Origin of the sequence: Acinetobacter sp. YH12100, assembly GCF_013419135.1 — a bacterium.
Lineage (GTDB): Bacteria > Pseudomonadota > Gammaproteobacteria > Pseudomonadales > Moraxellaceae > Acinetobacter > Acinetobacter pseudolwoffii.
This window is the reverse complement of record NZ_VPAQ01000008.1, coordinates 1-115343: the sequence shown is the minus strand read 5'-3', so window position 1 is coordinate 115343 and position 115343 is coordinate 1. Positions and strand designations below refer to the sequence as shown.

103 protein-coding genes, 1 other RNA gene and 4 pseudogenes (1 of these 108 running past the window's edge) are annotated in these 115343 nt (G+C 44.9%); 70 read left to right on the top strand and 38 right to left on the bottom strand.

Going from position 1 to position 115343, the window contains the following annotated elements:
- The 3 genes from FTU40_RS07500 to fghA all read left to right on the top strand — a co-directional run.
- Window positions 1-345 carry the final stretch of a class I SAM-dependent methyltransferase gene (locus tag FTU40_RS07500; RefSeq protein WP_218951639.1) on the top strand. The gene continues 477 nt to the left of window position 1, outside the view, so the window shows 345 of its 822 coding nt (coding positions 478-822); its start codon lies off the left edge, out of view; the stop codon is at window positions 343-345.
- A 121-nt stretch (window positions 346-466) separates the two neighbouring features.
- Window positions 467-1849, top strand: a complete 1383-nt coding sequence (locus tag FTU40_RS07495) for a C13 family peptidase (RefSeq protein ID WP_180040333.1) — start codon at window positions 467-469, stop codon at window positions 1847-1849.
- Window positions 1850-1893: 44 nt separating this feature from the next.
- Complete coding sequence (gene fghA / locus FTU40_RS07490) at window positions 1894-2730, top strand: S-formylglutathione hydrolase (RefSeq protein ID WP_180040331.1); 837 nt, start codon at window positions 1894-1896, stop codon at window positions 2728-2730.
- A gap of 413 nt (window positions 2731-3143) precedes the next feature.
- Here fghA and FTU40_RS07485 read toward each other — a convergent pair whose 3' ends face one another.
- Window positions 3144-3422, bottom strand: coding sequence for a DUF2218 domain-containing protein (locus FTU40_RS07485; RefSeq protein WP_100357371.1), 279 nt, complete (start codon window positions 3420-3422; stop codon window positions 3144-3146).
- Between the two features lie 171 nt (window positions 3423-3593).
- Here FTU40_RS07485 and rpe point away from each other — a divergent pair, with 171 nt between their 5' ends.
- The 4 genes and pseudogenes from rpe (at window position 3594) to FTU40_RS07465 (ending at window position 6478) form a co-directional block, all read left to right on the top strand.
- Entirely contained in the window at window positions 3594-4280 is a 687-nt protein-coding gene (gene rpe, locus FTU40_RS07480; protein WP_005172476.1) for a ribulose-phosphate 3-epimerase, read from the top strand.
- 629 nt (window positions 4281-4909) lie between these two features.
- Window positions 4910-5227, top strand: a complete 318-nt coding sequence (gene sugE, locus FTU40_RS07475; RefSeq protein WP_005095886.1) for a quaternary ammonium compound efflux SMR transporter SugE — start codon at window positions 4910-4912, stop codon at window positions 5225-5227.
- A gap of 74 nt (window positions 5228-5301) precedes the next feature.
- Window positions 5302-5784: a methylated-DNA--[protein]-cysteine S-methyltransferase gene (locus FTU40_RS07470; RefSeq protein ID WP_100328961.1), complete on the top strand. Its 483-nt coding sequence runs from the start codon at window positions 5302-5304 to the stop codon at window positions 5782-5784.
- Window positions 5785-5817: 33 nt separating this feature from the next.
- Window positions 5818-6478 (top strand): annotated as a pseudogene (locus FTU40_RS07465) (nuclease-related domain-containing protein).
- A gap of 52 nt (window positions 6479-6530) precedes the next feature.
- On the opposite strand, the gene FTU40_RS07460 reads toward FTU40_RS07465, so the two are convergent.
- From FTU40_RS07460 to paaZ, 3 genes are all read right to left on the bottom strand, one after another.
- A complete protein-coding gene (locus FTU40_RS07460; RefSeq protein WP_180040329.1) occupies window positions 6531-7466 on the bottom strand; it encodes a tRNA-dihydrouridine synthase in 936 nt (311 codons plus the stop codon).
- A gap of 187 nt (window positions 7467-7653) precedes the next feature.
- Window positions 7654-9093 (bottom strand): MFS transporter, encoded by a 1440-nt coding sequence (locus FTU40_RS07455; RefSeq protein ID WP_005095892.1) that lies wholly within the window; start codon window positions 9091-9093, stop codon window positions 7654-7656.
- 194 nt (window positions 9094-9287) lie between these two features.
- Window positions 9288-11399, bottom strand: coding sequence for a phenylacetic acid degradation bifunctional protein PaaZ (gene paaZ / locus FTU40_RS07450; RefSeq protein ID WP_180040327.1), 2112 nt, complete (start codon window positions 11397-11399; stop codon window positions 9288-9290).
- A gap of 263 nt (window positions 11400-11662) precedes the next feature.
- On the opposite strand from paaZ, the gene paaA reads away from it, so the two are divergent.
- From paaA to FTU40_RS07390, 12 genes are all read left to right on the top strand, one after another.
- Entirely contained in the window at window positions 11663-12607 is a 945-nt protein-coding gene (paaA, locus tag FTU40_RS07445; protein ID WP_004646055.1) for a 1,2-phenylacetyl-CoA epoxidase subunit PaaA, read from the top strand.
- Between the two features lie 32 nt (window positions 12608-12639).
- Complete coding sequence (paaB, locus tag FTU40_RS07440; protein ID WP_005095899.1) at window positions 12640-12930, top strand: 1,2-phenylacetyl-CoA epoxidase subunit PaaB; 291 nt, start codon at window positions 12640-12642, stop codon at window positions 12928-12930.
- A gap of 17 nt (window positions 12931-12947) precedes the next feature.
- Window positions 12948-13703: a 1,2-phenylacetyl-CoA epoxidase subunit PaaC gene (gene paaC, locus FTU40_RS07435; RefSeq protein ID WP_180001078.1), complete on the top strand. Its 756-nt coding sequence runs from the start codon at window positions 12948-12950 to the stop codon at window positions 13701-13703.
- Between the two features lie 28 nt (window positions 13704-13731).
- Entirely contained in the window at window positions 13732-14232 is a 501-nt protein-coding gene (gene paaD, locus FTU40_RS07430) for a 1,2-phenylacetyl-CoA epoxidase subunit PaaD (RefSeq protein ID WP_131269247.1), read from the top strand.
- Window positions 14233-14307: 75 nt separating this feature from the next.
- Window positions 14308-15366 carry a 1,2-phenylacetyl-CoA epoxidase subunit PaaE gene (gene paaE, locus FTU40_RS07425; protein WP_180040325.1) on the top strand — a complete coding sequence of 353 codons (1059 nt, stop codon included), beginning with the start codon at window positions 14308-14310 and terminating at the stop codon, window positions 15364-15366.
- Window positions 15367-15406: 40 nt separating this feature from the next.
- Entirely contained in the window at window positions 15407-16177 is a 771-nt protein-coding gene (locus FTU40_RS07420; protein ID WP_005095908.1) for an enoyl-CoA hydratase-related protein, read from the top strand.
- Entirely contained in the window at window positions 16177-16968 is a 792-nt protein-coding gene (gene paaG / locus FTU40_RS07415) for a 2-(1,2-epoxy-1,2-dihydrophenyl)acetyl-CoA isomerase PaaG (protein WP_159138556.1), read from the top strand. Before FTU40_RS07420 ends, paaG begins: the two co-directional genes overlap by 1 nt.
- 3 nt (window positions 16969-16971) lie before the next feature.
- The gene (locus FTU40_RS07410; RefSeq protein WP_180040323.1) at window positions 16972-18525 is read left to right on the top strand and encodes a 3-hydroxyacyl-CoA dehydrogenase; all 1554 of its coding nucleotides are present in this window, start codon (window positions 16972-16974) and stop codon (window positions 18523-18525) included.
- 11 nt (window positions 18526-18536) lie between these two features.
- Window positions 18537-19748, top strand: coding sequence for a 3-oxoadipyl-CoA thiolase (gene pcaF / locus FTU40_RS07405; RefSeq protein WP_100534719.1), 1212 nt, complete (start codon window positions 18537-18539; stop codon window positions 19746-19748).
- A gap of 60 nt (window positions 19749-19808) precedes the next feature.
- Window positions 19809-21101 carry a phenylacetate--CoA ligase PaaK gene (gene paaK, locus FTU40_RS07400; RefSeq protein WP_180040321.1) on the top strand — a complete coding sequence of 431 codons (1293 nt, stop codon included), beginning with the start codon at window positions 19809-19811 and terminating at the stop codon, window positions 21099-21101.
- 63 nt (window positions 21102-21164) lie between these two features.
- A complete protein-coding gene (gene paaX, locus FTU40_RS07395) occupies window positions 21165-22103 on the top strand; it encodes a phenylacetic acid degradation operon negative regulatory protein PaaX (RefSeq protein WP_005247152.1) in 939 nt (312 codons plus the stop codon).
- Between the two features lie 31 nt (window positions 22104-22134).
- Complete coding sequence (locus FTU40_RS07390) at window positions 22135-22734, top strand: DapH/DapD/GlmU-related protein (protein ID WP_100355533.1); 600 nt, start codon at window positions 22135-22137, stop codon at window positions 22732-22734.
- 55 nt (window positions 22735-22789) lie between these two features.
- Here FTU40_RS07390 and FTU40_RS07385 read toward each other — a convergent pair whose 3' ends face one another.
- Window positions 22790-23266, bottom strand: coding sequence for a hypothetical protein (locus FTU40_RS07385; RefSeq protein ID WP_180040319.1), 477 nt, complete (start codon window positions 23264-23266; stop codon window positions 22790-22792).
- A 102-nt stretch (window positions 23267-23368) separates the two neighbouring features.
- Window positions 23369-23761, bottom strand: a pseudogene (locus tag FTU40_RS07380) (inner membrane protein YpjD); the annotation flags it as partial.
- Here FTU40_RS07380 and FTU40_RS15320 point away from each other — a divergent pair.
- Window positions 23750-24016: pseudogene (locus tag FTU40_RS15320) on the top strand (class I SAM-dependent methyltransferase); the annotation flags it as partial. The pseudogenes FTU40_RS07380 and FTU40_RS15320 sit on opposite strands and share 12 nt — an antisense overlap.
- Before the next feature lie 60 nt (window positions 24017-24076).
- Here the strand turns inward: FTU40_RS15320 and FTU40_RS07370 are convergent.
- A complete protein-coding gene (locus FTU40_RS07370; protein WP_159516612.1) occupies window positions 24077-24886 on the bottom strand; it encodes an inner membrane protein YpjD in 810 nt (269 codons plus the stop codon).
- Between the two features lie 138 nt (window positions 24887-25024).
- Between FTU40_RS07370 and ffh the strand changes: the two genes are divergently transcribed.
- From ffh to FTU40_RS07355, 3 genes and pseudogenes are all read left to right on the top strand, one after another.
- Window positions 25025-26431: a signal recognition particle protein gene (ffh, locus tag FTU40_RS07365; protein WP_005095929.1), complete on the top strand. Its 1407-nt coding sequence runs from the start codon at window positions 25025-25027 to the stop codon at window positions 26429-26431.
- A 150-nt stretch (window positions 26432-26581) separates the two neighbouring features.
- Window positions 26582-27154: an alpha/beta hydrolase gene (locus FTU40_RS07360; protein WP_005095930.1), complete on the top strand. Its 573-nt coding sequence runs from the start codon at window positions 26582-26584 to the stop codon at window positions 27152-27154.
- 137 nt (window positions 27155-27291) lie between these two features.
- Window positions 27292-27896, top strand: a pseudogene (locus FTU40_RS07355) (RBBP9/YdeN family alpha/beta hydrolase).
- On the opposite strand, the gene FTU40_RS07350 reads toward FTU40_RS07355, so the two are convergent.
- Both FTU40_RS07350 and FTU40_RS07345 read right to left on the bottom strand, forming a co-directional pair.
- Window positions 27847-28590, bottom strand: coding sequence for a type III pantothenate kinase (locus tag FTU40_RS07350; protein WP_180040317.1), 744 nt, complete (start codon window positions 28588-28590; stop codon window positions 27847-27849). The pseudogene FTU40_RS07355 and the gene FTU40_RS07350 overlap by 50 nt on opposite strands.
- A 13-nt stretch (window positions 28591-28603) precedes the next feature.
- Window positions 28604-29359, bottom strand: a complete 756-nt coding sequence (locus FTU40_RS07345; RefSeq protein WP_100355526.1) for a biotin--[acetyl-CoA-carboxylase] ligase — start codon at window positions 29357-29359, stop codon at window positions 28604-28606.
- 27 nt (window positions 29360-29386) lie between these two features.
- Between FTU40_RS07345 and FTU40_RS07340 the strand changes: the two genes are divergently transcribed.
- The 6 genes from FTU40_RS07340 (at window position 29387) to rlmF (ending at window position 38892) form a co-directional block, all read left to right on the top strand.
- Complete coding sequence (locus tag FTU40_RS07340) at window positions 29387-30190, top strand: sulfite exporter TauE/SafE family protein (protein ID WP_005172427.1); 804 nt, start codon at window positions 29387-29389, stop codon at window positions 30188-30190.
- Between the two features lie 199 nt (window positions 30191-30389).
- Window positions 30390-31085, top strand: a complete 696-nt coding sequence (locus FTU40_RS07335; RefSeq protein ID WP_005095938.1) for a GntR family transcriptional regulator — start codon at window positions 30390-30392, stop codon at window positions 31083-31085.
- Window positions 31086-31096: 11 nt separating this feature from the next.
- Entirely contained in the window at window positions 31097-34549 is a 3453-nt protein-coding gene (gene smc / locus FTU40_RS07330; protein ID WP_180040359.1) for a chromosome segregation protein SMC, read from the top strand.
- Window position 34550: 1 nt separating this feature from the next.
- Window positions 34551-35543, top strand: coding sequence for a cell division protein ZipA C-terminal FtsZ-binding domain-containing protein (locus tag FTU40_RS07325; protein ID WP_180040315.1), 993 nt, complete (start codon window positions 34551-34553; stop codon window positions 35541-35543).
- A gap of 108 nt (window positions 35544-35651) precedes the next feature.
- Window positions 35652-37691: an NAD-dependent DNA ligase LigA gene (gene ligA, locus FTU40_RS07320; protein WP_180040313.1), complete on the top strand. Its 2040-nt coding sequence runs from the start codon at window positions 35652-35654 to the stop codon at window positions 37689-37691.
- A gap of 226 nt (window positions 37692-37917) precedes the next feature.
- Window positions 37918-38892 (top strand): 23S rRNA (adenine(1618)-N(6))-methyltransferase RlmF, encoded by a 975-nt coding sequence (gene rlmF, locus FTU40_RS07315; RefSeq protein WP_100357348.1) that lies wholly within the window; start codon window positions 37918-37920, stop codon window positions 38890-38892.
- Between the two features lie 120 nt (window positions 38893-39012).
- Here rlmF and FTU40_RS07310 read toward each other — a convergent pair whose 3' ends face one another.
- A complete protein-coding gene (locus FTU40_RS07310) occupies window positions 39013-40080 on the bottom strand; it encodes an aldehyde reductase (RefSeq protein ID WP_180040311.1) in 1068 nt (355 codons plus the stop codon).
- Window positions 40081-40421: 341 nt separating this feature from the next.
- Here FTU40_RS07310 and bfr point away from each other — a divergent pair, with 341 nt between their 5' ends.
- The 7 genes from bfr (at window position 40422) to FTU40_RS07275 (ending at window position 50872) form a co-directional block, all read left to right on the top strand.
- Entirely contained in the window at window positions 40422-40886 is a 465-nt protein-coding gene (gene bfr, locus FTU40_RS07305) for a bacterioferritin (RefSeq protein ID WP_005095949.1), read from the top strand.
- Window positions 40887-41403: 517 nt separating this feature from the next.
- Entirely contained in the window at window positions 41404-43161 is a 1758-nt protein-coding gene (locus FTU40_RS07300) for an ABC transporter substrate-binding protein (protein WP_180040309.1), read from the top strand.
- Window positions 43162-43183: 22 nt separating this feature from the next.
- Entirely contained in the window at window positions 43184-44989 is a 1806-nt protein-coding gene (locus FTU40_RS07295; RefSeq protein ID WP_180040357.1) for an ABC transporter substrate-binding protein, read from the top strand.
- 19 nt (window positions 44990-45008) lie between these two features.
- The gene (locus FTU40_RS07290; RefSeq protein WP_180040307.1) at window positions 45009-47015 is read left to right on the top strand and encodes a M3 family metallopeptidase; all 2007 of its coding nucleotides are present in this window, start codon (window positions 45009-45011) and stop codon (window positions 47013-47015) included.
- Window positions 47016-47027: 12 nt separating this feature from the next.
- Entirely contained in the window at window positions 47028-47966 is a 939-nt protein-coding gene (locus FTU40_RS07285) for an ABC transporter permease (RefSeq protein ID WP_005172401.1), read from the top strand.
- 7 nt (window positions 47967-47973) lie between these two features.
- Entirely contained in the window at window positions 47974-49125 is a 1152-nt protein-coding gene (locus FTU40_RS07280; protein ID WP_180040306.1) for an ABC transporter permease, read from the top strand.
- A 10-nt stretch (window positions 49126-49135) separates the two neighbouring features.
- Window positions 49136-50872, top strand: coding sequence for an ABC transporter ATP-binding protein (locus FTU40_RS07275; protein WP_180040304.1), 1737 nt, complete (start codon window positions 49136-49138; stop codon window positions 50870-50872).
- A 54-nt stretch (window positions 50873-50926) separates the two neighbouring features.
- Here FTU40_RS07275 and rluB read toward each other — a convergent pair whose 3' ends face one another.
- The 6 genes from rluB to FTU40_RS07245 form a co-directional block, all read right to left on the bottom strand.
- Window positions 50927-52018: a 23S rRNA pseudouridine(2605) synthase RluB gene (rluB, locus tag FTU40_RS07270; RefSeq protein WP_074384125.1), complete on the bottom strand. Its 1092-nt coding sequence runs from the start codon at window positions 52016-52018 to the stop codon at window positions 50927-50929.
- A 41-nt stretch (window positions 52019-52059) separates the two neighbouring features.
- Window positions 52060-52650, bottom strand: coding sequence for an SMC-Scp complex subunit ScpB (gene scpB / locus FTU40_RS07265; RefSeq protein WP_005095975.1), 591 nt, complete (start codon window positions 52648-52650; stop codon window positions 52060-52062).
- Entirely contained in the window at window positions 52647-53441 is a 795-nt protein-coding gene (locus FTU40_RS07260) for a ScpA family protein (protein ID WP_180040302.1), read from the bottom strand. The genes scpB and FTU40_RS07260 overlap by 4 nt, the downstream gene beginning before the upstream one ends.
- Before the next feature lie 322 nt (window positions 53442-53763).
- Complete coding sequence (locus FTU40_RS07255) at window positions 53764-54048, bottom strand: hypothetical protein (protein ID WP_005095980.1); 285 nt, start codon at window positions 54046-54048, stop codon at window positions 53764-53766.
- Window positions 54049-54089: 41 nt separating this feature from the next.
- Window positions 54090-54707, bottom strand: a complete 618-nt coding sequence (locus FTU40_RS07250) for an L-threonylcarbamoyladenylate synthase (protein WP_005095982.1) — start codon at window positions 54705-54707, stop codon at window positions 54090-54092.
- An 87-nt stretch (window positions 54708-54794) separates the two neighbouring features.
- Window positions 54795-55457 (bottom strand): elongation factor P hydroxylase, encoded by a 663-nt coding sequence (locus FTU40_RS07245; RefSeq protein ID WP_005095983.1) that lies wholly within the window; start codon window positions 55455-55457, stop codon window positions 54795-54797.
- 97 nt (window positions 55458-55554) lie between these two features.
- Between FTU40_RS07245 and FTU40_RS07240 the strand changes: the two genes are divergently transcribed.
- The 6 genes from FTU40_RS07240 to lysM all read left to right on the top strand — a co-directional run bounded on the left by FTU40_RS07240 (window position 55555) and on the right by lysM (window position 59315).
- A complete protein-coding gene (locus tag FTU40_RS07240; RefSeq protein WP_074384127.1) occupies window positions 55555-56112 on the top strand; it encodes a DUF177 domain-containing protein in 558 nt (185 codons plus the stop codon).
- Between the two features lie 77 nt (window positions 56113-56189).
- The gene (rpmF, locus tag FTU40_RS07235) at window positions 56190-56372 is read left to right on the top strand and encodes a 50S ribosomal protein L32 (RefSeq protein WP_004279227.1); all 183 of its coding nucleotides are present in this window, start codon (window positions 56190-56192) and stop codon (window positions 56370-56372) included.
- Between the two features lie 222 nt (window positions 56373-56594).
- Entirely contained in the window at window positions 56595-57581 is a 987-nt protein-coding gene (gene fabD / locus FTU40_RS07230) for an ACP S-malonyltransferase (protein ID WP_180040300.1), read from the top strand.
- Entirely contained in the window at window positions 57578-58312 is a 735-nt protein-coding gene (fabG, locus tag FTU40_RS07225) for a 3-oxoacyl-ACP reductase FabG (RefSeq protein WP_180040298.1), read from the top strand. The genes fabD and fabG overlap by 4 nt, the downstream gene beginning before the upstream one ends.
- A gap of 83 nt (window positions 58313-58395) precedes the next feature.
- The gene (gene acpP, locus FTU40_RS07220) at window positions 58396-58632 is read left to right on the top strand and encodes an acyl carrier protein (protein WP_004646101.1); all 237 of its coding nucleotides are present in this window, start codon (window positions 58396-58398) and stop codon (window positions 58630-58632) included.
- Window positions 58633-58817: 185 nt separating this feature from the next.
- Entirely contained in the window at window positions 58818-59315 is a 498-nt protein-coding gene (lysM, locus tag FTU40_RS07215; RefSeq protein ID WP_005095992.1) for a peptidoglycan-binding protein LysM, read from the top strand.
- Window positions 59316-59425: 110 nt separating this feature from the next.
- On the opposite strand, the gene FTU40_RS07210 is transcribed toward lysM, so the two are convergent.
- Entirely contained in the window at window positions 59426-59893 is a 468-nt protein-coding gene (locus tag FTU40_RS07210; protein WP_005095994.1) for an Lrp/AsnC ligand binding domain-containing protein, read from the bottom strand.
- A 138-nt stretch (window positions 59894-60031) separates the two neighbouring features.
- Between FTU40_RS07210 and FTU40_RS07205 the strand changes: the two genes are divergently transcribed.
- The 4 genes from FTU40_RS07205 to FTU40_RS07190 all read left to right on the top strand — a co-directional run bounded on the left by FTU40_RS07205 (window position 60032) and on the right by FTU40_RS07190 (window position 64426).
- A complete protein-coding gene (locus FTU40_RS07205; protein ID WP_180040296.1) occupies window positions 60032-61291 on the top strand; it encodes a D-amino acid dehydrogenase in 1260 nt (419 codons plus the stop codon).
- 23 nt (window positions 61292-61314) lie between these two features.
- The gene (gene alr, locus FTU40_RS07200) at window positions 61315-62427 is read left to right on the top strand and encodes an alanine racemase (RefSeq protein WP_180040294.1); all 1113 of its coding nucleotides are present in this window, start codon (window positions 61315-61317) and stop codon (window positions 62425-62427) included.
- A 45-nt stretch (window positions 62428-62472) separates the two neighbouring features.
- On the top strand, window positions 62473-62835 hold the full coding sequence (locus tag FTU40_RS07195) for a RidA family protein (protein WP_159138579.1): 363 nt from the start codon (window positions 62473-62475) through the stop codon (window positions 62833-62835).
- A 151-nt stretch (window positions 62836-62986) separates the two neighbouring features.
- A complete protein-coding gene (locus FTU40_RS07190; RefSeq protein WP_180040292.1) occupies window positions 62987-64426 on the top strand; it encodes an amino acid permease in 1440 nt (479 codons plus the stop codon).
- Between the two features lie 111 nt (window positions 64427-64537).
- Here the strand turns inward: FTU40_RS07190 and FTU40_RS07185 are convergent, their stop codons facing one another.
- The 3 genes from FTU40_RS07185 to FTU40_RS07175 form a co-directional block, all read right to left on the bottom strand.
- Window positions 64538-65662, bottom strand: coding sequence for a hypothetical protein (locus tag FTU40_RS07185; protein WP_100357335.1), 1125 nt, complete (start codon window positions 65660-65662; stop codon window positions 64538-64540).
- A 349-nt stretch (window positions 65663-66011) separates the two neighbouring features.
- The gene (locus tag FTU40_RS07180; RefSeq protein WP_100357334.1) at window positions 66012-66464 is read right to left on the bottom strand and encodes a CopD family protein; all 453 of its coding nucleotides are present in this window, start codon (window positions 66462-66464) and stop codon (window positions 66012-66014) included.
- A 23-nt stretch (window positions 66465-66487) separates the two neighbouring features.
- Complete coding sequence (locus FTU40_RS07175) at window positions 66488-67717, bottom strand: beta-ketoacyl synthase N-terminal-like domain-containing protein (protein ID WP_005096011.1); 1230 nt, start codon at window positions 67715-67717, stop codon at window positions 66488-66490.
- A gap of 275 nt (window positions 67718-67992) precedes the next feature.
- On the opposite strand from FTU40_RS07175, the gene FTU40_RS07170 reads away from it, so the two are divergent.
- The 7 genes from FTU40_RS07170 to rimI all read left to right on the top strand — a co-directional run bounded on the left by FTU40_RS07170 (window position 67993) and on the right by rimI (window position 75862).
- On the top strand, window positions 67993-69495 hold the full coding sequence (locus FTU40_RS07170; protein WP_180040290.1) for an EcsC family protein: 1503 nt from the start codon (window positions 67993-67995) through the stop codon (window positions 69493-69495).
- Window positions 69496-69649: 154 nt separating this feature from the next.
- Window positions 69650-70024 (top strand): 30S ribosomal protein S12, encoded by a 375-nt coding sequence (gene rpsL / locus FTU40_RS07165; protein ID WP_002050319.1) that lies wholly within the window; start codon window positions 69650-69652, stop codon window positions 70022-70024.
- A 178-nt stretch (window positions 70025-70202) separates the two neighbouring features.
- Window positions 70203-70673 (top strand): 30S ribosomal protein S7, encoded by a 471-nt coding sequence (gene rpsG, locus FTU40_RS07160; RefSeq protein WP_004279240.1) that lies wholly within the window; start codon window positions 70203-70205, stop codon window positions 70671-70673.
- Window positions 70674-70801: 128 nt separating this feature from the next.
- Complete coding sequence (gene fusA, locus FTU40_RS07155) at window positions 70802-72937, top strand: elongation factor G (protein ID WP_180040288.1); 2136 nt, start codon at window positions 70802-70804, stop codon at window positions 72935-72937.
- A 92-nt stretch (window positions 72938-73029) separates the two neighbouring features.
- Entirely contained in the window at window positions 73030-74220 is a 1191-nt protein-coding gene (gene tuf / locus FTU40_RS07150; RefSeq protein ID WP_180040287.1) for an elongation factor Tu, read from the top strand.
- Between the two features lie 196 nt (window positions 74221-74416).
- The gene (locus tag FTU40_RS07145) at window positions 74417-75301 is read left to right on the top strand and encodes a metal-dependent hydrolase (RefSeq protein WP_100354882.1); all 885 of its coding nucleotides are present in this window, start codon (window positions 74417-74419) and stop codon (window positions 75299-75301) included.
- Window positions 75302-75403: 102 nt separating this feature from the next.
- Window positions 75404-75862 carry a ribosomal protein S18-alanine N-acetyltransferase gene (rimI, locus tag FTU40_RS07140; RefSeq protein ID WP_180040285.1) on the top strand — a complete coding sequence of 153 codons (459 nt, stop codon included), beginning with the start codon at window positions 75404-75406 and terminating at the stop codon, window positions 75860-75862.
- Between the two features lie 12 nt (window positions 75863-75874).
- Here the strand turns inward: rimI and FTU40_RS07135 are convergent, their stop codons facing one another.
- From FTU40_RS07135 to trxB, 3 genes are all read right to left on the bottom strand, one after another.
- Window positions 75875-76690 (bottom strand): arginyltransferase, encoded by an 816-nt coding sequence (locus FTU40_RS07135; protein ID WP_005096022.1) that lies wholly within the window; start codon window positions 76688-76690, stop codon window positions 75875-75877.
- Between the two features lie 21 nt (window positions 76691-76711).
- Window positions 76712-77443 (bottom strand): leucyl/phenylalanyl-tRNA--protein transferase, encoded by a 732-nt coding sequence (gene aat, locus FTU40_RS07130; RefSeq protein WP_180040283.1) that lies wholly within the window; start codon window positions 77441-77443, stop codon window positions 76712-76714.
- 92 nt (window positions 77444-77535) lie between these two features.
- Entirely contained in the window at window positions 77536-78498 is a 963-nt protein-coding gene (gene trxB / locus FTU40_RS07125; protein ID WP_005172342.1) for a thioredoxin-disulfide reductase, read from the bottom strand.
- Window positions 78499-78748: 250 nt separating this feature from the next.
- Between trxB and FTU40_RS07120 the strand changes: the two genes are divergently transcribed.
- Window positions 78749-81805, top strand: a complete 3057-nt coding sequence (locus FTU40_RS07120; protein ID WP_180040281.1) for a DNA translocase FtsK — start codon at window positions 78749-78751, stop codon at window positions 81803-81805.
- Window positions 81806-81869: 64 nt separating this feature from the next.
- Here FTU40_RS07120 and FTU40_RS07115 read toward each other — a convergent pair whose 3' ends face one another.
- From FTU40_RS07115 to FTU40_RS07090, 6 genes are all read right to left on the bottom strand, one after another.
- Window positions 81870-82157: a PA4642 family protein gene (locus tag FTU40_RS07115; protein WP_005096030.1), complete on the bottom strand. Its 288-nt coding sequence runs from the start codon at window positions 82155-82157 to the stop codon at window positions 81870-81872.
- 443 nt (window positions 82158-82600) lie between these two features.
- Window positions 82601-82873 carry a cell division topological specificity factor MinE gene (minE, locus tag FTU40_RS07110; protein ID WP_005096032.1) on the bottom strand — a complete coding sequence of 91 codons (273 nt, stop codon included), beginning with the start codon at window positions 82871-82873 and terminating at the stop codon, window positions 82601-82603.
- A 2-nt stretch (window positions 82874-82875) separates the two neighbouring features.
- Window positions 82876-83688 carry a septum site-determining protein MinD gene (minD, locus tag FTU40_RS07105; protein ID WP_005096033.1) on the bottom strand — a complete coding sequence of 271 codons (813 nt, stop codon included), beginning with the start codon at window positions 83686-83688 and terminating at the stop codon, window positions 82876-82878.
- 66 nt (window positions 83689-83754) lie between these two features.
- A complete protein-coding gene (gene minC / locus FTU40_RS07100; protein WP_180040279.1) occupies window positions 83755-84465 on the bottom strand; it encodes a septum site-determining protein MinC in 711 nt (236 codons plus the stop codon).
- Between the two features lie 159 nt (window positions 84466-84624).
- The gene (locus FTU40_RS07095; protein ID WP_180040277.1) at window positions 84625-85689 is read right to left on the bottom strand and encodes a preprotein translocase subunit SecA; all 1065 of its coding nucleotides are present in this window, start codon (window positions 85687-85689) and stop codon (window positions 84625-84627) included.
- An 18-nt stretch (window positions 85690-85707) separates the two neighbouring features.
- Entirely contained in the window at window positions 85708-86634 is a 927-nt protein-coding gene (locus FTU40_RS07090) for an acyltransferase (protein ID WP_074384134.1), read from the bottom strand.
- A gap of 253 nt (window positions 86635-86887) precedes the next feature.
- Between FTU40_RS07090 and FTU40_RS07085 the strand changes: the two genes are divergently transcribed.
- From FTU40_RS07085 to FTU40_RS07045, 9 genes are all read left to right on the top strand, one after another.
- Window positions 86888-87541, top strand: coding sequence for an OmpA family protein (locus FTU40_RS07085; RefSeq protein ID WP_074384135.1), 654 nt, complete (start codon window positions 86888-86890; stop codon window positions 87539-87541).
- Window positions 87542-87678: 137 nt separating this feature from the next.
- Complete coding sequence (locus FTU40_RS07080) at window positions 87679-89718, top strand: UvrD-helicase domain-containing protein (RefSeq protein WP_005096042.1); 2040 nt, start codon at window positions 87679-87681, stop codon at window positions 89716-89718.
- Window positions 89719-89765: 47 nt separating this feature from the next.
- Window positions 89766-90218, top strand: coding sequence for a dUTP diphosphatase (gene dut / locus FTU40_RS07075; RefSeq protein ID WP_005172331.1), 453 nt, complete (start codon window positions 89766-89768; stop codon window positions 90216-90218).
- A gap of 380 nt (window positions 90219-90598) precedes the next feature.
- Window positions 90599-92017, top strand: a complete 1419-nt coding sequence (locus tag FTU40_RS07070) for a phosphomannomutase/phosphoglucomutase (protein WP_159516751.1) — start codon at window positions 90599-90601, stop codon at window positions 92015-92017.
- Window positions 92018-92027: 10 nt separating this feature from the next.
- Window positions 92028-92936, top strand: a complete 909-nt coding sequence (gene argB, locus FTU40_RS07065) for an acetylglutamate kinase (RefSeq protein WP_005096046.1) — start codon at window positions 92028-92030, stop codon at window positions 92934-92936.
- A 132-nt stretch (window positions 92937-93068) separates the two neighbouring features.
- Window positions 93069-93917, top strand: a complete 849-nt coding sequence (locus FTU40_RS07060; RefSeq protein WP_005096047.1) for a class II glutamine amidotransferase — start codon at window positions 93069-93071, stop codon at window positions 93915-93917.
- 281 nt (window positions 93918-94198) lie between these two features.
- On the top strand, window positions 94199-94654 hold the full coding sequence (locus FTU40_RS07055) for a bacteriohemerythrin (protein ID WP_005096048.1): 456 nt from the start codon (window positions 94199-94201) through the stop codon (window positions 94652-94654).
- A 143-nt stretch (window positions 94655-94797) separates the two neighbouring features.
- Window positions 94798-95877, top strand: a complete 1080-nt coding sequence (locus tag FTU40_RS07050) for a hypothetical protein (RefSeq protein WP_005096049.1) — start codon at window positions 94798-94800, stop codon at window positions 95875-95877.
- Window positions 95877-96209, top strand: a complete 333-nt coding sequence (locus tag FTU40_RS07045) for an RnfH family protein (RefSeq protein ID WP_180040276.1) — start codon at window positions 95877-95879, stop codon at window positions 96207-96209. Before FTU40_RS07050 ends, FTU40_RS07045 begins: the two co-directional genes overlap by 1 nt.
- Window positions 96210-96309: 100 nt before the next feature.
- Here the strand turns inward: FTU40_RS07045 and FTU40_RS07040 are convergent, their stop codons facing one another.
- Window positions 96310-96708 (bottom strand): outer membrane protein assembly factor BamE, encoded by a 399-nt coding sequence (locus FTU40_RS07040; RefSeq protein WP_004279275.1) that lies wholly within the window; start codon window positions 96706-96708, stop codon window positions 96310-96312.
- A gap of 112 nt (window positions 96709-96820) precedes the next feature.
- Here FTU40_RS07040 and fur point away from each other — a divergent pair, with 112 nt between their 5' ends.
- Complete coding sequence (gene fur, locus FTU40_RS07035; RefSeq protein ID WP_005096051.1) at window positions 96821-97258, top strand: ferric iron uptake transcriptional regulator; 438 nt, start codon at window positions 96821-96823, stop codon at window positions 97256-97258.
- Window positions 97259-97325: 67 nt separating this feature from the next.
- Here the strand turns inward: fur and FTU40_RS07030 are convergent, their stop codons facing one another.
- Entirely contained in the window at window positions 97326-98447 is a 1122-nt protein-coding gene (locus tag FTU40_RS07030) for a PilT/PilU family type 4a pilus ATPase (RefSeq protein ID WP_074384137.1), read from the bottom strand.
- 30 nt (window positions 98448-98477) lie between these two features.
- Window positions 98478-99515, bottom strand: a complete 1038-nt coding sequence (locus FTU40_RS07025; RefSeq protein WP_004279279.1) for a type IV pilus twitching motility protein PilT — start codon at window positions 99513-99515, stop codon at window positions 98478-98480.
- A 123-nt stretch (window positions 99516-99638) separates the two neighbouring features.
- Here FTU40_RS07025 and FTU40_RS07020 point away from each other — a divergent pair, with 123 nt between their 5' ends.
- Window positions 99639-100325: a YggS family pyridoxal phosphate-dependent enzyme gene (locus tag FTU40_RS07020; RefSeq protein ID WP_180040355.1), complete on the top strand. Its 687-nt coding sequence runs from the start codon at window positions 99639-99641 to the stop codon at window positions 100323-100325.
- Between the two features lie 33 nt (window positions 100326-100358).
- Here FTU40_RS07020 and FTU40_RS07015 read toward each other — a convergent pair whose 3' ends face one another.
- Genes FTU40_RS07015 through FTU40_RS07005 form a run of 3 tightly spaced genes read right to left on the bottom strand, consistent with a single transcriptional unit; the run spans window position 100359 to window position 106341 of the window.
- Window positions 100359-101462 carry an acyltransferase gene (locus tag FTU40_RS07015; RefSeq protein WP_180040353.1) on the bottom strand — a complete coding sequence of 368 codons (1104 nt, stop codon included), beginning with the start codon at window positions 101460-101462 and terminating at the stop codon, window positions 100359-100361.
- Between the two features lie 5 nt (window positions 101463-101467).
- Window positions 101468-105079, bottom strand: coding sequence for an AAA family ATPase (locus FTU40_RS07010; RefSeq protein ID WP_180040274.1), 3612 nt, complete (start codon window positions 105077-105079; stop codon window positions 101468-101470).
- 8 nt (window positions 105080-105087) lie between these two features.
- Window positions 105088-106341 (bottom strand): exonuclease SbcCD subunit D C-terminal domain-containing protein, encoded by a 1254-nt coding sequence (locus FTU40_RS07005; protein WP_180040272.1) that lies wholly within the window; start codon window positions 106339-106341, stop codon window positions 105088-105090.
- A gap of 468 nt (window positions 106342-106809) precedes the next feature.
- Here FTU40_RS07005 and FTU40_RS07000 point away from each other — a divergent pair, with 468 nt between their 5' ends.
- Together FTU40_RS07000 and FTU40_RS06995 are read left to right on the top strand one after the other, a co-directional pair.
- Window positions 106810-107271, top strand: a complete 462-nt coding sequence (locus FTU40_RS07000; protein ID WP_005096058.1) for an ABZJ_00895 family protein — start codon at window positions 106810-106812, stop codon at window positions 107269-107271.
- Window positions 107272-107423: 152 nt separating this feature from the next.
- A complete protein-coding gene (locus FTU40_RS06995) occupies window positions 107424-108329 on the top strand; it encodes a TIGR01777 family oxidoreductase (RefSeq protein ID WP_100354873.1) in 906 nt (301 codons plus the stop codon).
- Window positions 108330-108389: 60 nt separating this feature from the next.
- Here the strand turns inward: FTU40_RS06995 and thiO are convergent, their stop codons facing one another.
- The gene (gene thiO / locus FTU40_RS06990; protein ID WP_180040270.1) at window positions 108390-109517 is read right to left on the bottom strand and encodes a glycine oxidase ThiO; all 1128 of its coding nucleotides are present in this window, start codon (window positions 109515-109517) and stop codon (window positions 108390-108392) included.
- Between the two features lie 15 nt (window positions 109518-109532).
- Entirely contained in the window at window positions 109533-110546 is a 1014-nt protein-coding gene (gene hemB, locus FTU40_RS06985) for a porphobilinogen synthase (protein WP_005172298.1), read from the bottom strand.
- A gap of 105 nt (window positions 110547-110651) precedes the next feature.
- Between hemB and FTU40_RS06980 the strand changes: the two genes are divergently transcribed.
- Window positions 110652-111149 (top strand): thioesterase family protein, encoded by a 498-nt coding sequence (locus FTU40_RS06980; protein WP_100328911.1) that lies wholly within the window; start codon window positions 110652-110654, stop codon window positions 111147-111149.
- 73 nt (window positions 111150-111222) lie between these two features.
- Here FTU40_RS06980 and glpK read toward each other — a convergent pair whose 3' ends face one another.
- Complete coding sequence (glpK, locus tag FTU40_RS06975) at window positions 111223-112707, bottom strand: glycerol kinase GlpK (RefSeq protein WP_180040268.1); 1485 nt, start codon at window positions 112705-112707, stop codon at window positions 111223-111225.
- A gap of 130 nt (window positions 112708-112837) precedes the next feature.
- On the opposite strand from glpK, the gene ssrA reads away from it, so the two are divergent.
- Window positions 112838-113196: a transfer-messenger RNA gene (ssrA, locus tag FTU40_RS06970) on the top strand.
- A gap of 182 nt (window positions 113197-113378) precedes the next feature.
- Window positions 113379-114518: a tyrosine-type recombinase/integrase gene (locus FTU40_RS06965; RefSeq protein ID WP_168406609.1), complete on the top strand. Its 1140-nt coding sequence runs from the start codon at window positions 113379-113381 to the stop codon at window positions 114516-114518.
- Window positions 114519-115343 lie beyond the last annotated feature (825 nt).

The following is a 115343-nucleotide window of genomic DNA, read 5'->3' as shown; positions in this document are numbered from 1 at the left end:
TCTGATTCAGCCGATTATCTGAAGCAGCAAGCCGAGCAGCATCGAACTGTAGATGTGGTCTATCTGGATCCGATGTTCCCGCAGCGGGATCAGAACCAGCAGGCGGTTAAGAAACAGGCGCAAGTCAAAAAACAGATGCAGCTCTTGCACATGCTTTTGCCTGAAGATGGCGAAATGGATCTGGGAGATAACCTGTTGGAATTGGCGCAAAAAATTGCCAAACGTGTGGTAGTCAAACGTCCACGTCTGGCGGTGTTTTTGGCAGAAAAAGAACCTCATCATCAATGGCAGGGTGATGCCTGCCGTTTTGATGCATATTTTCAGCATGAACTTGTAGCTGAATAAGATAATTGTTTCAATATTAAGCAAGGATTTGTTGTATATTTAACAATTGGCATTGATAAAACCGTTATCAAGCATAAACTTATTCAGCACCTTAGCGAGCCACTGATCTCCTTGAAATTCTATGATCGACTTTAAACCCTCCATTAATTTTTGGCACGATTTTAAGAGCAACCAAATTGCCGGGATGTGGTTATTTCTGGGATCTCGGCGTTCATTGCAACTGGTTCGTCCATCGATCATGCAATTGGTGTTCTGGGGGATTCTGGGTGGTTGTGCCAACAGCCTATTTAGCTGGCTCAGTTCAGGCCGTATGGGAGATTTTAACTCTCAAGGTTTGATTAGTTATGCACTTTGGCCTTTTATTGCGCTGATTGTGGGTATCTTTCTGTCGCAACGGATCAATAACCTGCGTTTGATGCTGGTGCCGGCATTGTTATGGTTGGTTTTAGATACCCATATCATGCTGTTCCAGTGCCTGATTCAATATCTGGGTGATCTGGACTATCTGCCTTATATCCTCTATGACTATATTCCGACCCTGTTTGTCATGTTATTTGTCTGGCAAAGTCTGGCTGTGGTCTGGGTAATTTCACGTGAATTAAAATGGCCTTGGTGGGAGCGTGCGCTGATTATGCTGGCGACCCTGTTTACGCTGGTGGTCTGGCAAATTTCAGTCAAAGATCAACCGATCTGGAAAGTCGAAGAAATTCCACCGAGCTTTGCCGAAGATGCATTTTATGCGCAGCCAATTTTGCTGAACAAAGCCCTGGAAAATATCGAATACGGTGAATTTGCCCAATCGCACTGGTATTTTATGGGCGTGGCTGGCGCAAGTTATCAGGATGTATTTCATTCTGAAATTGAGCGGATTAAAGAGCAGTTTGATACCCGTTTTGGCACTTATGGCCGTTCTATTGCTTTGGTCAATCATCCGGCGACACGTACCACCCTGCCGATTGCCTCCAAGACCAGTATGGAACTGGCATTGCGCCGTATGGGCCAGCAGATGAACCGTGAAAGTGATGTGTTATTTTTATATATGACCTCTCATGGTCTGCCAAATGTGTTTGAAATGGAAAATGCGCCGCTAGATTTGGCCCAGGTCGATCCAAAATGGTTACGTGAAACACTGGATGCAGCAGGCATTCGCTGGCGTGTGATTGTGATCTCGGCCTGTTTTTCCGGCAGCTTTGCTTCGGCCCTGCAGAATGACAATACCCTGGTGATTACGGCTTCGGCAGCCGACCGTCAGTCTTTTGGCTGCTCCAATGAAGCGGATTATACCTATTTTGGCCGTGCATTCTTTGATGAAGCGATGCGTGAAAATAGCAGTCTGCAAGCCGCGTTCGAACAGGCCAGAGATACCGTAGCAAAATGGGAATCAGCGCAAGGCTTCGAGCCTTCAGAGCCGCAATGGGTGGTTGGCAAGAATATGCAATTGATGTTGCCACAGCTGGAACAACGTTTATTTCCGCAAACCAGTACAATGACACAATCACCTTAGATCAATGTCATCAGCAGATATGCTGCAATCATAAGGAATATGCCATGGAACTCGTACAGAACAATAGAAGCTTTGAAGGTGAACAGCGGATTTATCGCTTTGATTCGAAAGTACTGAAAACATCCACCAAATTTGGTATTTATCTGCCGCCTCAAGCCCTAGAAGGTCATAGCTGTCCGGCATTGTTTTATCTGGCAGGCTTGACCTGTACCGAGGAAACCTTTGCGATTAAGGCACATGCGCAGCGTCTTGCAGCACAATTGGGCCTGATTTTAATCACACCGGATACATCGCCACGCGGTGAAGCTGTGGCAGAAGGCGATCACTGGGATATCGGTCAGGGAGCAGGTTTTTATATCAATGCCACCGAAGCGCCGTGGGCTGAACATTATCAGATGGAAAGCTTCATCGTCGATGAACTCTATGCACTGGTCACAGAAGAGTTTGTGATTCAGCCGGGCAAGATCGGCATATTCGGTCACAGTATGGGCGGACATGGTGCATTGACTCTGGCTTTTAAATATCCAGAAAAATTTAGTTCAGTTTCGGCTTTTGCACCGATCTGTGCACCAAGCCAATGTCCTTGGGGAGACAAAGCTTTCTCGAATTATCTGGGTGAAAACCGTGAAGAATGGCTCAAGCATGATGCGACTGCACTGGTTAAAGAGAAAGGGGCTTTATTCGCTGACATCCTGATTGATCAGGGTTTTTCAGACCAGTTCTATAGCCAGCTGAATCCGGCGCTGTTCCAGCAGGCCTGTGATGCCGTGAACCAGTCGCTGACCTTGCGTGAACATCAGGGTTATGATCATGGCTATTACTTTATTCAAAGTTTTATGGATGACCATCTACAGTTTCATGCGGTACAGCTTCAGCCTTAAACTCAAAACTGCTGGCACAAAAAAGCCCTGAATAACAGTAATGTTGATCAGTTAAGGAGTTTAGAAATAGACTCTTTAATTTTTTAGTCACTCACAGCGGAGTATTAATTTTATAAATCAAATTCTTGTAAATTATTTGTTACTTTGGTTTCGCCCAAATGAGAAGCGAAGCTTCGCAAGGAAGGCATCTTGCGGAGCAACACTCCTCACCGCAAAACTCGTCAGCCACCATCGACTAGTAAGCTTGTCGCAGAAACAATCATTTTTAAATCTTGCGGTGCAATACACCTCATGCCTCAAACAGTTGCGGATGACTTTTCTATCTATCAGATATAATCATGAATTTGAAAAAGAAAATGTCAGTCAATTCCTTAACTGACTGGCATTACTGAATAACAGGGGCTTTTTATCGCTTATCTTTGCCAGTCGGCTGTTAAATCTTCCTGTCCCATGCGGATCAGATGATCCAGAACCACATTTTCCAGTTTATCGAAATCGGTAGATTCATCGCTACTTTGGATGGTCACCAGCAAGTGTTCAGTCTGAGGAACTAACATCAGCTCTGCACTCGGAAAATGAATCAGGAACTGCTGGTCTGTTTCTTCGATGGTAAACTTATGCTTCCAGTGATTGGCCAGGCGTTTGGCAAGGCGCTGCGCCTGTTGAGTCTGGATCTGGGCGGTACTTTGCATTCTTACTCCTCTAAACTTTTTATCCTTGTCAGGACTTTAAACCAAATTGAAAGGCATTCATAAGCCTTAAAGCGTTACACAGCGTTTTATTCTTGCAACATCAAGGTCACAGTAGCCGGACTGGATTTGTTATAATGAGAAAAATCCAATTTTAGCTAGCCAGGTTCTCCCATGTCCAAGCCATATTTAATTGCACCTTCAATTTTATCTGCCGATTTCGCCCGATTAGGTGAAGAAGTCGAGAACGTCTTGGCAGCAGGGGCAGATGTTGTTCATTTTGATGTGATGGATAATCATTATGTACCGAATCTAACTTTTGGTGCAGGCGTTTGTAAGGCATTGAAAAACTATGGGATCAAAGCCCCGATTGATGTGCATTTGATGGTGAAACCGGTAGATCGTATGATCGGGGATTTCCTTGAAGCAGGTGCCGATATCATTACCTTCCACCCGGAAGCATCTGACCATATTGACCGTTCTTTACAGTTGATCAAATCGGGTGGTGCAAAAGCCGGTTTAGTCTTTAACCCGGCCACACCGCTGCATTATCTGGATTATGTATTAGATAAAGTAGATCAAATTCTGTTGATGAGTGTAAACCCGGGTTTTGGTGGACAGAAATTCATTCCGATGACTTTGGATAAACTGCGTCAGGCCCGTAAACTGATCGATGCTTCAGGGCGTGATATTCAGCTGGAAGTCGATGGCGGTGTTACTCCAAGCAATATTCGTGCAATTGCCGAAGCGGGGGCGGATATGTTTGTCGCTGGATCTGCTATTTTTGGCAAGCCGGATTATAAAGCTGTAATTGATGAAATGCGTGCAGAATTAGCCAAAGTCGGTCAGGTTCAACTCTAATCGCTAAAAAGTAGTATGCACATAAATATGTGGATAACTTTATGGATAAGTGTGTAGATATCCATGTGGGTAACCATATGGATATGTTGTGTAAAATGTAATCATTTGTAGCCAGATTGATTATGCCTTAGACGAAATTTGTATAAAAAGAGCTCAAATCTGGTTCTTTTTATACCTTACAACCCCTCTTGTTTAGGGGTCGTTTATTCATCACAGGTTCATAATCATGTTAAATAAAAAGTGATCAATAGGTCTTAAAATTGTATTTCATTGTGTAATCTCTTTGCTCGTTATTTAAATTTAATGGATGTGTATAACTTGATATGCTGCACTTATTTTTGTGAAATTGTTGTTGCTGAATTTGCCTGATCATAGGGGGTATTTCTGAATGATCATTTTGAATATCTACCATAATAACAGCAGCGACAAATGTCTTGAAGATTTGAGTAAGATCAGGTTAAGTTGCATCTCTAAGAGTCATGTTTTGTAAAAATAATCAGGTGTGCGTAATCTGGTTTTATAAAATTTTTTATAGGTAGGAGGAACGACCTCCCTTGTCTATTTCATGCTGAAATGCACAGGAAAAATCGTCAGGACGGCCTGATTCTTAGATAAAAGAGGAGGGCTGCATGGCCTGGATTGCACTTATATTCGCAGGTGTTTTTGAAATCGTTTGGGCATATTCCATGAAATTGTCCGAAGGATTTACCCGATTAACGCCAAGTATCATCACCATTTTCTTTATGATTCTCAGCTTTGCCTTACTGGCCTATGCCATGCGTACTTTGCCATTAGGCACAGCTTACGTGATCTGGACCGGAATCGGGGCTGTGGGTTCATTTCTGATCGGGATTTTAGTTCTGGGTGAGCCGACATCGGCCATGCGTATGCTGGCTGCAGTATTGATTATTTCCGGTCTGGTGCTGATGAAAGTATCTTCTTCATAATTTGTTTCAGCCTATCTCGGTGAACTGAGTTAAAATAGAAAATAAACTCCGCTGATCCGGGACAGGGTGTAAGCATGAACTTAAGTTATCTCTATATGGATTCTCCAGTCGGTCAGTTACGACTGGTCGCGAATGACACCGCACTGGTAGCTGTGCTTTGGGATTGTGAACAGCCGAATCGGGTGAAACTGGCGACCTTGGTGGAAGATCTGCAGCATCCGCTATTGATTGAAACCAGACGCCAGCTTCAGGAGTATTTTGCTGGTCAGCGCAATGTTTTTGACTTGCCTTTGGACTTTGCCGGAACCGATTTTCAGAAAAAAGTCTGGCAGGCTCTGCTGAATATTCCTTATGGCCAGACCCGAAGCTATCGCGATATTGCCGAGCAGGTAGGTAATGTTAAAGCAGTGCGTGCCGTGGGTGCAGCCAACGGGAAAAACCCGATTTCGATTATTGCACCCTGTCACCGGGTGATTGGCAGCAGTGGTAAGCTGGTGGGCTTCGCCGGTGGTTTGGATAAAAAAGAAATTCTGTTAAATATTGAGCGAACGCATTAAGATCGAAGTCTTAAAATAAATGAAAATTAGAATATGGAACATTCTATATTACAGATATTAAGTCCGCTCTGGTTCAGTGTATGGTGGATTTTTCTGCTGTTCTTTGGCGTGATTGTTTTTAAATTATTTAAGCCATTTTTAAGAAAAGTTAGGTGAGTTCACGGTCAGTACCCATGTCAAACTGTATTTAAAAGACCCTGAATACATTCTGCTGAATGATTTGACCCTTCCAGATGGAGCAGGTGCCACCACACAAATCGATCATCTGCTATTAAGTCCTTATGGCATCTTTGTGATTGAAACCAAAAACTATAAGGGCTGGATTTTTGCAAGCGCGCGTCAGAAACAATGGACCCAGAAAATTTATAAAAACAGTTATACATTTCAAAATCCGATTCATCAAAACTATAAACACATCAAAGTTCTGGAACAATTACTGACTGATATTGTGGAGCCAGATCTTTTGCATTCCGTGATTGTATTTATGCCGGATGCGGTATTTAAAACACCAATGCCGAATGAGGTATTTCGCGGTGCAGCTTGGACCGATTATGTGAAAAGTTTTGATCAACAGATGATTTCTGAAACAAAATTAAAACGGATACAACTGCATTTAGAAAAACAGCTTTTAGAAAAATTCTGGAAAACCAATCGGAAACATGTAGAAAGCTTAAAACAGCATAAGCAGCCTTAAAATGATTTATAGAATCAAAAAAATCCTTTGAATCATTCAAAGGATTTTGCATTTACATAGTTGAAGCTTTCAGTTTTTCGGTAATCTCGGCAAGAACTTTAATCCGCTTTACTTCATCCCATAAGGCTTTGGCTTCAGGATAATGTTTCGACATCATGCCCAGCCATTGTTTGTAACGACCGACCATGCCAATTTCAGTTTTGGCGGGACCATTGATAAAGCGAATTTGCAGTTCCAGCAGTTCATTCCAGTTCATCAAAGGTGCATCCGAATTTTGGCGGATACATTGGGTCAGGTCGGGTGTGGTCACTGCACCACGGCCAATCATCAGGTCTTCGCAGCCAGATTCTAGACGGCACTGTTTGGCATCGGCATTGTTCCAGATTTCACCATTGGCAATCACATTAATTTTCAATGCTTCACGGATCGGTTGTAACTGGTCCCAAAATGCAGGCGGGGTATAGCCATCGGCTTTGGTGCGCGCATGAACGGTGACCCAAGACGCTCCCGCATCTTCAATAGCATGGGCATTGTCCAGCATAAAGTTGCGATCCATATAACCCAGACGCATTTTCGCAGATACCGGAATATGCGCCGGTACTGCATCTCGCACGGCTTTGACTAACTCATGTACCACTTCGGGTTCATCCAGTAAAACGGAACCGCCGCGATGACGGTTCACGGTTTTCGCAGGACAACCAAAATTCAGGTCAATCGCCGGTGCGCCCATTGCGGCAACTTTGGCTGCATTTGCTGCCAGCATTTCCGGATTATTTCCCAGAAACTGCACATGTACCGGCGTACCCGCCGCCGTCTTGCCATCATTTAACAGTTCCGGGCAGTAACTGTGATAAACATGATCGGGCAGGATAGAGTCGGTGACACGGATAAACTCGGTCACGCACCAGTCAAAGCTACCTACGGATGTCAGCACATCACGCATAATCGGATCGGTTAAGCCTTCCATGGGAGCAAGCACAAGTTTCAACGGTGCACACCTGTAAATTTAAAACGGTGTTATACGTTTTTTTAGCCAGCCTGTCTAGGTTGGAGGGAGAATTGAAATTTGAGAACTTGAAAATTGAGCTTGTGGAATGGATATAAAAAAGGCCTTTAATGTGGATTAAAGGCCTTTCACAGTGAAGCTTAAGATGGCTGATTCATATCCAGCTATTTTAGTCAGCCAGTTTTTCGACTTTCATACTCTCACGATAATACTGACAGCCCTTATACAACAAGAAGAAGCCAATCACTCCGGCAATGGCATTGACGATCGAAATAGAATTACCAACCATCATCGTGTTCTGAAAATATTTATCCGTGATCAACGCCACTGCGGTGGTTCCGATGCCTAAGGCAATCAGATTTGAAATTAGCAGAAACTTGGCAGAGACCTGGGCTCGTAACTGGTTTGGTGTCAGCATTTGCGTAGCAGCAGCGGATGCAGGAATCGGGAAAGTGGAGAAGAACATCGCCACAAAAATCAGCGCAAATGAAAGCTGCATATTATCGACCTGAGTAAACAGCACACTCGGAATAATCAGCGCCGCACAGCCAATGGCACCGGTACGAATTGCAGCATCGCTATAGCCACGCTTTGAAAAGAAGTCGATCAGCCAGCCACAGAACAGGGCACCAGAGGTATTTGCCACTAAAATAATCGTCCCAAGGATATAACCGGTTTGACTCGCATCCAGACCGAAATTACGCATGTAATAGGCAGGTGCCCAGCCCAGCAGCGAATACAGCATCATGGTGTAAAAAGAAAAGCCGATAAAATGACAGAAAAAGGTCTTTTTATGTGTCTTGATAAAACCGATCGAATTTTTGAAAGAGGCTTTAATGACCTGACCATCCTGACCGACTTTCATGCCCTTACGTGCAGGCTCACGCACCGTCAAAACCATCAGCAGGGCCAGCAATACGCCTGGTAGACCCACAATCATAAAGGTAAGTTGCCAGGTTTTTACTTCACCAATGAGCGGTAAAGCCACGAAGCTGACATCTTTTAGCAGGCCAATCACATAGCCGCCAATCAGGAAAGCTAAACCCGAACCAATAAAGGCACCAATCGCATATACCCCGAGTGCACGGCCTAATTTATCTTTGGGAAATAAATCGGCAACGATTGAATAAAAGGCAGGGGAAAGCGCAGCTTCACCGGCACCCACACTCAAACGTGCAATAAACATTTGAATAAAGTTTTTACTGAGACCACAGGCCGCTGTAGCGAGGCTCCAGAATGCAATCCCGGTCGCAATAATTTTAATCCGGGACTTTCGATCCGCCAGCGCGGCAATGGGCAGACCCATAATCGCATAAAACAGAGAGAAGGCCAGGCCTTGTAACAGGCTGAACTGGGTATCGCTTAGCATTAAATCGGCTTTAATCGGTTCAATCATTAAGGATAAAATTTGACGGTCTACAAATGACAGAATGTAAGCCACCATACAAATGACCACCACATACCATTGATAGGTGCTGCTTTCCGGTGGTGGTTCAATCTGTTCAGACAGCGGCACGGCCGTTTCTGTCGGTGTAGGCTCAAAACTTTGATTGGGCGGTTGAATCGTCCTTTCAACCATGTCTATGTCTAGCGATTTATCATTCATCATGCAACATCCTGTGCTGATCGTTTGAGATATTTATTTGATACTTTTAATTTATATATTATTTTTATTTTGTATCGTGTTTGATCAATCTAAAGTTTAATTGGATTGACGTCAATCTGTTTTTTAAGAATAGATACAAATAATATTTGAATCAAAAAAAAAGGAATCATAATGATTCCTTTTTTGAGTTTAAATGTTTAGCCACGCTCAACCAGGGTCAAAATATCATAGGTTGCGACCAGTTCATTGCGCTGATTTTTGACTTTAATATCCCAGACCACGACACCATGTGGTTTCTGTGCCGGATCGCGCAGTGCTTTTGGAGTTTTCTGCTTACAGGTCAGTTCTACCTGAATGGTATCGCCAATTTTCACCGGCTCTACAAAGCGCAAGTTGTCCATGCCATAGTTGGCAATGACCGGGCCTGGAGCAGCCTCGACGAATAAACCGGCCGCGGCAGATACCACAAAGTAACCATGGGCCACGCGCTCACCAAACAGTGATTCTGCCGCAGCAATTTTGTCCATATGCGCATAAAAGTGATCACCGCTCAGGCAGCCGAAATTCACCAGATCGGCTTCGGTCACGCTACGTCGTGCAGTCAGTAAACGCTCACCGATACGCAATTCATCAAATGATTTTTTGAATGGATGCACACGGTCTTCAAAGACCTGAGCACCAGCCGTCCAGCTATGACCGACTTGGGTCATGGCATTCGGGGAACCTTGAATTGCAGTCCGTTGCATATAATGTTTCACTGCACGTAAGCCACCGAGCTCCTCACCGCCACCGGCACGTCCCGGTCCGCCATGCACCAGCAAAGGTAGTGGCGAGCCATGTCCGGTACTTTCTTTGGCACTTTCAGCATCCAGAATATGGACACGGCCATGCCATGGCGCAATTTTGCTGAGCAGTTGTTCAATATTTTCATCGGTATTGCGTACGATGGATGCTACCAGACTACCTTCGCCACGTGCCACCAAGTCAGCCAGCTGAGCCAGGTCAGTATATGGCATTAAAGTGACTACAGGTCCAAAGGCTTCAATTTTATGAATATTTTTTGCCTGAGCCGGTGCTTTGCAGACCAAGACTGTTGGTGGATAACATGCAGACTTCTCAGTATTTTGTACTTGAATCTTAAAGTCCTGACGCAAGTGACTACCGAATATAATCTCTGCATCTTGACTCAGCTGTTCAACTTTTGCAGCAACATCGTGTTTCTGTTTGACGCTGGCCAAAGCACCCATTGTCACGCCTTCCTGAGCCGGATCACCCACAACGACTTTTTTCAGTTTTTCAATTAGGCGACTCTGTACGGTGTCCAAAAGTTCAGCCGGAATGAACGCACGACGAATTGCGGTACATTTTTGTCCGGCTTTAGAGGTCATTTCACGGAAAACTTCACGGACAAATAAATCAATCGTTTCATCATTGGCCTGCTCGGTCAAAATCGCACTGTTGACCGAGTCTGCTTCCATGGTAAATGGAATCGAGTAGGCATTTAAATGTGGATGCGAACGGAGTTTTTGCCCGGTTGAAGCAGAACCGGTAAAAGTGACCGTATCTTGAGGATTTAAATGATCAAATAAATCATAGATCTGTCCACAAATGAGCTGCAGTGAACCTTCTGGCAAGAAACCGCTTTCATGAATGGCTTTGACCACGGCATGGGTCAGCTCGGCACCTTCGGTCGCCGGTTTGACAATACAGGGTACGCCTGCCAGCAGTGTCGGTGCGATTTTCTCCAGCATGCCCCAGATCGGAAAGTTAAAGGCATTGATATGAACGGCGACACCGGCTTTAGGCGTCAGAATATGCTTCGCGCCAAAGCTACCTTGCTTAGAAAGAGGAATCCAGGCATCTTCAACCCATGCGGTTTCATCACTCAATTCACGACGTACCAAACTTGAATAGGCATATAAGGTTCCAATCCCGCCTTCAATATCAATCCAGGCATCTTTACGGGTACAGCCGGTCGCCTTGGCAAGCTCATAAAAGTCTTCTTTGCGCTCCATCAAATACTGTGCCACTTGCTTCAGTGCATTGGCACGTTGATGGAAGGTCCATGTGGCAATAGTCGCGCCTTTTTGTTTGGCATACTTCACCACGGCTTGGGTATTGATGCCCTGACTGCCGACCTGATAAACCGCTTCACCACTAATGGCATGATAAACCGTACGTAAATCGGCTTGCGCTGTGTATTCATGGCCGTACACCAGTGAAGCTAAGCTTTTGATAGTAATGGGATTATTAATTGATTCAGTATCTTGATAATCCATTGTGCTTGAGCTGCTGTCTAACTCTAACATTGTAAAAACTCCATTTATGATACGTTTTGAGAAGTATTTTTAATTTTGATGTTTCATAATTTGTGTTGAAAAATTGAAAATGTCAATCATAAATCTGTATTTAAAAATGAGTAATAATAAAATAAAAAATATTAAATGATATAAAACATATATTTATAAAAAATAAGGGGTAAAAATTAAATGATACAAATAAATATATATTGATTTTAATTACGTATCGTTTTAATTTGAATATATCAACACTTGGGATAAGTGAGGGAACAATGAATAATCAACAACAAATCTTTGATCAAAAGATTGAAAAGGATATTTCCATAGAGCCGAAGGACTGGATGCCAGATGCTTATCGTAAGACTTTGATTCGTCAGATCGGTCAGCACGCGCACTCTGAAGTGGTGGGCATGTTACCGGAAGGCAACTGGATTACCCGTGCACCGACCTTGAAACGTAAAGCCGTGCTGATGGCAAAAGTCCAGGATGAAGCCGGTCATGCTTTGTATCTGTACAGCGCTGCAGAAACCTTGGGTGCGGATCGTGACGACATGATGGATAAACTGATTGCCGGTCGCATGAAATATTCTTCAATTTTTAACTATCCAACCCTGAGCTGGGCCGATGTTGCCGCGATTGGCTGGCTGGTGGATGGTGCGGCAATTGTCAATCAGGTTGCGCTGTGCCGTACGTCTTATGGTCCTTATGCCCGCGCTATGGTGCGTGTGTGTAAAGAAGAAAGTTTCCATCAGCGTCAGGGCTTTGAAGCCATGATGGAATTGGCCAATGGTACGCCGGAACAAAAGCAGATGGCACAGGATGCAGTGAACCGTTTCTGGTGGCCGGCACTGATGATGTTTGGTCCAAGTGACGATAATTCACCGAACAGTGCACAAAGTATGCAGTGGAAAATTAAATTATTCAGCAACGATGAGCTACGTCAGAAATTTGTCGATAACACCGTGTCGCAAGTCTTACAGCTAGGTTTAACCGTTCCAGATCCAGACCTCAAATTCAATGAAGCTACCGGACATTACGAATTTGGTGAAATCAATTGGGATGAGTTCTTTGCGATTCTTGCAGGCAAGGGACCTTGTAACCATGAGCGTATCGAAGCACGCCGAAAAGCCTGGGAAGGCGGCAAGTGGGTACGTGATTCCGCAGCCGTCTATGCTCAAAAACAGCAGCAACAGTCAGCAGCACAAAAAGTTGCTTAAAAATAGTTTGATCAATATAAGGAAATTTGCTCATGAATAACAAAAATAACTGGTCACTTTATGAAGTGTTTGTGCGTAGTAAACAGGGTCTGAGTCACCGTCATGTCGGCAGCCTGCGTGCACCGGATGAGGAAATCGCACTACAAAATGCCCGCGATGTATATACCCGCCGCAATGAAGGGATCAGTATCTGGGTGGTGAAATCTGAACTGATTACCTCTTCACAGCCAGATGAAAAAGCAGAATTTTTTGAACCGGCTTTGGACAAGGTTTATCGCCATCCAACCTTTTATAACATTCCAGCTGGCATCGAGCACATGTAAAGGGAAAGGTGAAGATTATGACAAATCAAGTATTGGCAGAATTTCTTTTACATGTGGGTGACAGTCAACTGATCCTGTCACATCGTTTGGCAGAGTGGTGTGGTCATGCACCTGAACTGGAGCTGGATATTGCCTTGGCCAATATCGGACTGGATTTATTGGGTCAGGCACGTACTGCACTCAGTCTGGCGGGGGAAGTGGAAGGACAGGGTCGTGATGAAGACAAGCTGGCTTATTTCCGCACCGAGCGTGAATACCGTAATTTGCTGCTGTGCGAACAGCCGAATGGTGATTTTGCCCAGACTTTGGTGCGCCAGTGGTTGATGGATCACTACCATGCTTTATTGTTTAGCGCCTTAAGTCAAAGTCAGCATACTGAACTAGCTGCTTTTGCAGTGAAATCACTCAAAGAAGTGAAATATCACCAGCGTTTTTCCACTACCTGGATGGAACGCTTAAGTTTAGGTACCGCAGAAGCGCATGACAAAACCCAGCAAGGTTTAAACCAGTTATGGCGTTTTACCGAAGAGCTTTTTGTCCTGACGGCTGATGAAAGACAGCTGGTTGAGAGCGGTGTCATTCCAGAGATTGAACATTTAAAAGCCCAGTGGCTGGAGACCATTACATCCGAGTTAGCGCGATTTGAATTAAGCCTGCCAGAGCTAGGCGCTTATCGCAGTGGGGCTAAACAGGGTTTACATACAGAACATCTCGGTTTTGTTTTGGCTGAACTGCAATACATGCAGCGCTCATATCCAAACATGAACTGGTAATTCGGCACAATCACAGGGAGTGAGTCGCATGAATCTGATTCGACACGTAGAAGATCAATGTTGGGACGTTTTGCAGCAGGTTTCTGATCCAGAGATTCCAGTACTATCGGTGATTGATCTGGGCATGATTCGTGGCGTCGAGCTGAATCAGCAGGATGAAATTGTGGTGCGACTCACACCGACCTATAGCGGCTGTCCGGCCACGGATTTATTAAAAGCAGAAATTACCCAGGCTTTTGAGGCCAATGGTTTGACGCCAGTCAAAGTCATTGTGGATCTGTCTGAAGCCTGGACCACGGACTGGATGAGTGAATCGGGCAAACACAAATTACAGCAGTATGGTATTGCACCGCCGCAAGGCCAGTCACATAGCTGTGGTACGCATGTGGCATTGACCGATGGCATCACCTGTCCACAGTGCTTAAGTAACAACAGCAAATTATTGAGTGAATTCGGTTCGACCGCCTGTAAAGCTTTATATCAATGTCGGGACTGCTTAGAAACTTTTGACTATTTCAAATGTATTTAATTGTAACGATTGCGCGGTGGGCAGGGTAAACCAATAACAAGCCTGAACACCGCCACCTAAAAGAAGGATTTTGCCATGAGCCAATTTATACCATTAACCATTAAATCGATTCAGCCACAAACCGAGCAGGCAATCTGTATTGCTTTTGATCTCGCGCCTGAGCAGTTGGATGCTTTTCAATATCAGCCAGGTCAGCATCTCACCATCCGCCATTTAAGCGATGACGGCGAGCTGCGCCGCTGTTACTCAATCTGCAGTGATACTCAGGAAGATATGAGTATTGCGATTAAAAAAATTGATCAGGGTCAGTTCTCGACTTGGGCCAATGATCATTTGAAAGCAGGCGATGTTTTAGAAGTGATGCCACCGCAAGGGGTGTTCTTTCAAAAAGCAGCTAAGGCCGGTGGCCAGAATTATCTAGGCTTTGCAGCAGGCAGTGGCATTACGCCAATCTTGTCGATTGTAAAGTCGGTGCTGAACCGTCAAGCAGAAGCCACATTTACCTTGGTATATGGCAACCGTTCCTGGAAGCAGACCATGTTTTCTGAACAGATTATGGATCTGAAAGATCGTTTTAAAGAGCGTCTGCAATTGGTGAATATTTTTTCCCGTGAATTGAATGATAGCGAGATTTTTAACGGGCGTATCAACGCAGATAAATTGCAGCAGCTGTTTCAGGCCAATCTGATTTCTGCTGAAGCCGATCACTGTTTTGCCTGTGGTCCGGAAGAAATGATGGCAGCGGTGGAAACTGTATTACCGACTTGGGGCATTCAGCGCAGCAAAATTCATACCGAACGTTTTAATACCGGTACTGCACCACGAGCAACCGCACAGCAGATGGAAAGCCGCAGTGAAGAACGTGTCAATATTATCCTCGATGGTCGCGAGCTGATTGTTGAAGTCTCCAAACAGGATGACAGTATTTTAGATGCTGCGCTACGTGCCGGAGCCGATCTGCCTTATGCCTGTAAGGGCGGTGTTTGTGCCACCTGTAAATGTAAGGTGTTAGAGGGCCAGGTTGAAATGGCGGTGAATTACAGTCTGGAAGAAGATGAAATCCAGAAAGGCTATGTGCTCAGTTGTCAGGCACGTCCAACCACAGCCAATGTCCGACTCAGTTTTGATGAATAACAGCTGAATTTACAGCACTGAGCACAGCAGGAGTTCAAGGATGACTTACATTAAAACCAGCTCACCAAAACCCGGCGTAGTCCTGATTGAGCTGAATCGCCCGGAAAAGCGCAATGCCCTAAATAATGCGACCTTGCAAGGTATTGCAGCCTGTTTGCAGAACCTGGAAACAGATGCTGCTGTGAAAGCCGTGGTCATTACCGGAAATACGCAATGCTTTGCTGCCGGTGCTGATTTAAATGAATTGGCGCAGTTAGATGTGGTCAGCATCCAGCAGGATCAGCGGCCACTGCTGTGGAAAAAAATTGATGAATTTTCCAAACCTTTAATCATGGCGGTGAATGGTTATGCCTTTGGTGCAGGGTTTGAACTGGCTCTACATGGTGACATGATTTTAACTGGCGACAATGCCCAGTTTGCCTTGCCTGAAATTGGTTTAGGCATGTTGCCGGGCGCCGGTGGAACACAGCGCCTTGCCCGTCTGGTCGGTCAGCAATTGACGATGCGCTGGGCCATGACCGGTGAAATGATTTCAGCACAAGCCGCATTGCAACATGGCATGAGCAGCCAGATTTGTCCGACAGGATTGACCGTGCAATACGCACTGGAACTGGCAGAAAAAATTGCCAAGCAGGCACCGCTGGCCATTCGCGCCATCAAGCAATCTTTAAAGTCGATTCATGAAGTGACATTAAGTCAGGGACTGAAATTGGAACGTCAGCATTTTGTCTGGCTGGCGGCGACCCAAGATCGCCAAGAAGGCATCAATGCATTTTTACAAAAAAGAAAACCAGAATTTAGAGGTGTGTAATGGAATATCAAACAATTATTGTCGAAGAAAAAAATGCAGTGGGCTACCTGACCTTTAACCGTCCGAAACAGCTCAACAGCTTTAATGAAACCATGCATCAGGAAGTCTCCAAGGTCATCAAGGCCTGGGCCAAAGACAGCCAGATTCGTGCCGTGGTGATTTCAGCTGAAGGCCGTGGTTTCTGTGCCGGCCAGGATCTAAATGATCGTGTGGTCGATCCGAATGCTGATGCACCGGACTTAGGCCTGTCAATTGAAAAATACTACAACCCTTTAATCAAACTGATTACTGAAATGCCAAAACCGGTGATTTGTGCGGTGAATGGTGTGGCGGCAGGGGCCGGTGCCAATATTGCACTGGCCTGTGACATTGTAGTTGCTGCAAAATCGGCTTCCTTTATTCAGGCCTTTTGTCGTCTAGGTTTAGTACCAGATTCAGGCGGCACCTGGTTCTTGCCGCGTCTGGTCGGGCGTGCCCAGGCGATGGGCTTAGCGATGCTCGGCGATAAAATTCCGGCTGAGCGCGCAGCACAACTGGGCATGATCTGGCAGGTGGTTGAAGATGAGCAACTGCAAGTGGAAGCGAAAAAACTGGCCGAGCATTTGGCCAAGCAGCCGACTTATGGCCTGTCACTAATCAAAAAAGCCATTCATGCCGCAGCCGACAATAATCTGGATCAGCAGCTCATTCTGGAGCGTGACCTGCAACGTCTGGCTGGACGTTCAAGCGATTATAAAGAAGGTGTACAAGCCTTTATGCAAAAACGTACACCTGAATATAAAGGATGCTAAATCATGCAGCAGATCAATTTGGAACACGTCAAAGTTGCTGTGGTGGGTGCGGGAACCATGGGAATTGGTATTGCGCAACTGGCCGCCATGCACGGGCATCCGACCTATGTGTTTGACCTCGATCGCAGCAAAGTTCAGAGTGCCTTGACTGCTTTAAAGGCGCAGCTTGGCAAGCGGGTACAGAATGGCAAAATGACCCAGCAATTGCTGGAGAGTACCTTCGCCAATCTGATCGTGGCAGAGGATATTCAGCAGCTTGCTGATGCGGGCTTGATTATTGAAGCCATTGTCGAGAAGAAAGAAGTGAAACAAAACCTGTTTCAACAACTGGCTGCCATTTGCCCGGAACAGACAATTTTTGCTTCCAATACTTCCTCGATTTCCATTACTGCAATTGCCTCGGCGATTCCGAATCCGGAACGGGTGATTGGGCTGCATTTCTTTAATCCGGCACCAGTCATGAAGCTGGTCGAGATTATCCGCGGACTGAAAACTTCAGCAGCCATTGCCGATGCGGTATTTGAATTGATGAAGGACTGGAACAAGGTTCCGGTACGGGCCAAATCGACCCCCGGTTTTATCGTGAATCGTGTCGCGCGACCGTATTATGCCGAAGCCTTTCGCGCCTTGCAGGAAAATGCCACCACCCCGGAACAGCTCGATTACATCATGCGCGAATGTGGCCGTTTTGCCATGGGACCATGTGAACTCACAGACTTGATTGGGCAGGATGTGAATTTCTCGGTCACGCAAAGTGTCTATCAGGAATTTTTCTATGAGCCACGCTACCGCCCATCCTTGATTCAAAAAGAACTGGTCGATGCCGGCTGTTATGGTCGTAAGTCCGGTCAGGGTTTTTATGATTACACGCAGTCCAAGCCTGCGCCTGTATATGAATTGCCAGTGTGTTATGCCAAGTCGCTGAATAAGCTCAAAGTCACGGTAAAAGGTGAATGGCTACATTCCTTAGCCCTGATTGAACGTTTAAAACAGGCCTCTCATGTAGAGCTGAGTTTTCAGGCGGCAGAACAGAATGAAATCCTGATTGGTGATCTTTCCCTGCGATTATCGCTCGGCGAGTCGGTTGAACTGGCTTATCAGCATGACCCCGTGGTGTTGATGGACTGGCATGCAGATTGGGAAAATGCCCAGGCTATTCCAGTCGTTGCATCACCGGCGTGTAGTGCTGAACAGCGCCAGGCAGTGGAGCTATTCCTTATAGGTATGGATATGATACCTATTTGGTCTAAGGATCATCCAGGTCTTTATGTTATACGTAGTATTGCCATGTTGGTGAATGAAGCCTGTGAAGCAGTATTGCATGCTATTGCATCAGAGCAAGATATTGATTCTGCTATGAAATATGGTGTGAATTATCCTTGTGGTCCATTTGAGTGGGCAGACAGAATCGGATATTACACAATTTTACAAATTTTAGAAAATATGTATCGTATTTATGGTGAAGATCGCTATAGAACTAGTATATATTTAGCAAAGAAAGCGGTGCAGGGACATGCACAGGAAACTCAGCAGCAACCATTACGTGTTGCTGGCTAAAAGGAAGAATCATGGAACAGGTTTATATTTTTGATGGAATTCGCACCCCGATCGGACGCTATGCTGGTGGACTGAGCAGCATTCGTGCCGATGATCTGGCAGCGCTACCGATTCAATATTTGAAAGATCAGCATCCTACCTTGCCATGGGCAGAACTGGATGAAGTGATCTTGGGCTGTGCCAATCAGGCCGGTGAAGATAACCGTAACGTGGCGCGTATGGCTGCTTTACTCGCAGGGTTGCCTGAATCTGTTCCAGCACTCACCGTAAACCGTTTATGTGCCTCAGGTCTGGATGCGATTGGACTTGCCGCACGTGCCATCAAATCGGGTGAAGCACAGTTTATTTTGGCCGGTGGTGTAGAATCCATGAGCCGTGCGCCTTTTGTGCAATCCAAACCTACGACTGCCTTTAGCCGGACCCCTGAAATTTATGACACGACGATTGGCTGGCGTTTTATCAACCCAAAATTTAAAGCGCAGTTTGGCGTCGACAGCATGCCGGAAACGGCCGAAAACGTCGCTGAAAAATATCAGATCAGCCGTGCAGACCAGGATCTGTTTGCCTATCACAGCCAGCAGAAAACTGCAGTAGCGCAGCAGAAGGGTATTTTTGCCGAAGAAATTCTGCCGGTAGAGGTCAAAGGTCCGAAGAAAACCACCCTCACTATTTCCCAAGATGAGCACCCGCGTGTAGAGACGACGCTGGACAATCTGGCAGCCTTAAAAACCCCATTTCGTAAAGAAGGCGGTTCAGTCACTGCCGGCAATGCTTCGGGTGTCAATGACGGTGCAGCTTGCGTATTGCTGGGCAATCAGCAGTTTGCCGAGCAGTATGGTTTGAGCCCGAAAGCCAAAGTGATCGGGATGGCCAGCGCCGGTGTTGAAGCTAAATATATGGGTATTGGCCCGGTGCCAGCAGTACATAAAGTGCTGAAACAGACTGGCCTGAGTCTGGAACAGATGGATGTGATTGAGCTGAATGAAGCATTCGCAGCACAGTCGCTGGCCGTGATTCGTGAACTTGGCTTGCAAGACGATGATTCCAGAATCAACCCGAATGGCGGTGCTATCGCTTTGGGTCATCCACTGGGTATGAGTGGTACCCGTCTGGTGATTACCGCTATGCATGAACTGAAACGCCGTCAAGGAAAATATGCACTGTGCACCATGTGTGTCGGTGTCGGTCAAGGTGTTGCACTGGTTTTAGAAAATATGGATTAAACACATCATTCAATCAATGAATTAAACCGTGGTCAGGAAGACTGCGTCAGGAGTAAGAATATGAATAACAATGCAATGGAAAAAATTGAAAAAGTATCGGTTGATGAGTTACGCAGTGTCCAGCTACAGCGGATGAAAAAGACCCTGCAGCATGCCTATCAGAATAGCCCTGTTTATAAAAAGAAATTTGATGATGCGGGTGTGCATCCGGATGATTTTAATTCTCTGGAAGACCTGGCCAAATTCCCGTTTACCACCAAACAGGATTTACGCGATAACTATCCGTTTGGCATGTTCGCTGTACCACAGGAACAGATTGTACGTGTGCACGCCTCTTCTGGCACCACTGGTCAGCCGACCGTAGTTGGTTATACCCAAAATGATATTAATGTCTGGTCAGACGTGGTGGCGCGTTCATTACGTGCAGCCGGCTTGAGCAGTAAAGATATCATTCAGGTGTCTTATGGTTATGGTCTGTTTACGGGCGGTCTAGGTGCGCATTATGGCGTTGAGCGTTTGGGTGCAACCGTGATCCCAATGTCTGGCGGACAAACCGATAAACAGGCGCAACTAATCCATGACTTTAAACCGACAGCACTGATGGTTACACCATCTTATTGTCTGAATATTATTGAAGCGCTGGAAAAGAAATTTGGCACAGCCAAAAACTGTTCGATTAAAACCGGTGTATTTGGTGCAGAACCATGGACCAATGAAATGCGCAAGGAAATTGAAGAGCGTCTGGGTATTGATGCCTTGGATATTTATGGCCTGTCAGAAGTGATGGGCCCGGGCGTCGCCATGGAATGTCTGGAATCCAAAGATGGCCCAACCATTTGGGAAGATCATTTTTATCCGGAAATTATCCATCCTGAAACCGGTGAAGTGCTGCCCGATGGCGAACTCGGTGAGCTGGTCTTCACCACCATTACCAAAGAAGGTATGCCGGTGATCCGTTACCGTACCCGTGATCTGACCCGTTTATTGCCTGGCACGGCACGTACCATGCGCCGTATGGACAAGATTGTTGGCCGCAGTGATGACATGATGATTATCCGTGGAGTGAATGTGTTTCCGTCGCAGATTGAAGAGCAGATTTTACAGATCCAGCAACTGATTCCGAACTATCAGATCCAGATTTGTAAACAAGGCCATCTGGATACATTGCATATCCGTACCGAAATGCGTAAAGATAGCAGTGATATTATGGCGCACCAGCTGGCAACTCAGCTAAAAAGCCAGATTAAAACCATGGTCGGAATCACCGTAAATGTCGAAGTGTTGCCTGAAGGGAGTCTGCCACGCTCTGAAGGTAAGGCACAGCGCGTTTTTGATATCCGCAAGTCTGCATGAAGTACTATTGGATGATAGCCAAATGGTCTATCATCCAGTTTCTATAAGGTAAAGTTAAACGCAATGAATCCGAAATTAAAACAAATAATTGATGACTTTATTCAAACTGAAGCACTCAGCGGAACCTCATTAATCATGACCATCTTCGGTGACTGTATTTTTCACCGCGGTGGCATTATCAGTCTGGCCAGCCTGATTCAGCTTATGGATGTATTCGGATTTAATGAACGATCGGTACGGACTGCCGTATTCCGTCTGGTCCAAAACGGCTGGCTGATGTCTGAAAAAATTGGCCGCACCAGCTATTACCGCGTGACCGAAAGCAGCCGCCAGCGTTTTATTATGGCGGATCAAAAAATTTACAGTTTTCAGCACACCGAATGGGATCAGAAATGGGATCTGGTGCTGCTCAGTTCGGTGGAGCTGGAAAATAAACTGGTTCTGAAAAAAGAACTGGAATGGCTGGGCTTTGCTAATATCGCCACCAATGTCATGGCCTATCCGGGCTGTGACCACCAGAAACTGCAAAACCTGCTGCTGAATTTGAAAATGACCGATCAGGTGGTGGTGTTTAAAGCCGAAACCTTACAGCTCTGGCAGGAATCTTATCCAACTGTGAAGCGCATGGTTGCTACCAACTGGCCGGTGCAGGAATTACATCAGCGTTATGAAAAATTTATCACCGATTTTCGGGAATTCTTTCATCTGGTGGAACAGGAAGATGAGCTAGATCCGCTACAGGCATTTCAGTTGCGTATTTTGCTGATTCATCAATTCCGCCGGATTTTATTAAAAGATCCGAATCTGCCTTTTGAGTTATTGCCATCCAACTGGCTTTCCCTGAATGCCCGTAATCTGAGCAGTAATTTATATCAAACCGTGGTTGCAGCAGGGGATGAGTTCTTTATGGAGATCGCCCGAACTTCGGAAGGTTCGATGCCGCCAGTACATCCACAATTTTATAAACGTTTTGGCGGTTTGCGACTCGAAGCCGTTAGCTAATCTAATTCTGCATTTTTAAAGGAATAAAATAATGCCGTGTTATGCCATTGATGGTGTGATTCCTGTGGTCAGCCCTCGCGCTTATGTGCATCCGCAAGCCGTTCTGATCGGGGATGTGGTGATTGAAGAGGGCGTATATATCGGGCCTTTCGCTACTTTAAGAGCCGACTTTGGCGGGATTCACATCCAAAAAAATGCCAATGTTCAGGATTCCTGTACCATTCATGGCTTTCCCGGTAGCGTCACGCTGGTCGAAGAATATGGCCATATCGGACATGGCGCGATTTTACATGGCTGTATCATTCGCAAAAATGTACTGGTCGGCATGAACAGCGTGATTCTGGATGAAGCCGAAATTGGTGAAAATACCATTATCGGTGCCAATAGCACGGTTAAAGCCAAAGCTCAAATTCCGGAAAATTCACTGGTGCTCGGTAGTCCGGCGCGGGTCATTCGTCCTCTGGACGCCAAAGAAATTGCCTGGAAAAGCAAAGGGACACAGGAATATATTCAGCTGACAGAACGCTGTCTTTCTTCGATGCAGGAAGTTGAACCGTTGTCTGAAGATTTAGCAGATCGCCTGAACTATCAGGCCTTTGATGCGGAATATCAAATTAAAAAGGATCATTAATTTAGCACTTGGCTGATGATTGTATCAGCCAAGTTTTTTATTTCATTTATAAAAATTATAAACGGCGACATTGACCTTCTTTGTCACCATTGACCCGGTTATTGCCACCGATTGGTTGAATGCGGTTGGATTCGCATTGCAAATTACCGTCAACCACATTGTCATTTACAGTAATTTTTTGGGTATTCTTTTTCAGCTGGATATCACCCTCTACCTGATTGGCAGTGAGCTGAATCGTCTGACCGCCTTCTAGCTGGATATTGCCGTCAATCCGGTTATGTTGCGCCAGAACTGAGCTAAAACGTCCTTTCGATTCCAGATTGCCATCAATCGCAGTATTTGAAATTACTGCTTGAGCACCCTGATACAGCATGACATTGCCTTTAATGGTGGCATTATCAATCTGACAGTTTTGGCTGATACTGACATTATCATCAATCGTGCGATCTTTAATGCTACCGTGACAGTGATAATCTGCGAAACTTGCGCTTGATAAACAAAGTAGTGCTAAACTTGAAAGTAATTTTATCATCATGATCCTTGGTGTATTTTTAATGCACTTTAACCATAATTTTTGAATATGACATTTTGATGACGGCACTCAAACGTAGTGTGGGCTTTAGGTTAGCGTATGTTAACGTACCAAAATCATTTCCAGCACGAATTTAGAACCAATAAAACCCAGTGCCAGCAGACCAAAACCTAAAAGTGTAAAGCGCACGGCTTTCTGGCCACGCCAGCCAAACTTCCAGTGTCCGATTAATAGTGAACCATAAACCAGCCAGGAAATAATACTGAACGCAGTTTTATGTGCCAGATGTTGGGCGAAGAAATTATCGATGGTGAAAAAGCCAAAGCTCAAAGCGAGGGTAAGTAAAACAAAACCGGTCATCAGCATATCAAACAGGAGTGATTCCATGTCTTGATAAGAAGGCAACAAACTGACCCAAACCCGGCGTTTTTGCTTCTTTTTCAGCTCGCGATCCTGAAGTCGCAAGATCACGGCCTGAATGGTCGCCATGTAGATGAAGGATATAAAAATCTACCATTTCCCTTTCAGGAAATTACGATTCAGCCACCGGTATTACAGGTTGAATGGAACTTTTATCAGTTAATTGGTTATATGAGTACCTGGTCAGCCGTGAAAGCTGCCACTAAAGCACTTGGACATAATCCATTGGATGTACTGGCAGATGCTTTATTGCCAGAATGGGAAGATCCAGAATTGCCTAGAGTGATTCGCTGGCCATTATCAGTGCGTGCGGGGCGTATAATCCTTTAAAGAATACTCAAGCTAAAGCCTTTTCATTGAACAATGAATTGAATATTTCAAGGCTCAGAATTATCGCCCCAAGATCATTTCCAGCACAAATTTAGACCCAATAAAACCCAGTGCCAGCAAGCCAAAACCGAGCAGGGTAAAGCGCACGGCTTTCTGGCCACGCCAGCCAAACTTCCAGTGTCCGATTAATAGTGAACCATAAACCAGCCAGGAAATAATACTGAACGCAGTTTTATGTGCCAGATGCTGAGCAAAGAAATTGTCGATGGTAAAAAAGCCAAAGCCCAGAGCGAGGGTAAGTAAAACAAAACCGGTCATCAGCATATCAAACAGCAGTGATTCCATGTCCTGATAAGAGGGTAATAAACTGACCCAAACCCGGCGTTTTTGCTTCTTTTTCAGCTCGCGATCCTGAAGCCGCAAGATCACGGCCTGAATGGTCGCCATGAGCAATACCGCATAAGCAGACAAAGACAGGATAATATGAATATCCAGACCCAAAGAGTTTTGTGCGATGATTTTTGCAGGCTGGGTAAAGACAAAGCCGAGAATTAGACCCGTGGCGGCCACCGGAATTCCGATCAGATTCAGGGCAATAATCGGACGATAAGTGCTGTAAATAATGCTGAGTAACAGCATTAGACCAGAGGTAAAGGAAAACAGGGCAAAGACATCATAATTGATGCCAAGCGGGGTGTGCATATCGCCATATAAAACCAGCGCATGTAAGCCCAGTCCAAGCAGGGCAGTTAGCGAAACAAACCATTGATTAGGAGTACGTTTAGACATTAAATGAATGAACAGATACCAGAAGGAAGCGGTATAAGCGACTAATGCTAAGATCGTGTAAACCAAGGGGAGGCTAACCATGTCAAACCTTTTTAAGGGTGATGAATATTCATTTATATAAATTCGCTGCGAACTACAGTATCCTATAGCATTCTATGCATAAATTTTCTATTTTAAGAAACAATTTTTTGCTCATGGCTATTTTAAGCGGATTTTGCAATGTTTGATACCTTAACAGAACGACTCACGCAGAGTTTAAGAAATGTTACTGGCTCAGGGCAGCTAACCGAAGACAATATTAAAGATACGTTACGTGAAGTGCGTATGGCGCTTCTTGAGGCCGATGTTGCGTTACCTGTAACTCGTGAATTCATCGCGAAAGTTAAGGAAGAAGCATTGGGCCAGGAAGTGATGACTCAGTTATCTCCTGGGCAGGCTTTTGTCAAAATCGTTCATGACGAATTGACCAAAATGATGGGCGCGGCCAATGAAAGCCTTGACCTTGCCGCAAAACCACCGGTCGTTGTCCTGCTGGCAGGTCTGCAAGGTGCAGGTAAAACCACCACTGCAGCAAAATTGGCACGCTTTTTACAAGAACGTCAAAAGAAAAAAGTGGCAATGGTTTCTGCCGACGTCTATCGTCCCGCAGCGATCAAGCAACTACAAACGGTTGCAGGCGAAGTCGGTGCGATTTTCCTGGAATCTAGCGCAGACGAAAAACCGATTACGATTGTAAATCGTGCGATTGAACAGGCAAAAATCCAGTTTGCCGATGTGTTAATTGTCGATACTGCCGGTCGTTTACATGTCGATAATGACATGATGGACGAAATTAAAGAGCTGCATGCGGCGATTAACCCGACTGAAACCCTGTTCGTGGTCGATGCCATGACCGGTCAGGATGCGGCGAATACGGCCAAAGCCTTTAATGATGCCTTGCCTTTAACCGGTGTGATCCTGACCAAAACCGATGGTGATGCACGCGGTGGTGCAGCATTGTCTGTACGTGCCATTACCGGTAAGCCAATCAAATTCTTGGGTATGGGCGAAAAGCTTGATGCCTTGGAGCCATTCCATCCTGAACGTATCGCGCAGCGTATTTTGGGTATGGGTGACGTCCTTTCTTTGGTCGAAGAACTTGAGCGCAAGGTCGACAAAGAAAAAGCCGAAAAAATGGCGAAAAAACTGCAAAAAGGCGGCAGCTTCAACTTTGAAGATATGCTGATGCAGTTTGAGCAGATGAACAAGATGGGCGGCATGATGGGCTTCCTGGACAAACTTCCTGGCATGAGCAATGCCGGTCTGCAAGATGCGTTGGCCCAGGCCAATCCTGAAAAGCAGGTCAAGAAAATGGAAGCGATTATCCAGTCGATGACCATCAAAGAGCGCCGTAATCCAGACTTGATGAACCCAAGCCGTAAAAAACGTATCGCAGCAGGTTGTGGTATGGAAGTGGCGGAAGTCAACAAGTTGATTAAACAACATGCGCAAATGGCCAAGATGATGAAGAAATTTGCCAATCCGTCAGGTATGGCAAAAATGATGAAATCACTCGGTGGTTTGCAGAAACAGTTTGGCGGCGGCGGTGGCATGGGTCCACTGTTCGGCGGCAATGACAAGAAATAAGATTCTGATTTAAAAAAGGCGCGAAATGCGCCTTTTTTATTATGTATCAATCAGAAAACCGGTTTAAACAAAACAACATTTACTTACCCAAAATAAAAATCCAATCAGGCAGACTCAGGAACATCAGCACAAAACAAAGAGAAATTTAAAATGGCTCAAGTGATCATCGTCCATGGTTATACTGCAAGCCCTGAAGAAAACTGGTTTCCATGGATTCAGGAAAAAGCCCAACAGGAAAATGTCAGCTTAAAAGTACTGCGACTTGACCCATCGACCACACCCAAGCTGGAGGTGTGGGACCAGCAAATGCGTGAGCAGATTGAGGGGATTGATGAAGACAGTATTTTTATCGGGCATAGCCTGGGAACTGTGGCTGTATTGCATTACTTATCCAGAGAATTAAAACAGCAAAAGATTCAGCAATTGGTATTGATCGCAGGATTTAATGGCCGCTTGGGTCGTTTAGATGAAGTCAATCCGTTTATTGATGCCGCTGAGATCGATTTTGATCTGCTTAAACAGCAGGTGGCAGAACGTGTGGTGATTTATTCTGAAGGCGATGATCGGGTGGAGCCTGAATTTAGCCTGGAACAGGCAGACAGTCTGGATGCGATTGTGGTGAGTGCCAAGCATCAGGGACATTTTATCGATTCAGAAGGCTGTACCGATCTGCCAGAACTCTGGAAAGTGATTGAGCCTTATCTGATTAAAGCTGAATCTTAAGCAGGTTGTTGGATTCGTTCAATTTGTAAATTGAGTCTGAGATGGGATGCAAAAAGTTACTTGAATTTCATCTTCAGACTGTTTAATAGTAGTTTTTGTCAAAGCACTTTGTGCTCAATTATAATAAGTAAAACACGATGAAAAATATAATCAACAAAGTCTATATCGTGCCTGATTATCAGGCCACCTCAAATGACCATTGGTATCCGTGGCTGAGTCGCCAACTCAAAAATGTCGGTGTTGATTCAAAACGGATTATGCTGGCCAATCCTTTTCAGCCTGATCTAGAAGAATGGCAGCAGAATCTGAAACTGCATATTCCACATCTGGATGAGCATACGTTTTTAGTTGCCCATGGCCTGAGTGGACTCAGTGTTTTAAGTTTTTTACAGCAACATTATCTCCAGCAGCACCGCAAGACCGGCGGGGTCATTCTGGTTTCAGCTTTCGATACACCGCTGGTGGCCTGGTCGGAACTGAATAAAATGCTGCAGGCGACACGACTGGATCTGAACAACCTGCCGTATAGCTATAAACGCGCGGTCATGCTGATCTCCAGTAAGATCCTTTTGTACCTGCACCGGTTTCCTTGCGCTTGGCCCACAGCTTAAATGCTCAAATTTTTGAGATTAAAAAAGCCGGACATTTTAACAAATGTGATGGATTTACCGAATTTCCTCAATTGCTCGAAATCATGAAACTGTGTCTGGCAAATGAGCCGCAAAATGCTGCAAACCTTTAAGCAGAAGATCAGGTTCAATCCTCGGCTGATACGGCTCAAGATGCTGGGCAAACACTGGAGCATCTCCACCGGTTAGTACCAGCTGTGCCGGAAAATCATGCAGCACTTTTTCAATGGTGCTGAGCAGACCGAGCAGAATGCCATGATGTACTGCATCGATGGTATTGCGTCCGGGATTGAGCTCAGAAAATGCGGCATCCGGAATTTTAATGCCTTTGGTATTCTGAATTAGTGCATCACGTTGCAAATATAAATTTGGCAGAATAAAACCGCCTAAATGTTGTTGTCCTTGAATCAGGTCAATGGTCAGCGCTGTACCACAACTAATCACACAATAATTCTCATGAGGCTGGGTCGCGACAGCAAGTACCTGTAGCCAGCGGTCAATCCCCAGTTGTGCGGGTTCATCATAGCCACAAATCAGGCCAGCATATTGGGCCTGCACCTGAGCAAAAATCACTGGAATATGCAGACCATCTAATATACTAAGAATGCGCTCATTATTGGTTTTGTCCTGAACCGAAGACAATCCGACCTGATCTAGATCCAGCGTTTTAAAGTGCTGAATCAGGCCAAGTAACAAATCGGCAGGGGACTGTAAATGTAATTCCGCTGCATGTTCAATGATCTGATCTTGTTCGGTAATCCAGTATTTGAGTCGGGTATTGCCAATATCTAGCCATAGTTTCTTCATGGATTATGCCTGTTCAAGGATTATTTTTGAGCCGTAATTGACCTTGGTAAAAGATGTGGACACCTGTTTCAGTTGCGATTTTAACAGCGCCATCATCCTGAATACCCAGAAATTTTCCTGAATATTGCCCTTGCAGATCGGTAAATTCAACCCTCTCTTGGATAAAAGCGGCATGTCGATTGAAACGACCAGACAGATTCTGGCTGCCATAACTAAACCATTGTCCGGCTTGCTGAATCGCCAGATACAGTTCTGCAATCAGCTGAATGCGTGAACCCGGATGCAGGCCCAACTCATTCAATGAGGTCACTTGCTGCTCGGGAACCTCAGCAGACATTGGGCTGAGGTTGATCCCGACACCGACCACCACTTGCGTAGGTGAAATCGGTTCTACCAGAATGCCGCCCCATTTGCCTTTGACGCTATACAGGTCATTCGGCCATTTTACTTGCAAGTCCAGCCCTTGTAGACTGGGCATTTGCAGGATATTTAACGCAATTTCCAGAGCCAAACGGCCATCGATGGGTTTTTGTGTATGCAGCAATGTGCTTAAATAGATATTCCCTTCAGGTGAAATCCACTGACGCTGGCGCTGTCCACGGCCTTGGGTCTGCACATGGCTGCAGACCAGAACCTGCTGTACCCCCTTGGTTGCCAATTCCCGCACATCGTCATTGGTCGATGTGGTAATCGGTTTGATGAGCAATACTTCCGGAAGCTGGCCTGCATCGCTTAATCGTTGTTGCAGTTCACGAGTTTCTACATCCATTTGAATCTAAACGTGGTAAATATCGTTATGGAGTTAATCATATATTTATTGATTGGTGCAATTGCAGGATTTACCGCTGGCCTGTTTGGGGTTGGTGGTGGTTTGATTATTGTGCCGATTCTGTACATTGTTTTTACCCAGCTCCAGTACGATCCCAGCGTGATTATGCACATGGCGGTGGGGACTTCTCTGGCTACCATTATTGTCACCTCAATCAGTTCGGTCATGGCGCATCATCAAAGAGGTGCCGTGTTGTGGTCGGTATTTCGTAATCTGGCACCCGGCTTGATTATTGGTTCCTTCCTGGGCGCAGGGATTGCTGACTATTTATCTGGTCAAGGCTTGCAGCTGTTGATCGGGTTCTTTGCAGTCTGGGTGGCGTTTAGAATGTTTAAAGGCGCCAATGTTCAGGTCGATCCGAATAAAAAATTGCCTTCAACCCCGGTACAACTCGCTGCGGGCGGTGGGATTGGTGTGGCATCGGCGATCTTTGGGATTGGTGGCGGTAGTCTGACAGTCCCGTTTTTGAATCGCTGTGGCATCGTGATGCAAAAAGCCGTGGCGACCTCTGCGGCTTGTGGATTGCCGATTGCCGTGGCAGGCGCACTAGGCTTTATCTGGTTTGGTCAACAGGCCCAGGTCACAGTACCAAATACGATTGGCTATATCCATATTTATGCCTTTATTGGCATCAGTATGATGAGTTTTTTTACCGCCAAACTCGGTGCAAAAGTGGCACATTTACTTTCACCTGCGGTACTGAAAAAATGTTTTGCGGCTTTACTGACCACCGTCGGCCTGTATTTTATTTATCAAGGTTTTATGGCCTGATTTAAGTTTTTAGGTTGAACTGATGTATCACCTAAGGAGAATGGTTCACTATTCTCCTTTTTTGTGAACTTGAGTTGGCTGTAGAGACACAAGATTGTCTGACAATGTCACAGTAATTATTGAAAAAATTCTGTCTAATAGCAACATAGCCCAAATCACGGGCTGAACCAGTATCCATAAAAATAAAGACAGGAACGGTATGCCATTAGAACAAGCACACAGTTTGTCTGAGCAGATTGCCAAACACATTAGCGAACAGATTATTCGCGGCGAATTGGTCGAAGGCGAACGTATACAGGAACTCAGGATTGCCTCGGAGCTGGATGTCAGTCGAGGGTCGGTTCGTGAAGCCCTGCTGTTGCTGGAACGCACCCAGCTGATTGAAATTTATCCGCGTCGCGGTGCCATTGTCTCGGAAATGTCGGCCTTGCAGGTGCGTGCCCTATTTGATATTACCTCTTTATTGCTGGGGCAGATGGTGCATCGTATGGCTGAAACCTGGCGGAGTCATGAAGCCGAGCGCATTCAGCTATTATTAGAACAATTAGAAGCAGAAACTCGCCAAGGACATACAGAAAAGTTTTATGATCTGATCTTTCAGGGCATGGCCCAGCAACATGAGATGGTCGGAAATCCCTATCTGATGCGCTACTATCAGGAACTGTTACCTTGTTTGCGGCGTAGCTATTTCCTGACCCTGAATATTTCCAGACGCGAGTTACAGGAATCTTTCGACTTATTTAAACTGGTCACTGAAGCAATTTTGATACGAAAAACCCATCAGGCCGCTTTATTTATGGAAGATTTTTGTCGACACTTACGCAACCTTGTGTTGGAATCTCTGACACGGATGAAACAAATTGAACTCGCGTGGGCCAGACGCTCACGACGTTAAATCAGGACATTATGCGTTTAAGCAGTTTAAAACTTTCAGGCTTTAAATCTTTTGCCGACAGTACCACTTTACATTTTAAAGATAATCGTACTGCAGTCGTGGGACCGAACGGGTGTGGTAAATCTAACGTCATTGATGCCATACGCTGGGTCATGGGTGAGTCCAGTGCGCGCCAGCTGCGTGGTGGCAGCATGCAGGACGTGATTTTTACCGGAACTGCCAAGCGTAAACCGGTGGGCATGGCCAGTGTGGAACTGCGCTTTGACAATACCTATGGCAAACTGGGCGGCGCTTATAATGCCTATAATGAACTGGCAGTCCGCCGTCAGGTCAACCGCGATGGCAAGTCTGAATATTTCCTGAATGGCAGCAAATGCCGGCGTCGTGACATTACCGATATTTTTCTGGGCACCGGTCTGGGGCCACGTTCTTACGCGATTATTGAACAGGGCATGATCAACCGTCTGGTCGATGCCAAGCCGGATGAAATGCGGGTCTATATTGAAGAAGCTGCCGGGGTTTCGCGTTATCAGGCACGGCGCCGTGAAACCATGCTGCATCTGGATCACACTACGCAAAACCTGTCGCGTCTGGAAGATATTGCCTCTGAACTTAAATCTCAGTTAAAAACCCTGAAACGTCAGGCTGAAAGCGCGATTCAATATAAGCAACTGGAAGCACAGATTCGCAGCATCAAGATCGAAATCCTGTCTTTTCAATGTGAACAAAGCCAGCGCTTGCAAGAAGAATATACCGTGGAGATGAATACTCTCGGAGATAATTTTAAGCTGGTGCGTTCCGAGCTGACTACGGTTGAACATGATTTAGGTCGTACCAGTGAACTGTTTCAGCGTCTGATTCAGCAATCGACACCTTTGCAAAGTGAATGGCAACAGGCCGAGAAAAAACTGGCTGAACTGGAAATGACCTTGCAGCAAAAACAGTCTTTGCTCGAGCAAAATTCCACCAGTCTGGTCAAGCTGGAACAGCAAAAAGCCCAGACCAAAGAGCGTTTGCAATTGATTGAACTGCAACTTGATACCTTGCAGCAGCAAGCTGAAGATCAGCAAGCACAATTGCAGCAGCAAGATGGCCAGAATCAGGCGCAGAGTCAAAATCTGGCTGATCTCAAATCACAACATACAACAGTCACGGCACAATTTGCCCAGATCAAAATTCAGGTCGAACAGCAGCAGCAGCGTAAATTACAGATGCTGGCTCAAAGCGAGCAACTGGCCAAGAATATTGAGCGGATTGAACAGCAAAAACAGACCGTACAGCAACAGAGCATACAGATTCAGCATCAAGCGCAACAAGATGAGTTGGAACAATATCAACAAGACAAGACTGAGATTGAACAGCAGCTATTCACATGTGAAGCGCAACGCACTGTATTGCAAGATCAATTGGCCCAAGTTCAGACCGAGCAGACAGAACAGCAGCAGTGCTTGATGCAGTTAAAATCTGAAATTCAGGTGCTGCATTCAGAACAGAACAACCTCAGTCAATTACTGATTAAAGCCAATCCACATGCCAAGGCCGATGCACTACAGCTGATGCATGTGCTTAAGCTCAACGATGCAGGCAAAGACCAAGCAAAGCTGATCGAAAAGTTTCTGGCAAAATGGCTGTCTGCCCAGATTCTGGCAGAGGGTGAAAACTTTCTTGAAGATCGGGCGCGTCAGTTAAAGCCATATGCTGTACAGGATAAAATTCAGATTGCCAATACGGTGTGTCTGGCCGACTGGATTGAATCTCCACAGTATTCACTGTGGCAGCAGGTTGCAGTTGTAGATTCATTAGCGCAAGCCTTGAAACTTCAAACTGGGCTTTTGCAAGGTCAGACCCTACTCAGTCTGGATGGCTATCAGGTTGGGCCTGATTGGGTGATTGCGCTGGATTATGATGAATCGAGCCAAGCCGCTCAGGGCGCATTGAGTCATCGTATCCGTCTGGAGGAAATCGAGCTTCAGTTATCAGCACTGAATAGCCAACTTAGTCAGGCTGAAGAGCAACTGCCTGAACTGAATCTTCGGATGAAGGAGTTAAAAACCCAGATTCAAACGATCAGTGAGCAGTACAAGCACACACAAAAGCAACTGCAACAACTCGATGTCAATATTGCCAAAGTTCAAAGTAGTGCTCAGGCTTTCGCATTACATAAGCAGCAATTACAGCATCAGCTGCAACAACTCGATGAGCAGCTAGAAGAAGATGCCATGCAGAAAGACGATCTGGAAATTGATCTGCATGCTCTGAATATTAAGCTGGAACAAGCGCTACCAAATTATAAAACCCTGCAATTCCAGCTGGAAGCATTGAGCACTCAGTTAGATGACTCGCAGCAGCTTAGCCAGCAAGCGCAGCAGGAACTGGAACTGCTGCGCCGTCAAAGCGTACAGAGTCAGCAGCAGATTGAATTGCTGGAAAAAGATCAGGTATTTTTAATAGAACAGTATCAACAAATTAATCTACAAATCGAGCAAGCCAAGAAATTTGTCGATCCGGTACAGCTAGAATTGCCTGCTTTACAGAGCCAGTTTAATGAACAGGCGCAGATCACTGAAAAGCTGCAAAAAACCTGGGCCGACTGGCAGATCGAATTAAATCAGGTGCAGAGCAAACAGCAGCAATTAACTGAACAGCGTCACAGTTTCCAGCAGCAGGATGAAAAACTGCGTACAGCACTGGAAGCCAAACGTCTGGCCTGGCAGGCAGCCAAATCTGATTTGCAGCATTATTCAGAACAATTAAAAGAACTGAATCATGAAGTCATCAGCGGTTTAACTATTGATGTCAAAACCCATCAGGCGAAACTGGAAAAAGCTCAGGCGCAGTTCGATAAGCTCGGTGCAGTGAATCTGGCGGCTTCTGAAGAATATGAAGAAGTCTCGAAACGCTATGAGGAACTGAGCCACCAGATGCAGGATCTGGAAAATACTGTGGAACAGCTACAAGCTGCGATGAAAAGTATTGATCAGGAAACCCGCAAACTGTTTATGCACACTTTTGATCAAGTCAATGCCGAACTGCAAAACCTGTTCCCGAAAGTATTTGAAGGGGGCGAGGCGAGTTTAAGTCTTGAAGATGGATGGCAATCGGGTGTAAAACTGATGGCCCGACCACCGGGTAAACGTAATAGCTCCTTGGCATTACTCTCCGGTGGGGAGAAGGCTTTAACTGCATTGGCACTGGTATTCGCGATTTTTCGCTTAAATCCGGCACCTTTTTGTGTACTCGATGAAGTCGATGCACCACTAGATGATGCCAATGTGGGACGTTTTTGTAATTTAGTCAAAGAGCTTTCTGAACACGTGCAATTTATTTATATTACCCATAACAAACTTGCAATGATGATGGCGACTGATCTTCTAGGTGTAACCATGCCTGAACCGGGAACCTCAAAATTAGTGACAGTAAATTTGGAACAGGCAAAAGAATACGGCTTAGCTGCGGAGGTATAATATGGAAATCACCACCATTATCGGGATTGTGATAGCAATTGTCATCATGCTGTTCGGCATCAGAATGCTGTTCAAAAAACCTGTAGAGGCTGTACCGTCACTGGATGCCAACCTGCATATCGATCCTGACAGCCAGACCCCTGTCATTCCAAGGCATGTGCGTTCGCAACTGGCGAAACAGGAAGCAGAACCGGCACAGCGTGTAGAGCCAAGCCTGAGTGTAGAAGAACCGGCCCCTGAAAAGCCCTCAGCATTTCGCAAGCCTGAACCGATCTTGGCTGAGCCAGCAGTGCTTGAGACAGCTGCAGCGGTCGAGCCGAGTCCAGTGACCGAAGCTGAAGTCGTGGCAAGTTCTGCAAGCACAGAAGCAGCCGAAACATCAGTGGAGCAAAAGCCGGCCGAAGTAGAAGCGGAAAATAACCAGACGGAAGATAAAGATACCGCTGTTGAATTCAGTCTGAACAGCAGTATTGAAAAAGCGGAAATTTCTGAATTTAATGATGAAAGCAGTATTCTGGATGCTCATCTGCATGAACAGAAAATAGTGGATGAAGAAAGTGCCTTATCCAATGCTGAAACGATTATTTCATTGCATATCTATCCGCAAGGCCGGGTACTTTCAGGTGATAAAACCCTGAAAGTCTTGTTGAAATATGGTCTGCGTTATGGCGAACTGGCCTGTTTCCACCGCTATAGTGAAGATGATTCAAAACTGCTGTTTTCGGTACTGCAAATGACGGATACCGGCATGGAAGGTTTTGATCTGGAAACTCTCTCGACTCAGGAAGTCAAAGGTCTGGCCTTCTTCCTGGCTTTGCCGCATAGCGATGTACAAAATGCCTTTGATACCATGGACAGTATTTCACGTCTGATTGCCCGTGAAGTGGATGGTCTGGTCTACGATCAGAACCAGCAGGAATTTACCCCACAATTACGTGAATTCTGGCGCCATCAAGCGATTGATTATCGTGCCGGTCAACCGACAGAAGTTTAAGCACTTTTGTTCGATCTGCAAGTTGAATCTGGAGACTGCAATTTTTATAATAGCCAAAAGCTGAATATTCTACAGGGCGGATTTTCCGCCCTTTTTTATGGTGAAATTATGACCCAAGATGCCACTGTCATTGCGCAAATGCGTCAACTGATTCAACTGCTTGCCAAGCATAACCATGCTTATTATGTGATGGATCAACCGAGCATTGAAGACAGTGAATATGATCAGCTCTTTCATCAGCTTAAAGCCCTAGAACAACAATATCCCGATCTGATCCAGCCGGATAGCCCGACCGATAAAGTCGGCGGGCAGGCACTTGCAAAATTTGTGAGCATTACTCACGCCGTTCCGATGCTGTCCTTGGGCAATGTCTTTAATCAGGACGATCTTTTTGCTTTTGCTCGCCGTATTGAAGAGCGTTTGCCGAATCAAAAAATCGAATATGATGTAGAACTGAAATTTGACGGTCTGGCCATTTCCCTGTGGTATGAGCATGGCGTATTGACCCGTGGTGTGACTCGCGGCGACGGGGAAACCGGTGAAGATATTACCCAGAATGTCAGAACCATTCGCAACCTGCCGAAGCTGTTATCAGCAGTGAATGGCATCATTCCCGATTTGTTAGAAGTACGCGGCGAAGTGTTGATGCCGAAATCCGGCTTTGAAAAACTGAATGCCGCCAATGCAGCCAAAGGTGAAAAGACCTTTGCCAATCCACGTAATGCGGCGGCAGGCAGTTTGCGTCAGCTGGATCCGAATATTGCCGCATTACGGCCACTGGCTTTTTATGCTTATGGAATTGCACAATGCGTACCGCATCATGGGCAAGGCACAATATCTGCCAGTCTGGAATGGTTACATCAGTTCGGTTTTGCGGTTGGCGAGCGTCACTTTATCTGTGACAGTATCCAGGACGTGCAAAAAGTCTATGAACAGATTATTCAGGAACGTGCCAGCCTCAGTGTAGAAATTGATGGCATGGTGATTAAAGTCAATGACCTGAAACAGCAGCAGCAACTCGGTTTTCTGAGTCGGGAGCCGCGTTGGGCCACCGCTTATAAATTCCCCGCAGTTGCAGCACTGACCACGGTTGAAAATATTAACTGGCAGGTGGGACGTACTGGTACATTAACGCCAGTGGCGCGTTTGAATCCGGTCGCGGTCGGCGGCGTGACTGTTTCTAATGTGACCTTGCATAATATTGGTGAAATTCACCGTCTCGATGTACGGATTGGCGATACCGTCAGTGTCTACCGTAGTGGCGATGTAATTCCTAAAGTGGAAAAAGTCTGGCCGGAATTCCGCCCGGTGGATGCCGTTGAAGTGCATTTACCTGAGCAATGTCCAGTCTGTGATTCACCGGTGGTGATGCCGGAAGGCGAAGCCTTGGCACGTTGTTCAGGAGGGCTGTATTGTGCAGCGCAGCGTATTGAGGCGATTCGTCACTTTGTTTCACGTAAAGCCATGGATATTGAGGGTCTGGGGGATCGCTGGGCAGAATCTTTGCTGCATCTAAATCTGCTGAAAGATGTCTCGGATATTTATCATCTGCATGAACATCGTGAGCAGCTACTACAGATTGAAAAAATGGGTGAAAAATCTGTTCAGAATTTAATAGATTCTATTGAGAACAGTAAGAAAACCACACTGGCCGCTTTTATTTATGCCCTCGGTATTCGTGGCGTGGGTGAAACTACAGCGCGCATGCTGGCCAATAATTTCCAGACCTTGGATGCATTACGTATCGCGGATATCGAAGCACTCAAAAAAACGCCAGATGTAGGGGATATTACCGCAGAATGGATTATTGATTTCTTCCAGGCACCGCATAATCTGGAAGTTCTAGACCGTTTACTGGCCGCGGGCATTCACTGGGATGCGCCGATCGCGCCAACACGCCAACCACTCAATGGTGAAAGTTGGGTGGTCACCGGAACATTAAGCACCATGGGACGTGATGAAGCGACTCAGTTATTGCAAGCCTTAGGTGCGCGAGTCAGCGGCAGTGTATCGAGCAAAACCAAATGCGTGGTAGCCGGTGAAAAAGCCGGTTCTAAACTGGACAAGGCAGAAAAGCTGGGTGTAACGGTCATCAATGAGGAACAGTTCATTGCCCTGATGAAAGAGCATGGGCAAATCGAAGACTAATCAGTTCTAAACAATGACTTAAATAAAAAAGACACTAAGGATGATGAGTCTTGAGGTGTCTTTTTTATTGCTAGTTCAAAACTATAGGTGAATGAGAGGGGGGAGGATAGACAAATACAAGGACGGGTTCGGCAATGTGAGTTGAATTCACGTACAATATCGATTCATTCGCAGGTATAGATCCTGCCTTATTGATTCTGTTCTCCCGTTGATGATTGACATACACATGGCTCAAGCAAAGAAATCTTTTCTGCAACAAAAATCGCAATTACATGCACGAAATCTGCATCGCAGTCGTTACGATTTTCCTCAGTTAATCAAGAGTTGTCCGGAACTTGCGCCTTTTGTCAGCCCGAATCAATATAACGATCTTTCAGTCAACTTTTCTGATCCTCAAGCTGTGAAAATGCTCAATAAAGCATTGCTCAAGCATTTTTATAGTATTCAATATTGGGATATTCCTCAAGATTATCTTTGTCCACCTATTCCGGGTAGAGCCGACTATATTCACTATTTGGCGGACTTGTTGAGTGATAGCAATAAAGGTCAGATTCCAATAGGACACGCCGTTCACGTATTAGATATTGGGGTGGGCGCGAACTGTATTTATCCGATTATTGGTCATCGTAGTTATGGTTGGAAATTTGTTGGCTCAGACATTCATCCTGCATCGGTTAAAAGTGCTCAATTTATTGTGGAGGCAAATCCAAATCTCAAAAAGGGGATTCAGATTCGATTGCAAAAGACACCGAGCAATATTTTCAAAGGCGTGATTAAACCTTCAGATCGTTTTGATTTGACCCTGTGTAACCCACCATTTCATGCTTCGCAAGATGAAGCAAATGCCACAGCAACGCAAAAATTACGCAAACTTGGCAAACCGGTTGATCGGTCTAAAGTGGTATTAAACTTTGGCGGACAAAAGAACGAGCTGTGGTGTGACGGTGGAGAAGAACGCTTTGTTTGCCAGATGGTACAAGAGAGCACACAATTTGCTGAGCAATGTCTTTGGTTTAGTACACTGGTTTCTAAGAAAACCACATTGCCTATGCTGTTAAATACCTTGCGTAAGTGCGGTGCAGTGGATTTAAAAACCATTAAAATGACGCAGGGGCAAAAAGAGAGTCGTTTTGTGGCTTGGACTTTCCTAGATGCAAAGCAACAGCAAGCGTGGAAAAATGCGCGTTGGACTTCTGCTTAGCTTGTTTTTAGGCAGGAATAGTGAGCTTGTGGGCGCATAAGTCGGTGTAGTAGCTCAAATTTAATCTGACAGATACAATAAAAAATCGGTAACTGTCAGATCAGGTTTGAGCTAGTACGATTAAGGAATATATTTTTTGACTACGCCATCATCGAGTAATTGCTGGAAATGCTCGACCAGACTTTCTTTCACTGGACGATACTGAATGCCCAGTTCATCCTGACTCTTTTGTGCATTGAAGTAGATCGGATAACCCATGTTCAGTTCCACAAACTTGGGACTAAAGCCTGCCAATGGTCCAAACAGTTTAAAGGCCGCTTTTGGCAACTGATTGCGCGGGAAGGGGAACTTATTGCCAAAATTTTCTCTTAAAATCTGACCCATTTCCAGCAGGCTCAGGCTTTCACTACAAATAATATAACGCCCATGTGCTTCCGGTTTAAATGCAGCACGGAGATGTGCTTCAGCGACATCCTGCACATCGACCACACCATTCCACATCGGTGGAACGCCAAGCAGCGTCATGCCATTGGTAAACTGTTGGAGGACTTCCACACTGCCGGATTGGGTATTTGGCGTTAAGGATTGTCCAAAAACCAGTGCCGGATTGATACAGACCAGATCCCAGCGATCCTGTGCTTCAGCCATTTCCCAGGCTTTGCGCTCTGCCATGACTTTGGAATAAGGATAAGGCTGATGCGTGGCCGAACTGGTGGTATTCCAGCATGATTCATCAAAACTGTTATTTTCAGTTTGTAGAATATCAATGGCATCGCCATAGGTAGATGCGATACTCGATGTGACGATCACGCGTTTCACTGATTCAGTTTGATTGACACTATTCAATACATTTTCAGTGCCTAACACCGCAGGTTCGATAATATCTTTGACTGCATCTTTATAATTGGTGACCACAAAAGGCGAGGCCATATGAAAGACAATTTCACAACCTTGCATGGCCTGATCAAAAGAGCCTGGACTTAATAAATTGGCCTGAAATAACTTGAGAGTTCCCGGCGTACTGTCGGCAATTTTTTCTAAATGGGCAAAGCTTTTACTTTTATTCAGGTCACGTACCGTGGCATGTATGGTATAGCCTTGCGTGAGTAATTTCTGGATGACCCAGCTGGCAATATAACCCGATGCACCGGTAACCAGAACAGGCGCTGTTGTATGTGGATGTGTCATATTTAAACCGTTGTTGTTTTAAATTTGTCTGAATGATAAGCGAAATTTATGCATTAAGTACGCCAATGCGGTGATGTTTATACAAAAACTATTAATCTGACTGATCTTCATGAATATTTACAAAATTTAACCTGAACATTCTTTGGTGTATTTAGCTGTAGAGCCGAGCGCTGTAAAAATGCAAAGTATTGTTTTATAAATGGGATTTGATTCAGAACGAAGTGTAAATGCAAGTACTTCTCATTTTAATTATATAAAAATCAAATATTTAACCTGGTTAAGCTTTGCAAATCTGAATGCTTTTCTCCATAATAGCAGCATAAAGGTAGGGAGTAATTCAAATGCGCGGTAATCCAGAAGTCGTAGATTATTTAAATATGTTGATCGGTGGCGAACTGGCTGCTCGTGACCAATACTTGATTCACTCTCGGATGTATGAAGATTGGGGTTTAACCAAAATCTTTGAACGTATCGACCATGAAATGCAGGAAGAAGCCCAGCATGCGGATGCGATTATCCGTCGTGTCCTGTTCCTGGAAGGTACACCAAACATGCAACGCGATGACGTTGAGATTGGTGAAGATGTGGTGAGCTGTCTGAAAGCCGACCTGAAACTTGAATACCATGTGCGGGAAAAACTGGCACAGGGCATCAAGCTGTGCGAAGAAAAAGGGGACTATATCACCCGTGATATGCTGCGCCAGCAAATGTCAGATACTGAAGAAGACCATACCTACTGGTTAGAAAAACAGTTGCGTTTAATTGAACTGATTGGCTTGCAAAATTATATTCAATCACAGATGTAAAATCGGATTGAGAAAAAACCCAGCATATGCTGGGTTTTTTTATGGGATAAAAATTGAGGGCAATACTATTCTGGTTTCAGTTGGGACAATGTGGGGTTGATAAACATTGCACAAAGAATAGGATGATTGCATAAAGAGACATTTAGTGAGCAGTTGGTTATTATGAATTTCTGGGTTCTAAGATCAAGGCCATGTGAATTCTCTAAAAAAAAGCTTATTTATCTTTGTGTGAAGAGAAGACGAATGGGCGTTTTAAAGATAAAAATGACATAAAAGGTTCATTAAAAATATTTGGTTAGGCAGAATAAGGGCAAGTGCATAAAAATAAATTTTCTCGGTAGAAGTTGAAAAAATAGTTGTTTTTGAAGATATGAGATTTGCTTTGTCCAATTTAATTTCTCTATTCAGCTTTGATTCATAAATTGCAACAAATATAGGGCGTTAGGTTAAGAACTTCCTAGATCAATAAAACATTAAGATAAAAATAGGTATGACTTTGAAATCAGCAATGTTAAAGATGACCGTTTTAGCACTGACCATCGGATCGGGGGAGGCGGTCTTGGCAAAATCGCCTGCGCAGTCAGATAAAGTTTTAAATATTGCATTTGAAGCGCCTGATGACGGTTTTGATATGGTCAAGACCTATAATTTTTATAGTGGCAGTATTGCCGAAGCGATTTTTGAACCCTTATTACGCTACGACTATCTGGCACGACCCGCCACTTTAACCCCGAACACTGCGGAAGCCTTACCCAAGATCGAGCAGGAGGGCAAAGTCTATACCTTCAAGATTAAGCCTGGAATTTACTTTAGTGCTGATCCGGCATTTAAGGGCAAAAAACGTGAACTGGTTGTCGAGGACTATATTTACTCCATGAAGCGGGTGATGGATCCTAAAAATCATTCGCCGACCTTTTCGTTTATTGAGGGCAAAATTCTCGGTGCAGATGCTGCCATTCAGCAAGCCAAAAGTTCTGGTCAATTTAATTACGATGCGCCAATTGCAGGACTAAAGGCACTTGATCAATATACCTTGCAAATCACGCTCACGCGTTCCGACTTTAATTTCCCTTATATCATGGCCTATGTCACTTTTAGCGGTACCGCCAGAGAAGTCATTGAGCATTATGGCGCGCGTGCAGGTCAGCATCCAGTCGGGACAGGGCCCTATCAATTGCATAAATATGTGCCGCGTAGCCGGATTGAGTTAAAGGCCAATCCAGATTACCGGGGATTTAGCTGGAATTTTAAGGGTGAAAATACGGCCTGGGATCAACGTCTGGTGAAAGAAATGAGCGGCAAAAAAATGCCGCAAATTGGGAGGGTCAAGGTCAGTATTATTGAAGAAGAACAATCGCGCTGGCTGGCGCTGAAATCGGGTCAACTGGATTATGACCGGCTCACTGCAAGCGGTGCCGAACAGGCCCTGGTCAATAAACAGCTCAAAAACGAATACAAGCAAAAAGGCATTTTGCATTATCCAAATAAAGACGCAGAAATCACTTATACCATCATGAATATGCGCGATCCTGTGGTCGGTGGAAATTCACTAGAAAAAATCGCTCTGCGTCGGGCAATCGCCTTGTCTTATAACCAGAATGAAGCCATTAAACAGCTGTATAAGGGACATGCAGATAAAGCTGAAATGACCATTCCCGAAGGCGTGAATGGGCATAATCCAGCTTATAAAAATAGTATTGCCTATAATCCGCTCTTGGCCAACAAGCTGCTCGACCGTTTCGGTTATAAAAAAGGTGCAGATGGCTATCGGACTTTGCCTGATGGCACACCTTTGACACTGAAAATGAACTCGACCAGTTCCAGCTCTTCAGTGATTGCAGCGGAATTATGGAAAAAAAATCTGGATGCAGTTGGTCTACGTATTGAATTTAAAATCAGCAATTTCGCCGACAACCCGAAAGAAGCCACGCAATGTAAACATATGCTGTGGGGCGGTGCCTGGATTGCAGATTATCCGGAGGGTGAAAATTTTGCTCAACTCTTATATGGCCCAAATGCACAGCAGGGCAACCTGAGCTGCTATACCTCAAAAGCCTATGATGCCCTGTATCAGGCTGCTATGAAACTGCCACCAGATCAGCGTACGCCCTATTATGAAAAAATGAACCGGCAAATCGAAGCCGATAATCCCTGGATTTTACACAATACCCGGGTGCGTAACTGGCTGATTCACCCTCAGGTTCAAGGCTTTAAGGCACATCCAATCATGAACTCCGTTTGGCAATATCTCGATATTGAACCAGTCAAAAAATAAACCTATTTAGATGAAGAGTATGATGAAGGGAAATTTATCAAAGCAATTCAAGCAACTGACGGGTAGTGTTCTGCTGGGAAGTTTGCTCTGTTCGGGGATCGTTTCTGCATGGGCCGTTAATCCTGCAGATCCTAACAAGGTGATTCGGGATGTTTTTCCTGTGGCAGAAACCGGATTTGATCCCGCCGCAACGCACGATGCCTATTCAGCCCGGGTTAATAGCGCGATTTTTGAAAACCTGTTTAGCTATGACTATCTGGCAACCCCAGCCAAGCTGATTCCTAATACCGCGGTTGCCATGCCAGAAGTCAGTACAGATGGTCTCACCTATACCATCAAAATCAAAAAAGGCATTTACTTCGCCGATGATCCCGTTTTTAAAGGTCAGAAACGTGAACTGACGGCTTATGATTATGCCTATTCATTAAAACGTCTGATCGATCCCAACTTGCATTCACCAAATAGCTGGTTGCTGGATGGCCGGATTAAAGGGCTGGAAGCATGGGTCGCCTTAGGCAAAAAGAATGGCAAAGTCTATGAAAACCCCTTTGAAGGCATTCAAACGCCAGACCGTTATACCCTGATTCTGAAACTGACCCAACCGGATCAAAACTTTCCGATGTTACTGGCACATGGCCCAGCAGCTGCAGTTGCCCGTGAAGTTATTGAAAAGTATCGTAATAAAGCAGGCTTTGCGATGGACAAACCAGTCGGTACAGGCCCTTATTTATTGTCACGCTGGACTCCGGGTTCACGCATTATTTTAAAAGCCAGTCCGAACTACCGGAGTTTTGTCTGGAATTTTAAAGCCAGTAGCAGCGAAGACCAGCCTATTGTGGATGCATTGCAAGGCAAAAAAATGCCGCAAATTGGTACGATTGATATCCGGGTCATTGAAGAAGCCCAGTCACGCTGGTTGGCCTTTAATAAAAATGAACTGGACATGACTGAAATCGACGGCGACATGGTGGTTCAGGCGCTTGAAAATGGGCTACTCAAACCTTCCTTAAAACAAAAAGGGGTTCAGTTATCTAGGATTACCGATCCGCTGATTGGCTACCATTACTGGAATATGCAGAATCCTATGGTTGGTGGGTTCAGCAAGGAAAAAATTGCGCTACGTCGTGCCATGGCCATGGCTTACTCTACCGACAATATGATCAGTGTCTTGCTCAAGGGCGATGCCAATAAGTTACAGATGCCGGTACCACCCGGGGTGGTTGGTTATTCACCGGATTATAAAAGCAGTATTCCCTATTCGGTCAAGGCGGCCAATATGCTGCTTGACCGTTATCAATACAAAGTCGGGGCCGATGGCTGGCGCAGACAACCCGATGGTAAGCCTTTAGAGATTGAACTGATTGTCGGTAATACCAGTCGTGGTCAGCAACAGGCAGAATTCTGGAAAAAAGCCCTGGACAATATTCAGATCAAGATGGTCAGTAAAGCCATGCCATTTGCCGAGGCGATCAAGCTGGAAAAACAGTGTAAGACCATGTTTAAAAGCTCGGCCTGGATTGCTGACTATCCGGATGCCGACAACTTCATGCAGCTTTTTTATGGCAAAAATGTCAATGTCACCAACAATGCCTGCTTCAAACATCCTGAATTTGACCGCCTGTATGAGCAAACCCAAAGCATGCCAGCCAGTCCTGAACGTGATGCAATCTATCGCAAAATGTCCCGGATTCTGGAAGTGAATATGCCGGTACTGATGCTATATAGCACCTATCGTAATGTCTTGTCGCAACCTCGGGTCATTGGTTATAAAAACCATCCGATTCTGTCTTCAGAGTGGATGTACATCGATATTGATAGCAAAAAGTAAGAAAAATCTGGAGATAAATATGAAATCGAAGTCTTTAAAATTAAGTAGCTTATGTTTAGTCATAATGGGGGGGTATCAGGGGGTAGCGGCACAGACTCAAGCGCAGCTACTGCCATTATTTAAGGCAGCAGAGATTCCATCTTTATGTGATGCCAATCTGGCCAGCATGCAAAAAGATATTCAGATATTTGAAAATCAGAAAATTAAAAATAAGGCCAAGGCAGGGCCTTATCTGGCTGAATGGGATGAATTGCATGCCAAAGCCCGGGATTTTGGTGCAGCAGTCGGATTGTATAGTAATGTCGATCCAGATCCTGCATTGCGTCAGGCAGCAGATGACTGTGAGCTGAAAATCAGCAAGTACCAGACCACGCTGTACCAGAATCCGAAACTGTATGCCCAGTTCAAGAAACTGAAGGCCAGCGATCCGATTGATCAAAAATTCTTGCAAGATATTCTGGAGCAGTTTGAAAAGACCGGGGTACAACTCAGTGCAGAAAAACAAAAGCGCCTGAAAGACATCATCGAAGAATCGACCAAGCTGTCTCAGGATTTCGCCAAAAATGTACGTGATAATCCGCATAAAGTCGAATTTACCCCAGCAGAAATGAAAGGTCTGCCAGACAGCTATATGGCGGGGTTAAAGAAAAATGAAAAAGGCAATTATCTGCTTGGCTTTGACTATCCGGAATACCAGCCATTTATGGAGCTGGCAGAAAGTGATGAAGCACGCAAACGCTATCAGATGGCTTATACCCGCCGTGGGACAGAGCAAAACCTGCAATTTATGAAAAAAGCCATTGATCTGCGTTATGAGATGGCCCAACTTTTTGATAAAGAAAGCTATGCACATTCAGCCCTTAAATTTCGTATGGCAAAAACACCTGAAGCGGTGAATTCTTTTCTAGAGGATGTATATAGCAAAGTCGCACCTTTAGAGAAGCAAGATGTAGAGGAGTTACGCCAGTTCAAAGCCGAGGCCTTAAAAGTTCCACGAGAGAAAGCGGATATTACTCGCTGGAATCAGGGCTATTGGAGTGAAAAACTGCGTCAGGCCAAATATAAGGTCGATCAGGAAAAACTGCGCGATTACTTCCCGACCGAAGCGGCACAAAAATGGTTATTTGCTGTGTCATCAGAACTGTACGGGATTGATTTCAGGCCGATGAAAGTCAAGGCCTGGCACAATGAAGTGGAATATTATGCGGTACATGACACTGCCTCAGGTGAATTCTTGGGCGGATTATATGTCGATAAATACCCGCGTGAAGGTAAATATGGACACGCGGCCGTCTGGGGCGCCTATGGTGGCAGTACCCTGAATCAGCGTCGTCCGGTGTCGGTACTGGTCACCAACTTCAACCGCAAAGGTTTGAACAGCAACGAGCTGGAAACCTTTGTGCATGAAATGGGGCATGCCTTACACGGGATTTTATCGAAAACCCGCTATTCCGAACAGTCTGGTACATCGGTAGAGCGTGACTTGGTGGAAGCACCTTCACAGATGTATGAAGAGTGGGCACGCCGTCTGGAAACCTTATCAAAAGTGGCCGATTATTGTGAACCGGCTTGTCCACGTGTCGATGCTGCCATGACTGAGCGTCTCAAAGACGTAAAAAACTATGGTCGCGGTCTGCATTATGCGCGTCAGACTTTATATGCGCAGTACGATATGGCCTTACACAGTAAAGATGCCCTCAAGACCGACCCATTAAAATTATGGCAAGAGATGGAAAGCAAAACTGCCTTGGGTTATGTACCCGGTCAGCAGTTCCCGGGACAGTTCGGGCATGTGATGGGCGGCTATCAGGCAGGTTATTACAGCTATATGTGGTCCGAGGTGATTGCGCTAGATATGCTCTCTGCCTTTGGCGATCAGTTGATGGATAAAAAAGTCGGTGCGCATTATCGCAATACGGTCTTGGCGCAAGGCGGACAAAAACATGGCGAGCAGATGGTGAAAGACTTTCTGGGTCGTGATCCAGACAGCAAAGCTTTCTTTAATGAAATCTCTGGAAAAAATTAAGGAAGGCAAGCGATGCTGGCATATATTATTCGACGGCTCTGGCAAATGATCCCCACCATGCTCGGGGTGATTTTGCTGATCTTCCTGCTGTTTAACTGGGTGGGGGGCGATCCTGCCTATATCCTCGCCGGTAAAATGGCCAATGCAGAACAGATTGAAAACATCCGGCAACAGCTTGGCGTGGATCAACCGTATTATGTGCAACTGTGGATTTTCATCAAGCAGATTTTAACCTTTGATTATGGGGTGAGCTGGAGTACCGGCGAGTCGGTGGCGCAAATTATTAGTACGCGTCTGGGACCCTCACTGACCATTCTGATTCCACTGACCATTTTGCAAACCATTATTTCCATCATTTTAGCCTTGGGTGTGGCGTCAGTTCGCGGCAGTCTGACCGATCGCATGATCATGATGCTGTGTACCATCGGTATGTCGATCAGTATTCTTGTCTATATCATTGTGTTTCAGTACTTCCTCGCTTATGAGCTGAGCTGGTTTCCGGTGCAGGGCTGGAGTGATAATTTCGCTGACAATCTTTTCAAATACGCCTTGTTGCCTGTACTGATTATGCTGGTGGTGAGTATTGCCCCGACCTTACGTCTGTACCGCAGTTTCGTACTGGATGAAGTCAATCAGGACTATGTGCGTACTGCACGGGCCAAAGGTCTGGGCGAGAGCCGGATTCTGGGCGTGCATGTGCTACGCAATGCCTCGATTCCGATTATTACCGATGTGATGGCGGGGCTTCCAGCACTGCTGATCGGTGCTTTCCTGATTGAGCGTTTTTTCGGTATTCCGGGGATTGGTCGTGAAGTGATTATTGCCGTAGAGCGTTCGGATTTCCCGGTGATTAAAGCGATTACGGTCTATGTTGCCGCTGCGACCATGATATTCAACCTGATTGCCGATCTGATCTATAAATGGGTCGATCCACGCGTACAGTTGAAGTAGGTGAATTATGCTGAGTGCGATATTTAAAAAAGAGCAACACGCTCAAGCCGTGCCTGAGTCTACTTCGACAGGATTATGGCAACTGGCCATGCGCCGTTTGAAACGTGACCGGATTGCCATGTTCTCCTTATTGGTGGTGCTGTTTTATCTGCTGCTACTTTTGCTTTCCATGAGCGGTTTTATTGCCAAGGACTGGAATAAAGAAGTGGCGGTCAGTTATGCACCGCCAAGTTTTATCAATGCAGCGCCGGTGCCGGCTGTTTCCGGTGAAGAACAGGAAGCAGAATCGGTCGTTTTACCGGTCAATCCAGTCGATCCTTTAAAAGAGGTGATTGCAGAACTCAATGCTGAAATTGCTGCAGAGCAAAGTATGGGGGGCAGCATCGATTATTATGGTGTAACAGATCCGCTGGCAGAAGACATGCACGTCATTAACCAGCAGCTCGGTGGTCAGCTGATGGATCAGGACAGCGAATTAAAACAGAGTCTGATCTTTGGTGCGGATAAATGGGGACAGGATGTTTTACAGAAAACCATTAAAGGTGCGGAAACCTCGATTCTGGTCGGACTGGTTGCGGCTTTGGTCGCTGTGATCATTGGCACCGTACTTGGTGCACTTGCCGGTTATTTTGGTGGCTGGGTCGATGATCTCCTTAACTGGTTTTATAATGTCTTTACTTCAATTCCTTATTTACTGCTGGTTCTGGCAATTGCTGCGGTGTTACAACAGAAAGGGATTTTATCAATCATCCTGATTTTAGGTCTGACCGGCTGGACGGGAGTATTCCGTCTGGTTCGTGCCGAGTACATGAAACATACGGCGCGTGAATATGTACTGGCTGCCAAGGCGATTGGGGTGAGTAATTTACGGCGTATGTTTGTACATATTTTTCCAAATGTCAGTCATATTGCCTTGGTACAAATGTCCATTCTGGTGGTGGCTTTTATCAAATCTGAAGTGATTCTCAGCTTCCTTGGTTTTGGCGTGCCAATCGGAGTAGTGTCTTGGGGAAGTATGCTGAATGAAGCGCAAAGTGAGCTGATTTTAGGAAAATGGTGGCAACTGGCCGCAGCCTCGATTGCCATGGCAATACTGGTGACGGCTTTCTCGATGTTTACTGATGCACTCCGTGATGCATTAGATCCGAAACTGAAATAGGAGTGCCACGATGTCTGAAATAAATCCAAGCACAGCACCTGCGTTACTTCGCGTGGAAAATCTGCGTGTCAGTTTTAAAGGTGAAAATAAAGAGTATATCGAAACCGTGAAAGGGGTTTCTTTTGAAATTCCGGCCAATACTACGGTGGCATTGGTGGGAGAATCGGGCAGTGGCAAGTCGGTTACTTCACTGGCGACCATGGGCTTGCTCCCGACGGAAAGCGCGCGTATTTCCGAAGACAGCCGGATTATCTTTGAAGGGAAAAATCTGCTTAAGCTCAAAACCCGTGACATGCGCCAGATGTGTGGTAAAGACATTGCCATGATTTTTCAGGAGCCGATGTCCTCGCTCAATCCGGTATTTACGGTAGGCATGCAGATTGCAGAAATCCTGCAACTCCATTTGGGTATGAATAAAAAACAGGCGCGGCAACGTACTCTGGAATTGCTCAAAGAAGTGGGTATTCCTGCACCTGAAACTAAAATCGATGCCTATCCGGGGCAGCTTTCGGGGGGGCAGCAGCAGCGGGTCATGATCGCCATGGCGATTGCCTGTGAACCCAAGCTGTTGATTGCGGATGAACCGACCACTGCGCTGGATGTCACCATTCAAAAGCAGATTCTGGACTTGCTGGAATCTCTGCGTCAGCGCCGTCAGATGTCGATGCTGTTCATTACCCATGATCTGGCTTTGGTGGGGGAAATTGCCGATCAGGTGATTGTGATGCGACATGGGGAAATTCGTGAACAGGGTTTGGTTCAGGACGTACTGGATCGACCTCAGGATATGTATACCCGGGCTTTATTGCATTGCCGTCCACAATTGTCGCAACGTCCGTTACGTTTGCCGATGATCAGTGATTTTATGAAACAGGATGGTTCAACCTGGCTGGACGATATCCACCTGAATACTCAACTTCCGCAACGCTCACGCGGACTCAAGGGCGGAGAAGAAATTATTCTGGATGTACGTGATCTGAAAAAATCTTTTTATAGCCGCAAAGGTCTGTTTGGCAAAGATGAATTTCAGGCGGTGAAAGGAGTTTCTTTTCAGCTGGCCAAAGGTAAAACCTTGGGGCTGGTCGGAGAATCCGGTTCGGGCAAAACCACCATTGGCTTGTTGTTGATGCGTTTGCAACAGGCAACAGGCGGTAAAGCGCTGTTTCAGGGGCGAGACATTTTGGCCATGTCTGAAAAGGAATTTAACCAGTATCAACGTAAAATCCAGATCATTTTCCAGAATCCTTATGCTTCTTTAAATCCGCGTTTTACCGTGGGGCAAATCCTGATGGAGCCAATGCAGATTCATAAAATTGGTCAGGATGATGCAGAGCGCAAGCAAATGGCTTTGGATCTGTTGGAGCGGGTCAGCTTGCCTGCCCAAGCTTTTTATCGCTATCCACATGAATTTTCCGGTGGTCAGCGCCAGCGAATTGCGATCGCGCGTTGCCTGACTTTGAAGCCTGAGATTTTAATCTGTGATGAGTCCGTCTCGGCGCTGGATGTATCGGTACAGGCACAGGTCTTGAATTTACTGCAAGATTTGCAGGATGAATTTGGACTCAGTTATATTTTCATTTCACATGATTTATCGGTGGTGAAGTATATTTCAGATCAGATCATGGTGATGAATCATGGGGAACTGGTGGAAATTGCCAATTCAGATGAATTGTATCAGTCACCACAACATGAATATACCAAGCGTTTACTCAGTGCCATTCCGCAGGGGATTCCACAAAGCGCCTGATACATAATGCATAAAAAAGTCAGGCATTTGCCTGACTTTTTTTGTTTATATCAATTAAAACTTTTTAAAGCCTTTATTGACACCGTATGGACGACGTGGCGCATTTTCATCACGCTCTTCACGGCGACCAAAAGCTTGATCTGGACGAGTTTCGCGGCGAGGAAATTGAGTATTGCCATCACGGTTGTCACGACGAACGAACTGCGTACCATTTTGGTTTTCATTTCTGTCACGACGACCATAAGCATTGTCATCACGACGCTCGCGGCCAGGGTTATTCTGTGGTTGTTGTTCATCACTGTCACGACGTTGCTGACGCAAGAAACCGCCACGGCGTGCAGCCATCGGTTTATCCTGCATACGCTCGTTACGACGTTTCGCCATACCAAACAGGCCTGTACCTTGACGTGGTTTCAGTTCCACAGCTTTGGTCAGGTTGTCGATATCGTTTTTATCCAGTTCAATCCAGCGACCGGTACGCAGTTCGCGTGGCAGAATCACAGTACCGTAGCGGGTACGCAGTAGACGGCTCACTTTCAGGCCTTGTGATTCGAAGATACGACGTACTTCACGGTTACGCCCTTCTTTTACTACGACCTGGAACCAACGGTTAATACCATCACCGCCGAGTTCAGAGAACGATTCGAATTTTGCTGGGCCGTCATCTAATACCACGCCTTTAAGCATGGTGTTTTTGATTTGTGGTGTCACTTCACCCATGACACGAACTGCGTATTCACGTTCGATTTCATTGGATGGATGCATCAAGCGGTTGGCAAGTTCGCCATCATTGGTGAACAGTAACAGACCGGTCGAGTTAATATCCAGACGGCCGACCATCACCCAGCGATCGCCCGGAATCGCAGGTAACTGTTCAAACACGGTCGGGCGGTTTTCAGGATCGCTACGTGAGCAGATCTCGCCTTCAGGCTTATAATAGATAATCACACGACGACGAATTTCGTCTTCAATCTGAAATGCAACTTTACGACCATCGATGCGAAGCTCATCACCTGGTTCGATTCGTTCACCCACTTGGGCAATTTGCCCATTGACGCTTACACGACCTGCGGCAATGACTTCTTCCATATAACGGCGAGAACCCAAACCAACGCGTGCAAGCACCTTTTGCAATTTTTCACTCATGACAGCATAACCTTAGAAATAATTATCAACAGTTCACCTATTTATGACTTCGGTGCATTTGCATCGAGGGCCATAAAAGCTTCCTTGGCATCCTGCAGGGGAGGCAATTGGCCTAAAGAATTCAAGCCAAACGCATTTAAAAATTGTGGCGTTGTCATTAACAACGCAGGTCTTCCAGGGAGTTCACGAAATCCGGATTCTTTAATCCAGTTCCAGTCAAACAGCGTACGCAAAATCTGACTGTTATTCGTCACACCACGAATTTGTTCAATATCGGCTCGGGTCACCGGCTGGTGATAAGCAATCACTGCAAGTGTTTCAAGTAAGGCCGGCGACAAGCGAGTTGGTCGCTCAGGCCAGGTCTGTGCAATAATATTACGATATTTTGCACGCACTTGAAAACGATAACCTTGCGCTGTTTCAATCAGTTCAATCGAACGGCCATGCATTAACATGGAAAGTTGTTGTAAATACTGACGTAATTCCTGTTTGCTATAGCGATCCTGAAAAGCCTCTTTCAGACGCGCCAATGAAACCGCAGAGTCGCTGGCGAAAATAATCGCCTCAAGCTGCATCAACACCTCATGCAGATGATCTTCTGCAGAAAACAGCGTATTTGGCTCTAGTGTCATTGACTGGCTCCTTGAACTGCGAGCGGGGCTTCAATACCTGTAGCAATAATCTGAATTCTTTGTTGCCGGGTCAGCTCCAGCACTGCCATAAAGGTCACCACCATGCCCATGCGTCCCTGACTCGGTTTGAGTAAATCGGCAAAAGATAAGACTTCGCCAGATTCCAGACAGCTTTCAATATAGGCAATCCGTTCTTCGAGCAGTACCGGTTCCTGTTGCACCTGATGAATCACCGGTTCAGGACGGTTAAAAATACACAACAAGGCATCACGCAGTAAATCGATCGAATAGCCTTCATTATTCTGCTGAACGTCGCCCAGACTGACATGGGTCAGGAATGTATCACGCTCCAGAATAGGCATTTGCCCCAGACGTTCTGCTGCCCGTTTAATTCTTAAATAATTTTCTAAACGGTCGATCAGTTCTTGTTTTGGATCTTGCTCAATCGCAGACAGGCTTTTCGGTTTAGGCAATAACAGACGCGATTTGAGATCTGCCAATAAAGCAGCCATCACCATATAATCTGCGGTCAGCTCAATATTCAGGGATTTCATTGCATCCATATAGGATAAATATTGCGCTGCAATCGGCGCGATATCGACTTGCAACAGGTCAAAACCATTTTTTTGAATCAGGTAAATTAAAAAGTCGAGTGGGCCTTCAAAATGTTCTAACAAGATTTCAAATGCGGCGGGAGGAATATACAGATCCTCTGGAATAGTATCCTGCCATTCATCCAGAACCCGAATGTGCGGAGCAGATTCCATTGTGTTATGGATAATTTGAGTCATTACAATTATAGGCCACGCGAATTTTCAAAGGCATGCAAAGGCTTGATCTTCGGTATCTCATCGAAAGAAAAAGCATAGAATTAAGTGCCGTCATTGTACTGGAAAAGTAACTCTAAATAAATTAAATAAGGAGTCAAAGGCATAAAAACTTGAAAAAATAATGGAATTTATTTGCAATTTAAAAGAAGGCCCCAAAAAAACAGCCAGATAAGCGGGGCAAAGAGTCAATGTGTTACGGGTGGAAGCTATGACCATATCCATGTTTTAGTATCTGTTTTAGTATCCTGCGATATGATTAATACCTATCTGAGTGCTAAGAACTTCAGCGCGGTGAGGAAGGATATTCACTCAGTGCAAACTCAATCATACGTTGGCAAGTCTCTGCCAAGCATAGGTTCTGGCTTGAATAGATCTGTAATAGCTGTCGAAGCAAAGCCAAATTCATGAAAAACTGATATTCAGTAGCATCAATGTTTAGAGTGGGACTGGGCGAAGGATATGCTTCGATCATGATGGCCCTGGATTGAAGTGTCCAAGGCAGTTCTGCATAGATACAATATTGGGCAGAGAATTCATGCTGATTCAGCAGGATATAAAATAAATCCATAGACTGACTCCTGCAGTCGGCTGGAAATAAGATGGCATTCTTTATTCAAATGCGCTGACATCACCCACGCCACGACGAATAATTTCTGGATGATCACCAGATAAATCAATAATCGAGGTGGTGCTTAATGTACCTAAACCGCTATCGATAAACACATCAATGCGTTTGCCCAATTGCATTTCAATCTCAAAAGGATCATCCAGCGGATCGGTCTGGTCCGGCAAAATCAGGGTAGAGGTCAAGAGAGGCTCACCCAGTTCTTTGAGCAGCATCTGACACACCGGATTGCTCGGAATGCGCAGGCCAATGGTTTTCTTTTTGGGATGCATCAAGCGTTTCGGCACTTCACTGGTGGCCGGTAAAATAAAAGTGGTGACTGCTGGTGTATTGTTTTTGAGTAAGCGATACATGGCATTGTCCACTTTGGCATAGGTGGCAATATCGGATAAATCACAGCACAAAATTGCATATTGATGTTTTGGGCCAAGTCCGCGAATCTGCGCAATGCGTTCCATGGCACTTTTATTCCCAATCTGGCAACCAATCGCATAGGCAGCATCCGTGGGATAGACCACCACATCGCCAGCACGGATTCGTTCTACCGCCTGACTGATTAAGCGCGGTTGCGGGTTATCGGGGTGTACGCGTAAATGCAGCATAGAGGCTACTCCAAGCTTGGGCTGATGGCTTATTATGTGGCGCTCAGGCAGCGTCTGGCAATCCCCAAAAAGGTAGATTTGTGTAATTTAATCAAGCATTTCACGTATAAATTCATCAGATTGTAAACTTTTGCCACCTCTGCTACAGGCACAGATACATTGAATAAAGCGTTGTGCATCCCGTGGCAATTTTGCCTCACCACGAAAATAAGCCTGCACTTGTGCATAGACATGATCTTTAAAGCGGGTTCCGTCACCGCCGTCACCAGTCAGGTTATCCAGCGACACCCGAAATTTACGCCCAAAGGCCTGGGCAAACATCCACTCGATTGCCTGCGGTTTAATTTCTACCTGTTCAAACAGCGCTTGTTGTTCGGCTGTACGCCCATCCGGGGCATACCAGTAACCAAGATCCGGAAGTTCCCGGCGTTTATCCCCGGCAATTGTCCAATGGCTGATTTCATGCAAGGCACTATTAAAGAATCCATGTGCAAACTGAATCCGGGCAGGAGTATCGGCATCGGCAGGAAAATATTCAGGTTCAAATTCGCCACGGACTAAAGTCACATTTAAATGGGAAAACCAGTGATTAAAGTGTAAGATGAGCCAGTCCACCTGCTGCGCTTCTGACGATAAATTCGTCCATGGCGAGAGTTGCACTTGTTGTGTTGAACTGTCAGAATCAAGGCTTGGAATTGTGCTAACGAGTGATGAAACATTCACTTCTGTTTGCGGCTGCAACAGATGCATGACTTGAGTTACCCAAATGGTCTGTCGAAATAAGTACAAAATTGTATCTTAATCTTTGACAGAGTACTGATGAATTTGTAGAATTGCCGCCTTAATTATGTCAGCAAATACCTTTCCGGCACAGATTGAGCCGTTTAAATGGGCTGAACAGGGCTTTAAATGGTCAGGTCAACTGCCTTTATCCCGCTTTGTTCGTATCGCTCGTGAAGCTGTTGGATCAATTGATGATCAATTGATTAACATAGACTGTAAGCTATCAATGGATGCCTATCATCGTATTGCATGGCTAGATGGTCACGTTGAAACAAAAGTTCCTATGGAATGCCAGCGTTGTCTGGAAACTGTAGAGATTGAACTGGTTTCATCGTTCCATTTGGCACTTGTGGATGATGAGTCACTGATAGAGCGCTTGGATGAGGATGCTGATTTCATCGTCCTAGGTGAAAGTGAAGCAACGACCAAAGGTGACTATGATGCACCTGCGACCGCTGATTTGCTCGCGCTGATAGAAGATGAACTGTTATTGTTGGTGCCGTTGTCGCCTAAACATGAGTTTTGCGAACATAAGCATCAGCCTGCCATAGAAGAAGTTGTCGAAGAAAAACGAGATAATCCGTTTGATGTTTTGGCAGCTCTGAAGGGTAAACTTAACTAATTTTTGTGTTATACTCTTGTGTATAAGACAATCGAATTTGTTCTGATCCATTTTTTCGATCTTTGTAAGGAGCCATCATGGCCGTTCAGCAAAACCGTAAAAGTCGCTCTCGCCGTGACATGCGCCGTTCACATGACGCTTTAACCGAGAATGCATTAACTGTAGACCAAGCTACTGGCGAGACTCACCGTCGTCACCACGTATCTAAAGATGGTATCTACCGTGGTCGTCAATTATTCGCTAAAGCATCTGCTGAATAATTGATGATGTATTAAGCGTCAAGCTTAGTAGAAAAAATGGGAGCATTTAGCTCCCTTTTTTTTGTCCTTGATTTTTGCTTGCATCGGTTTTTTGTTGTATTTGGCAATTACCGCCAGCAAAATTACATGCTAAATTGCGCTCCACAATGATTTAGGTGGCTTTATTGGCCAGTCTTCTTGCTACAACTGAAGATGACACCTCTTGAATGAAAGGATTTTATTATGTCTGCGACACAACTCGAACAAGCAGCACAAGCAACGAAAACTGCATTTGTATTTCCAGGTCAAGGCTCACAAAAAGCCGGCATGCTGGCTGAACTTGCAGAGCAGTTTTCTGCTATTCGCGAGACATTTGCAGAAGCCTCTGAAGCTGTCGGCTTCGATTTGTGGCAGATTGCGCAAACTGGCGAAAACTTAAATCAAACTGAATTTACCCAGCCGGTATTGCTGACTGCAAGTATTGCCTTGTGGCGCGTGTGGCTGGAATCTGGTGGTGTGGCACCGAAATATCTGGCAGGCCATTCACTGGGTGAGTACAGCGCGCTGGTGGCAGCGGGTAGCCTAAGCCTGGGTGATGCAGTCAAACTGGTCAACCTGCGCGGTAAACTGATGCAGACGGCTGTACCTCAGGGTGTCGGTGCAATGGCTGCTATTTTAGGTCTGGATGATGCCAAAGTGATTGAGCTGTGTGCACAGGCAACTGCAGCAGGTGAAGGTTCTGTTGAAGCGGCAAACTACAATGCCCAAGGGCAGGTTGTGGTTGCAGGCAATAAAGATCGCGTTGAAGCAGTGATGGCACTGGCCAAAGAAAATAGCGCTAAGGCGATTGCATTGCCGGTATCGGTTCCATCGCATTGTTCACTGATGAAACCTGCGGCAGAACAGTTTGCGCCTGCATTGGAACAAACCGCCATTGAGCTGCCATGCATTCCTGTATTACAAAATGTAGGCGCTGAAGCTGCGGCTGATGTCCCTGCATTGCGTCAGGCTTTAACAGCGCAACTTTATGAATCAGTACAATGGACCAAAACCCTGCAATTCCTTCAAGATGAAGGCATTCAGTACATCGTTGAATGTGGTCCGGGCAATGTATTGAGTAACTTGGCGAAACGCTTACCGAATATCGAAAAAGCACTTCCTTTAGATACGAAATCTCGTATGGAAGATGCCTTGAATGTTGTATTGGTGGCAGAAGGGAAGATTGCATGACACAGGAACGTAAAGTTGCCTTAGTAACAGGTGCAAGTCGTGGTATTGGTGCCGCGATTGCAGCGCAACTTATTCAAGATGGTTATTTTGTCGTGGGTACTGCGACCTCTGAAGCGGGCGCTGAAAAATTATCTGCACAGTTTGCTGAAAATGGTGCGGGCAAAGTTTTAGATGTACGTGATGGTGCTGCGATTGATGCACTGGTGACGGAGATCGAACAGAACTATGGTCCAGTGCTGGCGTTGGTTAATAATGCCGGTATTACCAAAGACAACTTATTGCTTCGCATGTCTGAAGATGACTGGGATGATATTTTAAATATTCACCTGAAAGCCGTTTACCGTCTGTCTAAACGTGTGCTGAAAGGCATGACCAAGGCACGTTTCGGACGCATCATCAACATCAGCTCTGTGGTGGCACACTTTGCCAACCCGGGGCAGGCCAACTATTCTGCTGCCAAAGCCGGAATTGAAGCCTTCAGTCGTAGTTTGGCCAAAGAAATGGGTAGCCGTCAGATTACGGTTAACTCGGTCGCACCAGGCTTTATTGCAACTGAAATGACGGAACAGTTAAGCGAAGAAATTCGTAAAAAAATGACTGAGCAAGTGGCGTTAAACCGTTTGGGTAACCCACAAGATATCGCAAATGCTGTAAGTTTCCTGGCTTCAGACAAAGCCAGTTACATTACTGGTACAGTTATGCATGTAAATGGGGGCTTATACATGAGCTAAGCTCAAGTATAAACTTTCCAAATTTTTTAGATTCAATTAAACTAACGGCATTAAAAACGCCACAAGCAATGAGGAGAATTCCTGTGAGCGATATCGAACAACGTGTTAAGCAAGCAGTTGCAGAACAACTTGGTATCAAAATCGAAGAGATTAAAAACGAAGCGTCTTTCATGGATGACTTAGGTGCAGATTCTCTAGATCTAGTTGAACTGGTTATGTCTTTCGAAAATGATTTCGACATCACGATTCCTGATGAAGATTCTAACGAAATCACAACTGTTCAATCTGCAATTGACTATGTTTCTAAGAAACTGGGTTAATCGCCGATTTCAGCTTTGCTGAGCATAAAGACCACCCTCTCGGTGGTTTTTTTGTGTCTGCTTTTCACCTAAATGGAAATTTTACAATCGATTACCTTTCTGTCACCAATGACTAACTATGCCTTGGCTATTTTCATTATAAAAATAAGAGTGATATGACATTAACGACAAGAATGGAGTTCCATATGGGTCTTTTTGATTTTGTAAAAGGTATCGGTAAGAAAAATACAGCTGCCGCAGAGCCGCAGGCCGCACCAGCAAATACTACTCCAGCCGCAGCAGCACAGCCCGCAGAGCCTTCTGCCCAAGAAGTCGCAAATAAATTACTTGGTCATGTAAAAGGTCTGGGTCTTCCGATCACTGGTTTATCCATCAGTTATAATTCAACCTCGGATCTGGCCACGGTCAGAGGTCAGGTGCAAAGTCAGGCCGATCGTGAAAAAATTATTCTGGCGGTGGGGAATATTGATCATGTGGCCAAAGTGGATGATCAGCTTACGGTCAGCAGCCCTGAACCGGAAAGCAAATTCTATACGGTAAAATCGGGGGATAGCTTGTCAAAAATCTCGAAAGAATTTTATGGTGATGCCAATCAGTACAATAAGATCTTTGAGGCCAATCGCCCATTGCTCAAAGATGCTGATGATATTTTCCCGGGACAGGTATTGCGTATTCCGGCCTGATTTTTAAGTCGAAAATAAATATCTAAATATCTTGTTCACCATAATGCCCCATTTGGGGCATTATTTTTTTAGAAACAGCTTGAGCGCTGAATGTTGAAAGATAAAAATAATTACCCGCCAAGATCCAGATAGAGACTTTCTTTTACTTCCTCCATGACCACATAACTATGTGAGGAAGCAGAAGCAGGTAATTTTTTTAGCAAATCGCCTAACAGACGCCGATAGGCACTCATCTCTTTGAGACGTGCCTTGACCAGATAATCAAAGTCACCGGAAATCAAATGACATTCCAGTACTTCTGGAATTTCGGTCAGATTACGCGCCACCTGATCAAATACATCACCCGATTTTGCAGAAAGCTTAATCTCCAGAAAGACCAGCAAATTGCGTTCTAGCAGTTCCGGATTTAAGCGCGCGTAATAACCCATGATAATGCCTTCGCGCTCCAGCCGTTTTACCCGTTCTGAACAGGGTGTGGTTGACAGGTTCACACGTGCTGCCAGCTCACTAATGGCAATCCGGCCATCGCGTTGCAAGATATCCAGAATCATGCGATCAATGCGGTCTAATTTACGCATCAATATTTCCCTCTTTTTTTTAATTCTGCCCGAAAAAAATGTTTATTTCACTAAATATATCGTCTCAATATAGTTAAATTCACTATTGATCCAAAAATATACTAGTTAAATCAACTAGAAAAATTTGAGGGTAGTAAGATGCGCGTTTTGGTCTTAGGCAGTGGTGTAATCGGTGTGGCGAGTGCCTACTATCTGGCGCAGCAGGGTGCAGAAGTTAAAGTGCTCGACCGTCAAACCGGGCCGGCTGAAGAAACCAGTTTTGGCAATGCCGGACAAATTTCTCCGGGCTATTCGACGCCATGGGCAGCACCGGGCATTCCATTTAAAGCAGTGAAATGGATGTTCCAGCATCATGCACCTTTGGCCATTAATTTAGATGGCAGTATGTGGCAGTTGAACTGGATGGCACAAATGCTGAAAAACTGTAATCCAGCCAGCTATGCGATTAACAAAGAACGTATGACTCGTGTGGCTGAATATAGCCGTGACTGTTTACGTGAATTGCGTAAAGAAACCGGGATCAGCTATGAGCACCGTTCTAAAGGTACTTTGCAAGTCTTTCGTAACGAAGCGCAATTAGAGATGGTGCAACGTGATATTGCGGTATTGCGAGAATGCGGCGTACCGCATGAATTGTTGTTGGGCGCTGATCTGGCCAAAGTTGAGCCAGCCCTAGCACATGCCCAGGATAAACTGGTGGGCGGCTTGCATTTACCCAATGATGAGACAGGCGACTGTTATTTATTTACCAATGCCTTAGCCAATGTTGCCAAAGAATTGGGCGTGCAGTTTAAATTTAACCAAAATGTTGAGCGTTTGGTGATTGAAGGCGATGAAATTAAGGGTGTCGTGGTCAATGGTGAAGTGCTGACGGCTGATAAATATGTATTGGCATTCGGTAGTTATTCGCGTGATTTCTTAAAACCTTTGAATCTGGATTTGCCGGTTTATCCAGTCAAAGGCTATTCACTGACCATTCCAATTGTTGATGCCAACTTTGCACCACAATCTACGGTGCTGGATGAAACCTATAAAATTGCCATTACGCGTTTTGACCAGCGGATCCGTGTTGGCGGCATGGCCGAACTAAGTGGATTTAACCACAATTTGAAAGACAATCGCCGTGCCACTCTGGAAATGGTCACTCAGGAATTGTTCCCAGGCGGGGATCTGGCAGAAGCGAGTTTCTGGACCGGTTTACGTCCAATGACCCCAGACAGTACCCCGATTATTGGTGTAACGCGTTTTAAAAATCTGTTCCTGAATACTGGACATGGCACCCTGGGTTGGACCATGGCCTGTGGTTCGGGCAAGTTAATCAGTGACATTGTGTTGAATCATAAAACCGAAATCAGCACTGAAGGACTTTCACTCGGACGTTATTCACACGCGGCCTAAATTGCTGTTTCAAGGAAGAAGCTATGCCACGCCCAATTCAAGCTGTGGTGCACTTAGATGCATTGCAGCATAACCTGAAGATCGCCAAAGCCGCAGCGCCAAATGCCGAAGTCTATGCTGTGGTTAAAGCCAATGCCTATGGTCATGGTATTGAGCGAGTCTATTCAGTATTTCAATCAGCCGATGGTTTTGCCTTGCTGGATTTGGCTGAAGCGCAGCGTCTGCGTGCGCTCGGTTGGCAGGGCAAAATTTTACTGCTCGAAGGAATTTTTGCTGTAGACGATTTAGACGTCTGTGCTGCATTAGATTTAAGTTTTAGTCTACATAGCCAGCATCAAATCACCTGGTTAACGCAGTTTCAGCAGATCAATCCAGACGCAAAATTTGATGTGTACTTAAAACTTAACAGCGGTATGAACCGTTTGGGTTTTCAGGCCCACGAATATACGGATATTTTTAAGCAAGTCCAGGCAGTGGGCAATGTGCGCTCAGTTAGCCATATGACGCATTTTTCCGATGCAGATGGTCAGCGCTTTGGCCAGAACGGCATTGATTATCAATATTCAATGTTCACGCAAATCATTGAACCCTTAGCAGGGAAAACTTCTGTCAGTAATAGTGCAGCCATCCTGCGCCATCATCACCATATTCAATCCGACATTGTGCGTAGTGGCATCATGCTGTATGGCAGTTCGCCTGACTATCCTGACCATACTATTGATGACTGGAATTTGCAGCCCGGCATGAGCCTGCGCAGTGAAATCATTGCGATTCAGTATATTCAGGCTGATGAAAGTGTGGGTTATGGTTCTAACTTCGTTGCGGAGCAGGCGATGCGCATTGGTGTAGTGGCGTGTGGATATGCCGATGGGTATCAGCGCATTTCAGCCACAGGTACACCAGTTCTGGTGGATTCAGTGCGAACTCAAGTTCTTGGTCGGGTCAGTATGGATATGCTTACCGTCGATCTGACCGCTGTCCCTCAGGCGACTGTGGGGAGTGAAGTGGTGCTTTGGGGGAAATCTTCGCAAGGTGAAATTTTATCAATTGATGAGGTCGCGGCCGGTTCAGGAACCGTAGGCTATGAATTGATGTGTGCGATTACGGCTCGTGTACCGGTTCGGATCGAAAGCTAAAACTAAATATTGACCAAATAACGGAAGAAATTGAGAGGACATATGATGATGGAACACACCGATATCCAGCGTATTAACAGCAATCAGGTCATGAGTGCTGTCACCATTCACAACCAGACCGTGTATTTATCAGGGCAGGTGCCGGATAGCACCCGTCAGGATATTAGCGGTCAAACGCAGGAAGTGCTGACGAAAATTGATCAGCTGCTCAAGCTGGCAGGAACAGACAAAAGCCGACTGCTGTCGGCACAACTATTTGTGAAAAATCTGGAAGATTTTCAAACCGTGAACCAGATCTGGATTCACTGGTTGCAAGGACAGGGAACTCCGGCACGTGCCACCATTCAGGCAGATCTGGTCAATCCTGACTGGCTGATTGAAATTGCAGTGATTGCAGCACAGGCTTGAGTTGTTTTGGTTTTTATATCTCCCAACTTAATTTTGTAAGGACATCAGATCCGGTCATTTAGCTTTTTAAATGGAACTTCATCTGCATTCAGGATTTCAGGAAGAAATCCGATCAGATGGGCAAGGGTCTGATGCAAAAAAGGAACTAAACATGAATACAACATCCGCTAAAGATGACGCAGCGCCGTCGCAACATGAGCTACAACGCAAGCTGTCCAATCGGCATCTGCAGTTAATTGCCATTGGTGGTGCAATTGGTACCGGTTTATTTATGGGATCGGGTAAAACTATCTCTTTGGCCGGCCCTTCAATTTTATTTATTTATATAATTATTGGCTTTATGTTTTTCTTCCTGATGCGCGCATTGGGTGAGATATTATTGGCTAATTTACATTACAAATCATTTATTGATATGGCGCGCGACCTGATTGGTCCGGGCGCGGCCTATTATATTGGCTGGTCTTATTGGCTCGGTTGGGTTCTGGTCGGGATTGCTGATTTAGCAGCGATTATTAATTATTTGAGTTTCTGGTTACCCGAGGGTGTGGCCTTTACCCCCATCGGGCAGGCATTGATCAGTGTCGGCTGTGTGTTGCTGGTTCTGGGTTTGAACTTGCTGACGGTCAAACTGTTTGGTGAAATTGAATTCTGGTTTGCCCTGATTAAGATTTTAGCCATTTTAGGCCTGATCTTTATTGGCGGCTTTATGGTGTTGAACCAGTTTCAGGCACCAGATGGCAGTACTGCAAGCTTTAGCCATGTCTGGTCGGGTGGTATGTTCCCCAAAGGTGCGGATGGCTTTCTGGCAGGCTTCCAGATTGCCTTATTCGCCTTTGTCGGTGTGGAATTGCTCGGTACGATGGCAGCTGAAACCAAAGATCCTGAGAAAAATTTACCCAAAGCCGTCAATGCAATTCCAACGCGTATTATCTTGTTCTATGTGTTGTCATTGTTTGTAGTGATGTCAGTGACTCCATGGGCTAAAATTCCTGCGGATCAAAGTCCTTTTGTCAGCTTATTCATGCATGCCGGTATTGGTGCGGCGGCGATCATCATGAATCTGGTGGTTTTGTCATCCGTCATGTCTTCCATGAATAGTGGTGTATTCTCCACCAGTCGTATGCTTTTCGGATTGGCGCGTGGTCAACAGGCACCTGCCGCTTTGGCGCATCTATCGAAACGTTCTGTACCAGCCAAGGGTTTAATGTTCTCATGTGCCTTTATTATGGCTGGTGCAGCTTTGCAGTACTTTGTGCCCAATACCCTGGAAGCTTTTACTTTAGCGACGTCGCTGTGCGTGATTTTGTTTATTAGTATTTGGAGCTTAATTATGGTGTGTTATCTACGCTACCGTAAATTACGCCCTGAACAGCATGCCAACTCCACCTTTAAAATGCCGGGCGGGGTATGGATGAGCTATATCGTACTAACTTTTCTGGCTTTCGCTCTGGTCATTTTAAGTTTGGAGCCAGATACATTCAATGCATTAAAAATCAGTCCATTATGGTTGATTATTTTGGCAGTAACTTATTATGTACTGTATCGGCCGCGTGTCGCAGCCGCGAGAAAAGCGGCATTAGAAACACAATGAAATAGCTCAAAAAAATCCCCGACTGATCGGGGATTTTTTTATTGTAAGCAGAATAATTTGTGAATCATCCTTCCTCTATTTTCTAAAAAAGCCAAATCATCATTCAGATAATTAAAGTTGAGGAACACAGCGCTGATAAAATTTACTTTGATTGGATGTATATTCGAAATAAATTAAACAGGTATAAATACATAGAATAAATAATGCAACCCTTGCTACTGGCGAAACAAACAAAGATGATAAAAGGATGATGAGCAAACACGGGATTATCCATACCAATACACGTTTCTTTTTTTGTTTTACAACGACTTGAATTTCCTGATTTGACATTGGTTTAGTCTGATTTTTCCACAATTCGATTTTTATTGGCTCATTGCTAAACTTAAGTTGTCGGTATTCACTATAAGCGGGCTGTAAGGCATCATGCTTCATAAAAAAATCCGAATATGAGGCAAAAATATAATTTTCGATCTGCTCTAAACTTGGTGATGCTGTGCTAACACTAAAATCCTGATTCAAATCTTGAAAGACAAGCTGAAAATTTCCAGCGTATTCATTGCGGATAAAATGAATCGATAACATGGATTCTGGATAAAAATAACTTGGGTGCAGTAGATAATTTTCATGCCGTTGCCACAGTGGGTGTTTGTGGAAATTATGGGTGAAAATTGGCAATTCGTCAGGGTTGGGATGATAAGCACGTATTTGTAAAATAAGAGCTAAATCAGGTGTAAGGCACACTTCAACTGATTGACCTACAAGTTGTTCAGGTTTAACTTCTATGGGTTGTAAAATTAAGAAATCGGGATAGCGAATATTAAAAGTCTTTTTATGGGTTTCATTTTTTAAATCATAAAATTTAAGTTCAATATTAAGCTGCTTTAATTTGGGATCATATTTTGAAACTTTGGTGATCTTGCCAAATGTCTTGAGGTATTGGTCGGAATATTGTTTTCGTGTTTTTCGAGCATATAGCCATAGATACAAACCCTCTATTTCATTTAATGTAAACAGCCCAAGAAAAAGTACAGAAATAGTTAGTTGTGGATTATTAGAATTCCATACAAGATAAATCGCGCCAATAGCAAAAATCCAATGAAAGCGAGCTTTTATTTTTTGATGAAGCTTAAGCTTTGGGCCATGCAATTTTTTAAAGTTTTTCACAGCATCTGAATATAATTTTTGAGCTTCAGGTGTTGAGGCTGTTTTAATTTCTGCGGATGGAAAGTTCTGCATAATTGACCTTTTATTTTTCATGATCTTGTTTTTGTGTTAGCTAAAGGAAAGAATCCGTTCAGAAATATCCAGATTACTCTTTTTTTATTGTGTACATGAGTCTGATTTCATTTTTATAGTATTTTGATTTTTAAGATATTATATTAAAAATTGAATAAAAATAAAGTAATCAAGTTTTCAAAATACAGGTAATTTTCTCAAAAAGAGGAAGAGTTATGTATAGTGCAGTCATTTCCAAGACACAAACTTTCTGAATTGAATCTTAAAATGGACAGCTGTGTGCAGATTTAAATATTCAGACATAAAAAATCCCCGACTGATCGGGGATTTTTTTGATTGCGTGGGTGAATTAGAAAGTAGGTTTAACTACGACTAAAATCACCACTGCAAATAAGATCAGGGTTGGCATCTCATTAAAATAACGCCAAAACTTGTGAGACTTGTAATGTGCATTATCAATCAACTTCTTGCGGTAATAACCACATATCAGATGGTAAATCACCAATAAGCCGACCAGGCCAACTTTAAGGTAAAACCATAAGGCTTCATGGTAGTGACGCGTTGCATCACCCCAGTCGACCAGAAAGTGTGCCGTAATCAAGGTGGCCAACATGGCTGGCCACATGATGCCACGGTACAGCTTACGTTCCATGACTTCAAAGCGTTGATGACTGACGGCATCTTCGCTCATGGCATGATAAACATATAAACGTGGCAAGTAGAACAAAGCCGCGAACCAGCAAACCACTGCAATAATATGTAATGCTTTTACCCACAAGAAAGCATCAGAAGGAGCATCCATCAAGTCACCCTAAATTGGGCAGCTTAGCCTTCCCATTTCTTGAAAATGAGACAGGCATTTACGCCGCCGAAACCGAAACTGTTACTCATCACAGTATTCAATTTTGCGTCACGTTTTTCAAGCACGATATCAAACGGTTTCGCGCCTTCATCCAGCTCGGTCACGTTAATGTTTGGAGCAATAAAGTCATTTTGCATCATCAGGATCGAGTAAATTGCTTCCTGAACGCCAGCAGCACCCAGGCTGTGACCAGTCATAGACTTGGTTGAGCTCAGTGGTGGAACTTTATCTTCACCAAATGCACGTGCCATTGCTTGAAGCTCGGTCACGTCACCAGCAGGTGTAGATGTACCATGAGTATTCACATAATCAATCGATTCAACACCATGTTGTTTGGCTTCTTCAAGTGCCATCAGGATACAACGTGTAGCCCCTTCGCCACTTGGTGCAACCATATCTGCACCATCCGAGTTGGCCGCATAGCCCACCACTTCAGCCAAGATGTTTGCACCACGTGCTTGTGCATGCTCAAGTGACTCAAGCACCACAAAACCGCCACCACCGGCAATCACGAAGCCGTCACGGTCAGCAGAGTACGGACGAGATGCAGTTTCAGGCGTGTCGTTGTATTTAGAGCAAAGCGCACCCATCGCATCAAACAATAAGCTTTGTGACCAGTGATCTTCTTCACCGCCACCAGCCAGCATCAAATCTTGTTTGCCCAGTTGGATCAGGTTATAAGCATAACCAATGGCATCGGCAGAGGTTGCACATGCACTGGTAATGGTATGTGCTACGCCTTGTAGTTTAAAAGCGACACCGACGTTTGCAGTAATGGTGTTGGTCATATTGCGTGGTACAAAGAAAGGGCCAATTTTACGCGCACCTTTGGTATCTAGAAGTTCTTTCATTTCAACCACTGAGGCAGTTGAACCACCACCTGAACCACCGGCAATACCATAGCGTGGATTATTTGCCAGATCTTCTTGTTTTAAACCGGCATGTTCAACTGCAGCAAGTGCCGAATTGTAGGCATACATTGCGCATACGCCCATAAAGCGTTTGAGTTTACGGTCAATACCGTCGAAATCCTGTTCGGCCGCAGCACTCACATGGCTTTTGAAATTGAGTTCAGCATAAGTCGGATTAAAACGTGTTCCTGAAATCCCATTTTGTAAAGAATGGTTTACATCCTCTAATGTATTACCAATACACGAGTTAATACCCATGCCAGTGATGACAACACGTTTCATCTACAGATCCTTATAGTTTAGCTCTACGTCCAGTGGCAGAAAGTGGGCTATATAAAATCGCCAAATCCGGCCTCTAGCCTTATTTCATGATGGAGAACATGATAGCAGAAAGACTTTTGAAATCTTATGGCAAATGTTATGCCGTGTGACAGTCGGTTGGGTTTGTGAGTCGGCATGTAGGGATTTTACTAAATGACACAGAATAAAGTTGAGATAAATGCTGACTACACCTAGTATTTATATCAAATACAAGCACGTGAATGCTGAGGTAAAAAATGGTAAATGCTAATAATAAACAATCTAATGGTCTGATTTCGAATGCCTTTGGAGTGGCGAAAAAGTTCAGTTCAACCGGATTGGATTTATTGAATCATGTTGCACCAGACTCGGTGACGAAAGCACTTAAGCCGTCAAATTCCGGTCAGGTGATTGACGGTTCGGCGAAGACAAAAAGCGTTTTTTCGGCTAAAAAATATGATAATCCACAGCAAATGCTTCGTGAACATCTGCCAAATGTATCTCGCCAACTTCTAGGACACCGTTTTAATACCGTCAATAACGTGGCACATTTTGTTTCTCCTGAACTGACGGAGAAAGTATCAGACTATTTTTATGACCGCCTTAACCAGTTTAGTAACCAGAGCAGTTCGGTCGATGCCATTCTGAATGAAGCGGGAGCAAAAGACTTGGAAGAGTTGACTCAGGATGTCAATCGTTCTAAACGAATTTCACAGGCTTTGGGTGAGCAAAACAAATGGATTGCAACGGTACAGGGTGCAATCAGCGGTGCTTCTGGGGTGCTTGGTACAGCGATTGATATTCCGGCTTCTTTGTTAATGGCGCTACGTACCATTTATCAGGTCGGTCGTTCTTATGGTTTTGACCTGAGCAAAGATGATGATCAGGAAATCGTACAACATATCTTTAGACAGCTGGACCTCGGCCTGATTGCTGAAAAGCAAACCTTATTATTGGGTTTAAAAGCGCTGAGTAATACAATTAAAACCCACGATATTTCCCAGCTTCAGGCCATGCTGGGTTCTGATAATGATATGAATGCCATCAAGCAATGGTTAAACAACCATGAGGGCGAGGCAAAATGGGAATGGGTGAACAATCTGCCAAAAATTTCTATTTTAGAAAAATTAACGAAATTGACACCATTGGCAAGTGCTGGAATCGGAGCAGTTTATAGTCACCGTTTTGTTGATGATGTAAATCAGAAAGCTCAAGAAGCTTTCTCACATGCTCGACAATATCTGATTCAGCATCAAGATTCGCAATTGTCTCCCTATGCGGCCTATGAAAAAGCAGTCAATTTATTGCAACAGGCTGCACCTAAATTATTAGACAGTTCATCTCAGTCGATCGAGGCGCCAAAAGACGAGCCAATTCTGGATCAGGATATTGCAATTGAAGGCAATGATACAATTACTCAGGTCAAACTGGTTAAGAAAGAAAAGAATGATCTCAGTTCTGAAGAAGCTGAAGTGAAAAAAGATGAAAAAGTCAGTGAAGGTCTAGATGCCCTCAGTGATGAATTGGTTGAACCTGTGGCAGATAAACAATCGCAACAGCCTGCTTTAACCAAAACTTCTTTTGATCCTGACGTGGAAGCAGAGATACAAGCAGATAATACTGCTGAAAATGAATCGGAGACCGTGGAAAATGAGGGGCTAGAGGGGCAGGAGGATCCTGATTCTGCATCTGAAACAGCCTCAACAACATCTAAAGCTCAAGATGTTACAAAAAAAACTGCGAAGAATCCGAAAAAGTAAATGAATTCTGAGAGAAAATAGCAGCATAGCGTATAGTTGTTATTATATTTGGTCGACCTGAGCAGGTTGACCAATTTTACATCTTGAATTACAATTGCATGCCCTCAAAAAGCAGTATGTTTTTGGGGCTTTTTATTAACGGGAGAATTGCCAAATGGCAACAACAAATCAGTTGATCCGTAAGGGTCGTACGACTTTAGTTGAAAAATCTAAAGTTCCTGCGTTGAAGGCTTGTCCACAGCGCCGTGGTGTTTGTACACGTGTTTACACAACTACACCTAAAAAACCTAACTCAGCAATGCGTAAAGTTTGCCGTGTTCGCTTAACTTCAGGTTTTGAAGTTTCTAGCTACATCGGTGGTGAAGGCCATAACCTGCAAGAGCACAGTGTTGTTCTTATCCGTGGTGGTCGTGTTAAAGACTTACCAGGTGTACGTTACCATACCGTTCGTGGTTCTTTAGACTGTGCTGGTGTTAAAGATCGTAACCAGTCTCGTTCTAAATACGGTACTAAACGTCCTAAGAAATAATTCGTCAAGAATTAAATTTTAAGAACGTAGAACCGCAATCCTTTATCGTCTCGCTTGTCTGATTTCTGCATTTAATTTTGTGAAATTCAAGCGACGTGTAGTAAGGCCAGCGAATGCACATGACACTTTGTGCTCATGCTGGATAAACCTGAAGTGTCATCTTTATAGGTAGTTTAAAATGCCAAGACGTCGCGTAGTCGCTGCTCGTGAAATCCTTCCGGATCCTAAGTTCAGCAGCCAAACAATCGCTAAATTCATGAACCACGTAATGCAAGATGGTAAAAAATCTATTGCTGAAAGTATCGTTTACGGTGCTTTAGACCGCGTTCAAGAAAAATCTAAAGTAGACCCAGTTGAATTTTTCGAGACTACTCTTGAAAAAGTTCGTCCTATGGTCGAAGTAAAAGCACGCCGTGTTGGTGGTGCTACATACCAAGTACCTATGGAAGTACGCCCATCCCGTCGTACTGCCCTAGCTATGCGTTGGTTAGTAGATGCTGCTGCTAAGCGTTCTGAAAAAACTATGGCTTTACGTCTTGCTGGCGAGTTGCTTGATGCATCTGAAGGCAAAGGCGCTGCGGTTAAGAAACGTGAAGATGTGCACCGTATGGCTGAAGCCAACAAAGCATTCTCTCACTACCGTTTCTAAGCAGATAAAACAGGCCCTATTCAGGAAAGTGCTAAAACCGTCATGGTTTTGTCACCAAAGCGCTTTAAGTTGCTATGCAGCTTAAAGCGTCCTGTTTTAAACAACAAAATTTAGGAATGCTAGAAATCATGGCACGTCAAACCCCAATTTCTCGTTACCGTAACATTGGTATTTCTGCGCACATTGACGCAGGTAAGACAACCACTTCTGAACGTATTTTGTTCTACACAGGTGAGAGCCATAAACTTGGTGAAACTCACGAAGGTTCGGCAACTACGGACTGGATGGAACAAGAGCAAGAACGCGGTATTACCATTACCTCAGCAGCTGTAACATGCTTCTGGAAAGGTATGGCGAACCAGTTCGAACAACACCGTATTAACGTAATTGACACCCCGGGACACGTTGACTTCACGATTGAAGTTGAGCGTTCTATGCGTGTTCTTGACGGTGCGTGCATGGTTTACTGTGCTGTAGGTGGTGTTCAGCCTCAGTCAGAAACGGTATGGCGTCAAGCAAATAAATATAAAGTTCCACGTATTGCGTTCGTTAACAAAATGGACCGTACTGGCGCGAACTTCTTCCGTGCAGTTGAACAAGTTAAAACACGTCTTGGCGGTAATCCAGTGCCAATCGTTGTTCCAATCGGCGCAGAAGAAAACTTCCAGGGTGTTGTTGACCTGATCGAAATGAAAGCAATCATTTGGGATGAAGCATCTCAAGGTATGCAATTCGAATATGGCGACATCCCTGCTGACATAGTTGCTACTGCTGAAGAATGGCGTACTAATATGGTTGAAGCTGCTGCGGAAGCATCAGAAGAACTCATGGACAAGTACCTAGAAGGCGAAGAGCTGACTAAAGAAGAAATCGTTGCTGGTATCCGTAAGCGTACATTGGCAAACGAAATTCAACCGATGCTTTGTGGTTCGGCATTCAAAAACAAAGGTGTTCAACGTATGTTGGATGCTGTAATTGAATTCTTGCCAGCACCGACTGACGTTGAAGCGATCAAGGGTATCCTTGACGACAAAGACGAATCTGAAGGTTCTCGTGAAGCGTCTGACGAAGCTCCGTTCTCTGCACTTGCGTTCAAAATCATGAACGACAAATTCGTAGGTAACTTAACCTTCGTACGTGTTTACTCTGGTGTTCTTAAAGCGGGTAGCCCGTGTTATAACCCAGTGAAAATGAAGCGTGAGCGTGTAGGCCGTATCGTACAGATGCATGCGAATGACCGTAAAGATATCGAAGAGATTCGTGCGGGCGACATCGCGGCGTGTGTAGGTCTGAAAGACACAACGACTGGTGATACATTATGTGATGAAAACCACGTAATTACACTAGAGCGTATGGAATTCCCTGAGCCAGTAATTGCACTTGCAGTTGAACCTAAGACTAAAGCTGACCAAGAAAAAATGTCAGTAGCTTTAGGTCGTTTGGCAAAAGAAGATCCATCATTCCGTGTACGTACTGATGAAGAATCAGGTCAAACAATTATTGCTGGTATGGGTGAACTTCACCTTGACATCATTGTTGACCGTATGAAGCGTGAATTCGGTGTTGAAGCGAACATTGGTAAACCAATGGTATCTTACCGCGAAACGATCAAAAAATCGGTTGAGCAAGAAGGTAAATTCGTACGTCAAACTGGTGGTAAAGGTAAATTCGGTCACGTATACGTACGTCTAGAACCGCTTGCTGAAGATGCTGGTAAAGACTACGAATTCGTTGAAGAAGTTGTAGGTGGTGTTGTACCTAAAGAATTCTTCGGCGCGGTTGACAAGGGTATCCAAGAACGTATGAAGAATGGTGTACTTGCTGGTTATCCAGTAGTGGGCATCAAAGCGACATTGTTCGACGGTTCTTACCATGATGTCGATTCTGACGAATTATCGTTCAAAATGGCAGGTTCTTACGCATTCCGTGATGGTTTCATGAAAGCAGATCCAATCTTGCTTGAACCAATCATGAAAGTTGAAGTAGAAACTCCAGAAGACTACATGGGCGATATCATGGGTGACTTAAACCGTCGTCGTGGTATGGTTCAAGGTATGGACGATCTTCCTGGTGGTACTAAAGCCATTCGTGCTGAAGTTCCATTGGCTGAGATGTTTGGTTACGCAACTCATATGCGTTCTATGTCTCAAGGTCGTGCGACTTACTCTATGGAATTTGCTAAATATGCTGAAACTCCACGTAACGTGGCTGAAGGCATCATTTCTAAGTTCCAGTCTGGCGGTAAAAAAGGTGACGACGAGTAATCTTTCGATTACTATAAGCCCAAACTAATTCATAGTTAAACCCAAGTGCTCATGCAGTGATCCTGCATGAGTAGTTTAAAAAGGAAGATCTCATGGCTAAGGCTAAGTTTGAACGTAATAAGCCACACGTTAACGTGGGCACAATTGGTCACGTCGACCATGGTAAAACAACTTTAACAGCTGCGATTGCAACTGTATGTGCGAAAAAATTCGGTGGCGAAGCGCGTGATTACGCTGCAATCGACTCTGCACCAGAAGAAAAAGCACGTGGTATTACAATTAACACTTCTCACGTAGAATACGATTCTCCAACTCGTCACTACGCGCACGTAGACTGCCCAGGCCACGCCGACTATGTTAAAAACATGATCACTGGTGCGGCTCAGATGGATGGTGCGATCCTAGTTTGTTCAGCGACTGATGGTCCTATGCCACAAACTCGTGAACACATCCTGCTTTCTCGTCAGGTAGGTGTACCTTACATCGTTGTGTTCCTGAACAAATGCGACATCGTTGATGACGAAGAGCTGATCGAATTAGTAGAAATGGAAGTTCGTGAACTTCTTTCTACTTATGACTTCCCAGGCGACGACACTCCAGTAATCCGTGGTTCAGCACTTGCTGCACTGAACGGTGAATCTGGTCAGTATGGTGAAGATGCAGTTGTTGCTCTTGTTGAAGCGCTTGACTCTTACATTCCAGAGCCAGAACGTGCTATCGACCTTCCATTCCTTATGCCAATTGAAGACGTATTCTCAATCTCTGGTCGTGGTACAGTAGTAACTGGCCGTGTAGAGACTGGTATTGTTAAAGTAGGCGAATCAGTTGAAATCGTTGGTATCCGTGATACTCAAGTAACTACAGTTACTGGTGTTGAAATGTTCCGTAAATTGCTTGACGAAGGTCGTGCAGGCGAGAACTGTGGTGTTCTTCTACGTGGTACTAAGCGTGAAGACGTACAACGTGGTCAAGTATTGACTAAACCAGGTGCGATCAAGCCACACACTAAATTCGATGCGGAAGTATACGTACTTTCTAAAGAAGAAGGTGGTCGTCACACTCCATTCCTTAACGGTTACCGTCCACAGTTCTACTTCCGTACTACGGACGTAACTGGTGCGATCGCGCTTAAAGAAGGCGTGGAAATGGTTATGCCTGGTGACAACGTTGAGATGTCAGTAGAGCTAATCCACCCAATCGCAATGGACCCAGGTCTACGTTTTGCGATCCGTGAAGGTGGTCGTACAGTGGGTGCTGGTGTAGTTGCTAAAGTAACTGCATAATCGCTGATTGTGTAAAAAAAGCGCCTCTTTGAGGCGTTTTTTTTGTCTGGATTTTTGTCAGACAATCACTCATGAGTGTCCTTAACTGATAGTGTGATGACCTAAACTGCACTTATTTATACGATAAAAATCAATAAAACTAGGCTCAATAAAACAAATAATAGATTCAGGCAGCTGTGCTTGAAAGGAGCCTACAATGAACGTAAAAGTAAAAATTTCAGAGCGTGCTGGTGCAAGCTTTCCTGTTCGTCGTATGAATTTTGATTTTGATCATGTCCCGGAATACTGGATGCATGGATCAGCTGGTTTAACGCATTTTATGACCGCCTTATCTGCACTGTTTCCGGCAGGTGAAAAGTTCTTTATCGATAGCGTTCGGGCCGTGCGTCAGCATCCAGCGATCAAAGATAATGCAGAATTGCAAAAAGAAATTTCTGCCTTTATTGGTCAAGAAGCTATGCACACGCATGAACATGTCGGTTTTAATGCCTCCGCACAGCGCTATGGACATGATGTCGAGACACTGGATCATTATACCGATCAGGTGATTCAGACCACGCGTAAAGTCATGGCCAAACTGCTGAAGCCAGTTGGCATTAGCCAAGAAATGGTGGATTTGACTGCAACCACAGCACTGGAACATTTTACCGCGACCATCGCAACGCAGTTGTTAAGTAACGCTCATATCCAGGAACTGATGACTGATAAAACCATGAAAAATATGTGGATGTGGCATGCGATTGAAGAAAATGAACATAAAGCGGTGGCCTATGATGTGTTTGAAGCTGTCTTTGGTAACGGTTTAAAAGCCTATGCGCTACGGACCTCATCTTTGGTCATTTCGATGGCAACCTTAGCTGTTGTACAAAGCTATTTTCTGGCACGTTTACTCAAGCAGGACAATCAATTGAATTTGGAATCGCTGAAATCGATATATACCTACGCGTATAGCCCATCAAAAGGGGTAATTACGGGCATGAGTCGTGAAATGTTAATGTACTTTAAACCTGGCTTTCATCCAAATGATCATGATACACATGGCCTGTTAACAGTCTGGAAAGCCAAACTCGGACTTGAATAGGACTGAAAATTAAAGAGCGATTGAAATTGCTCTTTTTTTTACTCGATTTTTTGGATGAAGTTTCTATAATGCGGAAGTTAATTCTATATAAGATGAACGAAGATGATTCGTTTAATGCAAGCAGCGGATGTAGCAGCCGTTGCAAAGATTGAAAAATCTGTTCAATCACATCCCTGGACTTTAAAACAGTTTGAAGATGCGGTGACTGCTTATCAAAGTACCGTGATCGAGCAGCAAGGGCAGGTGCTGGGATTTTGTATTTTACAACCGGTGCTGGATGAAGCCAATTTACTGCTTATGGCAATTGATCCGGCTCAGCAAGGTCAGGGCTTGGGTTATCAATTATTGGATGCCTCAGTCGCCATGCTGAAAAATAATCCGGTGCAGATTTTCCTGGAAGTGCGCGAAACTAATATTGCTGCCATCAAGCTTTATGAGAAGTCAGGCTTTCATCAGATTGATTTACGCAAAAATTATTATCCGGGTTCAAACGGAATGCGCGAACATGCCATCATTATGGTCAAGGCATGTACGGATGACTTTGCTAGCCTGTTCAAATAGAAACTGACGACCTTATTTAATAATCTGGTGATTCCATCCGCTGGGTAAGGTCGTCATCAATGAGTTTCCCAAGTGCTGAATCTCCAGCTCACTCAGCGCACGGTTTAAACGTCGCCATTGGCCATCAATCAAGAGTTCTAGCGGCAGATACTGAGATTTATAATTCATCTTGTTGGAATGTGGCACCCAATAACCGAGGTAGATGAATTGTAAGCCAAGTTTTTGCGCATGTTCAATCTGCTTCAAGATTGCAAATGCACCGAGAGAGCGGCGATTTTCATCCGGATCGAAGAAGGTATATACAGCCGAGATGCCATCATCTAGCAAGTCGCAGGTGGAAACACTGATCAAGCGATCATCCAGCCATAATTCTAAAAAGAAGCTATCCGTACAACTTTGCAATAAAAACTTTTCGAACTGATCGCGACTCGGGGGGAACATGTCCCCATCTGCGTGGCGTTCATTGATATAGCGTTCATACAGCGCATAATGCGTATCACCGGCCTGCTCTGGACTGGTAATTTTCACCCGAAGATCCTGATTGCGTTTCCAGGCTTTTTTTTGTGAACTGTTCATGGAAAATTCAGCCACTGGCACGCGTGAAGATAAGCATTGACGACACAGATGACATTCCGGACGATAAACAAAATCGCCACTGCGCCGGAAACCGGTGCGCGACAGTTCTGACAGGGTCAGTACATCAATGCGATGCGCAGGATCCAGAAAAACCATACGTGCCGACTTATTGGGCAAGTAGCTGCAATCGTGCGGCGGCGTAATATAATACTGTAAATCGTTCAGTAGGGACTTTGGCTGATAAGAGTTCATAACAAGTACCCTCTGTTATTTTCATTCACTGAGTCGCGCGTTTTGCGCTATTGTTTTACTTGAAAATACACCCTCTTGATACTTTTTCCAATCGATAGCAGGCTGTTTTACAACATCTTGTAACGAATTAAGATAGTCTTGGCGAGAAAGTGTACAGGCGCCGAGGCTTAAAAGATGGTCATTGACCAACTGGCAGTCAATCCAGGGCAGCTTATTTTCCTGCCCAATCAGCATTAAAGTATAAAAAGCCATTTTAGAAACATCGGTCTGCGTACTAAACATGGACTCACCAAAACAACCCTGTCCAATCGTCACACCATAAAGCCCACCTACAATGCGATTTTCATCCCAGATCTCAATACTATAGCCATATCCGGCATCGAACATGTCGCAGTATCCTGCGATAATATCTTCACTGATCCAGGTTTCTTCTGCATAAGCACGCGGCAGTGAGCAGGAACGAATCACCCTTTCAAAAGCATGATTGACCGTGATTTGATAATCCCATTTTTTCATATTGCGGATCAGGGATTTACTTGGATGATAATCATGGGGCCGAATAATGCAGCGCGGTTCCGGACTCCACCAGCAAATAGGTTCTCCCTCAGAAAACCAGGGAAATAAGCCATGGGTATAGGCTTCAAAAAGTGTGGAAGGGGAGAGGTCAGCACCAATACAAATCAGTCCTTCGCCTTCAGGGTCAACCTGCATCGGGTCAGGAAAGATAAATTGTGAGGGAGGAAGTAGATGCATGGCAAACCTGAAATAAAACTATAGATGAATCATAAGCTAATTCTAGCAATAAAAAAGCCGCCCATAATGGACGGCATTTTTATTCTTGCTGCTTAGTCTAGTTTGCCCATCGCATCAAGATATTTTTCTGCATCGAGTGCAGCCATACAGCCTGAACCCGCAGAAGTAATGGCCTGACGGTAAATGCTGTCAGCAATATCGCCCGCAGCAAATACGCCCGGTACCGAAGTTTGGGTTGCATTACCCGCAGTACCACTTTGCACCTGAATATAACCGTCGCGCAGCTGCAACTGACCGTCAAACATTGAACTGTTTGGCTTATGGCCAATGGCAACAAACATACCCGTTACATCGACGTTTTGAGTAGAGTCATCCTGGGTCGACTTGATACGTACAGAGGTCACACCAGATTGTGCATCCCCTAAAACTTCATCGACCTGATGGTTCCAGATAATGCTGATCTTGCCTTCTTTTTCTTTAGCAAATAAATGATCTTGCAAGATTTTTTCAGAACGTAATGAATCACGGCGATGAACCAGAGTCACATGCGAAGCGATATTGGATAAGTATAAGGCTTCTTCAACAGCGGTGTTACCACCACCCACAACCATGACTTTCTGGTTTTTGTAGAAGAAACCATCACAAGTGGCGCAAGCGCTGACGCCTTGACCCATAAAGGCAGCTTCAGATTCAAGACCTAAATATTGAGCTGTTGCACCGGTACAGATGATTAAAGCATCACAGGTAAATTCGTCCATATCGCCTTTCAATACGAAAGGGCGCTGGTTTAGATCTACTTCATTGATATGGTCATACACGATTTCAGTGCCAAAGCGCTCTGCATGCGCCTGCATACGCTCCATCAATGCTGGACCGGTTAAGCCTTCAGGATCACCGGGCCAGTTATCCACGTCCGTGGTCGTGGTCAATTGGCCGCCCAGTTGCAAACCGGCAATGAGGGTTGGTTTTAGGTTTGCACGCGCTGCATAGACTGCTGCGCTGTAGCCTGCGGGGCCAGAACCTAAAATAATCAGTCGTGAGTGACGTGCGCTCATCAGCTGTATCCTTTTTTATTTAGAAATTTATTGAATTATACGTGAAACTGTATAACAGTGGGGTGAGATTAAAGTCGATATTATTGATCATTGAAATCGATTTGGGCTATATATAATAAGTACACAGTGTGCTTGCACAATAGTGCATCTTTTTTCACAGAACAGGTGCATAATATGCCTTTTATTGCGTCGCTTTTTTCAAGCATTGAAGCAAAAGAATATTCATGAAGAATTGGTTACAGGACAGTATATGACAGCGGTGTCGAGTGCCTATGCACAGCGCTTAGTAATGACATTATTTTTAGTCTCATTTGGGATTTATCTGTTTCTTGCAACAGTGACCTATACGCCATTTGATCCGGGATGGATGCATATCTCTAGTGATACGCAGACCGTTTCGAATGCCAGTGGGGTTGCGGGTGCCTGGATTGCAGACCTTTTGTTTGGCTTTCTCGGTTGGGCAAGCCTGCTGATTCCTGTCTATCTGTTTATGGAAGCGGTTCAGGTCTGGTGGCCACGTAGCTTCCTGAACCGGCCATTCCGCTATGCTGCGCAATTCTTCCTGTTATTGACCACGTCAGCACTGCTGTTTTTATTCTGGCAAGTGCCTGCCGATACGCTGGATAATTCTTCCGGCGGTATCATTGGCTATGAATTAGGCCAGAGTTTAGAACAGTTGCTGACAGTCTATGGTGCAGCATTCTTCCTGCTGGTGCTTTGGGTGGTGTTATTTACTTTGGCTTTTGGGGTGAAGTGGAACAAGACCTGGAGCAGCCTCAAAGCAACGCCTGCTTATCTACAAGACCTGTTCTACCGTAATGTGCCTGAAGGCATGTCTGATTTTGACCGTACTGCACCTGTCGCCAAAAAAGAACCAGTCATTAGTACAAAAAAAGTAGCGGTTGCAGTCACACCTGCGCCTGAGCATCAACTGGTAGAAATAGATCCGGTGGTGCGTGACCAAGTGGCTGAACGCTTATTTGATGATTTTGCCGATAAAGAATCACAGCAACCGCAGTTTTATGATGATATTCCCGAAGCTGAACAGCATGCCCCTGAGCCAGTCGAGACATTGAAGCAAGCACAGCAAGTGCCTCAACAGCCAGACCGCGTCGTGGCAACAGGCGAAGTATGGCGTGCCTTACATTCCAGTGAAGATCAGCGCCATAAACAGGATATTGATGCATTACTTAAAGCTGCCGAAGAAGAGCAGCATAGTGCTCCAGCCTCACACTTGGCGGTTTCTCAAGCTGCGCCGTCTCAACATGTTCAAGCCAGAACAGCGCCTGCTACGCATACTGGGCTGGACTGGGATGATGATGAAATCTTTGATGAACTTCTGGCTGCCGTTCCACAAGGAAAAACGGCGACAGATGTGCATAGTCCATTTAATGCTGCGCCTGCTGCAAAACCCCAGAGCTTTGCCGAAGAAGTTACAAGCGCGGCGCCGGTTCTGGCATCTGTCGCAACAGCACATGTAGTCAAAAATAGTGCATTGCAAGCCGATCTGGATGACCTGGGTGATTTGCTGATTGAAGAGGATGAGCCAAAACAAACTATACGTGCCTCTAGCTATGCGCAATCTTCTGCTTTTGTACAGGCCCCGATTCAGCATCAAGTTATAGCACAACCGGTATCTGATTCTTCTGCAACTCATGCCGCAGTACGCGAGGCTTTATCTAAAGAAGAATTTGTAGAAGCCTGGCAAGAAACGGCTGGCAAACCACAAGATGAAGACGAGTTTGATTTTGATGCACCTTTAACTGATGCTTCAGGCCGTCCGATGTCACGTGCGATGCAGGTGGCTGAGCGCCGTAAAGATCTATCGCCTCTTCCGGGTCTCGACCTGCTGGATGAAGTCGATCCGAATAAAAAAGTGAATTTCACTGAAGAGCAATTGTCGCGTTTATCTGAACTGCTTGAAATCAAACTGCAGGAATTCAATGTCAAAGCCAAGGTGGTTGAAGCACAGCCGGGCCCAGTGGTGACACGTTTTGAATTGGATCTGGCGCCGGGTGTGAAGGCCTCTAAAGTCACTAATATTTCCCGAGATTTGGCACGCTCGATGTCGATGGCATCGGTACGTGTGGTTGAAGTGATTCCCGGTAAACCGTATATCGGGATTGAAGTGCCGAACAGCAGCCGTGAAATGGTACGTTTGATCGAGCTTCTGACCATTCCAGCCTTCACTGATCCGAACAGTATTCTTTCCATGGCAATGGGTAAGGATATTTCCGGTAATCCGGTAATTGCTGACTTGGGCAAGGCACCGCATATGCTGGTGGCGGGTACCACGGGTTCAGGTAAATCGGTGGCAGTCAACTCGATGATTCTATCGATGTTGCTCAAATACAGCCCTGAACAGTTGCGTTTGATTCTGATCGATCCAAAGCAGCTGGAACTGGCCAACTATAATGATATTCCACATTTATTGACGCCTGTCGTCACCGATATGAAAGATGCAGTCAACGCATTAAATTGGTGTGTCAATGAAATGGAACGTCGCTATAAACTGATGTCTTTCCTGAAAATTCGTAAACTCAGTGACTATAACCGCAAGGTCGAAGAAGCGATTGCCAATGGTGAAGACCTGATCGATCCAACCTGGAAGGCCAGTGATTCAGTGGTGGGTGAGCGTGCACCGCGTTTAACGCCGTTGCCTTCGATTGTGATTGTCGCGGATGAATTTGCTGACATGATCATGCAGGTCGGTAAAAAAGCTGAAGAAATGATTACGCGTCTGGCACAAAAATCCCGTGCGGCCGGTATTCACTTGCTGCTTGCCACTCAGCGTCCATCGGTGGATGTGATCACCGGTTTAATCAAAGCCAATATTCCGACCCGTGTGGCACTGCGTGTCAACTCAAAAATTGACTCACGTACTATTCTGGATGCAGGCGGTGCAGAAGACTTGCTCGGTCATGGTGATATGCTCTTCCTGGGGCCTGGTAAAATTGAGCCTGAGCGTGTGCATGGTGCCTTTATTGCCGATGATGAAGTGAACCGGATTTGTGATGCATGGCGTGAACGTGGTGCGCCCAATTATGTCGATGAAATCCTGACGCCGTATGATGAGGAACCATCAAATCGCGGTTTTGAAGAGGGTGGAGAGAGTGGCCCAGATCGAGATGCACTGTATGATCAGTGCGTAGCATTTGTACTCGAAACCCGTAAGGCTTCAACGTCTTCGCTACAGCGTAAATTTAGTCTGGGGTATAACCGTGCTGCGCGGATCATTGACCAGATGGAAGAGAATGGTATTGTCAGTGGCATGGGTGCCAATGGTAAACGCGAGATTCTGGTTTAAGTTTCTCTATGCTGAACCATAAAAAAGCCTGCAATTGCAGGCTTTTTTAATACGGTAGCTAAAATCAGGCAAACTTCGCCAATACCGCCAAGAACTCGGCACTTTGACGCGGGAAGGTGGCAATCACGTCATGAATGCGTTGCCCTTCAGGATTGGTTGCATTGACATCACGGCCATCAGCGACAAATTTCGTCAACAGGCGTTCATAATCAAATGGACGCATATGCTTGAAAGCATGATAAAGCACATGAAAGTCAGCATTTACACCTGCAGGAGGAAGCTGATTCAGGTAGGCAAATACACGCTCATCTGACCATTCTTCGTTAAAGGTCGCTGGTTGAGATAATGCCATCGCAATTTCCTTAATCTAATGTAGTTTTTTCGGCATGAAAAAAGGCAAAATTTGTATGAGCAAGAGACAGTGTCTTTTGAGCTGACTCTGTCGACTAGAAACATTGTTTCTAGTCTTGGGATTGAGTAAATCCTTAAAAGCCGTGCTTTAATTTACTGATCCAGTCCACTCAAAGCCTAGCTTCTCGACTTGCGGCCGGGTAAAGCAGTATTTACGACCAGCCCACTCGAAGCATAGCTTCTCGTCTTGCGGCCGGGTAAAGCAGTATTTACGACCAGCCCACTCGAAGCTTAGCTTCTCGTCTTGCGGCTGGGTAAAGCAGTATTTACGACCAGCCCACTCGAAGCCTAGCTTCTCGTCTTGCGGCCGGGTAAAGCCGTGCTTTACTAATCCGGCCTCATATTTTGCCTTGAATCAATTTGCTTGACCAATCAAAAATCAGATTATCGTTCTTCAGGTAAATTGATATTCATCTCAAGCATTTCAATATTGGCTTCAGAACGTACCGACATTTGAATATGCTGCTCATCGACACCACGTACATAGCGATTGACCACTTGCATGATTTCTGTCTTCATCTGATCAATTTTGTCCTGGCTCAAGCGACGACCCAAGCCTTGTTCGGAAGCAACGATAACCTTCAAACGGTCTTTAGCAGTCCGTGCGCTTGATGGTTTATCCTCGCCACTAAAAAGTTTACTCCAGAATCCTGCCATGTCTACGCTCCAAATAGTCGTGCTAACCAGCCCTTAGGTTTTACCTCGATATGACGGTAAGGACGTTCTTCGCCAAGGAAACGTGCCACGAGGTCATCATAAGCCTGACCTGCTGCAGCCTCAGTAAAAAGAATCACCGGCTTACCTTCGTTCGATGCCTGTAAAACACTTGGACACTCAGGAATAACGCCCAAGGTCGGTACACGTAAAATATCTTTAGAAATATCGTCAATCGTCAGCATTTCCTGTTTATCGGCACGTTCCGGGTTGAAACGGGTAATACACAGATGCTTACGAATGCGACCTTCGTTTTGTTCTACTTTTTTAGTTTTACTGTCAAGCATGCCAATGATACGGTCAGAGTCACGTACTGATGAAATCTCAGGATTGGTGACAATGATGGCTTCATCAGCATGGTACATGGCCAAAATAGCACCACGTTCAATACCGGCAGGTGAATCACAGATAATGTAATCAAATTCCTGCGAAAGTTCATCCATTACACGAGCAACACCTTCATCTGTTAAGGCATCTTTATCACGTGTTTGTGATGCAGGTAAAATATATAAATTTTCAATATCTTTATCGCGAATCAGTGCTTGCTGTAATCGTGCTTCGTTATTTAAAACATTCACAAAATCATAAACTACACGGCGTTCACAGCCCATAATCAAATCAAGGTTACGTAAACCTACATCGAAATCGATCACAACAGTTTTGTGACCGCGTAGGGCTAAACCTGTTGCAAAAGATGCACTTGTTGTAGTTTTACCTACACCACCTTTGCCTGACGTTACGACAACAATTTTCGCCACCGAATCCACTCCTGTTATGGTTCAAATCCCCTGTTTAAAATGGGGTTTTGGGTATTTATTTATACATTAAAATTGTAGAGCTTCAAATACAAGCTCTTGTTGATCATTCAAGTAAATATGCACTGATTTCTTAACGACATGCGGGGGAATATCATCCGCTACGCAATAGGTTCCCGCAATCGAGATCAGTTCTGCTTCAAGGCTGTGACAGAAAATACGAGCTGCCGTATTCCCCCCGACACCTGCAATGACACGACCACGTGCGCTGCCATACACATGGATATTGCCTGAAGCAATCAGTTCTGAACCACTGTTGATGCCGGCATTGATAATAATGTCGCCATTATGCTGCACAATACATTGGCCCGTCCGCAGAATTTCATCATGATATGAGGTCACATGCGCAACGATCGGGGCAGCAGCTGCCTGATCATCACTTGCCGCTGCTTCTGGCTTAACTTCTACCACCTGTTCTTTCGTGGCTTTCACTTCTTCTAACTGGCGATCGGGTGGCAGAACCGGGAACTGAATGGAACGCGCCTGATCACCCAGTAAACCCTCAGTCACGGCCATTGGCTGTACATCTAAGTCGATTAACAGCTGAATCAGGGCAATCAGTTCCTGTTCAACTGAACTTTCAATGACGGCCAAAGTGCCAGATGGGAATGCAGCTTGTAATTTTGGGCTAAGTTGCTGGCGGATGGCATCATGATCATTGGTATCTAAGCTAATGCGTATTGCATTGACCATTCTGCCTTTTATCCGTATATCAGCCATAATTCTTCCTTAAATACTTCTGACTTGCTGGTTTTATGTCGAAGCAATGTTGTAAATAGTGCAAATCCTAGAACAAATTGGCGTAATTCTCTAGCGATCTCAGTTATTTTTTTATGCCAACAGAACCGGATGATTTTATCTGGTTCTGCACTTTAAATGTTATCTATCTATTGAGCGCTGATTTTGCTCATGTTCTTCTAAAATCTGTTGCCACTGTTTGACTTTCACCTGTTTTTGGATCGCTTCAAGTGTTTCAAAAACAGCCGATTCGACCAACTTATCAATATGTGGATTATGTTCAATCTGAATCTGGCTGATTTTATCTGAAATTAGGGTAAAAGTAGGATTTTCTTTTTGGCCGGTATGAGTAAAGGGATCAATCAGACCTTGGGTGATATTTTCCCCTAGACGTTGGCCAATACTTTGAATTTGTTGTTCAATCCGGCTACCGACAAGTGGAATTAATCGCAATAACTGGGTCAGTTCCGGGGTGTCTTCAATGGCTTGACTGACCACTTGCCCGACATTTTTAGCAATCATGGAACGTTGTGCCTGCAACTCTTTACCCAAAGATTCCTGCAAGATGTCTGCCAAGGCAACTGCCAGTAATTTACGATGATGTTCTACCAAATCATCAATCAATTTTTTATGTGATGTACTGGTGCTGAGTTCACGCTTAATACCGTCCAGTACAGTCAGCACCACACGGCTGGAAAGTTCTTCCATGAGCATGTTGTAATAAAAATTGCCTTGACGATACCAGCGCTCGGGAATGACTTTATAACCGTGACTATGCAAGTTATAGCCAATCGCGACCGCACGTAACAGACGCAGAAAGCGCAGTTGTGGAATAATGGAGAGAATTTCATACCAATGTACGAATGGAAAAAACCACCAGCGCCGATGATGGCGCTGAACAATGGCAATGCCCCAACGTGCCAGTAATTCACAGATCAGGAAGGTGGTAAACCAGCCCTCAGTAATGACGACCCAAGGGCGTAAATCACTTTTATAAAACTGCAAGATTTCCGGTAAACGAATGAAGTCAAACAACCATTGACCAAAATCGCTCATTAAAATGGCATTGGCACTGAGACAAAATAGATTAATGATGATTAAGACCATCATAAAAATGTCGTAAATCAGTGCAACTTTCCAGCCCCAGGTGCCTTTACGAATAAACTTAAATGAGCTAGAGGTGATGTCGGGGTTGTCGTTCTTCATAGTTACTCAGGCAAAAAATCAGACAGCGCTTTGGTCAAAGTTCTGCTGCATTTGCGCTATTAGTTGATCTTTTTCAGTCCAGATTTGATCAATCCATTTCTGGAAACGTGCACGGTATTCAGCATCATCTTCATAATTGCCGCCGAGTACCCAGTCAGGAATCTCAATTTTTCTTAAATTTACCGCAATTCGTGGCACTTCACCTAACCAAAATTCACCATAACCCGGAATACCGTCCGGATAAACGATGGTCATATCGACCAGCGCATCAATTTTATCGCCGAGAATACTCAGCGCCAAAGCCAGACCACCGGCCTTAGGTTTAAGTAAGTATTTGTAAGGAGACTGCTGCTGATCATGTTTGTCTTTGGTAAAACGCGTGCCTTCCAGATAATTTAACAGGGTAAAGGGCTGACTGATCAGCTGCTCACAGGATTTACGTGCTTCTTCCATATCGCGGTATTTTAGCGCAGGATTTTTAGCAATCTGTTCCTTGCTATGCCGTTTCATCATCGGAAAACCTAAGATTTTAAAGGCTTGACCGACAAAAGGAATAAAAATAAGTTCCCATTTTGTAAAAAAACGCGTCAGCGGCATACGGGTCAAGCCGAAGTACTGATTGACGGTGGTATCGACCCAGCTTTGATGATTACAGGTCATCAAATAACGGCCCTGCATATTTAAATCAAGTGATTCATCTACTGTTATTTGCCATTCGGTATTGTTGAGCACATTGTCAATCAGCCAGTTATTGACGCCTAACCAGCTGTTGGTAATCTTGATATTGGTTTCATCAACTTTTGCAGATTTTTTAAAAAACTTGGTAAAACCCAGCGCCAGAACCGGAGGGCCATGAAAAAAAGTACTGCCTGTCATCACTGAGGTGACAGCCAAGCCACGTGTAAGTTTTTTTAAAGTTGCTTGTTTATTGCTATTCGATGACATATCAAAACAGTCCCCAGAGATTAGTTGCTTAAATTTTTTCATATTTTGAATAATATAATGAGAGTGAGGCAAATAAAAAAGCCTAAAGGCCTAACTATGAAGATATTGTGATGAAGTCCATTGTTTTAGTTACATATAAACATTACAAAATATTGCGAAACGATTTATTATTAACAAAAATTCAATGGTTATCCCGTTCAATTTAAATCATTATTTCGCTTATACAACAAAGCATACAATAAGGAGTCATGCGATGCGTGCACTAGTAATTTCAGCAGCTGTAGCAGGGGCCGTAGCACTTACAGGTTGTCAATCAACTGGTAATAACCTCGGTGGTGTGGAATATGATAAAGCTGCTTTAGGTACTTTAATTGGTGCTGCAGCAGGTTACGGTGTTTCTAAGAGTAATGCGAATACCAGCCGTCAAAACAACCGTGCAGCAGCGATTGGTGCTGTTGTTGGTGGTGCAGCAGGTGTTTATCTTGATAACAAAGAGAAAAAATTACGTCAAGCAACAGCCGGAACTGGCGTAGATGTTAACCGTAATGCAGATGGTTCGATTAACCTTGTAATGCCAGGTAGCATTACATTTGATACCAACAAATCGAACATCAAACCAAACTTCTATGGCACTTTGAATAAAGTGGCTCAAGTATTAACCGAAGATAACCAGAGCGGTATTTTGGTCACTGGCTATACAGACAGTACCGGTAATGACTCAATCAACATCCCGTTGTCTCAAGCACGTGCTAACTCTGTAGCAACTTATTTATCAGGTCAAGGTGTTTCACGTACACGTATTAATGCTCAAGGTTTAGGTTCAGCCAACCCGATCGCAGACAATACAACTGCGGCGGGTAAAGAACAAAACCGTCGTGTAGAAATCGCGGTATATGCTGTTCAATAATCTTTAAACGCATATAAAAAAACCACCTTCGGGTGGTTTTTTTATATCTGAACATTGACCTGATTAATCGTATTTTAAATTAGGCAACTGAGGCAGAGATGACTATAATCGGAGCCGAATCTAGAAGAGGAAGCCATATGTCACTCGCCAGTCAGTTAAATGACAAGCAACTTGAAGCCATGAAATACACTCAAGGACCCTTGTTAGTACTTGCAGGAGCGGGTTCAGGCAAGACTTCAGTGATCACGCGAAAAATCGCATATCTTGTCAAGCATTGCGGGATTCCTGCGCATCGTATTACTGCAATGACCTTTACCAACAAAGCGGCACGTGAGATGAAAGAGCGTGTCAGCAAATTGTTAACCCGTGAAGAAAGTAAAGGCGTTTCAGTTTCGACTTTCCATACCTTTGGCCTGAATATGCTGCGTCTGGAGCTGAAACATACCCCCCTTAAAAATAATTTTTCGATTCTGGATGCTGACGACTGCAAACGTATTCTGATGGATTTGATGCATCGTGATAATTTATCCGGTGCAGAAAGCAAAGAACTGATTGCCAAAGCCATGAAAATGATCTCGGACTGGAAAAATGATCTGATTCCACCCGAGCAGGCGCATACCACTTGTGAAACTGCCGAAGATGTCCAGTTTGCGCATTTATATCAGCTTTATGAACGTAATCTGCGTGCCTATAATGCCGTAGATTTTGATGACCTGATCGTGATGCCGACACGTCTGCTACAGGAAAATGCCGAAGTACGGGATAAATGGCAAAACCGGGTGCGTTATTTGCTGGTCGATGAATATCAGGACACCAACACTGCACAGTATATTCTGGTGAAATTGCTGGTTGGCGTAATGGGGCAGTTCACCGCCGTAGGCGACGATGACCAGTCCATCTATGCTTGGCGTGGCGCCAAACCGGAAAATATGGCCTTGCTGCAACAAGATTTCCCGAATTTAAAAGTGATTAAACTGGAACAGAACTATCGTTCGACCAGTCGTATTCTTAAAGCAGCCAACACCGTGATTGGCAATAACCCGCATATTTTTGATAAAAAACTCTGGTCAGACAAAGGCCATGGTGAAGTGATCCGGGTGATTACTTGCCGTAATGATGATGATGAAGCAGAACGCGTGGTCAAAGACCTGATCACGCATAAATTGATGAATGGGAAAAGCTGGAAAGATTATGCGGTATTATATCGCGGCAATTTTCAGGCGCGTATTTTAGAAACCCATCTCCGTCAGATGCAGATTCCGTATAAATTGTCTGGCGGTCAATCTTTTTTCGCGCGTGCCGAAATCAAGGACATGATGAGTTATTTACGCCTGATCATTAACCCTGAAGATGACAGCGCTTTCCTACGGATTATCAATACGCCAAAACGTGCCATTGGGCCGGTGACACTGGAAAAACTGGGTCTCTTTGCTCAGGAAAATAACCTGTCACTGCTGGCTGCGGCAGCGGATCAGCGTTTGACCATGGCGATTCCGAAAAAGGCCACCACACAGTTAGCAGAGTTTGCCGACTTCATTGAGGGCTTTACCCGCAATTTACTTGATGATGATGAACCGGTACCGATCATCCGTCAGATGATGATTGAAGCAGGTTATATCGATTACATCAAGGAAACTGCAGCCACGCCGGCACAGGAAAAAACCAAGCTCGACAATATTGAAGTGCTTTATAGCAGCATCCAAAGCCTGATTAACCGCGCTGAAGATGTCGATGAAAAAAATATTGAAAGCGTGATTCGTAAAATGGTGCTGCTGGATATGCTGGAGCAGCAACAGGAAGAAGAAGATACTGACAAAGTCAACTTGTTAACCTTACATGCTTCTAAGGGGCTTGAGTTCCCTTATGTCTATCTGATCGGGCTGGAAGAAGAAATTCTGCCGCATAAGAACTCGATTGCTGCGGAGACGGTTGAAGAGGAACGTCGCCTGATGTATGTCGGGATTACCCGTGCACGTCAGGGTCTGACCATTACCTTGGCCGAACAGCGCAAGGCTGGCGGACAGATGAAGCAAATGACTCCAAGCCGTTTTCTGGATGAATTACCGGAAGATGAACTGGAATGGTTAGGTCGCAAGAAAAAGCTGGCGGGTAATATCGATCCGAAATTACAGGCGCAGCATTATCTGGATAATTTGCGCAATCTTATCAAACGATAAAGTTCAACGCTTATACATATTTTAAATGCAACAACAGGAATGAACACATGAAAGTTCAGGTGAAAGTCCTTGACTCGCGTCTCGGTCAGGAATGGCCATTACCGACTTATGCCACCACAGGTTCAGCAGGATTGGACTTGCGTGCCTGCGTCCATGAAACGACAGTGATTGAACCGGGTCAAACCGTTTTAGTGAAAACAGGCTTGGCGATTTATATCGAAGATCCTGCTTTTGCAGGTCTGATCTTGCCACGTTCAGGTTTAGGTCATAAGCACGGGATTGTGCTGGGTAATCTGGTAGGTCTTATCGATTCAGATTATCAGGGTGAATTGATGGTATCGGTCTGGAACCGGAGTCAGACTGCTTTCAGTCTGGAGCCGGGTGAACGTTTGGCGCAATATGTGCTGGTACCGGTAGTACAAGCTGAATTTGATCTGGTCAGTGAATTTGAAGCCACTGAGCGTGGTGCTGGTGGCTTTGGCCATACCGGTAAAAACTAAAGAGAAGATGACCTGCAAACAATGAATGGATGTAGGTCATTTCTTAAATACAACAAAGTAAATCCTAAACATAATGTGACGCTTAAAATGGAGTTAAAAATAAAAATTTATTTTCTATATAAATAGAGTTATTCAAAATTGAAATTTATATCTTTATTTTAATTTTAGCCGGGGAAATTAAAAATAAATATAATTAAATAAGGACTATTTCATCACAGAAATTTTCTGATTATTCAGTTAACGGTAATATTTTTATAATTGATTGTTACATTGAAATGGTTTAAAAGTAGCGGGTCTTAAAACAAAAACAAATGTTTAAAGTCATGATGATGAAATAAGTCATTTTATACCTCCTTATATTTAGTGAAAAGAACAGTTTTATGGGATCTATGAATCATCTATTCCCTATGCACATTTTTCGAGCCTATGACATACGCGGTAAAGTCAGTGTACTGGGTGCTGGGATTATCGATGCAATTGCTCACGGTTTAGCACAGCAATATCAGGCTGCGCGACAGACACGTGTCGCAATTGGCTATGATGCACGGCTTAGCAGTCCGGCTTTTGCAGAAACCATTCGCCGTATTTTTCAAGCTTATTCGATTGAAGCCACCATTGTCGGTTGTTGTTCCAGTCCGATGCTGTATTTCACCGCACGGCAATTTGATGGCAATGGCATCATGGTCACGGCCAGTCACAATCCCAAAGAAGATAATGGTATTAAATGGATTGTCTCTGGTGAGCCGCCTTGCCCAGAGATGATCCAGCAGGTGGCTCATCTGGCCAAACCACATTATAGCAATCAGCAGCTTTGCCTAGACGAACAGACTCATCAAGTTATTCCAGAATTTTGTCTAAAATATCAGCATGGTATATTAAAAGATATCCAGTTGAAGCGCTCATTTAAAGTGGTTCTGGATGGTCTGAATGGTTCAGCCGGGCGCTGTGCCAATCTGGTGCTTCAAAAAATGGGTTGTGCGGTGATGGCTTTGCGTTGTGATGCCAATGGGCATTTTCCAGACCATGCACCAGATCCTTCGCAAGACAAACATCTGGAGACTTTACGCCAAAGCATCATGCAACAGCAAGCTGATCTGGGCATTGCCCTGGATGGCGATGGCGATCGCGTGGTCTTGATTGATGCACAGGGCCAGATTATCACGGCGGATCAGTTACTGTGCCTGTTTGCCGAAATTTGCCTCACTGACTCAGCACCACGCAAGTTTGTTTATGATGTCAAATGTTCAACCCTGGTGCGAGACACCGTGCAACGTTTGGGCGGTGAGCCGGTGATGATTCGTACCGGAAGCTCATTTCTGAGAACTTATCTGGCACAATCTCAGCAGCAGGCGATTTTTGGTGGAGAATATGCCGGGCATTATGTCTTTAATGATGGCCGTGGCTGGGGCTATGATGATGGACTCTATGCAGCGCTCAGAGTCATGGAATATCTGGATCAAACTGGTCAAAGTCTTGCACAAGCTTTAGCGGCTTATCCGAAACGGCATGGGACCGAAGATCTTTATATTGCAACGCATCATGTGCATCCGGTTGAACTTTTAGACTTTGTTGAACAGCAATCTGAAAGAATTCGTGCGCAAATCAGTAAAATTGATGGGATACGTCTTGATTTTGAGGATGGTTTTGGCATCATTCGAGCATCCAATACAGGTGAGTATTTCACAGTGCGCTTTGATGCCAATGATGCTCAGGGCCTGAATGAAATTCGTCAGCTGTTTGTAGCCATGTTGCGTGAACGTTATCCACAGATCGCTCAAGATATTTTAGATGCTCAATAAGGAGAGGCGAATGCCAAATCAACAAACAGGCATCGACAAAGCACAGATTTTGACAGAAGCTTTGCCGTATATTCAACGCTTTGCGGGTAAAACCCTGGTAGTAAAATACGGCGGTAATGCGATGACCGATCCTGAGCTGGAAAGTTCATTTGCACGTGATATCGTATTATTAAAAACGGTTGGTATTAATCCGATTGTGGTGCATGGTGGGGGGCCACAAGTCGATTCCATGCTGAAACAGTTGGGCCGTGAATCAGACCGTATCGACGGGATGCGCGTGACTGATCCTGCCACGATGGAAGTCGTGGAAATGGTACTTGGCGGTAGTGTCAATAAATCGATTGTGAACCTGATCAACCAGCATGGTGGTCGTGCCATTGGCTTGACCGGTAAAGACGGCAACCTGATTCGTGCACAAAAACTGCTGATGGAAAAAGTGGCTGAAGATGGTTCGGTTCAGCAAATTGATTTGGGTCTGGTCGGTGAAGTCGTTGGCGTAAAAACCGATGTGCTGGAAATGTTCACCAACAGTGATTTCATTCCCGTGATTGCACCGCTGGGCGTGGATGAAGAAGGCAATACCTATAACATCAATGCAGACTTGGTGGCAGGTAAAGTCGCAGAAGCCCTAGGTGCAGAGAAGCTGATTCTGCTGACCAATATTACAGGTGTTCTGGATGAAAATAAAAACCTGCTGACGGGTTTAAGCACTCAGGAAGTTGACCGTCTGATTGAAACAGGCGTGATCTATGGTGGCATGATTCCTAAAGTCGGCTGTGCACTGGATGCGGTCAAAGGCGGCGTAGTGAGCGCGCATATTGTAGATGGTCGTGTGCCACATGCCAGCTTATTGGAAATTTTTACCGATCATGGCGTTGGTACACTGATTACCAACCGTGCCCATCCACCTCGTCCATAAGTTGTTTTTTTGCGGAAAAGAGCCTCAATTGAGGCTCTTTTTTATCTCTATTTATAACTGATAGCTATTTGAAATGACTCGGGTAGTCATGCACAATAAGCATCTAAGAAAATAGAAAGCTGAAACCAGACCATGTGCCAACTGCTCGGAATGAATTGTGCCACCCCGACGGATATTACCTTTTCATTTCGTGGGTTTTCCCAGCGGGCCGGAATTACCTCGGATCATGCCGACGGTTTTGGAATTGCTTTTTTTGAGGATAAAGCCTGTCGCCTATTTGTCGATAACCAGTCTGCGGTTGAATCTCCGATTGCCGAGCTGGTGCGTAACTATCCGATCAAATCCCGTAATGTGATTGCGCACATCCGTAAAGCCACCCAAGGCAAAATCAATCTGGAAAATTCGCATCCATTTAGCCGCGAACTGTGGGGCCGGCAGTGGATTTTTGCCCATAATGGCGATTTGCATGAGTATTTTCCGGTGCTGAGTGGCCGTTTTACCCCAGTCGGCAATACTGATAGTGAGCGCGCTTTTTGCTATTTGCTCGATCAGCTGGTCAAACGCTTTGGTTATGATGAACCGAGTCTGGATCAGGTCTTTGAACTACTTGCTGAGGTTTCACCTGCGATTGCAGAACACGGCACTTTTAATTTCTGTCTTTCCAATGGGCAGGCGCTGTTTAGCTATGCCATTACCAAATTGCACTGGCTGGTGCGTGAATACCCGTTTAGACCGGCACAGCTGATTGATATTGATGTCGAGGTGGACTTTAGTCAGGTCACTACGCCTAAGGACAGGGTTGCAGTTATTACCACCGAGCCATTGACACAAAATGAGGAATGGACCGCTTTTCAGCCGGGTGAAATGATTCTGTTTAAAGAGGGTGCCAAGTTCCGTTCGCAACTGACTCGGGTAGATCGGTTGGAACGGGAACGTCTAGATCCGTCCTTAAAACGTGTGACCAAAGCAGATTTATATTAAAAATAGATTTTTTTATTTTAAAGATGGGATTTAATTCCTATTTTTTAATATCTTTTTTATTTAAATTAAAGAGAAACCATATTATTAGAAATAGTAGATTGATTAAAAAATATCTGATTCTTATACTCGGGTTTAAAATATATTCCTAATGAAAACAGTTAATTGCAAGGTTTCTCTTAAATTAAGCCGAAAGCCGACTAATTTACTTCATTTTTATTCAAATCAATACGTTATATGATGATTTTTATGTGATAAGTCCTTAATATTTATAGGTGGTCGTAATGAAAATGAAATGGGTTCCAGACTATAATACTGGTATCGATGTGATTGACGATCAGCACAAACGAATTCTCGATTATATCAATGAAATTGATGAGATCAATGTAAATACCGACCGTGCCCGTATTAAACAGATCCTCGAAAATATTATTGATTATACCCAGTCACATTTCACTTTTGAGGAATCTCTTCAGGAAGAAGCCGGCTATAAATACCGGGTGCCGCACAAACGTGTGCATGACCTGTTTATCAAGAAAATCGAGTCTTATCGTGATCGTTTTGAACTGGGGCAGTCAATTGAATCAGAACTGCATGAAGTATTATCTAAATGGTTAATCAACCATATTCAGCACGATGACGCTGATTATGTCGGCGCAGTCAAAGAAAATATGATGGGCATTATCAAAGAAAAAGAACAGAAAAAAGGTAAAAACTGGTTCGCTCGTTTCTTCTCATAATAAAAGACGTAACGAGATAACAAGAATTACAATTTAATAATAAATTTTGCGCAGCAAATCACTGTCATGGTGGTTTGCTTTTTGTTTTTGATTTTCACCGCTTCACAAGGCAAAATAGCGCTAGATTTTTATAGGAATGCATCATGCAGGACAATGCTATGTCAAAATGGTTATCACCGCTGATGGCTTTCTGTTTATCGTTTATTATCATCGCGACGCTCGCACCGATAACGGGTATACAGATTGATCGTCAGCTGGATTTCTGGATGCTCTGGTTAGCCACTATGCTGATTCTGGCGCTTCCCATCTGCTACTTGGAAATTGCTTTGGCCAAGCGCTCTAAAACAACGGCATTACAGGCACTGTCAACGCTGACCCGTGAAGCAGATGCCTCACAAAAATGGCGTATAGTCGGCTGGCTCAGTGTGATCTTTATTCCTTTTCTGGCCGGTGCCATGCTGAACAATGCCAGCAATGTTCTGGCGCTTGCTGCTCTTGATCTTGCACCGAATCTTTTGTTTATAGGTCTGGTAATTGCCGCTCTGGTCTTGTCACTGCTGCCGCGTCAAATTTTGTTAGTCATTACGGCGATTGGCGTACTGGCATCTCTGATCTTGGCAAATGTGATGGGAACTGCGCTACCTGCATGGCAAGTCACGCCAGTTGAATTCTCGGAATGGGGCAATGCCACCGTATTGGCACTGGTTGCAAGTGGCCTAGGCATGGGCTTGTACTGGCAGTCTAGCCTGAGTGCTGTACAACAGCAGGATGTCGCCAGCAAGACGGTCTTGCCGATCTGGATCGCACAATTGCTTGCTGTGATTGTATTTGCCTTCTTTGCTGTACAAGCACAAATCCCTGCATTTACGTTGGTGGCCGCGATTGTAGCGACTGCTGCATTCATCCTGCAGATGGCACGAGAGCAGTTACAGCAACGTCAGCTTCACCCTGCGATTCAATGGGCGATTATGGCTGTCGTCACCCTGATCTGGGCCATTCCAAATGTGACACCAATGTTCAACGTAGTCTTACTGCTTTGGGGCTTATTGATTTGTTTGATTTACGCGCTCTTTGCGGGCTGGATCATGAAGATCAGCCATTTACGTAAATCAATGAATTTTAGCTCTGAAGGGTTCTATAACCTGTGGCGTATTGCTGTCCGTGTGGTATTGCCTGTTTCGATTATCGTGGCGATGGTCGCTGTTCTAGGACAACTGTTCTGATGAATAATGCACTGATCTGGGTGGCCTATGCGACTCCGGAGCAACAGTTTCATCTGGCTGTGCCATTTCAGCCCGGCATGACAGCATTGGATGCCATCCAGCAAAGTGGCATAGCAGAGCAGGTTACCCTACCTGAACCCTTGTCTTTGGGCATCTTTGGTGTACGCTTGCAAGATCATCAGCAGCCACTTGCAGCAGGTGATCGAGTCGAAATTTACCGAGCACTGACTATCAATCCTAAAGATATCCGACGTAAACGTGCCGAGAAAAATCCGGTGGGTCGTTATGCCAGAGGCAATCTTTTAAGAAAGCTGAAACCATCTTCCGAATAGAAAGCGGCTTGAATGAGCATTAGTTTCAATGATCTGCTCAATCAATCGACTTAATCAAAAAAGCCCCTGATGATTCAGGGGCTTTTTCATGAGAAAGCGACTATAGTGGAGGCGCATTTAAAATTGCTTCTTTTGAACCTGGTAAGCCGGGTTGAGATTCTGGAATGGTTTCCAGACCTTCAACACGTTCCACGATACCAGACTGGTTAAAGTAAATTTTCAAATGCTGGCCTTGGGCTGCCGGGATCTTGGCTTTTTTAGCGTAGGTTCCTGGGGTATAGTTATAGATGTAGTCCCAGCGTAAAGGATTCAGCGGATCGCTTACCGTTGGACTGCCCAGTAAGAAACGCACCTGTTGATGACTCATTCCCACTTGAATTTTAGCGGCTTGAGCTTGGGTTAAAGGGGTTCCTTGAGGAATATCTACTTTATAAACACCTAATGTCGAACAGCCGACGAGCAAGGAAGTGACGAATAACGTCAACATGATTTTTTGCATTTTGCTAAACTATCCCAAATTAATTATGATGCATTTGATCCAAGGATAGATCATACTGCATCTAAAGTTTGTTGCATATTCCAACTTTGATTTTGTTGAGAGACCTTTTTACATGACTATTTCAAACCAAGATTTACGAAAAGCTGGACTGAAAGTTACCCTTCCACGAATTAAAATATTAGAATTACTAGAAAATTCAAGACAACATCATTTAAGTGCGGAAGATATTTACAAGACTTTACTCGATCAGGGTGAAGATGTAGGTTTAGCAACTGTGTATCGTGTGTTAACACAGTTTGAAGCCGCGGGTATTATTGAGCGTCATAATTTTGAAAACAATCATTCCGTTTTCGAGATCATGCAGGAAGATCACCACGATCACCTGGTCTGTTTGAATTGCAGCAAAGTTGTTGAATTTATTAATGATACGATTGAAAAAGAGCAGCATGATGTTGCTGAAAAATTTGGTTTTGAATTAACCGGTCACTCTCTGAATCTGTATGGCTACTGCGATGCGCCGGCCTGTCAGGAAGTGTTTCGTAAAAAATAATTTGCACTCCGGTTGAAACAAAAAAAACAGGCTTCTTGAAGCCTGTTTTTTTATGTGCTCAATCTGATCAGGACTGGCCATCAAAGGTGATATTGGAATGTGCACGTAATAAATGACTGCCGCCTTCTTCTGCCAGTTTGATTTGCAGACGTAAGTCATTGGGTGAATCCGCATGTTTCAGCGCATCTTTATAGCTGATCTGCTTGGCCTTATACAGGTCATACAGTGCCTGATCGAAGGTTTGCATGCCCAGTTCACGGGAACGCTTCATCAGGTCCTTGATCTCATGCACATCACCTTTACGGATCAGGTCAGCAATCAGGGGGGAGTTAATCAGAATCTCAATCGCGGCACGACGACCATTGCCATCGATGGTTGGGATCAGTTGCTGTGCCACAATGGCTTTCATGTTCAGCGACAAATCCATGAACAGCTGGTTATGCCGGTCTGCTTCAAAGAAATGAATGATCCGGTCAATGGCCTGGTTGGCGTTGTTGGCATGCAGGGTCGCAAAGACCAGATGGCCGGTTTCGGCAAAGGCAATCGCATAATCCATGGTTTCACGCGAACGAATCTCACCAATCAGAATCACGTCCGGCGCCTGACGTAAGGTGTTTTTCAGGGCAATTTCAAAGGAATCGGTATCAATCCCGACTTCACGCTGGGTGATGATACAGCCTTTATGCTGGTGAACGAATTCGATCGGATCTTCAATAGTAATGATATGACCTTTGGAATTTTCATTGCGATAACCGACCAGCGAGGCCAGCGAAGTTGATTTACCGGTACCGGTTGCCCCGACAAAAATAATGATGCCGCGTTTGGTCATCGCCAGTTCTTTTAGAATCGGCGGTAATTTGAGTTCATCCATGGTCGGAATCACGGTTTCAATCCGACGCAAAACCATACCCGGCTGATCACGCTGCTGAAAGGCACTGACACGGAAGCGGGCACTTTTATCCGGTGTACTGATGGCAAAGTTACATTCACGCGTGTCTGCAAATTCTTTACGCTGCTTGTCGCTCATGATGGAGTGAAGCAGTTGCCCCACTGCCGCGCCGGGTAATTTTATCGAACCAATCGGTAAAATCTGCCCATTAATTTTGATTGAAGGTTCGACATCGGCTGTAATGAACAGATCCGATGCTTTTTTCTCCACCATATAATCGAGTAAGCCGTTAAAATCCATGTATAAAAACCCCAATACAATTAATTTTTCTTATAAGAATGCTTCTGGCTGTTTGGCTGCAGTACGTGCCACTTGCGGGCTGATGAGACCTTTAGATACCAGGGTTTTCAGGGTCTGATCCAGTGTGGTCATGCCATAGTTGGCACCGGTCTGAATCGCAGAATACATTTGTGCGACTTTATTTTCACGAATCAGGTTACGGATTGCAGGAATACCAATCATGATCTCATGTGCCGCAACACGTCCGCCGCCATTTTTCTTCAGCAAGGCCTGTGAAACCACAGCCTGCAATGATTCCGATAACATGGCACGAACCATATCTTTTTCTTCGGCAGGAAATACGTCAATCACACGGTCAATGGTTTTGGCCGCAGAGGTGGTATGCAGGGTGCCAAACACCAGGTGACCAGTTTCTGCCGCAGTTAAGGCCAGACGGATGGTTTCAAGGTCACGCATCTCACCAACCAGAATAATATCCGGGTCTTCACGCAGTGCGGAACGCAGGGCTTCATTAAAGCCGTGCGTATCACGATGCACTTCACGCTGGTTGATCAGGCATTTCTTGGATTGATGCACAAATTCGATTGGATCTTCGACGGTCAGAATATGGTCATAGCGGTTGTCGTTAATATAATCCAGCATCGCCGCCAAGGTGGTTGATTTACCCGAACCGGTTGGCCCTGTGACCAGTACCAGACCACGCGGATATTCACAGATATCTTTAAAAATCTGTCCCATGCCCAGATCTTCAAGGGTCAGAACTTTGGATGGAATGGTACGGAATACTGCACCGGCACCACGGTTCTGGTTAAATGCGTTGACACGGAAACGGGCCACACCGGGTACTTCAAAAGAAAAGTCAGTTTCCAGATTTTCTTCAAAATCACGGCGCTGTTTATCGTTCATGATGTCATAAACAAGTTTATGTACTTCTTTATGTTCTAATGCTGGCAGGTTGATACGACGAACTTCCCCATCGACACGAATCATTGGCGGTAAGCCTGCAGACAAGTGTAAATCCGACGCACCATTTTTAGCAGAAAATGCCAACAATTCTGTGATATCCATAAGGTCCCCGAGTTCATTAAAATGTTAATTATTTTGATAGAATAATAAGGCTTTCCCACAGCTTAACCAACCCTTAGTTTATGGGCAAGGGAAAAAAAGATGAATGAAATGAGAACCCCATCAATGAATATGTTGCAACAGTCACGAAATCAGGTTTTAGCGCAAATTGAAACAGCCTGTGCTCAGGCCGGTCGTGAGCCAGATTCGGTGCAACTGCTGGCCGTTTCCAAGACCCAGCCGAGTGCAGTACTGGCTGATATGTATCAGGCGGGACAACGTGCCTTTGGCGAAAACTATTTGCAGGAAGCGCTGGAGAAAATTACGGCTCTAAAAGACTTGGAAATTGAATGGCATTTTATTGGCCATGTACAGCGTAACAAGACCAAGCATCTGGCAGAAAATTTTGCCTGGGTGCATGGGGTGGGTCGTCTGATTATTGCCGAGCGTTTATCCAATCAGCGTAGAGAAGATCAGCTCGCGCTGAATATCTGTCTTCAGGTCAATATTGATGCTCAGGATACGAAAGATGGTTGCCAACCGGAAGAAGTTGCGGATTTAGTTAGACAAATCAGCCAACTGCCAAATGTACGATTACGTGGCCTGATGGTGATTCCAGCGCCGGGCAATCCTCAAGCTTTCATCGAGGCTAAAGCTTTATTTGATAGGGTGAAAGCTCAGCATGCGCATCCTGAAGATTGGGATACTTTAAGTATGGGCATGTCGGCCGATATGCAGGCTGCAATTGCTGCCGGTTCCAGCATGGTGCGTGTCGGCACGGCATTATTTGGTGCACGTCCTCAAAAGGATTAACAGGCGTTGTCGGGTTATTTTGAAAAAGTATGATTAAGCGTTATTCGATAACGCTTTTTTTCTTTGTGGCTCCAGCCATTTTGCCATGAGCCAGGCAAAGACAATCAGGCTGCCCATACTGCCGAGCAAGGCTAAAACAGCGCCGCCCAGACCATAAGCCAAGGTTGCCGGAACACAGCCCAGAATAAACAGCAGCAAAGGGAAATGGGTTACATACAAGGTATAGGAAAAATCAGCGGATTGTACCCAGACCGGATTGTAGTGACTGCGCTGCTGCTGGAGTTGTACCAGCCAGCAGCTAAATGCTAGGCCGATACAGAAATTAAAGAGAGTAAAATTTGCAGCGCGATATTGTCGGGCTTGATCGACGATATGAAACTGGTAAGCATCAATGCAGGCGATTAGAAATGCCAAGCCAAATAACCCCAGTTTAAGCACTTGTAACCGGTTTAGAAAATGTCGCTGGATATGACGAAATGAACAGGCAAAGGCCATCAGCCAGACCAGAAAATAAATAAAAAACTGAATATTCAGGATGGATAAAACGATTAAAACACTAAAAAAGCCGATTTTGGCTATTTCTGAATCTTTGAAAAAAGGTAGAAATCCGGCCAAGACATAGAACCAGACTTCATAACTCAGGCTCCAGAGCGGGGCATTGGCTGAAACTGTAGGCGTGACGAAGCCATTCAAAAACAGCAGAGCGCCAATAAAATCACCTGAATCGAGACTATAGTCAGTCCGGATCATCATGCCAAAACTGTTTTGAAAGGCATGGCTTTGAGTGGCAAAGAGTAGTGGCGCCAACAGATACAACAACAGGCTCAGAGCCATGGCAAACAGAAAAGGTGGTAAAATCCTGCGATAACGCTGTTGGGTATAACGGCGCAGATTGAACTGACCATGCTGATGAATATTGTGCTGGATCGAATAGCCAATCAGATAACCACTCAGAACAAAGAAAATCATGACCGCGGCCTGACCAAGCAGGCGCACCCATGAATACAGGCTGAGGTCAAAAGGGGCGATAAAGGCCTGAAAGCAATGCGTGAACAGTACAACAATGGCACTGATGCCCCGTAGGCTCTCGAGCTGTAAGCTGAAATAGGGCGAGAGCTTGTCTGGGGCAGGGTGCATCATTGTCAACCTATAATCTGAATGGTACTGGCGCCAGCACCGACTGGCTTGACCTGAATCTGTACTGGAATCCGTTCATGCATTTCCTGCACATGCGAGATTAAGACCACTTTACGACCCTGACTTTGTAAATGATCCAGTGCATTCATCACCATATGTAATGAGGCTGGATCTAAAGTACCAAAGCCTTCATCAATAAATAGCGATTCCAGTTTCATCGAACCGGAAGCCATATTGGCAATCGCCAGTGCCAAGGCCAGAGAAACCAGAAAGGTTTCTCCGCCAGATAAAGACAAGACCGGACGTACTTCGCTGTTCATGTCCAGATCAATAATCGCCAGACTCAGGCTGTCTGGAATACGGTGCAACTGATAGCGCGGTGCCAGCGGTTGCAGTTGTTGGTTGGCGTATTCCACCAAGATATCCAGATGATGTTCCTGAGCAATTTTCTGGAACTTGGTACCTTCCTTATGTCCGATTAAATCGTAGATACGGCCCCAGCGATATTCTTCGGCTTTGACCTGTTCAATCTGTTGCTGATATTTGGCATAGGTATTTTGATTATTGGCATTCATACGCAGTTTGGTATCAATCTCATTGAAGCTGTTTTGTTGCTCGGTTTTTTCCTGTGCCAAACTATTTAAATGTGCTTCCACTTCCTCAAAAGCAAGTTCAGGCTGTTGCTGGAGATGCTTCTGGTATTGATCTTCCAGCGTTTGCCAGGCAATTTTGGCATTTTCCAGTGCTTGATGTTGTGCCTGTAATTGCTGCCGGATTTGCTGATGTTCACTCAGACCAATGGTCAGACATTGTTGGATCAGTTCCGCATTAAAATGTCGATGCAGATTTTGCCATGTACGGATGGCCTGATCAGATTGTGCCTGCTGTTGAGTTAGCTGTTGCATTTGGGTCAGCAAAGCCTGTTGTTTAAGTAAAGCCTGATGCAAAGCTTGCTCATGCTGTTCATATACCTGGCGTTGTGCTTGAAGCTGGTTATCAAGCGCTTTTAACTGGGTATCCAGTTGCTGTCGCCATTCTGCTGCCAGCTTATAGGTCTGACCGGCATGTTGTTCGGTCAGCTGATTGAGTTGCTGACGTAAGTCTTTGCCTTGTTCAAGCAAATAATGGGTCTCGGCCTGTATTTGCGTATGCCGCTGCTCATGCATCTGTAGTTGCTGTTGAGCCTGATTCAGTTGCTGCTTGAAACCTTGTAGCTCCTGTTCCGCAGTTTTGACTTGATTGACAAGATGTAATCGCTGCTGCAAATGTTGTTGCAGCTGGGTACAGGCAGCAGGCGCATTCTTGTGCCAAGCGAGCTGCTGTGCTTCGGGCAGTACTGTAAGAACTGGCTCAATCAGTTGATCCAGTTGCAGCATTTTTTGCAGACTCAGTTGCAAGCTGTCGAGTTGCTGTTGCTGTTGTCGCCAGTTTTGCCAAGTCTGTTGCAGGATTTTGAACTGTTCGTTTGCCTGAGTGTGTTGCTGTTGCCACTGGCCAAGCTGTGTTTGCAGGGGATGGAGCAACTGGGCTGAATGATCAGGATTGGCTGGCTCAAGTCCTAACTCTTTTAAGTTTTGTTGTAATGTCTGGTGTTGTTCATTCAGTATCCGCTCAATGTGGACTAAACGCTGTTGTTTTTGCTCAACGAGCATCTTGGTTTTGGACTGTTGAATCTGGGTTGCTTTTAAATCATCTTTAAGCTGATTCAGTTGTTGTTGTGCCTGTTGCAACTGTTGATCTTGCAGCTGGTTTAGTGCTGTGTCTAATAATGCTTGATGTTGGACAAACGGATGCTGTTGGCTGCCACAGACCATACAGGCTTCATCAGGTTTGAGCTGCGCGCGCAGTTCCTGCACGCTTTGGGTTTGCAGCAGGCGCTGTTGCTGCAGCATATTTTGTAGTTGTTCAAATTCCTGTTCGGTGTTGCTGACTATTTGCTGCAGTTGAATTTCCGTATGTTCAAGCTGGGTTAATTCTGTCTGTGCATGCGCTACGTCTTGTTTGAGTTGCTGTTGTTCGGCTTCCTGTTCCGCTAGACGTGCCACGTGCTGGATCAAGCCTTCCAGTTTAAGCAGCCGGGTCGAGCTCTGTTGCTGTACGGTCTGATGCTGCTGAAGTTGTTGTTCCAATTGGGCTTGATTGCCAAATTGTTGCTGCAAACTTTCGATTTGTTGAGCCAGCTGCTGCCGGGAATGTTCCAGTTCAGTACGCGATTGAGAGAGTACTGCCGGCGCCTGTTGCTGCATCTGTTGATACAGCTTCTGATAGTCTTGCAGTCGTTGCAGTGTACTTTGTGGTTCCAGATCAAACACGGCAAGATCAGCCTGCTGTTCAAGTTGCGTCAGGCGTTGCTGTTGCTGCTCGGCAGCAGATGCGAGTTGCTGTTTCGATGATTCAATCTGTTGTTGCAAGGGTTGGATATACTGCTGTGCATAGTCCAATAAATCTGCTGATTTTTTCTTATAGTCATTGCCGACCAGATGCATCTCATGATCCAGTTTTAGACCTTGTTCCAGATGCGGCTGCATGGCATGCATATGTTGAACATGGGCCTGCTGTTGTTGCTGGATCTGAGCAAGTTGCGTAAATTCAGCATCACGTTGCTGTTGTACCTGTTGCAGCTGCTGTTCGAATGATTGTTGTTGTATCGTAAGCTGCTGTTGCTGCGTGAGCATTTGATTCTGCTGGATAAACTGTTCGCGAATGCCTTGAAACTCATCCAAATGAACCAGCAACTGCTTTTGTGCGGTCAGCTTCTGATCGGCATCCAGCTGTACATCGTAAATTTCTTTTTTGGCCTGAATTTCAGTATATAAAGCATGTTTCTGCCGATGCCATTTCAGGTCATTTTCTAGTAATTTTTCACTCTGGTTAAAATGCTCAAGTATCTGGTTGAAGGCAGTATGTTGCTGTTGCAGCTGAGTAATATCGTCTTCGGATAGTAATTCCAGATGACCGAGCCAGTTTTCCAGTTCATGGCGCTTTTGTCGAACCTGACTATGCTTTTCCGCTGCTTTTTTACTGACCTCACTGAAAATCTGTGAATTGGTCAGATATTCCAGCAAGTCTGCGCGTTCATGGTCTTTGGCCTTTAAAAATGCGCCAACTTCCGACTGCGCCAGCAGTACCGCGCGGGTAAACTGTTCAAAGCTCAGGCCCAGCAGTTTTTCAATTAAGGGAGTAACTTCAGATATTTTTTGCGTTAGCGTCGTATCATCATCGATGCACTTGATATAACGATCTACTTTTAGATTGCCATCGACTTTCTGACGTGCCCGGCGAATCTCCCAGCGTGCTGTATAGCGTTTGCTATCCAGTGCAATAAACTCCAGCTCGGCAAAACCATGCACGCAGCCACGGCGTAGAATATTCTTGGAGTCTTTAATCGAAACATCCTGACCGCCGGCATCTTTCAGGCTGCCAGTCGCACCTTTTAGACGTGGAATTTCGTTATAGAGCGCCAGACACATGGCATCGAGCAGGGTCGATTTTCCAGCCCCGGTTTTTCCAGTGATCGCAATCAGGCCGGCATGTGTTAAAGGACTGGATTCAAAATCAATATGATGGGTGCCAGTGAGGGAGGCCAGATTGTTGAGACTCAAACGTAAAATTTTCATGGCCGATCCTAGGCTTGTTGTTTCTGAGCAAGTTCGTGCTGGGCTTCAACCAGAAGTTGCTGAAAATCCTGTTGTACAGAATGATCATGTTCATAGCCCATTTTTTTCCAGATATTCAAAAACAGCGATTCCGGCGTCGGTGGTGCCAGATCAATTTTCGAATCTCCTTGCGTATGTTCGGCCTGTTGCTGATAAATCCGGCTGATGCGCAGCAAGCGGTAACGGTTGGCGGGTAAAGCCAGTTCAATTTGCTGGCGTAAATCGACTGGTGGCGGCGCATCGGTGGTGTATTCTATTTCCAGAAAATGTCGTGCCGACAGTTGTTCGATTTCTCCGGCAGGCAAGGCCTGAAGTTTAGCAATTAAATCTTCCAGCTTTTCCCGAATCCGGCACAGCTCGACGGTGCGTGGCACTTTTAAAACATCGTATTGAAAGCGCTGTTCCAAGCTTTGTTCAGGATCAATTCTGACCTCAACCACCTGATGTTGGTAATTAATTTCACTAAATGACAGCGGAATCGGTGAGCCACTATAACGGATATGCGGCTGACCAACTTTTTGTGGTTTATGCAGATGACCGAGTGCGACATAATCAATCACTTCATCAAACAGCGCCGTCGAGAGCGCTTCTTCATTACCGACAATAATTGGCCGTTCCGAGTCGGAAGTTTCGCCACCTTGCATATGTGCATGCGACATTAAAATCAGGGCTTGATGCGGCTGTTTACGGGCCTTGGCTTCGGCAATCAGTTGTTGATGCAGATAGCTAATCGCATTCTGGCTATTGCTGGTATGCTCATTCAGCCCGGTAATTTCGGCACTGCGTAAATAGGGCAGGGTCAGACACCAGGCGATGATATTTTTATCCTGATCATAAATCGGAATCAGCAAGCGATCCAGATTCAGGGTGTTTTCTGCGGTTCGGCCCACAATTCCCACAGCTTTGGCATTGAATTTAGACAGAAAAGGTTCAACCTGCTCAATCCGGTAACCGGAATCATGATTACCGGCAATCATCAAAGTCTGCATGTGCGGGGCCAGATCATGTGCATCGGCCAGAAACTGATACAGTTGCTTTTGCGCACTTGAGGCTGGATTGATCACATCAAAAATATCACCGGCAATCAACAAAGCATGCGGCTGTTTTGTTTTAATTTGATCGAGCAACCAAGTCAAAAACTGGGCATGTTCAAATTCACGGTCATGGTTATGGAAAAATTGCCCCAGATGCCAATCGGAAGTGTGAAGAAAATGAACTGCCATGTAGATGAACCCTGAAATGTCTGCCTTGCTACTATAGGAAAAAGCTGAGGGGAAAATCTACTTAAAAAAGATATTTCAGCGAATTGTTGCTGATGTCAGGCTGAATTTATTTTAATCAGTAGGTGAAATAGCAGGATGGTGGTGTCTAAATCACCCAGTCTTGAACAGTCATGCAATTCATCAGGCTGAAAAATCGGAATTTTAAAAAATAAAAACCGACGATTCGAGTGATGTGAAATCGTCGGTCAAATTTGTGTTACATGAAGATTTTGGCTGCTATTCAAAATTTCCCTGTACACTGGACTTATTGCTTTAGCTCTAAGGTCAGCAAAAATTCGTGGATGCCAGTCCAAATTTTTGTACCTTGTACCCTATATAACGTCACCTTCTGGCCGATGGTTGACAATAAAATGAAAAAAAACCTGTTTTTTTTTATACTAGCTTGCTGAATATCACCGAGTGATTCCTATGTTGCCTTTAACCCGTTATTTTATCTGGTTTTTTATTATCTGCTTTATTTTTACCTGCATTTGCGGGGTGCTGGCAGCACTGATGCCAACGGGGATGGGCGCCGTACTGACGGTTGTTCCTTATCTGGTTGCCATGATCTGGATCTTATTTAAGTTTTTAAAACAGCAAAAACGTGCCCCAACGCAGTCGGAACGTAAAAAATTCACTTTGGGTTTTAGCCTGATCTATTGGGGCTATAACCTGCTATTTCTGTTACTTGGTATTCTCATTGCCACGCGCTCTAATCCAAATGCCTGGCAGGACTTTTTGCTATATCTACAGCAGCCACAATTTATAAGTATTGTGCTGATCATGTTCTTGCTGATCGCGATTCCGTTGTATCTATTGACTTACTGGTTCTATGGCAAGCAGGCACAGCGTATGGCAGATCAAATGTTTGGCAATTCGCCGCAGGCCTGATAGGTAGGTGGCTTTATGACGATTGATCTTGATAAATTGATCGCATCAGGCAGGATACAAATTCACCACGACAAAGAGGGCATTGATTGAAAAACCCCAGAATAAGTTGCGTATAATTTAAATAGAAAAAATAACAGGGCTAAGAATGACTTATGGATAAACCTGTAGTGCTGGTGACCGGAGCGAGGGGTTTTATTGGCAGTCATCTGGTACGTTTTTTATTGGAACGTGATTATCGGGTGATTGGGCTGACCCGCCGCAAGAATCAATCTGAACCTCATCCAGATTTTCACTGGATTAACCAGCTGGATGAATTAAAACAGCCTCAGATTGATTATGTGATTAATCTGGCTGGCGAAAGCATCGGTCAGGGACGCTGGACAGCAGCGCGTAAAAAGAAATTGCTGGATAGCCGTTTAGACACCACCAAACAGTTATTTGACTATTTAGAAAAATACCAGATCAAACCGAAACGGATTATTTCAACCTCAGCCGTTGGTTATTATGGTATTGACCCGAGCGAGCGCTGGGAGCAGGTCTGTACGGAACAAAGCCCGCCACAAGATATTTTTATGTCTGAGCTCTGTGCGAAGTGGGAACAACTGGCTTTGTCCTATAGCAGTCAGGACACCAAAATTGTTCGCTTTGCTGTGGTCTTCGGCAAAGGTGGTGGAATTCTGCCGCAGATGTTATTGCCGATTAAGCTGAATCTGTTCGGGCGGATTGGTCATGGGCGTCAGCCAGTCACTTGGGTGCATTTAGAAGATGTATTGCGTGCGATTGAATTCTTGATGCTTGAAACGACGACCGGGCAGATTTTTAATGTGGTTGCTCCGGAAAAAGTCAGTCAGGCACAGTTTGCCCGGACTGCTGCACAGCTACTGAAACGCAAACCTTTACTGCCACTGCCAGCATGCAGCTTGAAAATGATGCTGGGAGAACAATCGCAACTGGTTTTAAACGGTCAGTATGTACAGCCTCAAGCTTTACAGGATGCGGGATTTCAGTTTGATTATCCAACCTTGAAAGAAGCGCTGCATAATATCCTAAAGCACTAAAGCACTAAAGCACTAAAGCACTAAAGCACTAAAGCACTAAAGCACTAAAGCACTAAAGCACTAAAGCACTAAAGTGCTTGGTTCCGATAGACGGGCCGGAGCATAGGGCTGTGGATCTACAATGGTCGGCGTTTGTTCAAGCATCAATTGAGCGAGTAATTTGCCTGAGGCTGGGGCCATGCATAAGCCATTGCGGAAATGGCCAAAATTGGCCCAGGCATTTTGTAATTCGGGGATTTTGCCAATATAGGGAATACCATCGGGTGAGCTGGGTCTTAATCCGGCCCATTGCTTGACCAGCGGAAAATCCGCCAGTTCCGGCACCATCTCCAGACAAGCCTGTAGAATATCTTGCCGGATTTCAGCAGAAGGCGAGGTGTCAAAACCGACCTGACGTATACTGGAACCACATACAACATGTCCGTCGCGCCGTGGAATCAGATACATGACCTTGTTCATGCACATGCTCGGTAGCCAGTTTTCTGGGGTTTTAAACAGCAGCATTTGTCCTTGCACCGGTTGTACCGGAATTTCACAGCCAAGCTGTTCTGACCAGCCTGCAGACCATGCGCCTGTGGCGATTACAAACTGATCTGCCTGAAAGTGTTGACCACTTTCACTGGACACACTCGTTACCCAGCCTTGCTGAATATTAAGCTGAGTGATTTTACAGTGCTCTTGCCAGGTGACATGCGGATGCTGTTTTAAATAGCTGATGACCGACTGTAATAGTCGCGGATTGCGGATATTGGCCAGTTCCGGAAAGTAAATCACCTGTTTGAACTTGCGCTGATCAATTCGGGGATTGATTTGTTGTAGCTGAGCCTGATCAAGCAATTCGGCCTGTTGCTGAGGGTCCTGATATTTTTCCGCATAGCGCAAGCCAAGCTCAAAATCATCTTCATCAAAAATCAGCATACCACTTTCATGAATCTGGAAATCGATACCGGTCACTGGCTGCAGTTTTTGATTCCAGTCCTGATAGAGCGGTTTGGCATGCCGGGCCAACGTATTGACTGCAGCGGGGTAGCGCCAGGGATACATCGGAGAAAGAATCCCGCCTCCGGCCCAGGACGCAGCCTTCCCGGCAACTTGCTGATCAAAAATCGTGACAGAACATCCCTGTTCAAGCAGTTCCAGCGCCGACATCAACCCAGTGATGCCAGCGCCGATAATGGCGATATGCATTGCGCCGAAATCCTTTTACTTCATGTCTTTCAGTTTAAGCGCAGCTTCTTCGGCAAAGTAAGTCCAGATGCCATCGGCACCGGCGCGGCGGCAGCTCATCAGTGATTCAATAATCACGCTGTCAGATAACCAGCCATTTTGAATGGCAGCGGCCAGCATCGCATATTCACCACTGACCTGATAGACAAAGGTTGGTACGCCAAAAGTGTCTTTGACTTCGCGGACGATATCAAGATAAGGCATGCCCGGTTTGACAATCACCATGTCTGCGCCTTCCTGAATATCCAGCGCAATTTCATGCAGTGCTTCGGCACGGTTACCGACATCCATCTGGTAATTGTATTTATTGCCGCCTTTTAAATTGCTGGCAGAACCGACTGCATCACGGAATGGACCATAGAAGCTGGATGCATATTTGGCTGAATAAGCCATGATTGAGGTATAAATATGCCCATTTTGTTCAAAGGCCTGACGAATTGCACCGATCCGGCCATCCATCATGTCACTTGGAGCAAATACGTCTGCGCCTGCTTCGGCATGGCTGAGACCCTGTTTAATCAGACATTCGACCGTTTCATCATTTAAGACATAACCGGTCTCATCAATAATGCCGTCCTGACCATGCGTGGTATATGGGTCGAGTGCACCATCAGTAATCAGCACCATTTCTGGCAGTTCTTTTTTTAATAAACGCAAAGTGCGTTGGACCAGACCATCTTCGCGCCAAGCCGCTTCGGCGGTCAGGCTTTTATCTTCTTGTGGTGTGACTGGAAACAGTGCCAGTTTATTGACGCCCAGTTCCAGCAGACGCTCTGATTTTTTTAACAGCAAGTCTGCTGACAGGCGCTGGATATTCGGCATACTGGGAATATCTTGGCTCTGGTTTTGTCCCGGCAGTACAAATACTGGATAAATCAGGTGATCTGCACTGAGATGCGTTTCACGTACCATAGAACGTAAATGCTCATTTTTACGAATACGACGCATGCGAGTTGCAGGAAACGCGGGACGATTGAACGTATAGGTCATAAAAATCTCAGCAATCAGTATTAAACTAGGCACCTATTGTAGCCCTAACTGAAATTTTTGGGCATAAATTAGCGGTTTTTTATTGCGGTGGATTTGAGCAGAGTGATGACTAAGACAGAGAAAAGCTGGACAGGTAATATACACTTGGGGGCAAAGGTGGATATTGATGTGGTCTTAAATCAGTTGGTACATGCTTTTAATAGCTCTCCTTTTTTTAAGCATAATGGTATGAGCATGCGGGTGGTGGAAGGCCAGATCGAAGCCTATGTCGAAATGCAGGATTTTATGATTGGTAATGTCGCGTTTCAAATTTTGCATGGCGGTCTTGCGGCCACGGTACTCGATAGTGTCGGTGGAATTGTAGCGATGGGGGAGTTATATAAAAAAGCCGAACCTGAAACCATTGCCGACACCATTAAAAAAGTCTCGCGTTTGGCGACAGTGGATATGCGGGTGGATTATCTGGCACCCGGGCGCGGTAAATATTTTATCGCGCGGGCAGAAACCTTACGTTTGGGGCGTAAGGGCTGCACCATGCGTATGACCATGGTCAATGATGAAGATAAGCCAATTGCTACAGCGATTGCATCTTATGCTTATTGAGGGTAAGAGATAGAAAATAAAAAGCACTGTTTAACAGTGCTTTTTTAGCTTTCGACCTTCAGATTGATACAGGTTATAGATCTGATTTGGCCCGATTTAAGGCCTTCTGCCATTTGGCTAAATGAGCTTCACGCTCATCATTTTGCATTTTTGGTTCAAAGGCACGTTCAAGTTGCCAAGACTGCGAAATTTCCTCCAGACTGGAAAATATTCCGGATTTTAATCCGGCCATGGCGGCTGCCCCCCAAGCGGTAGACTCCAGCATTTTCGGACGCAGCACCGGCACATTGAGAATATCTGCCTGAAACTGCATCAGCATGTCATTGCTACTGGCACCGCCATCGACCCGTAATTCTTTTAAAGGGTGGGCAATATCGGATTGCATTGCACTGAGGACATCCGATACCTGAAAAGCGATTGATTCTAAGGCTGCTCGGGCGATATGCGCTTGAGTCGTACCACGAGACATGCCACAGAGCAGGGCACGCGCTTCACTGTCCCAATGCGGCGCGCCAAGTCCGGTAAAGGCTGGAACCAAAACCACGCCGTCGGTATCCTCAACTTTACAGGCCAGTTTTTCCACATCACGGCTTTGTTGAATAATCCCCAGGCCATCACGTAGCCATTGCACTACCGCACCTGCCATAAATACGCTGCCTTCGAGCGCATAGGTGGTTTGACCCTGCGCTTGCCAGGCAAGGGTAGAAAGCAGTTTATTCTGACTGAGCTGGATGTCTTGACCGGTATTGAACAGCATAAAACAACCGGTGCCATAGGTATTTTTTGCGCTCCCCACGTCAAAACAGGATTGACCAAACAGTGCAGATTGCTGATCACCTAGAATACCGGTAATGGGGATATTGGCACCGAGTAAACCTGAAGCGGTGTCAGCGATATAATTATCCGAGGAAATGATTTTTGGTAAGACCGAAGCAGGAATATGAAACAGCTCCAGTAGTTCTTCGTCCCAAGTTTGTTGATGTAGATTCATCAGCATGGTACGGGAAGCATTGCTGGCTTCAATCACATGTTCTACGCCTTGAGTCAGGTTCCAGATCAGCCAGCTATCGATAGTACCAAAAGCGACATGACCCTGTTCAGCCAGTTCACGTACGCCTTCTACATGCTCCAGAAACCAGACCAATTTTCCTGCACTAAAATAAGGATCAATCCGTAGACCGGTTTTTTGCTGAATTTTACACATCCAGCCCTGTTCAATCAGCTGGTTACACCAGTCAGACGTTCGACGGTCTTGCCAGACGATGGCCGGCGCGAGCGGTTTACCATTTCTTCGATCCCAAACCACCGTGGTTTCGCGCTGATTGGTCAGGCCAATGGCTTTAATATCTTTGGCGAGAATACGCGCCGTAGCAAGCGCTTGCTGTACCACCGCAATCTGCGTGCTCCAGATTTCCTGAGCATCCTGTTCGACCCAACCTGAATGTGGCGTCTGAATATGGGTTTCACGTTGAGCCGTTGCCTGAATTTGTCCATGTTCATTAAAAATAATAGCCCGACTCGATGTGGTTCCTTGATCTAGGGCCAGTAAATAGCTCATAATTTTTCTGTTATTCGGCTTGAAAAGTAAAATATTAGCGCAATAATGTAATTAAGCGCATCAAGTTGTGTAAATGTTTAGAAAATGCATCGTAATTTTTGACATCTATGCTATGATTGCCTTGTACTTTGGGGGTGTTTCTGGCTTCGACGCTGGTGATGAAACTCATAGATGCATGCCGAGAGCGCATTTTCTCTCGTAAATCAAATTTGCATTTTTTAGTCGCAAACGACGAATCATACGCTCTAGCTGCCTAAGGGCAGCTTGTCCGCCTCTCCGAATACTTGTGGTTAGAGAGTCCGACTGAAGCGCACGCACACAAGTCCGTATAAAGCCAAGCCTCGGGGCTTTGTACTAAACTAAGAGGATCGCGATTTGTATCCTGTTCGTCGGGTCACAAAGAGTTAAAACAATAGACGATATCTAAGCATGTAGTATTCTCGAGCGTAATGCTGGCGGACGCGGGTTCAACTCCCGCCACCTCCACCAAAATTCTTTCCGAAGTAATCCATCGGAATCTAAAAAAGCCTTTAAACTCAATGTTTAAAGGCTTTTTTTTATGCCTGCTTGTCCGATATAGTCTGATCCCATTTGACCCCATATTTGCTCTTTGTGGGTAAATATTGGGAAAATTTACCCAGAAATTAATACATCAATTATGGGTAATCGACATGCCACTTACAGATACTGAATGCAGAAAAGCACAGCCGAAAGATAAACAGTATCGTCTTTCGGATTTACATGGTTTATCCCTCATCATTACCACCAAAGGTCAAAAATATTGGAATGTACGCGTCACTGTCCATGGTGAACGTAAGTCTGAATCGCTTGGCCCATATCCAGATTTAAGCTTAAAAAAGGCAAGGGAGCTTGCATATGAGCTTAAGTATCGATACTCACGTTCAGTATTGCATGAAGACTTAAAGCCCTATTTCAAAGAAGTTGCAGAAGATTGGTTTAATAATCAAAAAGAAACTTGGTCATCCAAACATATCAGTAATGTGCGAGCTTCATTGGATGAGCTTTATATTGCTCTTGCTAATAAGCGTATTAATCAGATTCAGGCTCCTGAGATTCTGCAAATCATTAAGAAGATTGAGGCAAGAGGCTCGCTTGAAATTGCAAAACGTACCTTATCTCGTTGCGGGATGGTCATGAAATACGCTATTGCCCATGGATACCGCTATGACAACCCGGCAGGTGATTTAGTTTATGCCCTCAAGAATAAACGGGTCAAAAACTTAGCTTCGCTTTCGGCTTCTGAAATGCCTGAATTTTTAAGAAAGGTAAGAGCATACCCAAGTGATGCTCAAACGCACCATGCCATTATTCTGATCATGCTGACAGGCGTTCGGGTTAGTGAGTTGCTGCAAGCACGCTGGGAAGAATTTGATCTGGAAGGACGTAAGTGGGATATCCCTGAAGAACGAATGAAGAACAGACTTCCGCATCGTGTACCGTTGACGGACATGATGATTGCTGTGCTTCAGGCATTAAGACTTACTCATAATCAGGAGCTGCTTTTTCCACATCGTTTAAATAACAAAGAACCGATGCGTAGCGAATCTATTTTAGCGGTAATCAAACGTTCAGGCTATGCAGGTCGGATGACCACACATGGTTTTAGGTCGCTATTCAGTACAGTCGTAAACGAATCGAATCTATTTAATCCAGATGCTATTGAGCGCCAGCTTGCCCATGTACCACAGAATAGAATTCGCTCGGCCTATAACCGAGCACAGTACTGGGATGAGAGAGTAAGGTTGATGGAGTGGTATGGAGAGCAAGTGAAAGGGTGGATGGCTCAGTAAAGAGCCTTGCCTTCATCATCACACATTTCAAGTAAATACGATTCATTAATCAATTCTTCAAGCATTTCACTCTCACTTTTGTTTTTAAAATTGGCAAGTTTTTTTAGCTCGGCCTTTGCTTTTTAGAGCCTATCTAGTATTAATTTTCATCTGAAGTTTGTCCAATTTTTAGTTTGCTAAATCCATTTTTTTTCATTAAAAAACCGCTGCTTCGGAAAGTCTTAGAATAAGCCAAATACAATTGTATTTGGCTTATTTTTTGGTTTGAATATTTAAAATAATTAATTAAAAATTTAGAAAATTTTATTGTTAGATGCAGTAAATTTCAAAAATTAGCTTCTGATTTGAAGTACTTCACTTTTAATTTTTGTATAAGAAAAAATATTTTGTAAATAAAAATATATAGTAAAATCTTAAGATAAATAAATAAAATAAATACCAAAAAAGAATTTAATATTAAAAACATTAAATTCTTTTAATTTTTTTATATAAAAATATATTTTTTATTAAAAAAATAAGGTATTAATAAACATTAATTTATCTATATTATACAAATATACGGTTTATAAATTTATTATTTAATACTTATCTTATTGAATTGGTGGTTATTTTGAGGGTTAAGCTAGATATTTTAGTTGATGAAATAAAAATGATTATGCGTGAGTTGCATCAAAATATGCATTTCTACGACACTAGGAGGGTAATACCCCCATTTTTAATTGAATTAATGGGTAGAAAATCTAAAGCCTTGTTATTGTTTAAAAATAGGTGGACAACCATTTACTGACATATGAGGTCGTTCATGATTATAAAAGTACTGCCAGT

What these genes read in the sequence shown, in the direction of transcription:
- FTU40_RS06965 (WP_168406609.1), top strand. Translation starts at nt 113,379, where the DNA reads ATGCCACTTACAGATACTGAATGCAGAAAAGCACAGCCGAAAGATAAA.
- FTU40_RS07285 (WP_005172401.1), top strand. Translation starts at nt 47,028, where the DNA reads ATGCTGGCATATATTATTCGACGGCTCTGGCAAATGATCCCCACCATG.
- FTU40_RS07190 (WP_180040292.1), top strand. Translation starts at nt 62,987, where the DNA reads ATGAATACAACATCCGCTAAAGATGACGCAGCGCCGTCGCAACATGAG.
- FTU40_RS07210 (WP_005095994.1), bottom strand. Translation starts at nt 59,893, where the DNA reads ATGCGTAAATTAGACCGCATTGATCGCATGATTCTGGATATCTTGCAA.
- FTU40_RS07020 (WP_180040355.1), top strand. Translation starts at nt 99,639, where the DNA reads ATGAATATGTTGCAACAGTCACGAAATCAGGTTTTAGCGCAAATTGAA.
- FTU40_RS07470 (WP_100328961.1), top strand. Translation starts at nt 5,302, where the DNA reads ATGAACTTAAGTTATCTCTATATGGATTCTCCAGTCGGTCAGTTACGA.
- FTU40_RS07455 (WP_005095892.1), bottom strand. Translation starts at nt 9,093, where the DNA reads ATGATGAATGATAAATCGCTAGACATAGACATGGTTGAAAGGACGATT.
- FTU40_RS07345 (WP_100355526.1), bottom strand. Translation starts at nt 29,359, where the DNA reads ATGGATGTAGAAACTCGTGAACTGCAACAACGATTAAGCGATGCAGGC.
- fur (WP_005096051.1), top strand. Translation starts at nt 96,821, where the DNA reads ATGACTATTTCAAACCAAGATTTACGAAAAGCTGGACTGAAAGTTACC.
- alr (WP_180040294.1), top strand. Translation starts at nt 61,315, where the DNA reads ATGCCACGCCCAATTCAAGCTGTGGTGCACTTAGATGCATTGCAGCAT.
- paaB (WP_005095899.1), top strand. Translation starts at nt 12,640, where the DNA reads ATGAATAACAAAAATAACTGGTCACTTTATGAAGTGTTTGTGCGTAGT.
- FTU40_RS07015 (WP_180040353.1), bottom strand. Translation starts at nt 101,462, where the DNA reads ATGCACCCTGCCCCAGACAAGCTCTCGCCCTATTTCAGCTTACAGCTC.
- FTU40_RS07310 (WP_180040311.1), bottom strand. Translation starts at nt 40,080, where the DNA reads ATGACACATCCACATACAACAGCGCCTGTTCTGGTTACCGGTGCATCG.
- fghA (WP_180040331.1), top strand. Translation starts at nt 1,894, where the DNA reads ATGGAACTCGTACAGAACAATAGAAGCTTTGAAGGTGAACAGCGGATT.
- lysM (WP_005095992.1), top strand. Translation starts at nt 58,818, where the DNA reads ATGGGTCTTTTTGATTTTGTAAAAGGTATCGGTAAGAAAAATACAGCT.
- FTU40_RS07080 (WP_005096042.1), top strand. Translation starts at nt 87,679, where the DNA reads ATGTCACTCGCCAGTCAGTTAAATGACAAGCAACTTGAAGCCATGAAA.
- FTU40_RS07085 (WP_074384135.1), top strand. Translation starts at nt 86,888, where the DNA reads ATGCGTGCACTAGTAATTTCAGCAGCTGTAGCAGGGGCCGTAGCACTT.
- pcaF (WP_100534719.1), top strand. Translation starts at nt 18,537, where the DNA reads ATGGAACAGGTTTATATTTTTGATGGAATTCGCACCCCGATCGGACGC.
- rlmF (WP_100357348.1), top strand. Translation starts at nt 37,918, where the DNA reads ATGGCTCAAGCAAAGAAATCTTTTCTGCAACAAAAATCGCAATTACAT.
- argB (WP_005096046.1), top strand. Translation starts at nt 92,028, where the DNA reads ATGCCAAATCAACAAACAGGCATCGACAAAGCACAGATTTTGACAGAA.
- minC (WP_180040279.1), bottom strand. Translation starts at nt 84,465, where the DNA reads ATGGCTGATATACGGATAAAAGGCAGAATGGTCAATGCAATACGCATT.
- FTU40_RS07255 (WP_005095980.1), bottom strand. Translation starts at nt 54,048, where the DNA reads ATGGATTTATTTTATATCCTGCTGAATCAGCATGAATTCTCTGCCCAA.
- FTU40_RS07360 (WP_005095930.1), top strand. Translation starts at nt 26,582, where the DNA reads ATGGCTCAAGTGATCATCGTCCATGGTTATACTGCAAGCCCTGAAGAA.
- paaE (WP_180040325.1), top strand. Translation starts at nt 14,308, where the DNA reads ATGAGCCAATTTATACCATTAACCATTAAATCGATTCAGCCACAAACC.
- scpB (WP_005095975.1), bottom strand. Translation starts at nt 52,650, where the DNA reads ATGACACTAGAGCCAAATACGCTGTTTTCTGCAGAAGATCATCTGCAT.
- FTU40_RS07280 (WP_180040306.1), top strand. Translation starts at nt 47,974, where the DNA reads ATGCTGAGTGCGATATTTAAAAAAGAGCAACACGCTCAAGCCGTGCCT.
- hemB (WP_005172298.1), bottom strand. Translation starts at nt 110,546, where the DNA reads ATGACCTATACGTTCAATCGTCCCGCGTTTCCTGCAACTCGCATGCGT.
- FTU40_RS07240 (WP_074384127.1), top strand. Translation starts at nt 55,555, where the DNA reads ATGTCAGCAAATACCTTTCCGGCACAGATTGAGCCGTTTAAATGGGCT.
- FTU40_RS07295 (WP_180040357.1), top strand. Translation starts at nt 43,184, where the DNA reads ATGAAGGGAAATTTATCAAAGCAATTCAAGCAACTGACGGGTAGTGTT.
- paaZ (WP_180040327.1), bottom strand. Translation starts at nt 11,399, where the DNA reads ATGTTAGAGTTAGACAGCAGCTCAAGCACAATGGATTATCAAGATACT.
- FTU40_RS07040 (WP_004279275.1), bottom strand. Translation starts at nt 96,708, where the DNA reads ATGCAAAAAATCATGTTGACGTTATTCGTCACTTCCTTGCTCGTCGGC.
- FTU40_RS07420 (WP_005095908.1), top strand. Translation starts at nt 15,407, where the DNA reads ATGACTTACATTAAAACCAGCTCACCAAAACCCGGCGTAGTCCTGATT.
- FTU40_RS07095 (WP_180040277.1), bottom strand. Translation starts at nt 85,689, where the DNA reads ATGAAGAACGACAACCCCGACATCACCTCTAGCTCATTTAAGTTTATT.
- tuf (WP_180040287.1), top strand. Translation starts at nt 73,030, where the DNA reads ATGGCTAAGGCTAAGTTTGAACGTAATAAGCCACACGTTAACGTGGGC.
- FTU40_RS07005 (WP_180040272.1), bottom strand. Translation starts at nt 106,341, where the DNA reads ATGGCAGTTCATTTTCTTCACACTTCCGATTGGCATCTGGGGCAATTT.
- ligA (WP_180040313.1), top strand. Translation starts at nt 35,652, where the DNA reads ATGACCCAAGATGCCACTGTCATTGCGCAAATGCGTCAACTGATTCAA.
- fusA (WP_180040288.1), top strand. Translation starts at nt 70,802, where the DNA reads ATGGCACGTCAAACCCCAATTTCTCGTTACCGTAACATTGGTATTTCT.
- rluB (WP_074384125.1), bottom strand. Translation starts at nt 52,018, where the DNA reads ATGAGTGAAAAATTGCAAAAGGTGCTTGCACGCGTTGGTTTGGGTTCT.
- paaA (WP_004646055.1), top strand. Translation starts at nt 11,663, where the DNA reads ATGAATAATCAACAACAAATCTTTGATCAAAAGATTGAAAAGGATATT.
- FTU40_RS07135 (WP_005096022.1), bottom strand. Translation starts at nt 76,690, where the DNA reads ATGAACTCTTATCAGCCAAAGTCCCTACTGAACGATTTACAGTATTAT.
- FTU40_RS07485 (WP_100357371.1), bottom strand. Translation starts at nt 3,422, where the DNA reads ATGCAAAGTACCGCCCAGATCCAGACTCAACAGGCGCAGCGCCTTGCC.
- paaC (WP_180001078.1), top strand. Translation starts at nt 12,948, where the DNA reads ATGACAAATCAAGTATTGGCAGAATTTCTTTTACATGTGGGTGACAGT.
- rpsL (WP_002050319.1), top strand. Translation starts at nt 69,650, where the DNA reads ATGGCAACAACAAATCAGTTGATCCGTAAGGGTCGTACGACTTTAGTT.
- FTU40_RS06995 (WP_100354873.1), top strand. Translation starts at nt 107,424, where the DNA reads ATGGATAAACCTGTAGTGCTGGTGACCGGAGCGAGGGGTTTTATTGGC.
- FTU40_RS07010 (WP_180040274.1), bottom strand. Translation starts at nt 105,079, where the DNA reads ATGAAAATTTTACGTTTGAGTCTCAACAATCTGGCCTCCCTCACTGGC.
- FTU40_RS07300 (WP_180040309.1), top strand. Translation starts at nt 41,404, where the DNA reads ATGACCGTTTTAGCACTGACCATCGGATCGGGGGAGGCGGTCTTGGCA.
- glpK (WP_180040268.1), bottom strand. Translation starts at nt 112,707, where the DNA reads ATGAGCTATTTACTGGCCCTAGATCAAGGAACCACATCGAGTCGGGCT.
- FTU40_RS07370 (WP_159516612.1), bottom strand. Translation starts at nt 24,886, where the DNA reads ATGGTTAGCCTCCCCTTGGTTTACACGATCTTAGCATTAGTCGCTTAT.
- FTU40_RS07205 (WP_180040296.1), top strand. Translation starts at nt 60,032, where the DNA reads ATGCGCGTTTTGGTCTTAGGCAGTGGTGTAATCGGTGTGGCGAGTGCC.
- FTU40_RS07055 (WP_005096048.1), top strand. Translation starts at nt 94,199, where the DNA reads ATGAAAATGAAATGGGTTCCAGACTATAATACTGGTATCGATGTGATT.
- FTU40_RS07495 (WP_180040333.1), top strand. Translation starts at nt 467, where the DNA reads ATGATCGACTTTAAACCCTCCATTAATTTTTGGCACGATTTTAAGAGC.
- FTU40_RS07275 (WP_180040304.1), top strand. Translation starts at nt 49,136, where the DNA reads ATGTCTGAAATAAATCCAAGCACAGCACCTGCGTTACTTCGCGTGGAA.
- FTU40_RS07145 (WP_100354882.1), top strand. Translation starts at nt 74,417, where the DNA reads ATGAACGTAAAAGTAAAAATTTCAGAGCGTGCTGGTGCAAGCTTTCCT.
- FTU40_RS07170 (WP_180040290.1), top strand. Translation starts at nt 67,993, where the DNA reads ATGGTAAATGCTAATAATAAACAATCTAATGGTCTGATTTCGAATGCC.
- FTU40_RS06980 (WP_100328911.1), top strand. Translation starts at nt 110,652, where the DNA reads ATGACTAAGACAGAGAAAAGCTGGACAGGTAATATACACTTGGGGGCA.
- rpe (WP_005172476.1), top strand. Translation starts at nt 3,594, where the DNA reads ATGTCCAAGCCATATTTAATTGCACCTTCAATTTTATCTGCCGATTTC.
- fabG (WP_180040298.1), top strand. Translation starts at nt 57,578, where the DNA reads ATGACACAGGAACGTAAAGTTGCCTTAGTAACAGGTGCAAGTCGTGGT.
- FTU40_RS07000 (WP_005096058.1), top strand. Translation starts at nt 106,810, where the DNA reads ATGTTGCCTTTAACCCGTTATTTTATCTGGTTTTTTATTATCTGCTTT.
- FTU40_RS07090 (WP_074384134.1), bottom strand. Translation starts at nt 86,634, where the DNA reads ATGTCATCGAATAGCAATAAACAAGCAACTTTAAAAAAACTTACACGT.
- FTU40_RS07120 (WP_180040281.1), top strand. Translation starts at nt 78,749, where the DNA reads ATGACAGCGGTGTCGAGTGCCTATGCACAGCGCTTAGTAATGACATTA.
- paaG (WP_159138556.1), top strand. Translation starts at nt 16,177, where the DNA reads ATGGAATATCAAACAATTATTGTCGAAGAAAAAAATGCAGTGGGCTAC.
- rimI (WP_180040285.1), top strand. Translation starts at nt 75,404, where the DNA reads ATGATTCGTTTAATGCAAGCAGCGGATGTAGCAGCCGTTGCAAAGATT.
- FTU40_RS07290 (WP_180040307.1), top strand. Translation starts at nt 45,009, where the DNA reads ATGAAATCGAAGTCTTTAAAATTAAGTAGCTTATGTTTAGTCATAATG.
- FTU40_RS07260 (WP_180040302.1), bottom strand. Translation starts at nt 53,441, where the DNA reads ATGACTCAAATTATCCATAACACAATGGAATCTGCTCCGCACATTCGG.
- bfr (WP_005095949.1), top strand. Translation starts at nt 40,422, where the DNA reads ATGCGCGGTAATCCAGAAGTCGTAGATTATTTAAATATGTTGATCGGT.
- FTU40_RS07025 (WP_004279279.1), bottom strand. Translation starts at nt 99,515, where the DNA reads ATGGATATCACAGAATTGTTGGCATTTTCTGCTAAAAATGGTGCGTCG.
- dut (WP_005172331.1), top strand. Translation starts at nt 89,766, where the DNA reads ATGAAAGTTCAGGTGAAAGTCCTTGACTCGCGTCTCGGTCAGGAATGG.
- FTU40_RS07115 (WP_005096030.1), bottom strand. Translation starts at nt 82,157, where the DNA reads ATGGCATTATCTCAACCAGCGACCTTTAACGAAGAATGGTCAGATGAG.
- rpmF (WP_004279227.1), top strand. Translation starts at nt 56,190, where the DNA reads ATGGCCGTTCAGCAAAACCGTAAAAGTCGCTCTCGCCGTGACATGCGC.
- paaK (WP_180040321.1), top strand. Translation starts at nt 19,809, where the DNA reads ATGAATAACAATGCAATGGAAAAAATTGAAAAAGTATCGGTTGATGAG.
- FTU40_RS07045 (WP_180040276.1), top strand. Translation starts at nt 95,877, where the DNA reads ATGAATAATGCACTGATCTGGGTGGCCTATGCGACTCCGGAGCAACAG.
- FTU40_RS07390 (WP_100355533.1), top strand. Translation starts at nt 22,135, where the DNA reads ATGCCGTGTTATGCCATTGATGGTGTGATTCCTGTGGTCAGCCCTCGC.
- ffh (WP_005095929.1), top strand. Translation starts at nt 25,025, where the DNA reads ATGTTTGATACCTTAACAGAACGACTCACGCAGAGTTTAAGAAATGTT.
- FTU40_RS07185 (WP_100357335.1), bottom strand. Translation starts at nt 65,662, where the DNA reads ATGCAGAACTTTCCATCCGCAGAAATTAAAACAGCCTCAACACCTGAA.
- trxB (WP_005172342.1), bottom strand. Translation starts at nt 78,498, where the DNA reads ATGAGCGCACGTCACTCACGACTGATTATTTTAGGTTCTGGCCCCGCA.
- fabD (WP_180040300.1), top strand. Translation starts at nt 56,595, where the DNA reads ATGTCTGCGACACAACTCGAACAAGCAGCACAAGCAACGAAAACTGCA.
- aat (WP_180040283.1), bottom strand. Translation starts at nt 77,443, where the DNA reads ATGCATCTACTTCCTCCCTCACAATTTATCTTTCCTGACCCGATGCAG.
- rpsG (WP_004279240.1), top strand. Translation starts at nt 70,203, where the DNA reads ATGCCAAGACGTCGCGTAGTCGCTGCTCGTGAAATCCTTCCGGATCCT.
- FTU40_RS07325 (WP_180040315.1), top strand. Translation starts at nt 34,551, where the DNA reads ATGGAAATCACCACCATTATCGGGATTGTGATAGCAATTGTCATCATG.
- paaD (WP_131269247.1), top strand. Translation starts at nt 13,732, where the DNA reads ATGAATCTGATTCGACACGTAGAAGATCAATGTTGGGACGTTTTGCAG.
- smc (WP_180040359.1), top strand. Translation starts at nt 31,097, where the DNA reads ATGCGTTTAAGCAGTTTAAAACTTTCAGGCTTTAAATCTTTTGCCGAC.
- FTU40_RS07195 (WP_159138579.1), top strand. Translation starts at nt 62,473, where the DNA reads ATGATGGAACACACCGATATCCAGCGTATTAACAGCAATCAGGTCATG.
- FTU40_RS07340 (WP_005172427.1), top strand. Translation starts at nt 29,387, where the DNA reads ATGGAGTTAATCATATATTTATTGATTGGTGCAATTGCAGGATTTACC.
- paaX (WP_005247152.1), top strand. Translation starts at nt 21,165, where the DNA reads ATGAATCCGAAATTAAAACAAATAATTGATGACTTTATTCAAACTGAA.
- FTU40_RS07335 (WP_005095938.1), top strand. Translation starts at nt 30,390, where the DNA reads ATGCCATTAGAACAAGCACACAGTTTGTCTGAGCAGATTGCCAAACAC.
- FTU40_RS07175 (WP_005096011.1), bottom strand. Translation starts at nt 67,717, where the DNA reads ATGAAACGTGTTGTCATCACTGGCATGGGTATTAACTCGTGTATTGGT.
- FTU40_RS07250 (WP_005095982.1), bottom strand. Translation starts at nt 54,707, where the DNA reads ATGCTGCATTTACGCGTACACCCCGATAACCCGCAACCGCGCTTAATC.
- FTU40_RS07050 (WP_005096049.1), top strand. Translation starts at nt 94,798, where the DNA reads ATGCAGGACAATGCTATGTCAAAATGGTTATCACCGCTGATGGCTTTC.
- FTU40_RS07030 (WP_074384137.1), bottom strand. Translation starts at nt 98,447, where the DNA reads ATGGATTTTAACGGCTTACTCGATTATATGGTGGAGAAAAAAGCATCG.
- FTU40_RS07385 (WP_180040319.1), bottom strand. Translation starts at nt 23,266, where the DNA reads ATGATAAAATTACTTTCAAGTTTAGCACTACTTTGTTTATCAAGCGCA.
- FTU40_RS07245 (WP_005095983.1), bottom strand. Translation starts at nt 55,457, where the DNA reads ATGCATCTGTTGCAGCCGCAAACAGAAGTGAATGTTTCATCACTCGTT.
- FTU40_RS07180 (WP_100357334.1), bottom strand. Translation starts at nt 66,464, where the DNA reads ATGGATGCTCCTTCTGATGCTTTCTTGTGGGTAAAAGCATTACATATT.
- FTU40_RS07350 (WP_180040317.1), bottom strand. Translation starts at nt 28,590, where the DNA reads ATGAAGAAACTATGGCTAGATATTGGCAATACCCGACTCAAATACTGG.
- thiO (WP_180040270.1), bottom strand. Translation starts at nt 109,517, where the DNA reads ATGCATATCGCCATTATCGGCGCTGGCATCACTGGGTTGATGTCGGCG.
- FTU40_RS07410 (WP_180040323.1), top strand. Translation starts at nt 16,972, where the DNA reads ATGCAGCAGATCAATTTGGAACACGTCAAAGTTGCTGTGGTGGGTGCG.
- FTU40_RS07060 (WP_005096047.1), top strand. Translation starts at nt 93,069, where the DNA reads ATGTGCCAACTGCTCGGAATGAATTGTGCCACCCCGACGGATATTACC.
- minE (WP_005096032.1), bottom strand. Translation starts at nt 82,873, where the DNA reads ATGGCAGGATTCTGGAGTAAACTTTTTAGTGGCGAGGATAAACCATCA.
- FTU40_RS07070 (WP_159516751.1), top strand. Translation starts at nt 90,599, where the DNA reads ATGGGATCTATGAATCATCTATTCCCTATGCACATTTTTCGAGCCTAT.
- sugE (WP_005095886.1), top strand. Translation starts at nt 4,910, where the DNA reads ATGGCCTGGATTGCACTTATATTCGCAGGTGTTTTTGAAATCGTTTGG.